Below are 106,922 nucleotides of genomic sequence, written 5' to 3'. Positions count from 1 at the left end.
CTGAGTCTGGTGAGTTCATCAGTGACAGACTTTACCCGTATTGAGGAACACATGTCTGCAGAATGTGCTCTGACCTGGTACACCTTCAATCTTAGTCCACCGGAGCTTATCAGTGAGTACTAGAGAGCCTCTGAATAATTCTGTTGTGTCTCAGCGTCAATCTGTCGCGTGTTGCTGCAAGGTATCGTGCGCAGGCAATGACCAAAGACGCAACAGAGTTATTCAGAAGATCTCTGGTATCCAGACATGGCTGTTGATTTTTTCGCTGCTACTGTGGCCAGGGTTTGTTGATGCACAAACATTGGGCCGGATCATCACGACAGCCCAGGAACGCCAGTATCTTGACAGGCAGAGAGCTGCGATGTTTGCGGCGCTGAGTGACAGCGAGAGAGAGCTGGCACTCAGTGCCCCAGTGTCTGTGGTCTCCAGCCTTGAAGCTGAACCGACGATCATTCACATGGGGGGGAGCATTCGCCGTAGCGACGGCAGTCATTCTGTGTGGTTGAACGGAGTTGCCGTCAGCGAAAGTGATCTGCCGTCCAATGCTCGACTTGAGTTCACAAGGGGGCTTGGCGTTTTGCGAATCCGAACTGCGACGGGAGAACTGACGGTGCGACCCGGACAGACTCTCAATGCCACGACAGGTGAATTGCGCGAAGACTATCAATTGAGTGCAGAGCGAGTGACGGAGATAAATGCCGAACTGGCGCGCCGGGCAGAAGCCAATCGGCCAGTGGTCACAATTGCGGCACCTGCTGCAGATGCAGAGGTGAAGCAACCAGAATCATTGGATGCCACGCTCTCAACCATGGAGAGTATTGTCGAGAGTTTGCGATTGTTGCAGGAAGCGAATCAGATTCAGGACGCGCTGCAATGAAGATGAATTGTTTTGGCAAACAAAATGGTGCCGTGCTGATTCTGATGTTCGTTGGTCTCTTCATGGCTGGCGCTACCGTGGTGCTCACGGCGCTCAACAATCGCAATCCGCAGTTGCGGGAGAATGCGCGAGTGCAGGCTGCGATGCAGGAAGCCAAGCAAGCACTGCTCGCGTATGCAGTGATGTATAACAATGAATTTGTGGGCAGTGGACCTGGGCGACTGCCATGCCCGGACAAGAATAATTCCGGTGAGTTGGAGGAAGGTGTGGATTGTGCTGGCGCTGCGTTTGGACGGTTACCACAACGTCACACTCTTCCATTTGGTGCTTTGGTGGAATTTGGCAATCTCTATGCTGGTATTGATCAGCAGTTCTGGTACGCGGTGAGTGCAAATTACAGACATCCTGTGGTGCCGACATCGCCACTGAACAGCTCCACGCCCGGGACTCTCACACTGGATGGAGATGAAGTGGTTGCTGTGATCATTGCGCCAGGTCAGGCATTGGGCACTCAGTCGCGCATCCCTGCGAATGTGAATAGCTCAGTGCACTATCTTGACAGCGCCAACTCAGGTGGCACGAATTTCGTTTCGTTGGATGCGATCAGTCCGGAGACATTCAATGACCGATTGTTGCCAATTCGCAGACGTGAATTGATGACGCTGGTAACCGCACGCGTGGCTCAGGAGATCAAGCGAGTGCTTGATCCCGCCGATCCTTATCCCGATGTTGCAACCTTCGAGACAGCCATGGCAGCCGCTGGCGGTTGGTATATCACTGATGGTTGGGATGCCCGCGTCATCTATACACAGGATTCACCTCGTGCACAGGTGCAGTTCACTGATTGCAATATCGTGTATGTGCTTACTCCGGGCGATCCAGATCTGCAACGCACGAACTCAACCTCCTGTTAGGAATTCAATGATGAAAAGCAATTTTTTGAATGCCGGCAAGGGAAGCGGTTTCACTCTGATCGAGATGGCCGTTGTGCTGTTGATTGTCGGATTGATGCTGAGCGGTTTGTTTGCGTCTCTCGGGTCGAGTACGGAAAACAAGCGTCGCACTGATGCAACTGCACAGTTGAATCGCATAGAGGAGGCGCTATATGGTTTTGCTCAAACCAATGGGAGATTGCCATGTCCGGCGGTACCGGGAGTCCCAACTGGGCAGGAAGATCCATTGGCTGGTGGAGTCTGCACGAACAGTCGTGGATTTGTGCCAGCTGTCACTTTGGGAATTCAAGGTGCCATCAATACGGACGGGTTGCTGTTGGACCCATGGGGAAACCCTTATCGCTATGTGGTTTCGGAGCGAGTTCAAGTGCTCGACAGGGCATTTACCACGAGTAATGGATTGCGGGCCTTGTTTGCGAACGGATCCCTGACAATCGATCCGGCTACTCGACTATGCGTCAGCAGCGCCGTCAACTGCACAGGCACGACTTTCACCAACTCGGCACCAGCACTCGTTTTCTCGATGGGCAGTGACTGGCAGACATTCAGCTCGGCGATTCAGGTGGAAAACGCCAGTGCTCCACCTCATGCCTCATATCCCAACATTATCAATAATGATTTTGTGAATGCTCCCTATGCGGAGGATGGCACGCAAGCCTTCGACGACATTCTGGTGTGGCTGTCACCGCAGATACTTTTCTCACGCCTGATCAGTGCCGGACGTCTCCCGTGAGCGATGAAGATTTCAAGTTGATGCCTTGTGAACCACCTGCGAGTGCAGAGGGAACTGTGTTGCTGGTTGATGACGATGCAGCACTACGCAGCGCTTTGCGTAACGTACTGGACATGCGCGGCTACGATGTGCTGGAAGCTGACTGCAGAAAGTCAGCATTGGAGGTGCTGGGTAAAAAGGAACATATCGGTGTGATCATTCTTGATCTTGGCATGCCGCCAGCGGTGCATTCGACGGAGGAAGGACTTGCCGTGATTCGTGCAACATCAGAACTGATGCATCCTGCCAAGATTATTGTGCTTACCGGGCAGGATGAGGAACAGTCAGCTCTTGAGGCTATCAGAGAGGGGGCATTCGACTTTCTTTCGAAGCCAGCTCGCGCCGAGGATATCGTGCAGGCGGTGAAGCGTGCATTCCTGTTCCATCGCAATGATCAGGCCATGGCTGCCGAGGGCATGACACGTTTGCAGCTTAATGCCAAAGTGGCAGATGGACTCAAGGCAGTACGTGAAGAAGCAGAGGAAAAACTGGTGAGACAGGTGTTGAAAGACACAGGCTTCAATGTTTATCAAAGTGCAGCACGACTCGGTCTCAAGCGAGAAAGCATCTACTATTTTCTAAAGAAGTTCGAGATCAAACGTGACGACAGTTGATCTATATCCCTATCTAATTATTGTTGGCAGTTCGATTCTGTTGGCTGCCGCATGGCTGCTGCATCGAGCGCGTGCACAAACGCAGCGCAGCCAGGCCCTGGTCCAGCTGAATGAAGGAGTCCGATTCGACCTGTTGGATTTCTTGCGACAGTGTTGGCCTGAGTTATCTGCTGGTGGATTCTCCGGACTGGAGTGGAAACTCGATTGGTTCGGAGCGTCCGTGACAGGCTCACAGGGTGCTGTTGCTGAAGGAGTTCTGCACAAAAGTTTTGCTGTCCGGGAAATAGCTCTGGATATTCGTCTCTATCACAAGACGCGAGGTTGGGAGCAACGCTACTTCAGTCAGGTACTCGCCGACAAATTCTTTCTGCTGTTGCATATGGATATCTGGATCAAGTTGGGCACAGTGAGCGGCGCGTTCGATCAGACTGCCAAGATGACTGTATTTCTCCAGCACGACATGAAGAATCTGCTGCAACTCGTCAGCCTTGCGGCAGATCAATTGGAGAATCAAGTGCCCGGGCAGGAAGCAAGGCTTCTGGAGTCTCTGCAGACGACCATTCCTGCTGTACGGGATCGCGCTCGCCATATGCTCAAGGCGTTGATCAGCGATCAGAATATGGGGCAACCCGTTGCCGTCAGCATGGCTCCGACCCTGCGCGACACTGCCACGATGTACGAACTGGATATCAAGATCGTAGGCGAAGCAACTGTCATGGTACCGAAGGAATCACTGCACAGCATTCTGGAAAATTTGCTGGGAAATTATTCCTGGCAATCGCGACAAAAATCTTCGAACCCAACTAATCTCCAGGTGGAAATAGTCAATGAAGCAGACGCAGTGATAGTCAGATTGATGGACATCAATGGCAAACCCTGCCTGTGGCCGGAGCGATTATTCGAGCCGTTCTGGAGCGAGCGCGGCAGCGGGCGAGGCATTGGTCTCTATCAATCGAGACAACTTGCCAATGCAGCAGGGGGTAGTCTGGAAGTCAACGCATTGAGCGATAGGCCGTTGCAGTTTGTGCTCAGTCTTCCCTCTGCTAATGGAGTCTCTGGCATGTAGGTAAAACCTACACTGTAAGCGTCGCCTACATGGTAAAAAAACCTACATCTTGTCGTAAGTTCTGAATCCATTACATTAGCCTCGCGTAATGGATGAAGCAGCGGAATCACTCTGCTGCAAGATGTCACAACTGAACATATTGAGGTTTTGCAATGAATCAAATGACCAATATTGGCAAGAAACAATCCGGCTTCACGCTGATTGAAATCGCGATCGTACTCGTGATCATCGGCCTGCTGCTCGGCGGCGTGCTGCAGGGTCAGCAACTGATCGAGAACTCACGCGTACGTGCTGCGGCGAATGATTTCGACGGTATTCCTGCTGCGATGTTTTCCTATCTGGATCGTTATGGTCGCCTGCCAGGTGACGATGGCCCGACTGCTACACTCGCTGCGCGAGGAGCTGCCTGGTCTGGTATTACTGCGCCAGTGACAGCCACGAACGGTCTTCTGGATGCTGCTGCTGCCGGTACTTTTACAGGTGCCGCTGAAAATGGTGTCTTGTTTCAGCAACTACGCGCATCCGGTTTTATTCCGGGTGACCCAACTCTGACAGGCGCAGCAGCGTTGCCCACAAATCCCTTCGGTGGTCTGATCGGTCTCACGAATGCTGCAGTAATGCCAGCCGGTGTAACTGGACTGCAGGGCAACAAAATCTGCATGAGCAACGTGCCTGGTTCTGCTGCGATCGCGCTGGATACTCAGCTTGACGATGGTGTTGGTACCACAGGTCGCTTCCGTGCCACTCTGGGTGTTGCAGGCGCCCACACTGTGCCTGCAGCCATATTGGCTGCTCCGTACACAGAAGATGCTGTCTACACGATCTGCTACCGAATCTAACCGACACCCGTCGTGAAGATCTGAAAAGCCCCGCTCAGCGGGGCTTTTTTTGCCTCAGAACATCACCCCCTTGGAATCCCCACCCCCTTTATCATATGATCCACCCCGGTCGCCCCACCTCGGGAAGACCACAAGTCCTGCCCCATCGGAGTGTAGCTCAGCCTGGTAGAGTGCTACGTTCGGGACGTAGAAGCCGGAGGTTCGAATCCTCTCACTCCGACCAAATATTCTAGACCACGGTTCCAAACAGTCGGCCGATGCCGGCGGTGGCGGCCATGGCGACGACGCCCCAGAAGGCCACGCGAAGCACCGAGCGTGGCACATTGGCGCCGCCCGCCGCCGCGCCGAGCGCGCCGAGCCCAATGAGGCCAGCCAAGGCGATGATGCTGACCCAGATCATCAGGCCTTCGACCGGGGCAAGCAGAACTACGACCAGTGGCGGAGCGGCGCCCAAGGCGAAGGTGAGGGCCGAGGTCAGGGCGGCCTGCACCGGTCGGGCAGTCGTGACGTCCGAAATGCCCAGCTCGTCGCGGGCGTGGGCGCCCAGTGCGTCCTTGGCCATCAACTGCTGCGCGACCTGACGCGCCAGAGCCGGTTCGACGCCGCGCGCCGCGTAGATGGCGGCCAGTTCGTTGACCTCGGCTTCGGGATCGGCGGCCAGTTCGGCGGTCTCGCGGGCGAGGTCGGCCTTCTCAGTGTCCGACTGGGAGCTGACCGAGACGTATTCGCCAGCCGCCATCGACATCGCCCCGGCCACCAGTCCGGCGACGCCGGCGATCAATATGCCGCTGCGGGAAGCCTCGGCCGCGGCTACCCCGACAACCAGGCTGGCCGTGGAGACAAGGCCGTCATTGGCACCCAGCACAGCGGCGCGCAGCCAGCCGATACGGGCGACCAGGTGTCGTTCGCGATGGCGTTCGAGGCGGCTCATGACGGTCTCCAGCCTGGCGACGACGAGGGCCGCGTGAGTTTGATGGAGTTTCTCGATCCGTCCGGCAAGATCCTTGTCCGTCGCGACGAGCGGCGGCAGTGACAGGCCGAAAAACGGAATGGTCTCTCCTTCGCCACTAAGAATCAGCCATCCGAGCAAAGGCATGGCGATCATCAGGGCATAGAGCGCCAGATGCCCCGTCGCCGCTGGCCAGCGGGTCCAGCCTGGCGTCGACGCAAGAAGCGGCGTCCGCCCGCGCGCCGCCAGCCGGACCCACACGAGGATAAACCCGACAGGCCGAGCATGAAATGCCAGGTCTTGAGCCCCTCGCGGATGTCGCCGCCGCGCGGGTAGTGCTCGCGCAACTCGATGCAGGCATGGACGACCGCCAGCAGGAGCAGCATCAGCCAGTGCAGGGCGATCATCGGCGGCTGTAAAACAGGTGGCTCTCGTCGGCGACCGATTCGGCGGCGATCATCGGCGGCTTCCCGGAACAGAATTGTTCGGCAAGGTGCGCCTGATTCTGCCGGGGTAGCTTGCGCGACCGCGGCTGCCGGCGAGAAACCCCGCAGTGCCCTCCGGCGCAGCGCTGGACCCCGCGCCGACCACGCGGTAACTGGACCCCGCGCGGGTCCGCCCGCCGTCGTCACGAGGATTGGTCATGCTCGCCCGCATCTATCGCCCCGCCAAGACCGCGATGCAGTCGGGCAAGGCTTCGTCCAGAGGCTGGCGGCTGGAGTTCGAGCCGGCCTCGGCGCGCACCATCGATCCGCTGATGGGCTGGACCAGCTCGAGCGACATGAACGGCCAGGTGCGGCTGAGCTTTGACTCGTCCGAGGAGGCGGTGGCCTATGCCGAGCGGCACGGCATCCCGTTCCGCCTGCAGGCGCCGCAGGAGACGCCGGTGATCCTCAAGGCCTATGCCGACAATTTCGCCACGGGCCGCAAACAGCCCTGGACGCATTAGGTCATAGGTCGGCTACCGCTCGCCGCGCGGCGACTCGCTGCTTGAGCCGCGGGGTCGGGGCGGCTATCGCTCGCCACAGCCATCGGGCGCCCATAGCTCAACCGGATAGAGCACCCGCCTTCTAAGCGGGATGTTGCAGGTTCGAGTCCTGCTGGGCGCGCCACGGCCCGCGACGCAGGCGGCTGCCAGTCGGCGGGTCTGCGACGGTCAGTTGATCGCGGCGCGCCAGGCGGTCAGTCCGGCCTCCAGATCGGCGATCAGATCGGTCGGGTCCTCAAGGCCGACGTGCAGGCGGAGCAACTGTCCGACCAGTGTGGGCGGCGAGATGCGGGCGGCCAGCTGGCCCGTTTCGTGGGTGATCAGGCTTTCGAACCCGCCCCAGGAATAGCCGAGGCCGAACAGTTCGAGCGCCGACATCAGGGCGTGGGCGGCGGCTTCGTCGCCGCCCTGCATCACCACGCCGAAAATTGAGGCGGCGCCGGTGTAGTCGCGCGTCCACAGGGCGTGGCCGACCGAGCCGGGCAGGGCGGGGTAGAGGATGTCGGCGACCTCGGGCCGCGCCTGCAGCCAGTCAGCGACGATGCGGGCCGATCTCGCCTGTTCCTGATAGCGCAGGGGCAGGGTGCGCAGGCCGCGCAGGGCCAGCCAGGCGTCATCGGGCGCGACGCGCCAGCCGAGGTCTTCCAGGGTTTCGGCGATGGGCCGGCCGACGGCGGGGTCGGCCACGGCGATGGAGCCCATCAGCAGGTCCGAATGGCCGGCGACATATTTGGTCACCGCCTGGACGCTGACATCGACGCCGTGCGCCAGCGGGCGGAAGGCGAGACCGGCGCCCCAGGTGTTGTCCATCACCGTCAGCACCCCGCGCGCGCGACAGGCGGCGGTGAGAGCGGGGATGTCGAGCATCTCGAAGGTCAGGGAGGACGGGGATTCGATCAACAATACGCGGGTGTGGTCGGTGACGGCCGCGAGGATGTCGTCGGTTGTGGCGCCGGGGTTGTGGAAGGCCGTCGTGATCCCGCGCGCGCCCAGATGTCGTCTGAGAAAGCGACGACTGGGGCCGTAGAGGGCGTCGGTGGTCAGGACCTCGTCGCCGTGACGCAGCAGGGCGGTCAGCGGCACGGTGACAGCGGCGAGGCCCGACGGGACCAGCCATGCGTCCGCGGCGCCTTCGAGGTCGCACAGCAGGTCGCGCAACTCGCGGGCGGCCGCCAGATCCTCGATGCCGTAGACCGGGCCCTGGCGCTCGTCGCGCATGGCGGCGGGCGTGTCGTTGAGCAGGGTTGAGGCGCGCTCGACCGGCGGCGCGACCGGACGGCGGCCCTTGCCGCGGCGGGTGGCGGAGGCGATCAGGCGGGTGCGGTCAGTTCGATCGGTCATGCGCGCCGGAACGGAGGGTTGCGGTTCAGCCTCCAAAGGCCTCTAAAGCAGGCAGGGCGCAAGGTCTGACGAATTTCGGCGAGGCGCGGATGCGGGCACAATCGACAGGGCGAAAGGCGGCAGGCGGGGCCGGATTTGCGCTGGTGATCGCCCTGTCCCTGACCGTCGCCGCATGCGGACGCGGCGAGCCCCGGGACGACGCCGGGGACGGCGCCGACCCCGCCGCCCAGAGCCAGACAGCGGCGCCCGATTTCGCCAGCCCGACTCTTGCGGCCATCAAGCGGCGCGGGCGTCTGAACTGCGGCGTGCACGAGGGACTGGTCGGCTTCGCCTATACCGACAATCGCGGCGAATGGCGGGGCTTTGACGCCGACTTCTGCCGCGCCCTGGCGGCGGCGGTGCTGGGCAATGCGAACGCCGTCCGCTTCGTGCCCCTGACCAGCAGTCAGCGGTTCGAGGCACTGCGCAGCGGTCGGGTCGACGTGCTGTGGCGCTCGACCTCCTGGACCCTGTCACGGGAGGCGCGGGAAGGCGTGCGGTTCGCCGGCGTCAACTACTATGACGGCCAAGGCTTTCTGGTGCGTCGCTCGCTGGACCTGGCCACGGCGGCCGAGCTGAACGGCGCCCGCGTGTGCGTGCAGCGCTCGTCGACCACAGAGCTGAACGTCGCGGACTGGTTCCGCGCGCGGGCGCTGAACTACACGCCGGTGGTCGGCGCCAATGAAGAAGCGGCGCGGGCGGCCTATGCGCGAGAGGACTGCGACGCCCTGAGCGCGGACATCTCAGCTCTGGCCGCGGCGCGGGCCACCCTGTCCAATCCGGAACAACACGCCATACTGCCGGATGTGATCTCCAAGGAGCCGCTGGGGCCCGCGGTCAAGCGGGGCGACGAGGCCTGGACCTCGATCGTGCGTTGGACCCTGAACGCCCTGATCCTGGCCGAGGAACTGGGTGTGACCAGTGACAATGCCGGCCAGATGGCCGAGGACTCGCCCAATCCGGCCGTCCGCCGGTTGCTGGGCGTCGAAGGCGAGGTTGGACCGATGCTGGGTCTGCGCAAGGACTGGGCGAAGGCGGCCATCGAGGCCGGGGGAAACTATGGTGAAATCTTCTCGCGGAACGTCGGGACGGATTCCTCGCTCGACCTGGCCCGTGGGCTTAACGCACAATGGAACGCAAGACCGGCCGGGCTGATCTACGCCTTGCCGATTCGATAGGACGCCGGGACAGGCGCCGGGGGAAAGATGGAAACGACAAAACGTGGCGGGATCCCGCTCTATCTCTGGATGTTGCTGGGCTTTGCGGTCGGCATGGGCGGAGGGCTTTACGTCAATCTGATGGGCCTGGAGGTCCTCCCGTGGGTGATGGACATCATCCGGGCGGTCGGCCAGATTTTCCTGCGCCTGCTGTTCATGCTGGTCCTGCCGCTGCTGTTCTCGGCGCTGGCGGTCGGGGTCGCCGAGATGGGCGATCTGAAGTCCCTGGGCCGGGTGGGCTTCAAGACCCTGTTGTTCACAATCATCGTTTCGGCCATCGCTGTCGGCATCGGCCTGGGCATGGTCAACTATTTCCGCCCAGGCGACGGGGTCGATCCGGTGCTGGCGCAGCAACTGCTGGCCCAAGGCGCCGAAGGAGCCTCGGCTATCGTCGGCAATGCGCCCAAATCGATCGAGGCGGGCCAGTTCTTCCTCGACATGATCCCGTCCAACGTCGTCACCGCCGCAGCCGAGAACCAGATCCTGCCGGTGATGGTCTTCGCCCTGATCTTCGGCATCGGCATGGTCATGGCCAAGTCGCCGGCCACGGACGCGCTTCAGCAGACGCTGCAGGGCCTGTTCGAGGTGATGATGAAGCTCATCAACCTGGTCATCAAACTGGCCCCGATCGCGATCGCCGCCCTGATGTTCAATCTCTCGGCCGTGTTCGGCTGGGAGCTTCTGGTCAAGCTGGGGGCCTATGCGGGCGTGGCGGTGGGCGCGATGGCGATCCACATGTTCATCGTCTATCCGCTGCTGATCCTGATCTTCGGCGGTATGAACCCGTTGAAGTTCGCCAGTGGCGTCCGCGAACCCTTTGTGGTGGCCTTCTCGACGGCCTCGTCCAATGCGACCCTGCCGATCGCCATCAAGGCGGCGGAAGAGAAGCTGAAGCTGCCGCGCCGCATCTCGCGCTTCGTGCTGACGGTGGGGGCTACGGCCAACCAGAACGGCACGGCCCTGTTCGAAGGTGTCACGGTCCTGTTCCTGGCCCAGTTTTTCAATATCGACCTGAACCTGCAGCAGCAGCTGGTGGTGATGCTGGTCTGCATCCTCGGCGGCATCGGTACGGCCGGCGTGCCTGCGGGATCGCTGCCGGTCATCGCCCTGATCCTCGTGATGGTCGGCGTACCGGCCGAGGGCATCGGCCTGATCCTCGGCGTCGATCGCTTCCTCGACATGTGCCGCACCACCCTGAACGTTACGGGCGATCTGGTGGCGGCGACGGTGGTGTCGCGCGGCGAGAGCGATGCGATCGTGCCGGATGATCTGAAGCTGCCGGACGTCGCGCCGGCGAACTAGGCCAGTCGTCCGCTGAGTTGAACCGGGCGGTTTGCGCTTTCCGGGCGGGGGGGGGTGCGGCGGCTGGAAGGTTCATCACAACGGACACAAAGGAATTCACAAAGAACACGACGGAACCGGGGATGCGTTCAGGTCCATGTCTTCTTCACCGGACTTGAGGTCGCGGCGTACGCCGCATTGCTTCACGGGCTCGGCTCGGAACCGGATTCTTTCACTGCATCGACGGCCGGTTCGGCTCTGGCATCCGCTCAGGACCCGTTGTGTCCTTTGTGAATTCCTTTGTGTCCGTTGTGGTGAACCAGCTCTCGCTGGAGCACGCGCGTCAACTCACGCGACGATGGCTCTAGGAAGCGACGAAGCTGGCCGCAGCATCGCTGCGTGCCCCCGCTTCCGGCGAAAGACGCCCGAGCACCGCCTGAACGAACAGCCGTTCGGCGGCGACGTCGGAGAAATAGCGTTTGGCGAGGAACAGCGCCGAACCCTGAGACAACAGGACCCAGTAGGGCCCGACCGGGAAGAATTCCGAGATCACCGACCAAGGCCCGCGGCTTTCCACGACGCCGAGGACATAGGTCCAGCCGTCGGCTCCAACTTCGAAGCGGACGGGCAGCGGGTTCTGAACGTCGCGTTGCAACAAGGCCCGCCGGAACCGGCCAATCTGCCAGCGACGCAGGAACGACATCGAAGGCCAAATGACCAGCAGGGCGAGGCCGGCGAAGGTGAGGCCCCACCAGTCTTGCAGAACATCAAGGAAGACGCCGGCGAACACGGCTAGGACGCCCGCAAGGCCCATCCCCGCGAGCGCGACCACGAGAGCAATCAACATCGACCACGGATAGCCGTTGAGCCGACTGCACGCCCGTTGCGCCCAGCCCGCGGCCTCTCCGATGTAGATGGTTCCACTGACCTGCACGACGCTCTCCCCCGGGCTTCGACCTCAGTCGCCTAACACAGCCGTGTCCGCCCGTCCGCCCCATTCGGCCCAGCTGCCGTCGTAGAGGCGCGACGGCCTGTCCAGCACGGCGAGGCCGAGGCTGAGGATGGCGGCGGTGACGCCGGAGCCGCAGGTGGTGATGACGGGGCGGTCCAGATCGACCCCGGCCGAGCGGAACGCCTGCGCCAGCGCCTCGCCCTGTTTCATCGTGCCGTCGGGGTTCAGAACGCCCGAGAAGGGCAGGTTCAGGGCGCCGGGCATGTGGCCGGAGCGCAGACCCGCGCGCGGCTCGGCGGCCCGGCCCGCGAACCTGTCGGTGGCGCGGGCGTCCAGCACCTGTTCACCGGCATCAAGGGCGGTTCGGACGGCGTCGATGCCGGCGACCAGGTCAGGCTGCGGTGACGGCGTGAAGGTCGCAGCGGTGGCTGGCGCGGCGGGGCCGGTTTCGACCGCCCGACCCTCCGCCAGCCATTTCGGCAGGCCGCCGTCGAGGACACGGACGTCCGACACGCCCATAGCCCGAAACATCCACCATGCCCGCGCCGAGGACCGTATGCCGACCGTGTCATAGACGACGATGCTGTCTTCGGCGGCGATGCCCAGCCTGCCCATGCGCCTGGCGAATTCAGCGGGCGGGGGCAGCATGTGCGGCAAGTCGCTCCTTTGATCCGAAGACGCTTCCAGGTCGAAGAAGACCGCGCCGGGCAGGCGCGCGGCCTCGAAGTCCGGTCGGCCGTCGCGACCGTCCAGATGCCAGCTGGCGTCGACAAGGCGCAGGCCGGGCTCGCCGAGGCGGGCGGCGAGGTCGGCGGTCGAGATCAGTGGAGAGGTCATGCCACAGTTCCAGCATCGCCCGACGGTCAGGTCAGGGGCGGGTGAGCGCCAGCTGGACTACATCGGTTCGCGTCGAGCGAAAACCCGCCTCGCAATAGGCTAGGTAGAAGCGCCACAGGCGGCGGAACCGTTCGTCGAAGCCGCCCATGCGCCGGATATCGCCCCAAGCGGCCTGGAAGCGCTCGTCCCAGAGCTTGAGCGTGTCGGCATAGTCCTGGCCGAACCGTTCGACATTGCTCCAGCCCAGACCGGCGCGGTCGATGACCGGCTTCAGACGATCCTCGGACGGCAGCATCCCGCCGGGGAAGATGTATTTCTGGATGAAGTCCGTGCGCCGGTTGTAGTCGTCGAACAGGGCCTCGTCGATGGTGATGATCTGCAATCCGGCGACGCCGCCGGGCTCCAGCACGTCGTGGATCTTGCCGAAATAGGCCGGCCAATACTCCTGCCCGACCGCCTCGAACATCTCGATGGAAGCGACCCGGTCGAACCGGCCCTGGACGTCGCGATAGTCGATCAGCTGGATATCGACCCGCTCGGCCAGACCGGCGTTGAACATCCGCCGACGGGCGAAGTCGCATTGTTCCTTTGAGATGGTCACGGCGGTGACCCTGGCGCCCACTTCGCGGGCCGCGAACTCGGCGAACCCGCCCCAGCCGCAGCCGATCTCGAGCACCGACTGGCCGGACCGAAGCTCCATGAGCCGGGCGAGAGAGGCGTATTTCTCTTTCTGAGCCGCATCCAGCGCCATGCCTGCGCGGGTGAACCGGGCCGAGGAATAGGTCATCGTCGGGTCGAGCCAGGACGCATAGAAGGCGTTGCCGAGGTCGTAGTGGGCGTGGATGTTCTTCCTGGACCCCGACCGGCTGTTGCGGCGTCGCTTGTGAGACAGCCAGTTGAGGGCCTGCATCAGGGGATTGCCGTCTGACAGACGCCGGATGTGATCATAGTTGTGGGCGAAGGACTCGAGCAGGGCGGCCAGCTTCGGGCTTTCCCACTCGCCTGCCATATAGCCCTCGGCGAGGCCGATATCGCCGGATGCGAGCACGCGGCGGGCGAAGCGATAGTCCTTGATGTCGAAGATCGCGGACGGACCCGGCCGGGCCCCGTCGAGCTGGTGGACCTCGCCGTTCGGCAGCAGGACTGTCAGCCGGCCGAAGGTCCAGTTGGCGGCGAGCAGGCGCAGCAGCAGCGTAAACCCGCGCGGCGTGAGGGCGGTGGTCTCGATGCGCTCGGCAGTGACCGATGTCATGATTGGAGAGCCTGGGTGTGAGGGGAACGCCCGTCAATACCCCTCTGCGGCGCGACCTGCGGCGACGGTCCCCAGAGCCTCCAGCGCGCGCTTGCGGGCGAGGTCGTGATCGACGATCGGGCGAGGATAGTCGAGACCGAGCCGGACGCGGGCATCGCGAAGGACTTCCGGGGGAGCGGTCCAGGGCGCGTGGAGCCATCGGTCGGGGACTCCCCGGAGCTCCGGAGCCCACCGGCGGACATATCGGCCGTCTGCATCGAATTTCTGTCCCTGGGTGACCGGGTTGAAGATTCGGAAGTACGGTGAAGCGTCGGCTCCGGATCCAGCGACCCACTGCCAATTCTGCACATTCGACGCGAGATCGGCGTCCACGAGGGTGTCGCGGAACCAGGCCTCGCCCTCACGCCAGTCGATCAGCAGGTGTTTGATCAGGAAGGAGGCGACGATCATCCGCACCCGGTTGTGCATGAAGCCGGTCGCCCAAAGCTCGCGCATCCCGGCGTCCACGACCGGATAGCCCGTCAGGCCACGCTTCCACGCCGCCAGCCCCGCCGGATCAGCCCTCCAGGGCATCGCGTCATACTCGGGCCGGAATGCGGTGTCGGCGATTTGCGGAAAGGCGTGCAGCAAATGGGCCGAGAATTCGCGCCAACCGATCTCGGCCACGAACTTTTCGGCCTCGGCGGCAGGCGCCCTGCCGGCGGAGGCGGCGTCACGGGCGGCCCGGATGGCGCGCCACGGGCTGATTTCACCGAAATGCAGATGCGGCGACAGGCGGCTGGTTGCCGGCTCGGCCGGAATGTCGCGACCCACAGAGTATGATTTCAGGCCCCGGCCCACGAAGGTCGATAAGGCGTCGGATGCCCCGGCCTCCCCGGGCGTCCAGTCGAACCCGCCGGACCAGTCGGGACGGGTCGGATGCAGGCCCCAGGTCTCGATATCGTCGGAGGCGAGCCCGGACGGGGTTGCGATGGCGCGTGGGCCAGTCGTGTGCGTTGGCGCTTCGGCGGCGGCGAGCAGGGCCTTCAGGAAGGGGGTGAAGACCCTGTAGGGCAGGCCCGAGCCGTTCAGCACGCCGCCGGGGCGGCACATGAGGGCGGCGTTGTAGCCCTTGCAATCGATGCCTTCGGCCTGAAGGGCGTGGGCGATGTCGGCATCGCGGGCGAAGGCGTCAGGCTCGAACAGGCGATTGATGAAGACGGCGTCGGCGCCCGTCTCGGCGATCAGGCGATGCAGCTCGGCCTCGCTGTAGCCCCGCCGCAGGATCAGCTGCGATCCGCGTGCCTGCAAGGCGGCGTCGAGAGCCCGCAGGGACTTGTCCAGCCACCAGAGGGAGGCCGCTCCCATGGGGCGGACGGTGGAGCCTTGGTCGAGGATGTAGACGGGGACGATCGGACGGCCGGTTTCGGCTGCGTGGTCGAGGGCCGGGTTGTCCGCCAGCCGCAGATCCTGGCGGAACCACAGGATGACCGGGCGATCGTCGGCCTTGGTGGTCATGCGGTCGGGCTCCGTGATAGCTTGCGAACCTCACCGTCCGACGCCACCTGATCGCCGCATGAGTGCGGCATCGACCGCGCGACGCCAAGCTGCAAATCCGGGAATCCGCCTTGTCCAAGCCAAACGCCATCATCGACATCAAGGATGGGCTGAAGCGTCCCGTTTCCATCGGCGGCGGCCAGCGCATCGTCTTCATCGCCGGGCCCTGCCAGCTGGAAAGCCGCCAGCATGCGCTGGAAATGGCCCATGCGCTGAAGGAGATCGGCGAGCGGCTGAACGTCGGGATCATTTACAAGACCAGTTTCGACAAGGCCAACCGGACCTCGGCGACCGCGGCGCGTGGTTTCGGCCTGGAGGGCTCGCTGCCGATCTTCGCCGAGATCCGCGAGGTCACGGGCCTGCCGGTGCTGACCGATGTCCACACCGAGGAACATTGCCGCATCGCCGCGCAGGCGGTGGATGTGCTGCAGATCCCGGCCTTCCTGAGCCGCCAGACTGATCTGCTGCTGGCTGCCGCGGCGACGGGAAGGGTCATCAACATCAAGAAGGGGCAGTTCCTCGCCCCTTGGGACATGAAGAACGTCATCGCCAAGGTCGTCGGCGCGGGCAATCCGAACGTCATGGCCTGCGAGCGCGGGGCCAGCTTTGGCTACAACACCCTGGTGTCGGACATGCGGGCGCTGCCGATCCTGCGCGAGATCGGCTGTCCGGTGGTGTTCGACGCCACCCACTCAGTGCAGCAGCCGGGCGGACAGGGCACGTCCTCGGGCGGGCAGCGCGAGTTCGTGCCGGTGCTGGCGCGCGCGGCGGTCGCGGTGGGCGTCGATGCTGTCTTCATGGAAACCCATCAGGATCCGGACAACGCGCCCTCGGATGGACCGAACATGGTGCCGCTGGATCAGTTCGAGGCTCTGTGCGCCGACCTGATCGCCTATGACGACCTGACCAAGGCGCGGATGGCGAAAGCTGCCTGAATCCGATAGGCCAAGGGAATGGCTGAACGGACGCTGGATCTCGGACAATTGCAGGCCCTGCTGGAGCGGGTGCGAGGGGTCAGGGTCGCCTGCGTCGGCGACCTGATGCTGGACCGCTATGTCTATGGCGAGGTCAGCCGGATTTCACCGGAGGCGCCGATCCCTGTGCTGCGAACGCGCCGGACCATCGCCATGCCGGGCGGCGTCGGCAATGTGGCCCGCAACGTGGCCGCCCTGGGCGGCGTGGCCCGCCTTGGGGCCGTCGCGGGACAGGACGCGGCCGGCGACGAACTGGCGGCCTTGATTGCGGCCGAGCCGGGCATAGAGGACGCCGTCGAGCGCCGGGCCGGGGTGGCCACCATCGTCAAGACCCGCTTCGTCGCCGCCGGCCAGCAGCTGCTGCGGCTCGACGAGGAGGCGGTCGCGCTTATGGCCGACGAAAGTAACGCGTTTACCGGTGCTTCCATCTATCTCCTATCAGACTACGCCAAGGGTGTGGTCAGCGATCTGGTGATCGCCCAAGCCCTGTCCGCCGCGCAGAAGAGTGGTGCGCCGGTCGTGGTGGATCCCAAGGGCCGCGACTTCGCCCGCTATGGGGCGGTTGACCTGATCAAGCCGAACGCCAGCGAACTGGCCGCGGCCACGGGCCTGCCGATCGAGAGCGACGCCGAGGTCGAGGCGGCGCTGAAGGCGCTGTTGCATGCGACGACGGTCAAGGCGGTGGTGGTCACCCGCGCGGGCAAGGGGATGAGTTTGATGCGGCGTGGCGAGGCGGCGCAACATTTCCCCGGCCGCGCGCGCGAGGTGTTCGACGTTTCGGGCGCGGGCGACACCGGCCTGGCGGCGCTGGGGCTGGCGCTGGGGGCGGGGGCTTCGCTCGAGACGGCGGTGGAGTTCGCCATCCTGGCCTCGGGCGTGGTGGTCGGAAAGGCGGGCACGGCGGTGGTCACACCGGCCGAACTGATCGACGCCGAGATGAGCCAGCACGCCGCCGGGGCCCATGCCAAGGTCATGCCTCTGGAGGAACTGGCGCAGGTGGTCGAGGGCTGGAAGCGGCAGGGGCTGAAGATCGGCTTCACCAACGGCTGTTTTGACATCCTGCACCGGGGGCACGTCGCCTATCTGGCGCAGGCGCGTGGCTGGTGCGATCGACTGGTGGTGGCCCTGAACACGGACGCATCGGTCCGCCGGCTGAAGGGCGAGGGCAGGCCGATCAACGATCTGGACAGCCGTGCGGTGGTCATCGGCGGGCTTCAGTCCGTGGACCGGGTCACCGCCTTCGATGATCCGACGCCCATAGCCCTGATCGAACGGCTGCGGCCCGACGTGCTGATCAAGGGGGCGGACTACAGCCGCGAAGGGGTGGTCGGCGGCGACCTTGTCGAGAGCTGGGGCGGCGAGGTTCGTCTGGCCACGTTCGAGGACGGCTATTCGACGACGAAGACGATCGAGAAGATGAAGGACGAAGCATGAGCCGGCGCATGATCGTGGTCACCGGCGGCGCGGGCTTTATCGGCTCCAACATCGTCGCCCGGCTGTGCGCCGAGGACCGGCGCGACATCGTCGTCTGCGACCGGCTGGAAGACGCGTCCCTGGGCAAGTGGAGAAATATCGCCAAACACCCGATCGCCGACTTCTGGCAGCCCGAGGAGCTGTTCGAACAGCTGGAGCGGCACGCGGAGTCGATCGAGGCGGTGGTCCATATGGGGGCCATCTCCTCGACCACCGAGCCGGACGCCGACCTGATCCTGCGCACCAATTTCAGCCTGTCGCGCGACCTTTGGGACTGGTGCGCCCTGCGCGACGCGCGGCTGATCTACGCCTCCTCAGCGGCGACCTACGGCGACGGGGACGGCGGGTTCGAGGACGATGACAGCCTTGAGGCTCTGGCCTCGCTGAAGCCGCTGAACGCCTACGGCTATTCGAAAATGCTGTTCGACCAGTATGCGGCGCGCCAGTCGGACCGCGGCCAGTCGCCGAGCCAGTGGGCAGGACTGAAATTCTTCAACGTCTATGGGCCGAACGAGGGCCACAAGGGCGGGATGAAGTCGGTTGTGGCCCAGATCTGGCCGAAGGTTCAGGCCGACCAGCCGGTCACCCTGTTCCGCTCGCACAACCCGGCCTATGCCGACGGCGGCCAGATGCGCGACTTCGTCTTCGTCGAGGACGTGGTCGATCTCGTGGAGTGGCTGCTGGCCACACCGGAGGTTTCAGGGGTGTTCAACGCCGGATCGGGACAGGCGCGATCCTTCCTCGACCTGGCCCATGCGACCTTCGCCGCGGCAGGCAAGACGCCGAAGATCGAGTACGTCGACACCCCCGAGAGCATCCGCGACAAATACCAGTATTTCACCGAGGCCCGGATGGATCGGGTGCGGGCAGCGGGCTTCCAGGGGCAGTCGACGCCGCTGGAGGAGGGCGTCCGGCGCTATGTCCAGACTTTCCTGGCCACGGCGGATCCGTATCGATGAGGCCGGGCCGCATGACCGCGCGACAATGGATCGGCTGGATCGGCCTGACCATCGTCCTGCTTCTGGCCACGGCGGCGGCGGTGTGGCGCGGTGATATTCTCAAGGCCGGATTGGACCCGCAGGTGCCGTTCCAGACCTATAGGCCGCCGCCGGCCCCCGACTACAACGATCCCAGGGCTTGGGCGCTGCGCGATGTGCGCGGGCCGGGGTCGGGGCCCGCCGCGGTCTTCTTCGTGCATTCGACCACCTATGACGGCGGCCGCGAATGGAACGGCCCGATCGGCGATCCCGACGCGGACGCCTGGCTGAAGCGGGTGGTGCTGCCCAACTACGCCGGACCCTTCGCCCGGGCGGGCTCCATCAGCGCCCCGCGCTATCGTCAGGGCAGTCTCTACACCCGGCTGACCCTGCGCGACGATGCGCGCGAGGCGCGGGCCTTCGCCTGGCGCGACGTCGCCGCCGCCTTCGACGCCTGGATCGCGCGCCATCCGGACGGCCCGATCGTGCTGGCGGGTGTGGAACAGGGCGGCGACCTGATCGAGCGGCTGGTGCGCGAGCGGATCGCGGTCGATCCGGCGCTGAGGGCCCGGCTGGTGGCCGTCTATCTGATGGATGTGATCGTGGCCGCCGACGCCCTGTCGCCGCAGGTTCCCGCCTGCGCCGGCCGCGACCAGGTCGGCTGTATCGTGGCCTGGTCGCCGGTCAGTGACGACAACGACGGGGCGGGCCGTCGGCGGCTTCGACGCGCCCTGGTCTGGGACGGGCGGGGGCGGCTGGTGGATCTGAACGGCCGTCCGGCCCTGTGCGTAAACCCGGTGACGGGCTCGACCGATACACGCGCGGTTGAGGCGCGGCTGCATCAGGGGGCGACCAACGCCACGGGGCTGGAATGGGGCGTACGGCCAGCCTTGATGGCCCGGGAAATCGCGACCCAGTGCCGCGACGGCCTGCTGCGCCACACCGAGCCGCGGACGGAGTCGTTCCGCGAGACCGGTGGTTGGGCAGACCGAAGAAAGTCTCGTCCGTACAATCTGTTCTATGGGGACATTGAAGCAGATGTTCAGGCGCGGTTGGCGGTCTGGCAGGCGCGTTCGGCCGCCTAGGCGGGCGCGGGGGCAGGATGTCGGCCAACGGTGGGAGGCGTTGTTGCACCGTGACGAGCGTAAAGGCATCTTCAGCGAATGGATGAGGCGGAAGGTCATCGGAAACAGGCCGCTCTGGCTGCCGAGCGCGCACATTGGTTGTTGGTGCAACCGGCGACGCTAGATTCCCACGAATGGCTGCTTGTCGCCACTCTGGTCGTCGAAGCCGATGGAGCGCTGAAGAACGCTCAGGATACCGATCCGACCGTGTGTCTCCCCATCCTCGACACCGTTGTTGAAGAGTTGCGTGAAGCCACGTCGAACTTCTCCGATTCTGGCTTTCTCCGCGCGACCAAGTCTGCTCGACGACACAACCCGAGCCTCTTCGCTGCAAGACGCTGACGTCCGCTACGGGGCAAAGCGACCTTCGCCCCATGAGGTAAGGCGACGTGGGTTTGAGCTTCTTGTCATCCCCGACGTAGCGAAGCGAAGATCGGGGACGGGAGACGCCTCCTCTCTGGTCTCTCCCGGACAGCCCTCTTGGGCTGAGCCGGGAGACGGGTGGAGGCCGCTCCGATCGTGGGGGTCGCATCGCTGCCCAAGGGACAAGCCCTTGCCTTCTGTGCAGTGGCAGCCTTGCTCCCGGCTCAGCCCAAGCGGGCTGTCCGGGAGGCCGGAGAGAAGGGGGTGCTTCAACCGTCCCGGCTCTCCGCTTCGCTTCGGCCGGGATGACAAGGCATCCTGCTTCGCTTCGACCTAATCGATCCCCGGCCGGTCGTTGCGCCAGTCGAACAGGGCTTCCAGCACCTTGACCGCCTCGCCGCGGGGCGATGTCAGGTCCGGGTCGCGGCCGAGCACCAGCCGGGCGTCGTCGGCGGCCGCCAGCAGCAGCGATCGGTGCCGGATCGGGTCGGCGAAGCGATAGGCGGGGAAGCCGCTCTGCTTCAGCCCCAGCGGATCGCCGCCGCCGCGCAGGCGGAAATCCTCCTCGGCGATCTCGAAACCATCCTCGGTGCGTCGCAGGGTCTCGAGCCGCAGCCGAGCCGTCTCGCCGAGCCCGTCGTCCCCGCCGCCGTACAGCAGGATACAGGCGCTGGCCTTGGACCCACGACCGACGCGGCCCCGGAGTTGGTGCAGCTGGGCGAGGCCGAAGCGGTCGGCGTGTTCAATGACCATGATGGTGGCGTTGGCCACATCGACCCCGACTTCGACCACGGTGGTGGCGACCAGTAATGGAATGCGGCCGTCGGCGAAGTCGGCCATCACCGCCTCGCGTTCCGGTCCCGGCATCTGGCCGTGGGCGAGACCGACCTCGACCTTGAGGATGCGGCGCAGGTCAGCAGCCCGCGCCTCGGCGGCGGCCAGATCGAGGGCCTCGCTCTCGGCCACCAGCGGGCAGATCCAGTAGGCTTGGGCGCCGCTGTCGATGGCCGCCTTCAGCCGCTTCGCCACCTCGCCGATGCGGGCCAGCGGCAGGACGGCGGTCGTAACCGGCGTGCGGCCCGGCGGCTTTTCGGTCAGGCGCGACACCTCCAGCTCGCCGTACTGGGTCAGCTCCAGCGTGCGGGGAATGGGGGTGGCCGACATGGTCAGCAGATGGACGCCGCCTGTCCTCGGGTCGCCCTTGGCCTGCAGTCGCTGGCGCTCATTGACGCCGAAGCGGTGCTGTTCGTCGATGACGGCGAGGGCCAGTCGGTTGAAGCGGACGGCGTCCTGAAACAGGGCGTGGGTGCCGATGGCGACCCTCGCTTCGCCCGAGGCCAGGGCGGCCAGACGGACGCGGCGCTCGGCGGGCGTGTCGCGGCCGGTCAGCAGGATGGTCGGGACGCCGGCGGCCTCCAGCATCGGCGCCAGCCTTTGCCAGTGCTGGCGGGCGAGGATTTCCGTGGGGGCCATCAGGGCGGCCTGAAAACCGGAGGCGGCCGCGTCGGCCAGCGCCAGGGCGGCGACCGCGGTCTTGCCCGAGCCAACGTCGCCTTGCAGCAGCCGGCCCATCTGTTCGCCCGAGGCCAGGTCGCGGCGTATCTCGGCGACGGCCTGGGTCTGGGCGCCGGTCAGGTCGAAGCCGAGGGCGGCCAACAGGTGGGTGGAGGCGTCGCCGGGCGCGATCCGCGGGCCTGGCGTGATCTGGCGCGCGCGGCGGCGGCGGGCGAGGGCCAACTGGTGGGCCAGCAGTTCGTCATAGGCCAGCCGCTGCCGGGCCGGGGCGTCGGGCTCCAGCTCGGGCTCGCAGGTTGGCGCGTGCAGGGCCTCGAGAGCCGCGCGCCAGCCGGGCCACCGATTCTTCGCCATCCAGGCCGGGTCCTGCCACTCCGGCAACTCCGGCGCATGCGTCAGGGCCGCCTGCGCCAATTTGCGCACCACGCGTGAGGAGAGGCCGGCAGTCGCCGGATAGACCGGCTCGATGGCCGCGATCTCGCCGGCCTGCTCCGGCGTGTAGATGTCCGGGTGGACGATCTGCACCTCGGCGTTGAAGCGCTCAACCTTGCCGGAGACCAGGCGCTTCTGGCCCTTGGGCAGCAGGCGGTCGATGTGCTGGGCCGAGCCGCCGAACCAGATCATGTGGACGAAGCCGGTGTCGTCGGACGCCCGGACCTTGATCGGCACGCCGGGCTTGCCGGGCACGATCAGCCGGTCGATGACGACTTCGAAGATCCCGACCTGGCCCTCGACGGCGTTCACCGCCGTCATCGGCTGCCGCACGATCAGGCCGGAGGGCGACAGAAACAGGACGTCGCGAACCAGCGGCCCGGCCAGTTTCTGGACGAGCGGCAGGATCTTCGGCCCCACGCCCTTCAGGGTGGAGACCTCCGCGAACAGGGGAAAGAGACTCTGCGGCCGCATGGATCGACAGCATAGCTGGCGAAAACGAGTCTGGAACGCTATCTCGGCAGCGCGATTGAACCTGACCGACCGGGCAAGGAACCTTGTGGCCGATATTGACGCACGTCTGAAGCAACGCCTCGGCCGGATCACCTTCCGCGCATGGCGGCGCGGATTCCGCGAGGCCGATCTCGTTCTGGGTCCCTTTGTGGATCAGGTCGGGCCGACGCTCGACGAAAGCGAACTGGATTTCCTCGAGGCCCTGCTGGCCGAGGACGACGATCATCGCCTGTACGCCTGGATCATCGGAACGGAGCCGACGCCGTCGGCGCACGACACCCCCGTCATGATCAAGCTGAGGACGTTCATGCGCGACCATGTCGCCGCCGCCGTGGCCGAAGGGGCCGGTTGATGGACGGCGCCCTTCCCAAACGCAGCGATCAGGACCTGGGCGGCGCGCCCGAGGGTCTCGACGCGCTTGTCGTGGCCGAGCGGCTGAAGGCCGACGGCGGCGTCGGTTTATTCGTGGCGCGAGACTATGCCCGCATGGGCGAGTTCGTGCAGGCGTTCGGCTTCTTCGCTGACGGCGTGGACGTGGTGGAGTTCCCGGCCTGGGACTGCCTGCCCTACGACCGGCTGAGCCCGACGTCGTCGGTGTCGGCTGAGCGGATGGCGGCGCTGACCCGGCTGGCGCAGCGCGCGCGCGGCGACCGCAGACCGGTGCTGGTCGTGACGACCGTGGGCGCGGCCATGCAGCGCACGCCGCCGCGGGAGGTGACCAACGGGGCCGGGTTCCAGACCACGGTCGGGCTTGATCTCGAGACCGCGGCGCTGGAGCGGTATTTCGCGGCCAACGGCTATATGCGCGCCTCGACCGTCTCGGAAAAAGGCGAGTTCGCGGTTCGCGGCGGCGTCATCGACGTCTTCCCGCCGGGCTTCGAGGAGCCGGTGCGGCTGGACATGTTCGGCTCCGAGCTGGAATCGATCCGCACCTTCGATCCAGCGACCCAGCGGTCCACCGGCCAGCTTCGCGAAGTGCACCTCGCGCCCGTGTCCGAGGCCCTGCTGGACCCCGACAGCATTTCGCGCTTCCGCACCGGCTATCTCGACCTGTTCGGTGCTGCCGGGGACGACCCGCTCTATTCGGCCATCAGCGAGGGCGCGCGGCGGCAGGGCATGGAGCACTGGCTGCCGCTGCTCTACGACCGGCTGGAGACGCTGTTCGACTATCTGCCCGACGACGCCCGCCTGTTCCTCGACAATCAGGTCGAGGCGGCCCGGAACGAGCGCTGGAACCTGACCCGCGACGCCTGGGAGGCCCGGCGGGACGCCTCGATGGGCAAGGGCGGGGCGGCCTATCGCGCCCTGCCGCCCGAGCGGCTGTATCTGGGCGAGAGCGACTGGAACAGCGCGCTGGCAGGGCGCTGGGTACGGCGGCTGTCGCCCTTCCATGGCCCCGGCGAGGACGCCGGCGGTCGGCTGGGCCGCAGCTTCGCCGCCGAGCGGGCGCAGGACAGCGTCAATCTGTTCGAGGCCGTGGCGCGCCACGCCGAGGCGGTAAAGGCCAAGGGCAAGCGGGTGCTGTTCGCGTCGTGGACCGAAGGCTCGTCCGAGCGCTTGGCGGCCATGCTGGCCGATCACGGGCTGGAGCATGTCGTCGCAGTGCGCGGCTGGGCCGATGTGCTGAAGGCGCCGAAGGACCTTTATCTGCGCGGCGTCCTGCCGGTCGAGCACGGGTTCGAGACGGATGCGATCGCCGTCATCTCCGAGACCGACATGCTGGGCGACCGGCTGGCGCGGCCCAAGAAGAAGCGGCGGGCGTCGAACTTCCTGGCCGAGGCGTCGGCGCTGACCACGGGTGATCTGGTCGTCCACCTAGATCACGGCATCGGCCGCTATGAGGGGCTGAAGACGCTGGAGATCCAGCAGGCGCCGCACGACTGTCTGGAACTGCTCTACGCGGGCGACAGCAAACTCTATCTGCCGGTCGAGAACATCGACCTGCTGACCCGCTATGGTTCGGATACCGACGGGGCCCAGCTGGACCGGCTGGGCGGCGCGGCCTGGCAGGGGCGCAAGGCCAAGGCCAGGGCTCGCCTGCGCGACATGGCCGAGGGTCTGATCGCGCTGGCGGCCAAGCGGTCGCTGCGGACTTCGGAGGCCATCGTACCGCCGCAGGGCCTGTTCGACGAGTTCTGCGCCCGTTTCCCTTACGAGGAGACGGACGACCAGCTGAACGCCATCGGCGACGTGCTGGAGGACCTCGGCAAGGGCACGCCGATGGACCGGCTGATCTGCGGCGACGTCGGTTTCGGCAAGACAGAGGTGGCGCTGCGGGCCGCCTTCGTCGTGGCGATGACGGGCCAGCAGGTGGCCATCGTCTGTCCCACGACCCTGCTGGCGCGGCAGCATTTCAAGACCTTCAGCGAGCGGTTCGCCGGCTGGCCCATCAAGGTGCGCCACCTGTCGCGGATGGTCACGACCCGGGACGCGGCCGAGACGAGGGCAGGCCTCAAGGACGGCTCGTTCGAGATCGTGGTCGGCACTCATGCAGTGCTGAGTGATCAGGTTTGGTTCAAGGATTTGGGCCTTGTTATCGTTGACGAAGAGCAGCATTTCGGCGTCAAGCACAAGGAGAAGCTGAAGGGTCTCCGCGCCGACGTCCACCTGCTGACCCTGACCGCCACGCCGATCCCCCGGACGCTGCAGATGGCGCTGTCGGGCATCCGCGAGATGTCGATCATCGCCACGCCGCCGGTCGATCGTCTGGCGGTTCGCACCTATGTCACGCCGTGGGACCCGGTGCTGGTGCGCGAGGCTTTGCTGCGCGAGAAATACCGCGGCGGTCAGGCCTATTATGTCGTGCCGCGCCTCGCCGACCTGCCGGACATCGAGCAGTTCCTTCGCGAGAAGGTGCCGGAGATCAAATTCGTCGTCGGCCACGGCCAGATGTCGCCGACCCAGCTGGAAGACGTGATGAGCGCCTTCTACGACGGCAGCTATGACCTGTTGCTGTCGACGACCATCGTCGAGAGCGGGCTGGACGTGCCGACGGCCAACACCCTGATCGTGCACAAGGCCGACATGTTCGGCCTCGCCCAGCTGCACCAGATCCGCGGCCGGATCGGACGGGCCAAGGCGCGGGCCTTCGCCTATCTGACCACGCCGCCGAACAAGCCAATCAGCCTGTCGTCCGAGCGGCGGCTGCAGGTGCTGCAGTCGCTGGACAATCTGGGCGCCGGGTTCCAGCTGGCCAGCCACGATCTGGATCAGCGGGGCGGCGGCAATCTGCTGGGCGACGAACAGTCGGGCCATATCCGCGAGGTCGGGGTCGAGCTGTACCAGCAGATGCTGGAGGACGCCGTGGCCGAACTGCGCCAGGCGGGCGAGGGCGGGGGCGTGATCGACCGCGGCTGGTCGCCGGCGATCAACGTCGGGGCGGCGGTGCTGATCCCGGAGAACTACGTCCCCGACCTGAACGTGCGCCTGAGCCTGTATCGCCGCCTGTCGGACGCCGAGAATTCGGAGACGCGCGAGGCGCTGGCCGCCGAACTGATCGACCGGTTCGGACCGTTGCCGGACGAGGCCAAACAGCTGCTGCGCATCGTCGGCATCAAGGCCAACTGCAAGACGGCCTGTATCGAACGCATCGACATCGGGCCCAAGGGCGCGGTGCTGACGCTGCGCAACAACGAATTTCCCAATCCGATGGGGCTGGTCGGCCTGATCCAGAAGAACCACGCCTTCTGGAAGCTGCGGCCCGACCAGAAGATCGTGGTCAAGGGCGACTGGGACACGGCGGCGGAGCGGCTCAAGGTGGCGGAACGGATTACGGCCGATCTGGCGCGGGTGGCGACAGCCTGAGGCTGGGAACCGCGCGGCCCCCGCTTTAGGCTGACCTCCGCGAGTCGCGGCCGTCAGCCGGCGACGGGAGGGACGGCCATGGCGCGCAAGCCCACGACATCCATTGGCGGCCGCAAGCGCGCCCCGACCGTGAAAAAGGCGGCGCCCGGCGTCGCCGTGCCCGATACGAGTTCGCCGCCGCCCGCGCCGCCGGAGCGCAAACCGATCTGGACCCATCTCTATTTCCAGGTCCTGTTCGCCATCACCCTCGGCGCCCTGATCGGCCATTTCTGGCCGGTCTTCGGCGAGAGCCTGAAACCGCTGGGCGACGCCTTCATCCGGCTGGTGAAGATGATCATCGCTCCGGTGATCTTCCTGACCGTGGCGACCGGGATCGCCCACCTGCGGGACCTGGGCAAGCTGGGCCAGGTGGTGGGCAAGGCCTTCGCCTATTTCCTGACCTTCTCGACCCTGGCCCTGATCATCGGGCTGATCGTGGCCAATGTGGTGCGGCCCGGCGCGGGCATGAACATCAATCCGGCGACGCTCGATCCGGCGGCGGTCGAGACCTATGTCGCCAAGGCCCATGACACCGACATCGTCGGCTTCCTGATGAACATCATCCCCGAGACGGTGGTCGGCGCCTTCGCCGGCGGCGAGATCCTGCAGGTCCTGTTCTTCGCCATCCTGTTCGGCATTTCGCTGGCCGTCATCGGCGACCGGGCCCAGCCGGTCCTGACGCTGTTGGAAAGCGTGTCCGAGGCCTTCTTCAAACTGGTCGCCATCCTGATGAAGGCGGCGCCGATCGGGGCGTTCGGGGCCTTCGCCTTCACCATCGGCCGGTATGGCATCGAGTCCGTCATCAACCTCGCGGCGCTGGTGGCGACCTTCTACCTGACGTCGGCCTTATTCGTGGTGGTGGTGCTGGGCCTGGTGGCCCGGTTCAACGGCTTCTCGATCTTCAAGCTGATCCGGTATCTCAAAGAGGAGCTGCTGCTGGTGCTGGGCACCTCATCGTCCGAGGCGGCCCTGCCCAGCCTCATCGAGAAGATGGGCCGCGCCGGTTGTGACAAGTCGGTGGTCGGCCTGGTCGTTCCGACCGGCTATTCGTTCAATCTGGACGGCACCAACATCTATATGACGCTGGCGGCCCTGTTCATCGCCCAGGCCTGCGGGGTCGAGCTGTCGCTGGGGGATCAGCTGCTGCTGCTGGCCGTGGCCATGCTGAGCTCCAAGGGGGCGGCGGGGGTCACCGGCGCCGGATTCATCACCCTGGCGGCGACGCTGGCGGTGGTGCCCTCGGTGCCGGTGGCGGGCATGGCCCTGATCCTCGGCGTCGACCGATTCATGAGCGAATGCCGGGCCCTGACCAATTTCATTGGCAACGCCGTGGCCACCATTGTTGTGGCGAAGTGGGAGAACGGGCTGGACCGCGAGGCTTTGAACATGGCGCTCGCGAGCCATCCGACTCCCGTCGCCGTCGGCAGCCGGGAATCAGACGACGACTAAACCTTTCGCGGCGCGTTCCAGTTCGGCGATGTTGAGCCGCTTCATCTCCATCATGGCGGCAAAGACGCGCTTGCGCACGGCGAGGTCGGGATCGGCGAGGAAGCGATTCATCGCATAGGGCACGATCTGCCACGACAGGCCGTAGCGGTCCTTGACCCAACCGCACTGTTCGGCCTCCGGGACCGCTGAGAGGGCTTCGGTCAGGCGGTCGACCTCGGCCTGATCCTCGCAGTCGATTTGCAGCGAGATCGCTTCGGTGAATGAGAAATGCGGGCCGCCGTTCAGGGCGGTGTAGCGAGTTCCCGCAAGGGTGAACTCGACCAGAAGGACGTCGCCGGCCTTGCCGGCGGGATAGTCGCCGGGCGCGCGAACGACGGCGTCGATGCGGGAGTCCGGCAGGAGGGAGACATAGAATCCCGCGGCCTCCTCGGCCTGTTTGTCGAACCACAGGCAGGGAATAATCTTCTGGCGCGAGGGCAGGGCGGTCATGACGGGCTCTCCTTTGCTGACAGGAGAGGTATATTTAACTACAGAGTTAAATGCAAATGCCCGGGTCGGCCGGAGTCGTCAGCCGCACCGGAACCAGTCTGTGGAGCCAACGACCCGGACCTGATACTCCTCCAGCGTATCGTTGGTGCTCCAAGAGCGATCTCCTGGCGTGTCGGCGGTTCGGGCCCAACGGTGATATCCTTGATCAACCGGTGGTCCAAAGTACCAGTGCACCCGCGGGTACTTCATGGACATGTAGCTTGCAGAAGGCAGCCCGTAGTGTGGCATAGGGGCGATGACCCGATAACGATGCCCTCCCGCGTCCCACGACCCGCTCCCGTCGCATTCTCGCTGCATGGAAACGAGGAAATGGCCCGGGGCCTCGAGGCATTGAATATCCTCGTCAGAGCAGTCGATCAGCTCCCAACTCCATGAGGGTGTCGTCACCCGCATGGCCTCTAAATCCAGGGTCATGCCGCCAAATACCTCGGGCTCCGGCGTCGTGGGCGCGATGGCGCACGCGCTCAGGGCCAAGCAAGCCACGAGTGGAAGCGCGACAACGAGGGCTGGCTTCGCGCGAGATGTCGGGGCCACTGTGAAGAACTCCGGTGCGATCTGGTAAGCCAGCAGCCCGACCTGATGTATCGAGTCAACAATAAGAGCGAAGTCCCATGCTCACCCTCTACGGCATCCCCAATTGCGACACGGTCAAGAAGGCGCGCGTCTGGCTGGACCAGCACGGCGTGGCCCACATCTTCCATAACTACAAAAAGTCGGGAATCGACCGGCCCCGTCTGGAGGGCTGGGTCGCCGAGCATGGGTGGGAGACGGTGCTGAACCGCGCGGGAACGACGTTCCGGGCGTTGCCGGACGCCGACAAGGCCAACCTGGATGCGGGCAAGGCCGTCGCCCTGATGCTGGCCCAGCCGTCGATGATCAAACGGCCGGTGCTGGATATGGGCGACCGGACCCTCGTTGGGTTCAAGCCCGAACGATACGCTGCAATCCTGACCTAACCTTCGACGGCGACCTCGGGCCGGTCGTGGCCGTCGGCGCGCTCGGTGATCCAGCGGCCGGAGGGATCGGCGAATTCGATCAGCGTGTCCTCGTCGGGCACCTTCTGTTCGCGCGACGCCGCGATGGCCGCGGCGCGGGCGGCGTCGTGATCGGCGAAGGTCTCTGACCAGGTCTCGCCCAGACGATAGGCCCAACCTCCGTCGTGTTCGACGATGCGATAGGTGAACTGGGCCATGGTGCGGTCTCCGGCGTAGCTGCGTTCGCAAGCCAACGCGGGGCGGGTAGCGGCGTTGCATGCAGACTTCCCGGCGGGAGGCCGGAAAAACTCACATCGACTGCATCTACTGGCGATGACGGCGCCGATTACCCTATGAAAGCGTGGGCGATGGGCTCCGTGCGATGAGGGGTGACGACGATGGAAGACCTGTTCCGTTCCTACTGGTGGCTGATCTTCCCGATCGGCTGGTTCGTGGCTTCGGGCTTTTCCAGCCTGCTCAACTACCGCCGTCAGAAGGATACGTTGAAGCTGATCCAGACCTATGCCGAAAAGGGTCAGGAGCCGCCCGCGGCCCTTCTCAAGGTGCTGGAACGCCCGATCGATGCCGACGACGACTCCTGGCATACGCGTCGTGAAGGTCGGCCCGGCGATGGCTCCTGGTTCTCGGTCGTGCTGTTCGGAGTCATGGCGGCGGGCTTCGGCTACGCCAGCTACACGGACATCTACGGCGCGGGCGACGCCTTCCTGATCGTCAGCTTCGTGCTCAGCGCCCTGGCTCTGGCCTCGCTGGTCGCGGCCCTGCGCAGCGGCGGGCGCGGCCCGCGGGTCTGATGCTGGTCAGGAATCAGGGCCATGGGGGGACTACAGACCGACGCCGAGTTGGTGGGCCGGGCGCTCGCCGGCTCGGACGTAGCCTTTTCACGGCTGATCGAGCGGCATCAGGCGGCGGTGCGCGGCTTTCTGCGGCGGATCCTGGGCGGCGGCTGGGCCGAGGCGGACGACGTGGCCCAGGACGCCTTTCTCGCGGCCTGGGGGGCGCTGCGCTCGCTCAAGGAGCCCGCCGGGGTCCGCGCATGGCTGTGCGGCATCGCCTGGCGCAAGGCCCAGGACCGCATCCGCTCCTCGCGGCGAAGCGCCGCCCGCGACACCCTCTGGTTGGAGACGGTCGAGACGCCGGTCGGGGTCTCGCCGGAAGACCGGATGTCAATGACGGCCGCCATGGCCGAACTGCCGCCCGATGTGCGCGCCTGCGTGGCCCTGTGCCTGGCCGACGGCTGGTCGCATGGCGAGGCGTCGATGGCTCTCGGCTTGCCGTTGGGCACGGTGAAGTCGCATGTTGCACGCGGACGGGCGCGTTTGCTCAAGGCGCTGGGATGTCCGGATGACGCCTGAACAGAAACTGTCCGCCTTGTTCGCCGCCGAGGCGCCGCCCGCGCGCGACTACGCCTTTCAGGCCCGCATGGCCCAGGCGATCGCCCTGCGCCGGGCGTGGATGACCGTGGGCGCCCTCGTGCCCTGGGCCGTGGCCGCCGTTGCCGTGCTGTGGGCCCTGATCCCGGTGGTCGGGCCCATGCGCGACAGTCTGGGCGCCGCGCTCGCGCCGGCCTTGACCAGGCTGGCGGGGGCGGCGGTCACTGCCGTCGTCGCCCTGTGGCTGTCGCGCCGCTTCAACGGCCGTTTCCGGGGCCCTTTCAGCGCACGCTGAGGATTGGTCCGGGTGGTCTCGACCGCCTTACGAAAGTTTCACCTGCCGGATCGCATCTGTTCGGTCCCGCCGGCGCCTCTTGTCGTCAGGAGGCCGAGGCATCACGCTCCGGTCAGACAGAAATCAGAGGATTTGCCAGATGGATGAAGTTTTTATCCCGATCGCGATGTTCGCGATGATCGCCGCCATCGTGATCGTTCCGACCTGGCTCAAGAGCAAGGAGCGGCGGGAAATGCAGGCGACGCTGCGGGCTTCGCTGGACAAGGGGCAGCCGCTGCCGCCCGAAGTGATTGACGCCCTGACCCGCCAGACCGTCAAACCGCCTGCGAGCGCTGCCCGGGACCTGCGTACGGGCGTGATCCTGCTCGCCCTTTCGCTGGGCATCGCCGCCACCTTCTCTTTCATCGGCTTCAAGTTCGGAGAGACCGAGGCCTGGGGCTTCGGGGCCTTCGCTGCCATCCCGGGCGCCATCGGTCTGGCCTTCATTCTTCTGAGCGCCTTCAACAAGAACAAGGACTGAGGCCGGGTCGGACAGGGGGAAATATCATGACCCAATCCCTGGTAGACCGGCACGACGTCGAGCTCGCCGCCCTTGCGGCGGCGGGCGGACGGCGGGAGTTCGGAGAACTGGTGCGCCGCCACGGCTCGGCGGTGCGCGGCCTGCTGCGGCGGATGGGGGCCCAGGCCTCGCTCGCTGACGACATCGCCCAGGACGCCTTTATCCAGGCGTTCGAGCGCTGCGCCGAATTTCGCGGCGAGGGCACCTTCGCCGCCTGGGTCAAACGGATTGCGGCACGCCTCTACATCAAGCGGGTCGCCAAGGAGGCCCGCTATGTCGCCGAGGTCGGGAATGAAGACGCCGCGCCCGCGACCGATCATGCGGGCCTGGTCGATCTCGACGAAGCCCTCAAAATGCTCAGCGAGCCCGAACGACTGTGTGTCTCCCTTTGTCACGGGGCCGGCATGGCGCATCCAGAGATCGCCGCCGCCCTCAATTTGCCACTTGGTACGGTGAAGTCTCATGTCAAACGTGGTCTGGATAAACTCCGCGCGCGGCTCCAGCCGCAGGCTGGACAGCCCTTGGGGAGCACGCAGCATGTCGGCTGACGAGTTCGATCCCGATATCGAGCGCCTGTTCGCGCGCGCGCCCCAGATGCCCGATTCCGCCCTGTTCACCGCCCGTGTGGAGCAGCAGCTGCAGAAGGGCTCGCGCGTGCGCTTTCTCGCCCTCGGTCTGGCGGGGGTCATCGGCGGCGTCGTGGCGGTGCGCGAGACCATGAGCGTGAACCTCGGCGCCGGTGACGGCGTCGTGGCCGGCAATGCGCTGGGACAAGGCATCCGCAGCGTCTCGCTCAACACCCAGGGCGCGGTCCAGACCGGCTTGGACCAGCTGGGTCTGGCCAATCTGGAACTGGGCGCCATGGGCGGCATGCAGTTGTTCTGGATCGCCGCCGGAGCGCTCATCGCGCTCGCCGCCGCCGGGGTGATGAAGCTGTCGCAGGACGTTTGATCCGACGCTCTGTATGCCCCAGGGATGACGGGGCGGACGCCGGCGACTATCTAGGAGGTCCGAACAAGAGGATCTCCCCATGTCCAGCCAGAAGCAGGAAGCGGTCAAACGCATCACCGCGCCCGACATCCGGGCCCGCAAGGGCGGGGAGCCAATCGTCTGCCTGACCGCCTATGACTCCCCGACCGCCGCCCTGCTGGATGATCACTGCGATCTGCTGCTGGTCGGCGACAGTGTCGGCATGGTGGTCCACGGCATGCCCAACACGGTCGGGGTGACGCTGGAGATGATGATCCTGCACGGCCAGGCCGTCATGCGCGGTTCCAAACGGGCCATGGTGGTCATCGACATGCCGTTCGGCAGTTATGAGGGCGCCAAGGAGCAGGCCTATCAGAACTGCGCCCGGGTGATGAAGGAGACCGGGGCCCAGGGAGTGAAGGTCGAAAGCGGACCGACGGTGGCGGAAACCATCGCCTATCTGGTCCAGCGCGGCATACCGGTCATGGGCCATGTGGGCCTGCGGCCCCAGGCGGTGCTGACCGACGGCGCCTTCAAGGCCAAGGGCCGAACGGACGAAGAACGCCTGCGGGTCATGTCCGAGGCCGAGGCCACCGCCGACGCCGGGGCCTTCTGCGTCGTTATCGAGGGCGTGGCGGAAGGTCTGGCGCGCGACATCACCGAGGCGATCGACAAACCCACCATCGGCATCGGAGCCTCGTCCGCCTGCGACGGTCAGATTCTGGTGACCCCCGACATGCTGGGTCTGTTCGACTGGACCCCAAAATTCGTCCGGAAATACGCCGATATGCGCGGCGATATCGACCGGGCCGTCGCTGCCTACGCCGCCGACGTGAAGGCCCGCCGTTTTCCTGCCGAAGTCGAGACCTACTTCTCGAAAAAGCCCGCCACGCCCTAAGCCGTGCGTTGCGGCGGCGAATGTGACCCTCTAGGGTCCGGCCGGATTGAATTTTAGCGGCCTGAGAGCCGATCCTGGGGGCGAGTTATCCGTGGTTGATGTCTTCGAGCAGGTCGAGGAGGAGCTTCGCTCCGACCGCTACAAGCGGCTGGCCCGCACCTGGCTGCCTGTCGCGGGCGGCGTACTTCTGGTCGCCCTGATCGCGGCCCTGGCCTTCTGGGGCTGGGACAATTGGCAGACGTCGAAGGCCGACAAAGCCTCCGTCGCCTATGATCGCGGTCTGGAATCTCTGGAAGCCGGCAATCCCATCGGGGCCGACGCCGCCTTCATTCAGGCGGCCAAGGACGGCAACGGGGCCTATAAGGTCATGGCCCTGAGCCAGCGCGCGGGCATCGCTCTCGCCGCCAACCGTGTTCCTGACGCGATCGCGCTTCTGGACGAGGCGGCCAAGGCCTCCGGCGACCCGCTCCTGTCCGATCCCGCCGCGCTCAAGGCCGCCTGGCTGGCGATGGACAGCGAAACCCTCGAACAGATCGAGGCCCGTCTCGAGCCCCTGGCCAAGGATGGCCGCCCGTTCAGCGCCTTCGCCGTCGAAGCCCTGGCCATGGCCCGCCTGCAGCACGGCCAGGTCGCTCCTGCCCGTGAGGCGCTGGTGCTGCTCAAGAACGGTCTGGACACGCCCGAGATCGTCACCCAGCGGGCTGAACTCGCCATCTCGGCGATCGATGCCGGCGGCGCGCCCGGCCTCGCCGCCATCGTGCGCGCGCAGGCCGCCATTCCCGTCGCCCCGCCGGCTCCGGCCGCACCCGCGGCGCCCGCCGCCGCCCCGGCTCGCCCGTGATCATCGCTTTCAGGACGTACCCCATGAATCGCGTGCTTAAAGTCGCCCTGCTGAGCGGTCTCGCCGTCACCCTCGCCTCGTGCAGCACTGTGCAGGGGATGCTGCCGTTCGGCCTCGGCCGGGACAAGGCGCCCCAGGCCACCGCCACCGAGGGTCAGCGGATTTCGGTGCTGGAGTTCGAACAGGCGCTGGTCCCGTCGGCCGCCCTGTCGGGCCGTGACTTCTTCATCCCCGGTCCCCAGGCGGCGACCGCCTGGACCCAGCCGGGCGGAAACGCCGAGAATTCGGTCGAACATGTGATCGCGGGCGCTGAGTTCACCGTCGCCTGGCGTCGTGGCATCGGCGCCGGCTCGTCGCGCACGCGTCAGGTCATGGCTCCGGTCGTGGCCGACAATGGCCGCGTCTTTGTGCTGGACGGCGAGGCCAGCGTCTCGGCCCTCGACGCCGGAACGGGCGCCCAGGCCTGGCGAACCAACATCAAACCGGCCGAGGATTCGCGCCGCACCGGTTTCCTCGGCATGGGCGGCCGGTCGGACGGCGGCGGCTTCGGCGGCGGCGTCGCGGTTGGCGGCGGCAGGGTCTTCGTGTCCTCGGGCTATCGCACCGTCACCGCTATCGATCAGGCCTCCGGCGCGGTGATCTGGACCACCCCCGTCGATGTGCCGATCCACGGCGCACCGACCGTCTCGGGCAGCCGGGTCTTCGTCGTCGATGTCGAGAACCAGATTCAGGCCTTCGACACGGCGACCGGCCGTCAGGAGTGGTCCTATCGCGGCATTCCCGAGCCCGCCCGTGTCCTGCGCGCCTCCAGCCCTGCTGTGATCGGCGATACGGTGATCGCGCCCTTCTCATCCGGCGAAGTGGTGGCCCTGCGCGCCTCGACCGGCCAATCGCTGTGGCAGCAGGTCCTGTCGCGCACCAGCCGCACCAGCGCCCTGTCCGAAATCCGCGATATCGCCGGCCGTCCCGTGATCAGCCGCGGCGTCGTCTACGCCGTCAGCCACTCGGGCGTGCTGTCGGCCATGGATATCCGCTCGGGCCAGCCGAAATGGGCGCCACTGCCGATCGCCGGCGTCAATGCGCCCCTGCCGGTCGGCGACGTGATCTACGTCGTGTCCAAGGAAGGCGAGCTGACCGTCATCAACCGCGACAGCGGCCAGATCTACTGGACCCGCGACCTCAACGAAGGCCGCGTGCGTCAGGAGGGTGGTTTCCTTGGGTTCTTTGATCGCACGGTGCGGCCGATCTGGTCGGGTCCGCTGATGGCCTCGAACCGCCTGGTGCTGACCAATTCGGATGGCGAACTGGTGGCCTTCGATCCCAAGACCGGCGTCCAGACGGCGTCGATCAATCTGGGCGGCGGACCGGTCCACATCGCTCCGGCCGCCTACAACGGCGCGCTGTACGTCCTCACCGACAAGGGCGACCTCGTCAGCGTTCGCTGACCTGGTCCATTTTTGGTTCAGGTCGATTCGACCTGAATCCAAAAAATGGCCCTACTTTAGTTGGAGCGATGATCTGGGTTCAGATGCCAAGTGCATGTGAACCGATATCGCTCGCCCCCCGAACTGCGTTAGAAGGCCGACATGGCTCTCAAAGTCGCCATCGTCGGCCGCCCCAATGTGGGCAAGTCGACATTGTTCAATCGTCTCGTCGGCAAGCGCCTCGCGCTGGTTGATGACCGCCCGGGCGTGACCCGCGACCGTCGCTACGCCGACGGCAACATCGGCGACATGGACCTGACCCTGATCGACACCGCCGGCTATGAGGACGTCACCGACGGCAGCCTCGAATCGCGGATGCGCGAACAGACCGAGGCGGCGCTGGAAGACGGCGACCTGATCCTGTTCATGATGGACGCCCGCGAAGGCGTCACCTCGCTGGACCAGATCTTCGCCGACCGCCTGCGCAAACAGCACAAGCCCGTCATCCTGCTGGCCAACAAGTCCGAGAGCCGCGAGAGCGGCGGCGGCATCGGCGAGGCGTATTCGCTCGGCTTCGGCGAGCCGGTCGCCATCTCGGCCGAGCACGGCGAGGGCATGGCCGACCTCTACGCCGCCGTGGTGGCCGCGAGCGCCGACATCTTCATCGAAGAGATCGACGAGCCCGACAAGCCGATCCGCATCGCCATCATCGGCCGCCCCAACGCCGGCAAATCGACCCTGATCAACCGGCTGATCGGCGAAGACCGGATGCTGACCGGCCCCGAGGCCGGCATCACTCGCGACTCCATCTCGGTCGACTGGGAGTTCGAGGGCCAGAACATCCGCCTGGTCGACACCGCCGGGATGCGCCGCAAGGCCCGGGTGCAGGAGAAGCTGGAGAAGCTGTCGGTCGCCGACACCATCCGCGCCATCACCTTCGCCGAGGTGGTCGTGCTGGTCATGGACAAGGACGACGCCTTCGACACCCAGGACCTGCAGCTGGCCGATCTGGTCGAGCGCGAGGGCCGGGCCCTGGTCTATGTCGCCGCCAAATGGGACCTCGAGGAAAGCCCCCAGGCCAAGCTGGCCAAGCTCAGCCAGATGGCCGAGGACAAGCTGCCCCAGCTCAAGGGCTCGCCGTTCGTGGCCCTGTCGTCGCACAGCGGCCGCGGCGTAGAGCGGCTTATGCCGGCCGTGCTTCAGGCCCACGCCACCTGGTCGGTCAAGGTCAAGACCAAGGACCTCAACACCTGGCTGGCGCTGGCTACCCAGAGGCATCCGCCCCCCGCCGTCGACGGCAAGCGGATCAAGCCCAAATACATGGCCCAGACCAAGGCCCGGCCGCCGACCTTCGTGCTGATGGCCAGCCGCGCCGAGTCCATGCCGGAGCAGTACAAGCGCTATCTGGTCAACAATCTGCGCGAGAGCTTCGACCTGCCGGGCACCCCGATCCGCCTGCTGGTCAAGTCGGGCTCTGAGAACCCCTATGCGCCGGGCGGCTCCAAGTCCGGCCCCGAACGCTACAAGGGCGATGCCAAGACCGCGCCGAGGCGCGTCATCAAGAAGGCCGAGCGCGCCGAGATGCTGTCCAACCTGCCCGGCAAGGCGCTGGAGCAGAAGAAGGCGGGCAAGACCAAGCTGAAGCCGCTGGCCGGGCTGAAGGCCAGCGCCAACAAGAAGGCCGGCTCGTCGGTGGCGGTCCAGAAGGGCGCGCGGCGCGGGGCGCGGCAGGTGTCGCGGTCAGGGCGGGTGCGGACCGGGCAGAAGCACCTGCCGAAGAAGTAGGCGGCGGGCGCCGTGCGCGGCTGGTGGTTTGGTTGACAGCGCGTCGAACTACCACCCAGTAGTGGCGGAGAGCGATTTGCGGGGCGCGAATGGATTGGGCAGCAGTAGCGGCATTGGCCGAAGCCATCGGCGCAGCCGCCGTGGTGGCGTCCCTGATCTATCTGGCGCTACAGATTCGCTCGGGTGCCAAGGCCTTCAAAACCGAATACCGGGACGCCGCGATGCGCTCGCTGATGGAATGGAGCCACCATGTCATGGGCGACAAGGATCTGCCCTGGATTTTCCAGCGCGGGTGTCACGACTTCCAGTCGCTCGACGAGAGAGACCGGGCCCGTCTCGTTCACACCATGTACAGTTTCTTCAAGGTGTACGAAAACCTGTATCTGCACTATCTGGACGGCGTGATCGGCTGTGAGTTGTGGGAGGCGAATAGTTCCGTCCTCGCGACCTATTCGACTCAGCCGGGAGCCCAGTATTTTTTGAGCCTGCGCCAGAAGGCCTATGATCCCGGGTTTCTGGAAATGCTCAAGACCCTTGATGGAAGCACTATGGCGCCGGGTCACCTTGTCTCCCGGCTGGCGGACACGGAAGAAGCCGGCGCCGAGGCCTCAGCTCCCGCCGACGTTCTCAGATCAGCGCCGCCACCCCCGGTCCCGAACTCCAGTCCTTGAAACTGACCTCCAGCGGCGGCTCAAGATCACCGCGCGCCAGTTCGACCATCAGCGGGCCGATCAGCGACGGGTGGGGGATGTCCTCCGGGTCCTCGCCGGGCCAGGCCTGGGCCCGCATCGCCGTGCGCATCCGGCCCGGGTCGAGGATGGCGACGCGCACCGGTGTGGACTCGATCTCGTCGGCCCAGCATTTGACCAGGGCCTCGGCCCCCGCCTTGGTGGCGGCGTACATGCCCCAGAAGGCTCGGGGCGCCGCCGCGACGCTGGTGGTCAGATAGACGGCGCGTCCGGCGTCCGACGCCTTCAGCAAGGGCTCCAGCGAGCGGATCAGGCGATAGACGGCGGTGAAATTGGTCTTCTCGACCTTGGCCCAGACGCGCGGGTCGGCGTGGCTGACCGGCGTCAGGCCCGAGGCCCCCATGGTCGCCGCCGCCTGCACCCAGACATCCAGCCGCCCGAACCGCTCATGGATCGCTCCGCCCAACCGGTCGATCGCCCCGCCGTCCACAAGGTCGAACGGGATCAGGGTCGCGTGCTTGCCGGTCGCGGCGAAGATGGCGTCGTCCAGCTCCTCCAGCCCGCCCACCGTCCGCGCCGTGGCGATCACATGCGCACCCGCCTTGGCCAGCGCCAGGGCGCTCTCGTAGCCGATGCCGCGCGACGCCCCGACGACGAGGGCCATGCGGTCTCGGAGGGGGAGGTCGGTCATGGCGCGGTTGGTAGGCATGGCGCCGCGCGGGGTCAATGATCATGAGGCGCAGAATTGGACGGCGTGGTCACCCGAACCCGACGAGACGGCCTGGATGTTCAGTCTTGGTGTGCACTGTATCCATAGCCGGCCAGCGTCGCTGGCGAGCTGATAGTGGCATCGAGTTGGAACACCGTGTCTGGAATGACCGCTCCCGTCAGTCGCAGCCCGGCCCGACCGTCTCGAACCGCTCATCCCACCAGCCCTGCCAGCAGGCTCGCAGGTCGGCGAGGGCCGCCTCGCTGAGGCCGTAGGTGGTCAGGGTCAGCATGGTCGAGCCACGCGGCTGTTTCTCGCTGGGCGGGCGGTCCACCACCACCAGCAGGCCGTCGCCCCAGGCGTCGACGGTGACGCCGGTCTGGTGGCGCGCCAGATACCAGACATGGCCAGAGGCCGCCGCCTCCGGTCCCAGCGGCATGGACCAGGGTTCCCTCGGCGCGGGGGCGGCGTCGAGGCCGAGCAGGGACAGGGCCAGCCGGTCCTCGCGCGGCGGGCCCGAGAAGAAGAGCGTACGGCGGGTCTGGCCGGGGTGGCGGGCGAAGGCGAAGGCCAGCTGCCAGGTGAAGGAGATCCAGCCCTCGATCATGCCGTCGAAGACGTCGGACCAGTCGTCGCCGGCCGGGGCCGCGCGCACCACCCTGACGATGCTGGCGTCGCCGTGCGCCTCGACCTCATAGCGGTCCTGGACGCCCACGAAGGTGACGACCCGCCTTTCCTCGTCGGCGGCGGCGTGGGTGACGAAGATGAAGTCGATCTCATCCTTCAGGCCGTCGGTCTCCCAGCCGAACCATTCCTTGATCTTCTGCGGGTCGCGCAGGGCCGCCCACACCGTGTCGGCAGGGGCGGGTATGGTGACCTCGACGAGGACGTGGTCTGTGGTCGGGCCATCGACGGCGGCGGGCGGCTGGTCGCTCATGATCGTGGGTCCTTGGTTCTTCAGCGGGGCCGACCGGCCAGGCGCGGCCGTCAGACGGAAACGCGAACATCCTTTGAAGCGCGTTCCAGCACCGTGGCGGGTGACTCCCCGGCCGCCACCTCGGCGACGCCCACCTCGAACTCGACCACAAAGGGCGACCGGTCGGGACCGGCGTCAAAGGCGGTGCAGCCTATGACGGCGGCGATCCGGTCGGCGGCGATCCGCCCGGCCGGTCCTTGCGTCGCGGGCAGGGCCAGGGCGAACACATCGGCCGACAGGCGGGCGGCGGTGTCCTCCGTGCGGATCAGGCGCGAGACCATGGCTCCGATCTGGGGCAGGGCGCGATCCAGCCAGCCGCCCTTGCGCGCCTCGACGACCGCCTCGGTCTCGGACACCCGCAAAACGGCGACCGAGAGCGGGCGGCGACGCAGACGGGCGCCCTCGGCCACGCGGGCCAGATGGCTGGCGAACAGTTCGGGGGTGAACAGGCCCGTCGTGCGATCAGTCAGGCCCGAGCCGCGGGCGCTCTCCAGCGCCTTGCGAATGGCGACGTGGCGACGATGGGCGCGGGCCAGAGCGGTGATTCGCTCCGCCGTCTCATCCTCGGGCGTGTCGGCCGCGGCGACGTCTGCGAAGCCGCGATTGTACAGTTCGGACAGATTGATCTCGCCCGCGCCGCGCAGATAGAGCACCGCCGGGATGTGATACAGGCGGGTGTTCCGCTTCATGCCCGAGGCGATGGACAGGGCCGGAGCATGGTCCTCTGCGCCCCACAGGACGGCGGCGTCGAACGGCCGCTCATGCAGGTAGTCGAAGGCGGTGTAGGGCGTCGGCGCCGCCACCACCTCGCAGCCGCGCGCGGTCAGGGCATTCGACAGGGCGAGGAAATGCCGGTCCGGCTTGCCGGCAGCCAGGACCCGCAACGGGGTGACGTCGAGGTCGGAAATCGGCAGCGGCTGGCCCCGCGCGGCGAATGTCGCCTCGCGCAGCGACACCTCCTCCTCGGCGATGGCGGACCGGACCAGACTTTCCAGCCGCAGCGCCGCCTGGGCAGCGTGCGGTGGATTGGACATCACGATGTCGGCCAGACCCGGCGCCCAGGCCGCGGCTTCGGACCCGATGGCGAGAATCGGCAGGCGGCGAGGGGTTACGGTCTGGCGCAGGGCGGCGATCCCCTCGACCGCGTCGGGCATCCGGGCGTCGAGAATCACCGTCTCCAGTGGCCAGTCGATCAGCACCTGGACGGCGCCGGCCATCGATCGGGCGGTCACGGTGCGCCAGCCGAGCGCGTCCAACCCCTGACACAACGGGCCAATCAGGCCGTCGTCGGGGGCGACGACCAGTATGCGCGGATCGGAACCCAAGGGCGAAATCTCCAGCCGCCCCCAGCCCCGGGCGCGGTCTCATGGCGGCGGACCATAGCGAGGGCAGGCGGCTACAGGCAACGGGTCGGCTGTCGCTTTCCGCAGCGGGTTTCCCGTGGCCCGAATTGGGGTAGTAGTGCGAGCTTGCAGGGTGTGGGGACCGGATTGCAGGCGAAATCGGACATCGAAGCAGCAGCGCGTTGGGCCATGCCCATGCTGTGGGGCCGCCTGTCGGTCAAGGCGTTCACGCGCAGCTGGGGCCGCGACGTGATGCTCTACACCGGTGGCGTGTCCTTCTTCGCCCTGCTGGCGGTCTTCCCGGCCATCGCCATCCTGATCGGTTTCTACAAGGCAGTGCTGTCCATCACCCAGGTCAGCGAACAGGCGGCGGCCTTGGCCGATGTCATGCCGACGGCCGCGCGCGCCATCTTCCGGCTGGAGATCGAGCGGCTGGCCAACGCCTCGGCGCGGACCGTTTCGGCCCAGAGTTTCTTCGCCGTGGTCATCGGCGGCTATGCGGCGCACCGGGGCTTCAAGGCCCTGCTGGCCGGGCTGAACCTGATCCATGACGAGAAGGAGCCGCACGGCTTCTTCAAGTTCAACCTGCTGGCCTTCTTCGTCGCCCTGGCGGCCTTCCTGCTGTTCACCATCGTCTCCGGGGCGGTGGTGACCTCGCGTCTGCTGGAACACGCCGGACCCGGCGGAGCGGCCGCCTCCAGCGGCCTTCCGCTGGAAGGCCTGTGGCCCGCGCTCGGGCTCGCGATCGGCCTGACCATGCTTTACCGCTACGCCATGTCACATCGCACGCCGGTGGCCTGGGCGCCGTCCATCGCCGGCGGGGTGGTGGCCACGGTGATGTCGACTATTTCGTCCTGGCTCTGCGCCATCTATGTCGAGCAGATCGCGCCTCTGGGGGCGACCTATGGATCGGTCGGCGCGGTGGTGGTGCTGCTGATCTGGCTGTCGTGGAACGTCAACGCCATCTTCTATGGCGGCGCCTTCGCCACCGAGATGGAGATCGCCGCCCGTTCCATGGGTGCGCCCGAGATCGAACCGGACGAGCCCTTGCCGAATTCAGTGGTCAGCCTGTCGGCGCGGCGGGCGTCGCGACCACGATAGTCAGCACCCCGTCCGTCTCGTCGATCGAGACCGTCTCCCCGCCCAGTCCCGCCATCAGATGCGGCACGTCTATCCGCGCCATCGGGTCGGTGGCCAGCAGGGTCAGGCGGGCGCCGGGCGCGACATCCCGCATTGCCTTCTGAAGTTTCAGGCTGGGGGTCGGGCAGCGGTGGCCGCGGGCGTCGACGATCATGCGCCGATCCGGTCCAGCAACAGGTCCAGGGCCACGCGAACGCCGGCCAGCCGGACCTCGTCGCGTCCAAGGTCGCCGAAGCGGTGTTCGACATGGATCGCGCCCGCCGGGCCGACGGCTCCGAAATGCACCAGCCCCACCGGCTTGTCGGCAGAGCCGCCCCCCGGCCCTGCGATGCCTGTCACCGAGACGGAGACCTCGGCCGGCGACCGCGTCAGGGCGCCGTCCGCCATGGCGCGGGCGACCGGTTCCGACACGGCACCGTGGGCTTCAATCAGGTCAGCGGGCACGCCCAGAAGCTCGGTCTTGGCGGCGTTGCTATAGGTGACGAAGCCGCGCTCGACGGCGGCGGACGAGCCCGCAATCGCGGTCAGGGCGCCGGCGACCAGCCCGCCGGTGCAGCTCTCGGCCGTGGCGATGGTCAGACCCCGGGCGACGGCTGTTTCGATCACCTGGCGGGCGAGGGATTCGATGTCAGCGGGGAACATGCGTTCGAGGTCTTCCGAAAGGGCGGCGAGTCGGTCCAGGGTAGCGGGATGCGCCCGGGGACGGCGCCAGCATACGGGGCGGGCATGAGCGACACCACCGGGGACTCCAGCGTCGAAACGGGCATTGGGTCGGGCGCACCAGATCGCCTCACGCCCATCCTTTTCGCGGTCGCCATCTTCACCTCGGCGGCGCTGGTGTTCGTGGTCCAGCCGATGGTGACCAAACTGGTCCTGCCCATGCTGGGCGGATCTCCGGCGGTGTGGAACACCGCCATGGTCTTCTTCCAGACCGCCCTGCTGGCCGGTTACGGCTATGCCCACCTGTTGCAGAAGGTCGGATCAATCAAGACCCAGGTGGGCATCCATCTGGGTCTGCTGCTGCTCGCCGCCCTGTTCCTGCCGCTCAGTGTCAACGGCCTGCTGGGCGATCCGGACCCGGCGGCCCCCATCATGTGGCTGCTGGCCACCCTGACCCTGTCGGTGGGCGCGCCGTTCGCGGTGCTCTCGGCGACGGCGCCGCTGATGCAGGCCTGGTACGCCCGGGTCCGTGCCGGTCACGCGGATGGCCAGAACCCCTATGTCCTCTACGCCGCCTCCAACCTCGGCAGCTTCCTCGCCCTGCTGTCCTATCCGATCCTGATCGAGCCGCTGGCGACCCTGTCGGGACAGCGCGGCTGGTTCGGCTGGAGCGGCGGCTATGTCGTCTTCGTGCTGATGGTCGTGGTCCTGGCCTTCACGGTCTGGCGCCGCCGGCTGGACCAGACGACGGAGCCCGCGCCGCTCGCGGCCAGCGCGCCGATCTCATGGCGAGAGAAGGGCGTGCTCGTCCTGCTGGCGGCGGCGCCGTCCAGCCTGATGTTGGGCGTGACCTCCCATCTGTCGACCGACGTGGCCTCGGCCCCCTTCCTCTGGGTGCTGCCGTTGGCGCTCTATCTGCTGACCTTCGTGATCGCCTTCCAGAACCGGCCGTCGATTCCCCTGAACATCACCCTGATCATCCAGGGGGCGACCGGCGCGATCGTGGTCTTGATCGTGGCCTTCCGCTCCGCCAACTGGTCGCTGGCGTTCGGCCTGCACCTGATAGCCTTCTTCTTCGCCGCCCTGATGTGCCACCAGCTACTGGCGTCAAGGCGACCGCCGCCCGACCGACTGACGGAATTCTATCTGCTGATGTCGCTGGGCGGCGTCGTCGGCGGGGCCTTCACGGCCCTGCTGGCGCCGGTCATCTTCAACATGGTGTGGGAGTATCCGCTGGTGCTGGTGCTCGTCGGCCTGGCTCGGCCGTGGGGCAAGGGGCGGCTGACCGGGATCCACATCGGAACCCTGGTCGCCGCAGGCGCGGTCGCGGCCTCACCGGTCCTGTTGTCGATCTACCTGAACGCCAATGACGGTGCGCGTGGCTGGTTCTACGATAATTTCCCGCTGGGCATGGATCAGCTGACCATGGTCCTGCTGATGCCCGCCGCCATCTGCGCCTTCCTGATGCGTGACCGGGCGCTGGTCTTCACCGCCATCCTGCTGATGATCGCCCTTTCGGCCCAGTGGATCGCGCGCGGCTATGACTGGAGCTATTCGGAGCGCAGTTTCTTCGGCGTGATGCGGGTGGCCAACTCGCCCGATCAGCGGCTGGGCGGCGACGTCCATGTGTTGATGCACGGCACGACCCTGCACGGCGCCCAGGCGCGCGACGGCCGCTTCGACTGCATTCCGACCCTCTACTACGCCGCGGCGACCCCGATCGGTCAGGCGGCGACCATGGTCGAGCGGCGCGGTCCGGCGAAGATCGGCGTGGTCGGTCAGGGGTCCGGCGCCATGGCGACCTACAAGCGCACCGAGGACACGATGACCTTCTTCGAGATCGATCCGATGGTGAACCGCCTGTCGCGCGATCCGCAGTGGTTCAGCTACATCTCCGACTGCGCTTCGGGCCCGATCAACACCGTGCTCGGCGACGCGCGCCTGACGCTGGCGAAGGAGGCACCGGGATCCTACGACCTGCTGATCATCGACGCCTTCTCATCGGACGCCGTGCCGACCCATCTGCTGACAGTCGAGGCCATTGAAGGCTATCTGGCATTGCTGAAGCCCGACGGGGTCGTGCTGCTGCACCTGTCGAACCGCAACCTCGACATCACCCTGCCGGCCATCGCCGCGGCCCAGGCCCTGGGCCGGCCGAGCCTCCACCAGCTCTACTATGAGCGGGACGATACGCCGGAGATGGCCGAGGCCTCGACCGAGGCCCTGATCCTGTCGCCGACGCCGGAGGGGCTGGACGATTTCATTGCCGACGGCCGCTGGAACACGCCGGCCCGGACCGCGGTGCGGCCGTGGACGGACGACTATGTCAACCTGTTCGGCTCGCTACGACGCAGCATGTTCGACACGCCCGAGCTTCAGGCGCTCAGGAACCAGTAAGTTCGATCGTCGCGATGGCTTGCGCGGCCAGGCCTTCGCCGCGGCCGGTGAAGCCCATCGCCTCGGTCGTCGTCGCCTTGACGCTAACTGCGTCCAGCGGGAGGGACAGCAGTTCGGCCAGCCGTTCCCGCATGGCCTGACGGTGCGGCTTCACCTTGGGCCGCTCGCAGATCAGGGTCACGTCGACATTGACCAGCCGGCCGCCGCGCGCGGCCAGCCGCTCGACGGCGTGGATCAGGAACCGGTCGGACGACGCGCCCTTCCACTGCGGATCGGTGGGCGGGAAATGGTCGCCGATGTCGCCGTCTCCCATGGCCCCCAGAATGGCGTCGGTCAGGGCGTGCAGGCCGGCGTCGGCGTCGGAATGACCGACCAGGGTCTGGTCATGCGGGATCTCGACGCCGCACAGCCAGACCGAGGTCCCCGGCCCCCAGCGGTGGGCGTCAAAGCCTTGGCCAACGCGGGTCTGGCGGGGGATGAGCGCTTCGGCCATGGCGAAATCCTCGGGGAAGGTCAGTTTCATCAGCCGCGCGTCGCCCTCGACGATACGGACCCGCCCGCCGGCGCGTTCGACCACGGCGGCCTCGTCGGCGGCGGCCTCATTGGCGGGCCAGGCGGCGTAGGCGTCGACGATGGTCTTCAGCCGGAACGCCTGCGGCGTCTGCGCCCGCCACAGCGAGTCACGCTCGACCGCGCCGGAGACCACACCGTCCGTCGCCAGGCGCAGGCTGTCAGCGACGGGCAGGCCGGGCAGGGCGCCGTCCGCTTCGGCCAGGGCTTCAATCGTCCGCCGGATGATGTCGGCGCCCAGTAGCGGCCGCGCTGCGTCGTGGATCAGCACCGGGCGGTCATCAGGTCCGCCGAGCGCCGCAAGCCCGTTCCGGACCGAATCCGCCCGCGTCGCCCCGCCGGTCGCGAGACGCCAGCCGGACAGGCCCGCGAGGGCGGCCCCGGCCTCAACCTCCGAACCGGGCGCTGCGACGACGACGACATCCTCGGCGCCCGCTTTCAGCAGAGCCTCGACCGACCAGAGTACGACCGGCTTGCCGCCCAGACGCCGCCACTGCTTGGCCCCTCCGGCGCGGGAGCCGGAGCCGGCGGCGACCACGATGGCGGCGAAGGCGGGGAGGGCGGTGGTCATCCCGGCCTTCTAATCGCCGCGGTTGCGCTTGACGAGGGGCGCGTCATGCGGCGCTAGGGAACCGATGAGCGCAGGGATACAGATCGGCGACGTGTGGGTGCCCGGCCGGGTGCTGACCGCGCCCATGACCGGCATCACCGACCTGCCGTTCCGGCGGCTCGCCTCACGGCTGGGCGCGGCCTATGTGGCGACGGAAATGGTGGCCGCCGCCGAGCTGGCCCGCGCGCGGCCGGATGTCGTGCGGCGTGCGGCCGTGGGTGAGGGCCTGCCGCTGACGGTCATCCAACTGGTCGGACGCGACCCGGCCGCCATGGCTGAGGGCGCCCGTATGGCCGAACAGGCCGGCGCAGACATCATCGACCTCAATTTCGGCTGTCCGGCCAAGGAGGTCACCGGCTCGGCCTGCGGCTCGGCCCTGATGCGCACGCCCGATCTCGCCTGTCGGTTGATGCAGGCGGCGGTCGAGGCCACCAGCCGCCCGGTGACGGTCAAGATGCGGCTGGGCTGGGACGACGCTCACCGCAATGCGCCCATGCTGGCGAAGCGGGCCGAGGAGATCGGGGTCCAGGCGGTCACGGTGCACGGCCGCACGCGTCAGCAGTTCTACACCGGCGTCGCGGACTGGACGGCGGTCGGCGAGGTCAAGGCGGCGGTGGGCATTCCGGTCATCGTCAATGGCGACATCCTGAGCGCTGACGATGCGCGCGAGGCCTTGAGTCAGTCGGGCGCCGACGCCCTGATGCTGGGCCGCGGCGTCTATGGCCGGCCATGGCTGGCGGCGCATATGGAGCGGGCGCTGGCCGACGGGACCGTGCTGCAGGAGCCGGATCGCGACGAACGGCTGGGCATCGTCATCGAACATCTGCGCGCCTCGGTCGCCTTCTACGGCCTGCCGCTGGGGCTGAAGATGTTCCGCAAACACCTCGGCTGGTACGTCGAACAGGCGCCCTGGCCCGCCGATCCGCTGGACCGACGGACGGCCAAGGGGCGGCTGTGCCGACTGGAGACGCCCGACGAGGTCGAGCAGGCTCTGACGGCGCTGTGGCTGGAGGTGGCGCATTTCGGCAACCGGGGTGTTGATATTCCGCCACAGTTGGTCGAAGCTACTGTGGCATGACGGAAACCCCGGCCGCTGACGTAGACCCCGACGCCCCCGCCGATCGACGGGGCGAGGTGCGCTGGTTCTCCGGTTGGTCGGAGGATCGCCGCCGCAACGCCTTCCTGATCGCCTACGCTGTCGCCTTCCTGGTCACCGCCGCCGCCATCTGGCTGGTGGCCGTGGCGCCGGGGGCCAGCGGTGAGGGCGCGCGCGCGGCCGCCAGCCAGGCCGTCCTGGCCATCCTCGGGGTCAATCTGTTGCTGATCGGCGGACTGGCGGCTGTGGTAGGCCGCAGGGCCCTGATGCTGTTCCGCCGCCGGACCGACGCCGGCGCGCGTCTGCACCTGCGGTTCGTGACCCTGTTCTCGATGGTGGCCCTGATTCCGGCGGTGCTGATCGCCCTGGTCTTCGGCGTGCTGGTCAACCGTGGGGTGGACCAGTGGTTCAGCGAGAACGTCCAGACGGCGGTCGAGAACAGCGCTGAAATTGGCCAAGCCTATGTCCGGGACGTCAGTCTGCAGGTCCAGGCCGATCTTGAGACCATTGCCGACGAACTGGCCGCTCCGGAAGCGCGGGCCCGCTTTGACTATCCGATCCAGTTCTCGGAACTCCTGGCGCAGGTCGCCGACCTGTTTGGTTATCCGGCGCTCTACATCCTTGATGGACAAGGAGAGGTGCTGGCGCGGGGCGAGTTGCCGGGCGCGCCACCCTATTTCGCGCCTTCGAGTGAAGACCTCGAAACGGCCGCCCTTCGAGAGACCGCGCCCATTGAAGTGACTGAAAACCCGGACGCCATTCGCACACTGTATCCTTTGTCTGGCTACGGCGACGCTTACCTGTACCTCGTCCGGCCGATGCAGCCCGGCCTGATGGCTCAGATGCGCAATGGCGAGGAATCCATCGTCGCCTTCCGCGAAGCCAAGCAGAGCCGCGCCCGCATCCAGACCGCCTTCGCCCTCGGCTATTTCGAGACCGCGCTCCTCGTTCTGGTCGGCGCGATCTGGCTGGGCATGGGGGCGGCCAGCGCCATTTCGGCGCCCATCGGGCGACTGGTTGAGGCGGCGGACCGGGTGGCGAGCGGCGACCTGAGCGCGCGCGTCGACGACGAGGATGGGCCCGGTGAGATCAAGACCCTGTCGGCCGCCTTCAACCGCATGACCGGCGATCTCGAGGCGCAGCAGGCGGCTCTTCGGGCCGCGAGCGAAGAGGCCACCGGTCGCAGTCGCTTCATCGAGACGGTGCTCTCGGGCGTCTCGGCCGGGGTGATCGGCCTTGACCGCCAGCGCCGCGTCTCGGCGATCAATGACAGCGCGGTCGAACTTCTGGCCATCCGCGATCATGCCATCATCGGCCGACCGCTGGGTGAGGTCTCGCCCGAACTCAGCGAACTGGCCGCCCGCGCTGAGGCTCATATCGAGGAAGAGATCGACCTTAGTCTCGAAGGCGAGACCCGGCGTCTGCGTGTTCGCATCGAGGGCGGCGTCGGCGGCGAGATGGTGCTGACCTTCGACGACATCACCCGGCTGGTCACGGCCCAGCGCAATGCTGCCTGGCGTGACGTGGCCCGCCGCATCGCCCATGAGATCAAGAACCCGCTGACCCCCATCCAGCTGTCGGCCGAACGGCTGCGGCGGCGCTATCGCAGCCAGGTCGGGGATGATGTCGAAGTGTTCGACCGCTGCACCGAGACCATCATCCGGCAGGTCGGCGACATCGGGCGGATGGTCGATGAATTCTCGTCCTTCGCCCGTATGCCCGCGCCGCGCTTCACCGCCGTCGATCCTGCCGAGCTGCTGCGCGAGGCGGTGTTCGCCCAACGGGTGGCGGCGGCCGGGGTCAGCGTCGAACTGATCGAACCCTTGCCCAGTCTCGTGCTGCACGCCGACCGGCCCATGGTCGGCCAGGCCCTGACGAATATCCTCAAGAACGCCGGCGAGGCGGTGGCCGCGCGACGGGCCATCGCCCCGCGCGACGGCGACGGTGAACGGCCGGGGATTTCGGCACGGCTGACGGTCGAGGACGAGACTGTGGTCTTCGTCATCGAGGATGACGGCATGGGTCTGCCCGCCAAGGACCGTGACCGGCTTACGGAACCCTATGTGACGACGCGGGAGAAGGGCACCGGCCTTGGCCTGGCGATCGTCAAGCGCATCTGCGAGGAACACGGCGGTGAGCTGAAACTGGCCGACGCAGAGACCCTGGGCGGCGCGCGCGTCTGCCTGATCTTCCCCCTGAAATCCCAACCGAAGCCGACCGGCCCCGCCGGGACGAAGGATGCGAAAGCGTCCCGGTCCCGCATGGTTCCGGCCGCCGAATAGCGAGGCGTCATGCGATCCACGGGAGCCGATATTCTGGTCGTCGACGACGAGGCCGACATTCGCGAGCTGGTCTCAGGCCTGCTTGAGGACGAGGGCCACGGCGTGCGCGTCGCCTCCAACTCCGACGAGGCCCTGGCCGCGATCCGGGCCCGGCGGCCGTCGCTGGCCCTGCTCGACATCTGGATGCAGGGCGGCGGGCTGGACGGGCTGGAGTTGCTGGACGTCATCAAGGAGCTGGATCCCGACCTGCCGGTGGTGATGATCTCGGGCCACGGCAATATCGAGACGGCGGTCACGGCCCTCCAGCGGGGGGCCTATGACTTCATAGAAAAGCCGTTCAAATCCGATCGTTTGGTGGTGGTTGTCCAGCGCGCGCTTGAGGCGACGTCGCTGAAGCGCGAGAACAAGCGCCTTCGGGCCCAGGTCGCAGCGCCGACGGGTTTCATCGGCCGCTCCGCTGCGGCCCAGACGCTGCGCAGCACCGTCGCCAAGGTGGCTCCGGCCAACAGCCGCGTCCTGATCTCGGGTCCGCCCGGCTCCGGCAAGGAGCTGGTGGCCCGCCAGATCCATGAGGCCAGCGCCCGCTCCAAGGGCGAGTTCGTCGCCATCGCCGCCGCAGGCATGACGCCGGAACGGCTGGACATCGAACTGTTCGGCGAAGAGGGCCACGACGGCCGCCCGCGCAAGATCGGCGTGTTCGAGCGCGCCCATAACGGCACCCTCTACCTCGACGATGTCGGCGATATGCCGCGCGAGAGCCAGAGCCGTGTCCTGCGGGTGCTGGTCGAACAACGCTTCCGCCGCGTCGGGGGCGAACAGGACGTCCAGGTCGACATCCGCGTCGTCACTTCGACCTCGCGCGACCTGAAGGCCGAGATCGCCGAGGGCCGGTTCCGCGAGGACCTGTTTCATCGCCTGAATGTCGTGCCGATCCGGGTCCCGGCCTTGTCGGAGCGGCGCGAGGATATCCAGGAGCTGATCGACTACTTCATCGACACCCTGTCGGTGTCTCAGGGTCTGACCAAGCGGCGGCTGGGCGACGACGCCATCGCCGTGCTGCAGGTCCATCCCTGGCCGGGCAATGTCCGTCAGCTGCGCAACAACGTGGAACGCCTGCTGATCCTCGCCACTGGCGACCCCGACGAGCCGATCAGCGCCGACATGCTGCCGCAGGAGGCGACCAACGCCAATTCCACCGGCACTCTCGGCGGCGAACGCATCATCGCCCTGCCGCTGCGCGAGGCCCGCGAGGTGTTCGAGCGCGAATATCTGGCGGCCCAGATCATGCGCTTCGGCGGCAACATCTCGCGAACCGCCGCCTTCATCGGCATGGAGCGGTCGGCCCTGCACCGCAAGCTGAAGTCGCTGGGCGTTTCCCCGTCGCGCGGCGGCGAGGATGACATCGAGGAGGCTGTCGAGGCATGAGCCGCGTCGCCTATGTCAACGGCCAGTACCAGCCGCACGGCCAGGCCACGATCCACGTCGAGGACCGCGGCTTCCAGTTCGCCGACGGCGTCTATGAGGTCTGGTCGGTGTTCGATGGCCGGATGGCGGATTTCGACGGTCATATGACCCGGCTGCACCGCAGTCTCAACGAACTGCGCATCGACATCCCGATGAGCCGCGAATCCCTGACACGGGTGCTGCAGGAAACCGTCCGGCGCAACCGGGTCAACAATGGCATCGTCTATCTGCAGGTCACGCGCGGCACCGCCCGGCGCGACCATCCCTTCCCGGCCGAGGGCACGCCGCCCAGCGTCATCGTCACCGCCCGATCGATCAGCGCTTCGAAGAGCGAGGCCACCGCCAAGAAGGGCGTCGCCGTCGTTACCGTGCCCGATATCCGCTGGGGCCGCTGCGACATCAAGACCGTCGGCCTGCTGCCCAATGTCCTGGCCAAGCAGCAGGCGCGCGAGCGCGGCGCCTATGAGGCCTGGATGGTCGATGAGATGGGGCTGGTCACCGAGGGCTCCTCGACCAACGCCTGGATCGTCGACGAGGCCGGCAAGCTGCGCACGCGCGACACCCAGGCCAATATCCTGAAAGGCATCACCCGCACAGCGCTGATGGCGCTGATCGAGGAAGAGGGCGTCGAACTGGACGAACGCCCGTTCAGCGTCGACGAGGCCAAGCGCGCGAAGGAGGCCTTCTTCACCGCCGCCGGGGCTTTCGTCATGCCGGCCGTGTCGATCGACGGCGTGAAGATCGGTAACGGCAAGCCGGGTCCGATCACCACCAGGCTGCGCACCCGGTACCTTGATCAGGCCAGACGCGACGCCATCTAGGCGTTGCGGCCCTGCGCGGGCGGTGGCTAAGGTGACGGGCCGGACATCCGATCCAGCCCCGCGCCGCTCCCTCGGCCGGAGAACAAGCAAGAACAGGCTGAACCTGCCATGTCGCAAGACAAGTCCAAAAACCTTCAGGACACCTTCCTCAACAGCGTCCGCAAGACCAAGACGCCGCTGACCATCTTTCTGGTCAACGGGGTCAAGCTGCAGGGCATCGTGACCTGGTTCGACAACTTCTGTGTGCTGCTGCGTCGCGATGGCCAATCGCAGCTGGTCTACAAGCACGCCATTTCGACCATCATGCCGTCCGCGCCCGTGCAACTGTACGAGCCCGACGCCGAAGAAGACTGATTGACCCAGAAACATATCGACCACGCCGTCCCGCTGATCCGGGCCGTCGTCATTCATCCCGAGCGATCCGATTCCGGCGCCAGCGAGAGCTCGCGCCAGTCCATCGAGCGTCTGGAAGAGGCCGTCGGCCTGGCCCGGGCCCTGGACCTCGACGTGCGCGGCGAGGAGATCGTGCGCATCCGCAAGATCACGCCCGCCACCCTGTTCGGCTCGGGCAAGGTCGAGGAGCTGGCCGCCCTGGTCCGCGCCGCCGAGGCCGAGGCCGTGGTCGTCGACGACGACCTGTCGCCGGTGCAGCAGCGCAATCTGGAAAAGGCCTGGGACTGCAAGGTCATCGATCGCACCGGCCTGATCCTCGAAATATTCGGCCGCCGCGCGCGGACCAAGGAAGGCCGGCTGCAGGTCGAACTGGCGCGGCTCGACTATGAGAAGTCGCGGCTGGTGCGGACCTGGACCCACCTGGAGCGGCAACGCGGCGGCACCGGCTCGACCGGCGGCCCCGGCGAGACCCAGATCGAACTCGACCGCCGCCTGATCGCCGACCGGATCGTCAAGCTGAAGGTCGAGCTGGACGAGGTGCGCCGCACCCGTGGCCTGCACCGCAAACAGCGCCAGAAGGTCCCGTTCCCGACCATCGCCCTGGTCGGCTACACCAATGCCGGCAAGTCGACCCTGTTCAACCGGCTGACCGGCTCGGATGTGGTGGCCAAGGACCTGCTGTTCGCCACCTTGGACACCACCCAGCGCACCATTCGCCTGCCGCAGGGCCGTCCGGCCATCGTCGCCGACACGGTCGGCTTCATCTCCGACCTGCCGCACGAACTGGTCGAGAGTTTCCGCGCCACGCTGGAAGAGGTGGGCGAGGCCGACCTGATCCTGCACGTCCGCGACATCGCCAGCCCTGACAGTGAAGCCCAGTCGAAGGACGTCGAGGCGGTGCTGAAACAGATCCCCACGCCCGAAGGCAAGACCCGCCGGGTGCTGGAAGTCTGGAACAAGACCGACCTGCTGGCCGAGGATGTACGCGAGGCCGTGCTGGGTCAGGCCGAACGCCTGTCCCGCGACGGCAAGGCGGTCGCGGTTTCCGCCTGGACCGGGGAGGGGATCGAACCCCTGCGTGAAACCATCGCTGCCCTGATCGACGACGACCCGGAGACGAAACTGGTGTTGACCCCGTCGCAGGGCGAGGCGCTGGCCTGGCTGTACGAGAACGGGCGGGTCACGGCGCGCGACACGGATGATCAGGGTCGGACGCATGTGACGGTGCGTTTGCATCCGGCGGCGCTGGGGCGGTTCGAACGGCAGTTTTCCGCGGCCGATCAAACGGCGGGGTGAACGTCGGTCCACGTCATGTGTTAGGACCATGTCTCAGGGATCGCCACGCGGCTTCGCGGGCGCGGCAGGTGTAGGCCAGTTGATGTCGAAGACGAAAGTTGGGAGCCCCACCTGGGACGTCGGCAACCTGCAGCGGGGTCTCGAGGCCGCCGGGGTCGCCCTGTGGTCATGGAATGTCGACGACGACACCTTCGCCATGGACGACGCGGCGTTCGGGCTCTGGGGTATGCCGGTCATGCCCAGCGTCACTTTTGAGGACCTTTCGTGCCACATCCACCCGGCGGACCGGGATCGGGTGCGGGCCGCCTTCGCCGCCACTCGCGCGGTGGTGGGGCCCTATGAGATCGACTTTCGCATTCTGGTCGCCGGGGACGTCCGCTGGATTTCCGCGCGCGGACAAGGCGACGACCTGGGCATGGTCAGTCGCAAGATGTTCGGCATCTTCATCGACGTGACCGGCCGCAAACAGGCCGAGGAAGGTCACGAATTGCTCGCCGGCGAAATGAGCCACAGGGTCAAGAACCTGCTGGCCATCGCCTCCGGGCTGACAGCAATAACCTCCCGCTCGGTTGATTCGACCGGCGACATGGCGCGGGAACTGACCCAGCGTCTGACGGCCCTCGGTCGCGCGCACGATCTCCTTCGCCCCCTGCCCGGCGAGGAAGGGAAGGCGGCCTTGCTGGGCGATCTTCTGTCGGTCCTGCTCGCGCCGTACGACGATCTCGGCGCGTTCAGCGGCCGCATACGGGTGTCGGTGCCGCGCATGGGCGTGGGCGAGCAGGCGGCGACGACCCTGGCGCTGGTGGTGCACGAGCTGGCGACCAATTCGCTCAAATACGGGGCGCTGTCGTCGGAAACCGGGACGTTGGATGTTTCCTGCTCGGCGCATGACACCGAGCTGGTGATCGCATGGACCGAGCAGGGCGGACCGCCCGTGAAACCGCCCGAGGGACCGGGCGGCTATGGCAGCCAGATGGTGGCCCGCGCCATGGCCCGCCAGCTGAACGGCGCGATCGAGCGGGACTGGGCGGAACAGGGACTGGTCGTCCGGCTGCGAATGAACAAGGAACGGGTGGCGCAGTAGCGGGCGTCAGGCCCGCTCCGCCGCCTTCGCCGCATCCCACAGCCCGTCCATCTCGGCCAGATCGCTCTGCTCCGGCGACCGCCCATCCTTCGCCAGTTCCGCCTCGATAAACCCGAACCGCCGCACGAATTTCGCATTGGCCCCGCGCAGGGCGTCCTCCGGCTCGACCCCCAGTTTCCGCGCCAGATTGGCGACCACGAACAGCAGGTCGCCGACCTCGTCGCGCGCCTTGTCCAGATCCCCGGCGGCGATCTCGACGCGCAGTTCCGCGACCTCCTCATCCAGCTTGTCGAAGACTTCGTCGGTCGAGGGCCAGTCGAAGCCGACGCGGGCGGCGCGCTTGGTCAGTTTCGCGGCCCGCGCCAGCGCCGGAAGGCCGACGGGGACGTCGTCCAGCACGCCATGCTGCGCCTTGGCCACGCGTTCGGCGGCCTTGATGTCCTCCCAGCGGGCCTTCTGGGTCGTCCCGTCGGGCCGCGCGGCCTCATCCCCGAAGACGTGCGGGTGGCGGCGTTCGAGTTTGTCGGCGATGGCGTTGGCCACGTCGTCGAAGGCGAACAGCCCCTGTTCCTCGGCCATGCGGGCATGGAAGACAGTCTGGAACAGCAGGTCGCCGAGCTCGGACTTCAGCTCGTCCATGTCGCCGCGCTCAATGGCGTCGGCGACCTCATAGGCCTCCTCGATCGTATAGGGGGCGATGGTGGCGAAGGTCTGCTCCACGTCCCACGGACAGCCGCCGACCGGGTCGCGCAGCTTCGCCATGATGCCGATCACGCGATCGATGGGCTTCATGTGGGGTCCGAAACTGCGGCGGCGGCCATCTCTGCGTCGCGCACCGCCAGAGCGGCCCTGACTTCCTCCTGCCGGGCCTTGTCGATGGGAAAGCGACGGATAATCAGAGAACTGGCCACAAGCATGAGGATAGGCAGGATGACGAACAGGCCGCTGAGGGTGTTGAGAGCCATCGGGGTGTTTGTCGCGCCTGTGGCCTGCTGGAACCCGACCCACGCCAGAGGCAGCAGAACCACGGTCGATAGGGCCGTGCCCAGCTTGTTGGTCAGGGTCATCAGGGCGAACAGCATGGCGGAGCGGTCCTCGCCGCTTTCGAGCCGCTCCTCATCGCCGATGTCGGCCATCATGGCCCGGATCAGAATCTGGCCGGCCGGGAAGGGCAGGCCGACCAGCAACATACTGGCCACCGCAATTGGAAATGATCCGACGGGCGCGGCCCAGACGCCGACGTAGGCTGCCGCATAGACCAGGCCGGCCACCGCCAACGCCCGGTGTTTGCCCAGCCTGAGCGCCGCCCAGCTCCACAACGGCGAGCCCACCAGCCCGGCGGCGAAATAGGCGAAGATGAGAAGATTGGCCTGCCCGCCATCCATGCCCTTCACCGAGGTGAAGTAGAACAGGGCCAGGGCGCCGGTGATGCCGGGGGCCAGGCCGTAGAGCAGGTCGGTCAGCATCAGCCGCCGGATCGAGGCCAGCTTGAAGAAGGCGAAATAGTCCTTGATCGTCGCGTGGCACTCGCCGACGACGCGCGGCTCGGGAACGTACTTCACCGCCACGGCGATGGTGATCGGCAGCAGGAAGACGATGAACATGCCCATGGCCGCCACGCCCTGCGCTTCGGTCCCGCCGCGCGCGGCCACAATGACGGGCAACAGCAGGACCAGCAGGATGCCGACGACATTGCCGAACTGCCACCAGCCGTAAACGCGGCTGCGCTCGTTGTAGTTGGTCGACAGCACTGCGGCCCACGAGGTCTGGGCCAGCACGACGATCGAAAACGCGACGTAGATGCCGACCAGACAGACCGCCAGCAACGGCAAGCTGGCTCCCGGCGGCGGCATGAAACAGAGCCAGGTGGCGATCATCAGCATCAGGCCGCCGCCGATGATCCATGGCTTGAAGCGGCCGATCCGCGTGCGGGTCTTGTCGATCCACATGCCGATGAAAGGGTCGGCGCCGATGTCGAGAATGCGTGCGACAAAGAAGATGGCGGTGATCGATGCCAGCGGCAGCTCAAGGCTACGCGCGAAGAAGGTCGGCAGGTGAACGATCAGCGGCAGCCCCAGGGCGGCGAACGGCAGGGATGGGCCCGCGAAGGCCGCCAAGATCCAGTTGCTTCGCTTCGGCGTTGAAGGGGTCGGGGCGGCGTCGGTCATGCGGGCGTCCGGCGATCCGGCCCTGAGTCGGCCGTGGTCCCACCATGCCAGTTTTCCGTTCGACGGACATGGGCGGGGGGGATGTCGTCGTTATCGCGGATGTCGCCCTTGTCGTCCCGGCATTGTCGCGGTTGTCTCGCCCCAATTGTATCGGGCCGATTCCATCCTTCGCGGGGAGTTCTCGCCACCGCCTTTGCGCGCGCCACGCGAGCCGTCCCCCAGCTGGTTCTGGTGCAACGTGAAGGGCCTTGCGGTGGACACAGAGGTGGGCTCAGCTTGCGCCATGCCGATACGCCTGCTTTTGCTGCTGATCAGCGCCTTCGTGACCGTGCTGGTCGCGGGGCCGGCAAGGGCCCAGGCCGAGTTCTGCGACCGCCAGGTCGAGGACTGGGGCGGCCCGGCCCTCGCCAACGGCATCTCGCTTTACACGCTGGAATGGGCGCCGTTCGGTTCGGCCGAATGGGGCTGGGAGACCTATGTCCCTCTGATGCAGCAGGAACTGGGCACGAGCTGCGCCGCCAGCTCCCCGGTCTTCGCGCGTCGGCTGGCCGACTTCCAAACCACGCATCAGCTGCCATCGACCGGCATCTTCGACCAGCCCACCTTTCAGACCTTCCGCGGCCTGTGGCAGGAGCGTCGGCCCTTCATCATGGCCCGGGTCCGCGAGGAGCCCTGTCCCGAGCCGCCGCCGCTGTACCAGCTGGGCTATCTGGTGGCCTCGGAAGAACACGCAGACCGCCTGACCCGGCTGCTGCGGCGCGATGTGCTGGAGGCCTACCGCCGGCTGGTCGCGGCCGCTCGGGCCGAGGTTCCCGAGGTCGGCAGTGATCCGGAGCTGCTGCAGATATTCTCCGGCTTCCGCGACCCCGAGGCCGACGCGGCCCGGTGCGCGGCGGCGGGCAATTGCGATGGTCTGCGCCGCGCGATCTGTTCGCCGCACCGCACCGGGACGGCGGTGGATCTCTATGTCGGCCGGATCGTCGGCCTCGGCGTGGACGACACCTCGCCCGCCAGCCGCTTGCACATGAGCCGGGGCGCGACCTATCGCTGGCTGGTCAGGAACGCCGGGCGGTTCGGCTTCGTCCCCTATGCGTTCGAGCCTTGGCACTGGGAGTGGGTCAGTCCGGCGAACGGCTATGCCGGACCCCCGCCGCCGTCTTGATCCGGCCCCTAACCGAGGCCGAGCGGGTGCTGGCGGCTGAGGCTTTCAGCGACTCCCTCATCCTCGATCCCATTCGCTTCCTGCCCGCGCCCTGGCCCTTCGACCGCGCCTTCGTGCCGGGGCGCTGGTTCGGACGGGACTGGATCGTCTGGCCGCGACAGACTTTGCCGCCGGACCTCGCGGAGGCGCCGCTGCGGCTCCAGGCCATGCTGATCCACGAACTGACCCACGTCTGGCAGGCCCAGCAGGGGGTCAATCTGCTGACCGGCAAGATCAGCGCCGGAGACCGGCCATCGTCCTATGAATATCCCGTCGGCATGGACTGCGACTGGGGCGGGCTGAACATCGAGCAGCAGGCCATGGTGGTCGAGCATCGCTTTCGGCTGTCGCGGGGGCAGGCTGTGCCGGCGGATCAGGCCTTCTATGACCGGGTCTGCCCGCTTGGCCGACGGGCCGACGCCTGACGGCTTGAAAGCGACATCCGTCGACCCAAATTGGAAACAGACACTGTGCCCCATTGCCGGAAACGAGGCCCCCATGCGCCAACCCGCGATCTTCTTCGGCCATGGCTCACCGATGAACGCCCTCGGAGGCTCATATGCTGACGCCTGGCGCGCGCTGGGCGCGGCGATCGGCAAGCCGAGGGGCCTGGTGATGGTCTCCGCTCACTGGGAGACGAGGGGTTTGGCTGTCACCGCTCAGCCGAAACCGGAAACTATCCACGATTTTGGTGGGTTCCCCGACGAACTGCATGCGATGCAGTATCCGGCGCCGGGCTCGCCCGAGCTGGCGGCGCGGGTCTCGGACCTCACCGGCGCCACAGCCACCACCCAGTGGGGACTTGATCACGGAACCTGGTCGGTGCTGGCCCATGTCTGGCCCGAGGCCGATGTGCCGGTGGTTCAGTTGTCGCTGGACCTTAGCCTCGACGCGCGCGGCCACCATGACCTTGCGAAGCGACTTGCGCCGCTGCGCGATGAAGGGGTGATCATCGCCGGCTCGGGCGACTTCGTGCACAATCTGCGCACCTGGAAACGGGCCGGAGGCGAGGCATATCCTTGGGCGTCAGACTTCAATGAGGCGGTCAAGGCGGCCTTGCTGCGCGGCGACGATGACGCCCTGATTGACTGGGTCAGTCTGGCCAAGGACGGCCAGCTCAGCGTGCCGAGCGACGAACACTATCTGCCGCTGCTCTACGTCGCCGCCCAACGCGGGCCGGGCGACGAGGTGAGCTTCTTCAACGATGTCATCGAGGGCGGTTCGATCTCGATGACGGGGGTGCGGATCGGTCAGGCGCTTACGCCTTCCTGCACCTGACGGCGTCGATGCTCCAGGGTCCGGCGGGCGGCGGCCATGGCGCACTGAAACAGAATCTGTGTCAGATCGGCCGTCCGGTTCAGGCGGCTTTTTCCAGCTCGGCCATTTGCTGGATGCGGACATAGTCGGTCTTGCCGGTGCCCAGCACCGGCACTTCGGCCACGCGCATGATCTTCTTGGGCACGGCCAGTTCGGGGGCGCCGTGGCTGCGGGCCCATTCGGCCAGGCGGGCGACGTCAGCGTCCCGGCGGTCCGTGACCAGCACAAGCTTCTCGCCCTTGCGGCTGTCCGGGATGGAGACGACGGCGTGCCGCGCATCGGGCCACACCGCGCTGGCAAGACCCTCGACCGCGGTCAGGGACACCATCTCGCCCCCGATCTTGGCGAACCGCTTCACCCGACCGAGGATCGAGACATAGCCGTCCTTGTCGATATCGACGATGTCGCCCGTGTCATGCCAACCCCCGGCCAGCGGTTCGACGCTCTCGGGATCTTCGGCAGACAAATAGCCCTTCATGACGTTGGGTCCGCGGAGGAACAGCCGCCCGCCGTCGGGGATGCCGTCGACCGGGTCGATGCGCCATTCCATGCCCGGCATCATCTGGCCGACCGTGCCTGGCCGGTTGCGGTCGGGATGGTTCACCGCCACGACCGGCGCCGCTTCGGTCGCGCCGTAGCCCTCCAGCAGCTTGAGGCCATGGAAGCGGGTATTGAACAGGTGATGGGTCTCGGGACGAACCTTCTCGGCCCCGGCGACAACAAACTGCAGGGTGGCGAAGTCGTCGGGCGCGGCGACGCGGGCGTACTGGTTCAGGAAGGTGTCGGTGGCGAACAGGATCGACGCCTTCACGTCCGGCAGCAGTTCGACGATCTGTTTGGCGTGCAGCGGCGACGGATACTGGAACGCCTTCATCCCGTGCAGGATGGGCAACAGCACCCCGCCGGTCAGGCCGAAACAGTGGAAGGTCGGCAGGGGATTGAACATCACCCACTCGGGCTTCAGCGCGATATGCTGGGCCACCTGACGGCAGTTGGCGACGAGGTTCCACTGGCTCAGAACCACGCCCTTCGGCGCGCCGAAACTGCCCGAGGTGAACAGCACCACGCCCGGCGATGACGGGTCGGTCCTCACCCGGAACCGTCTGGGCATTAGCCCGGCCATCAGGCCGTACAGCTTGTCCGGCAGGCCGATGGTCTGGCGTACGTCGTCCAGCCAGACGATCTCGGCTTCCGTGGCCAGATCGTCCAGAAGATCCTCGAGCTTGGCCTGGGTCACGAACCGCCTGGCGCAGAGAATCTTCTTCACACCGGCGGCCTTGATCGCCGCCTTGATGTTGGCCTGGCCCGAGGTGAAGTTGAGCATCACCGGCACCCGGCCATGGGCGTGCAGGCCGCAGAAGGTGACCACGACGCCCGCGCTTGCCGGCAGCAGGATGCCGACGCGCTCAGACGGTTCGGTCATCGCAGCGATCTTGCGCCCGAGTACGAAGGAGGCGCGGATCAGCCCGGTGTAGGTCAGCGGCTTGCGATCAATATCCTCAAGGATTTCCTTGTCGCCGAACCTGTCGCGAGCGGCGATCAGGCTGTCGAAAATGGTCTGTTCGCCGTCCTTGGCATCCAGGGGTACGCGCAAGTCCATCCTCCGTGCGGATGCGGTTGTCCCGCGCCCTTTGTCTTTCGGCATCCAGACTAGAACCGCCGCGACCCCTTGAAAAGGTGCGTTACGCTGCGTGAACCGGGGGGCCGCCTTGCCTTCGCCGTGCGGAAGGACGACATAGCGGTTTCGCACAGCCCGGAGCCCGCGTCGCCTTGGTCACGCTGATCGACACCCTGACGAAGACGACGCCAAAGGACTCTGGCTCACTGCGTCACCCCGAGAAGCAGAACCGACCCGAGACGGCGGTGCTGAAGAAGCCCGACTGGCTGCGCGTCAAGGCACCCGGTTCGGGCCAGTACAACGCAACCAAAGCTATCGTGAAGGACAAGGGCCTCGTCACTGTCTGCGAGGAAGCGGCCTGCCCCAATATCGGCGAGTGCTGGAGCCAGAAGCACGCCACCCTGATGATAATGGGCGACACCTGCACCCGGGCCTGCGCCTTCTGCAACGTCAAGACCGGCCTGCCCCAGCCACTGGACCCGGAAGAGCCGGGCAAGGTCGGCCTGGCGGTCGCTCAGCTGGGTCTGAACCACGTCGTCATCACCAGCGTCGACCGGGACGACGTCTCGGATGGCGGCGCCGCCCATTTCGCCGAGGTGGTGCGTCAGATCCGGCTGCAGGCGCCGAACACCACCATCGAAATCCTGACGCCCGACTTCCTGCGCAAGGACGGGGCCGCCGAGGTGATGATCGACGCGACACCGGACGTGTTCAACCATAACCTCGAGACTGTGCCGCGGCTGTATCTGAAGATCCGGCCCGGAGCCCGCTACTTCCACAGCCTGCGCCTGCTGCAGATGGTCAAGGAGCGCGACCCCAACCAGTTCACCAAGTCCGGCATCATGGTCGGCCTGGGCGAGACCCGCGAAGAGGTCATGCAGGTGATGGACGACATGCGCTCCGCCGGCGTCGACTTCATCACCATCGGCCAGTACCTGCAGCCGACCCGCAAGCATGCCGCCATCGAGCGGTTCGTCACGCCGGAAGAGTTCAAGGCCTATGAGGCCATCGCCCGGGCCAAGGGCTTCCTGATGGTGTCGTCCTCGCCCCTGACCCGCAGCTCGCACCACGCCGGGGATGATTTCGCGCGGCTGAGGGCGGCGCGGCTGGCGCAGACGGGACGGTGAGCCGCGCTTGGCCGTCCACCGGGTCACCAAAATCCTGCCCTATGCGCCCGATCAACTGGCCGCGCTGGTGGCCGACGTGCGCGCCTATCCCGAGTTCGTGCCCTGGGTTACCGCCATGCGGACCTGGAGTCCCCGCGAGGAGGCCCCCGGCGTCAGCCTGATCGACGCTGAGGCCGCCGTCGGCTTCTCCTTCCTGAAGGAGCGATTCTCGACCTGGGTCCGGCATGACCGGAACCGCGACATGGTCGAGGTCGGCCTGATCCGGGGGCCGTTCAGGCACCTGAAGAACCGCTGGGAGTTCTTCCCCGATCCGGCGGGGACGCGGGTGGAATTCATGATCGACTTCGCCTTCAAATCGCGGCTGTTGGACGGCATGCTGCACGCCAATTTCGACCGCGCCGTCAGCAAGCTGATGGGCTGTTTCGAGGTGCGGGCGGCTCAACTCTACGGACCGAGGACGTGAGTTTCGATTTCGACGCAACGGTGGTGGGCGCCGGCGCGGTCGGCCTCGCCTGCGGGCGGGCGCTGGCGAAGCGGGGCCTGTCGGTGCTGGTGCTGGAGAAGGAGCCCCACATCGGTCAGGGCGTGTCCTCGCGCAATTCCGAAGTCATCCACGGCGGCCTCTACTATCCGACCGGCTCGCTGAAGGCGCGGTTCTGCGTCGAGGGGCGGCGGGCGCTTTACGCCTTCCTCGAAAGCCGCAAGATCGACCACCGCAAATGCGGCAAGCTGGTCGTGGCCACCGAAGCGGCCGAGGTCGATCGGATCGAGGCCATCTTCCGGCAGGCGACGACGAACGGCGTCGAGGGGCTCGAACATCTGACCGGCGCGCAGGCCCGGGCGCTGGAGCCGGCGCTGAACGCCCATGCCGCCATCCTGTCGCCCGAGAGCGGCGTCTTCGACAGCCACGGCTATATGCTGGCCCTGCAGGGCGAGGTCGAGGACGCCGGCGGGTCGGTGGTGGTCTCCACGCCTTTCGAGCGGGCGACGCCTCTGCCCGGCGGGGGTTTCACGATCACCGCTGGAGGTGAGGCCGGCGCTACGCTCACCACCCGCCTGTTGGTCACGTCGCCGGGCCTCGCGTCCCAGACGGTGGCCGCCCGGATCGAGGGCTATCCCGCCGACCGCATCCCCGCCGGTCATTTCGGCAAGGGGGTCTATTTCCGTCTCACCGGCAAGGCGCCGTTCGACCGGCTGATCTATCCGCCCCCGATCGCCGGGGCGCTGGGCACCCACTATCGCAAGGATCTGGGCGGACAGGCCGTGTTCGGGCCGGACCTCGTCTTCGTCGAGACCGAGGACTATTCCGTCGATCCCACCAAGGCCGACGAGTTCGCCCACTACATCCGCCGCTTCTGGCCGGGTCTGCCCGATGACGCCCTGACCCCCGACTACGCCGGCATCCGGCCCAAGCTGCACGGGCCGGGCGATGTTCAGCCGGATTTCCAGCTGCACGGCCGCGAGGTCCACGGGCTGGACGGCCTGGTCGCCCTGTTCGGCATCGAAAGCCCGGGCCTGACCAGCTCGCTTGCGATCGGCGAGGCGGTCAGCGACATGCTGATCCATGACTGAGATCGACATTCGCGACGCCGTCCCGGCCGACATCCCCGCGCTCCATGCCCTGATCGAGAGCGCCTATCGCGGCGAGGCCTCGCGCGCCGGGTGGACGACGGAAGCCGATCTGCTGGACGGCCAGCGCACCGATCCGGACGATCTGGCCGGCATTCTCGCCGACCCGAAACAGGCCTTGCTGACCGCGTGGCGCGGCGGGGGTCTGGTCGGCTGCGTCCTGATCGCCGACCGGGGCGAGGGGACAGGCTATTTCGGCATGCTGTCGATCAGCCCGACCCTGCAGGGCGGCGGCCTCGGCCGCCACCTGGTTGAGGCGGCTCACGCTGCGTTGGCTGACCGTTTCGGCGCCCGCCGTGTGCGGATCTCCGTCTTTCCGCAGCGCGAGACCCTGGTCGGCTGGTACGGGCGGCTCGGCTACCGGCTGACCGGACACACTCTGCCGTTTCCCTACGACGACCCCCGTTTTGGACTGCCCAAGCGTGACGACCTGTATTTCGTCGTCATGGAACGCGAGCTGGGCTGAGCCGGTGGAGATCCGTACCCCTCGCCTGATCCTGCGCTCCGCCCGGCCGGACGATCTGGAGGCGATGCACGCCGTCCTGTCGGACCCGCGCGCCACCCGCTGGTGGTCGACGCCGCCGCACGAGACACTGGGGCAGACCCGGGCCTGGCTGGATGGAATGATCTCCAACGGTCCCGCCCATCCGGACTTCGTCATCGAGCTGGACGGTCGGGTCGTCGGCAAGGCCGGCTTCTGGCGCCTGCCGGAGGTCGGCTATATCCTGCATCCCGACTGCTGGGGGCAGGGGCTGGCGGCCGAGGCCGTCGGGGCCGCCATCGACCATGTCTTCCAGACCCCGGACGTCGATACCATGACCGCCGACGTCGATCCCGAGAACGCCGCCTCGATTCGGCTGCTGGAGCGACTGGGCTTCATGCCCACGGGCTCGGGCGAGCGCACCTGGAATGTCGGCGGGGTCTGGAAGGACAGCCTCTACTACGGCCTGACGCGTGCGGATCGGGCGGCGATGACGGCGGGACAAGCTCCCGCTTGAACTCCGGGCCGGGTTGAGGCATAAGCCCGCCCTCGCTGGCGGCTCTCCCCATTCTTTCCGGGGCAAGGGGGCCGCCGCTGTTGTTTTCGCGCCCTAACCGGCGCCGCCCTCTAAGAAGATTGAGACGGACATGGCCGTTCCGAAGCGCAAAGTATCGCCCTCGCGTCGCAACATGCGCCGCTCGCACGACTCGCTGGGCTCCAACCCGCACGTCGAGGACAAGGACACGGGCGAGCTGCGCCGCTCGCACCACATCGACCTGAAGACCGGCACCTATCGCGGCCGCCAGGTCCTGACGCCCAAGGACGACTAGGCTCTCAGGGCCTCGAGCCCGGCCAGCACGAAGCGAAGCGCAGGCCGAGCCGGAAAATTAACTGCATGACGGCGCGCGGTTCACCGCGCGCCGTTTTTGTGCGCTGATGCTCCGAACTGAAGGAGCGCTCGCCATGATCCGCCGCCTGTTGCTGACCACCGCCGTCCTCGCCCTCGCCGCCTGCGGAGCGCCCGATCCGGAGCCGGCCCCGGCGCCCCAGCCCGCCCCGCCGCCCGCCGCCCCGCCCGCCGCGGACGTATTGACGGCTCAGGGTTTCGGCCCCCTGCGCATCGGCATGACCCGGACCGAGGTCGAGACGGCCCTGGGAGCCGATTCCAACCCCGACGCGGTCGGCGGCCCTGATCCCGCGTCCTGCGACATCTTCCACCCCGCGCGGGCGCCGCAAGGCATGATGGTCATGGTCGAGGACGGCCTCCTGACCAGCATCTGGCTGAGCGCCGGTTCGACCCTCAAGACCGACCGCGGGTTTGGCGTCGGCGACACGGCCACGGCGATCAAGGCCGGCTATGGGCCGACGGCGACCGCATCGCCGCACAAATACTCTGAGGCACCCGCCGAATACATCACCACCTGGAGCGTCGGCGGCGCGCCCGGCGATGTCCAGAACCCCGCGGCGCGCGGTATTTCCTATCACATCGGCACGGACGGGCGAGCCGAGCATGTGGCCGTCGGCGGGCCGAGCATCCAGTATGTCGAGGGTTGCGCCTGATCTCTGACGCCGGACGGTTGGCGATTCGGCGGAGGCTGCGCTAAACCCCGCCGACTCCCGACAGCAGAGCGCTCCCATGACCGACATCGCCGACATCGTCGCCCGCCAGATTCTCGACAGCCGCGGCAATCCGACGGTCGAGGTTGATGTCATTCTGGACGATGGCAGCTTCGGCCGCGCCGCCGTGCCCTCGGGCGCCTCGACCGGCGCCCATGAGGCGGTCGAGCTGCGTGACGGCGACAAGGATCTGTGGGGCGGCAAGGGCGTCGGCAAGGCCGTCGACAACGTCAACGGCGAGATATTCGACGCCCTCTCCGGCATGGACGCCGAGGACCAGCGCCGCATCGACGAGGCCCTGATCGCCCTGGACGGTACGGAGAACAAGGGCCGGCTGGGGGCCAACGCCATCCTCGGCGTGTCCCTCGCCTGCGCCAAGGCCAGCGCGATCTCGTCCGGCTTGCCGCTGCACCGCTATCTGGGCGGTGTCTCGGCCCGCATTCTGCCTACGCCGATGATGAACATCATCAATGGCGGGGCCCATGCCGACAATCCGATCGACATCCAGGAGTTCATGATCCTGCCGACCGGCGCGGACAGCTTTTCCGAAGCCCTGCGCATGGGCTCGGAAATCTTCCATGCCCTGCGCAAACAGCTGAAGGACGCCGGCCACAACACCAACGTCGGCGACGAGGGTGGTTTCGCTCCCAACCTGGCCTCGGCCGAGGAGGCGCTGAGCTTCATCACCCGCGCCGGACAGGCCGCCGGCTATCTGGCCGGTGAGGATTTCCACCTCGGTCTCGACGTCGCGGCCACGGAGTTCTTCAAGGACGGCAAATACGTCATGGCCGGGGAGGGCAAGACGCTGGAGGCCGACGCCATGGTCAATTATCTGGCTGACCTTTGCGAACGCTTCCCTATCGTATCGATCGAGGACGGCTGCGCCGAGGACGATTTCGACGGCTGGCGCCTGCTGACCGAACGTCTGGGCGACCGCTGCCAGATCGTCGGCGACGACCTGTTCGTCACCAATCCGGCGCGTCTGGCTGCCGGGATCGGCGAAGGACTGGCTAATTCAATTCTGATAAAGGTCAATCAGATCGGCACCTTGTCAGAAACTCTTGACGCCGTGGATATGGCGCACCGCGCCGGCTACACCGCCGTGATGAGCCATCGTTCGGGCGAGACCGAGGATTCGACCATCGCCGACCTGGCGGTCGCGACCAACTGCGGACAGATCAAGACGGGCTCGCTGGCCCGCTCGGACCGTACGGCGAAATACAACCAGCTGCTCCGCATCGAGGAGATGCTGGGTGATCAGGGCGCCTATTTCGGCGACGGCATGCTGCTGAATCGTTAGCAATCGCTCCGTGAATTGACGCCTTCTGCCCACTTGCTCCGGCGAGTGTCCGGCAGCAGGGCGACACCGCGCCAGCCGGACTCTCGGCGGACGAATGGGCCAGCCCAGCAACGTCGATGCGTCGGCGCCAAATCTCACCGCCAAGCTACGGTTCGTTAGGCATTTTCGGTCAGAACTCCTCAATCAAGAGTTCACGCTCAGAAGGAGCGTCCTTAGTGCCCGAACGGATGAAGCCGTATTTCCCCTCCGCCATATTGCTGATGCTCGTCGTCTATCTGGGCGTGCAGGCCTTGACGGGTCAGCGCGGTCTGCTGAGCGGACATGAGCGTGATTCGCTGATGGTGCGGCGCGAGGCGCAGCTGTCCGGCATCATGGAGCAGCGGCGTGATCTCGAGGTCCGCGTCCGCTATCTGCGTACTGACAGCCTGTCGCGCGATCTGCTGGAAGAGCGGGCTCGCGCCGTTCTCGGCTTCGCGGACCCGCGGGACTATGTCATCCGGGTCTCGGCGCCGGCCGCGGAGGGCCCTTCCACGCCGGCGGCGTGAACTTTCGTTACATCGCCTGAGCCGGCTTTGCCTTTCGGGAACGAAGGCTGCTAAAGCCCCTTTCCGTAACGACAAGAGGCCCTGACTCTGTGGGCCCAGCCGGGAGATGACGGATGGCGAAAGCCCCCGCCGCGAAGACGACGTCCAAGAAGATTCCCAACACCCCGGCGGCCTCGAAGGAGGACCTGCTGCGCTTCTATCGCGAGATGGTGCTGATCCGCCGTTTCGAGGAGCGCGCGGGCCAGCTGTACGGCATGGGGCTGATCGGGGGCTTCTGCCACCTGTACATCGGCCAGGAGGCCGTGGCGGTGGGGGTGCAGGAAAGCGTCCGCCAGGGCCATGACAAGATCATCACCGGCTATCGCGATCACGGCCATATGCTGTGCGCGGGCATGGACCCGAAAGAGGTCATGGCCGAGCTGACCGGTCGCATCGGCGGCTCGTCCAAGGGCAAGGGCGGGTCGATGCATATGTTCGACACCGCCACCGGCTTCTACGGCGGCCATGGCATCGTCGGGGCGCAGGTGGCGCTGGGCACCGGCCTGGCCTTCGCCGGCCGCTACCGCGGCGACGACAGCGTGGCCTTCATCTATTTCGGCGACGGAGCGGCCAACCAGGGCCAGGTCTATGAGAGCTTCAACATGGCCCAGCTGTGGAAGCTGCCGGCCATCTACATCATCGAGAACAACCAGTACGCCATGGGCACGAGCATCGAACGCTCGTCGTCCACGACCCAGCTGAGCGAGCGGGGCTCCAGCTTCGGCATTCCCGGCGAACAGGTCGACGGCATGGACGTGCTGGCCGTGCGCGATGCTGTGGCCCGGGCGGTCAAGCGTGCGCGCGAGGGCGGCGGCCCCTTCATCCTGGAAATGAAGACCTATCGCTATCGCGGCCACTCGATGTCGGATCCGGCCAAGTACCGGGCCAAGGAAGAGGTCGACGAGGTCAAGAAGACCCGCGACCCCATCGACCACGTCAAGATGCTGCTGGATCAGGCCGGCGCGACCGAGGACGACCTCAAGGCCATCGACGCCGAGATCAAGACCATCGTCGCCGAGGCCGTCCAGTTCGCCCAGGAAAGCCCGGAGCCGGACGCGTCCGAGCTCTACACCGACGTTTACGTGGAGGCGTAGGCGCGGTGTTTCCTGATCCGCACATTCGGTGGAAACCCGTGCCGACAATCATCGACGGTATCGGTCGCCCACCCTATGCCTTGAACTGTGGTCTGCACCGCGATGGGTTGCACCTGTTGGTGACGCACGGCGACACGGACTACGGGGTGACGATCCCTTGTGAGGTCTACTTCGGGGTTGAGGAAATGCTCCATTCCGTGATGCCTCACGGAACTGGCGCTGCCTACGATGGCAGCACGTATTTGAAGGAGGCCGAGGGCTCTACCTTGGTCGGTTCTTTGGAGAAGCACGATCCGGTGCAGCGTAGGTTCCGCCACTACCTGTTTGTGGGTGGCGACTTTTGCTACGAGACCGCCGGTGTGGACGACCCAGTGATCGTAAAATTTGAATCCCGGCAGGCTGCAGATGCTTGGGCGAATAAGGTAGTCACGCAATGACCGACATTCTCATGCCGGCGCTGTCGCCCACGATGGAAGAGGGCACGCTGACCAAATGGCACATCAAGGCGGGTGATACGGTCAAGGCCGGGGACGTCATCGCCGAGATCGAGACCGACAAGGCGACCATGGAGGTCGAGGCCGTTGATGAGGGCGAGGTCGCCGAGATTCTCGTCGCCGAGGGCTCCGAGAACGTGAAGGTCAACACGCCGATCGCGCGGTTGGCGGGTGAGGAGGGGGCGGCGTCGCCCCCCTCGAAGCCTGCCCCGCAGGCTTCGATCCCCCCGGAGGGGGGACAATCACCCGCACAGTCTTCCCCCATCGGGGGGAGTACCCGCGAAGCGGGGGAGGGGGCGCCCGCCGCCGCCCTCCGCGATCCCGAAAGCCCCGCCGGGGCCAAGCTGGTCAAGACGACCATCCGTGACGCCCTGCGCGACGCCATGGCCGAAGAGATGCGGCGCGACGAGAACGTCTTCCTGATCGGCGAGGAGGTCGCCCAGTATCAGGGCGCCTACAAGGTCAGCCGCGAACTGTTGCAGGAGTTCGGCGACAGGCGCGTGGTCGATACCCCGATCACCGAGCACGGCTTCGCGGGCCTGGGCGTCGGCGCGGCCATGGCGGGGCTGAAGCCGATCGTCGAGTTCATGACCTTCAACTTCGCCATGCAGGCCATCGACCACATCATCAATTCGGCGGCCAAGACCCTGTATATGTCGGGCGGCCAGATCCGCGCCGGCATCGTCTTCCGCGGGCCCAACGGCGCCGCCAGCCGGGTGGGCGCCCAGCACAGCCAGGATTATTCGGCCTGGTATGCCAACGTCCCCGGCCTGAAGGTCGTGGCGCCTTATGACGCCGCCGACGCCAAGGGGCTGCTGAAGTCGGCAATCCGCGATCCCAACCCTGTGGTCTTCCTCGAGCACGAGATGATGTACGGGCTGGAGTTCGACGTGCCTGACGTGGAGGACTGGCTGGTTCCGATCGGCAAGGCCAGGGTCCGCCGCGAAGGCACCGACGTCACCATCACAGCCCACAGCCGCATGGTCGGCTTCGCGCTTCAGGCCGCCGAACAACTGGCCGTGGAGGGAGTCTCCTGCGAGGTCGTCGATCTGCGCACCCTGCGTCCGCTGGACCACGAAACCATCGTCGAGAGCGTCAGGAAGACCAGCCGTCTGGTCTCCGCTGAAGAGGGCTGGGGCCCGATGGGCGTCGGCGCCGAGGTGGTGGCCCGGGTGATTGAACACGCTTTCGACTACCTCGACGCCCCGCCGATGCGGGTGCATCAGGAGGATGTGCCGCTGCCCTATGCCGCCAATCTGGAGGCCCTGTCGCTGCCCGGCGTGGACAAGATCGTCAAGGCCGTCCGGGCGGTGATGGCATGACCGACATCCTGATGCCCGCCCTGTCGCCGACCATGGAAGAGGGCGTGCTGGCCAAATGGCACGTCAAGGTCGGCGATGTGGTCAAGGCCGGTGACGTCATCGCCGAGATCGAGACCGACAAGGCGACCATGGAGGTCGAGGCCGTCGATGAGGGCGAGGTGCTGGAAATTCTCGTGGCCGAGGGGTCGGAGGGCGTGAAGGTCAATACGCCGATCGCCCGGCTGAAGGGTGAGGACGGGGCTGTAGCCAGTCCCCCCTCGAAGCCCGCTGCGCAGGCTTCGGTCCCCCCGGAGGGGGGACAATCACCGGCTCATTCTCCCCCCACCGGGGGGAGTACCCGCGAAGCGGGGGAGGGGGGCAAGTCCCCCGCGGCGCCGTCTGCGGAGGCCGACGGCCCCCGCGTTTTCGCCTCGCCACTCGCGCGCCGCCTCGCCGCCCAGGCCGGGATCGATCTGTCCGCCGTCAAGGGCTCCGGCCCGCACGGCCGCATCGTCAAGCGCGATCTCGAAGGCGCGGAAAATGGCCCTGTCAAACCGGCGACGGCCGGCGCCGCATCCGCTCCGACGGAACCGCGCAAGGTCCAGTCGCTGGCCCAGATGGGCATCGCTGACGGCAGCTATGACCTGATCCCGCTGGACGGCATGCGCAAGGCCATCGCCCGGCGCCTGACCGACAGCTTCCGCGACGTGCCGCATTTCCCGCTGACCATCGACTGCCGCATCGACGGCCTGCTCGCGGCCCGGGTCAAGGTCAACGCCCTGCTCGAGAAGGACGGGGTCAAGGTCTCGGTCAATGACTTCGTCATCAAGGCCAGCGCCATGGCCCTGAAGGCCGTGCCCGAGGCCAACGCCAGCTATTCGCCCGAGGGCATCGCCATGCACCACCACGCCGACGTGGCCATGGCGGTGGCCATTGACGGCGGCCTGATCACCCCGATCATCCGCAAGGCCGAGACCAAGACCCTGTCGCAGATCGCGACCGAGTCGAAAGACCTCGCCAAGCGCGCCCGTGACCGCAAGCTGAAGCCTGAGGAGTTCCAGGGCGGCACCTTCTCGGTCTCCAACCTGGGCATGTTCGGCATCAAGGCCTTTGCCTCGATCATCAACGAGCCGCAGGGGGCGATCATGAGCGTCGGCGCCGGCGAACCGCGGCCGGTCGTGGTCAATGGCCAGCTGGCGGTGGCCACCGTCATGACCGTCACCTTGACCTGCGACCACCGCGTGGTGGACGGCGCCATGGGCGCGAAATTCCTGCAGGTCTTCAAGGCGATGATCGAAGACCCTGTGACGATGCTGGCCTGATCGGAGATCTGCTGTGACCTCGGTCTATGATTTCAGCGCCACGGCCATCGACGGCGCCGAGACGGCGCTGGAGCAGTATCGCGGCCAGGCGCTTCTGATCGTCAACACGGCGTCCAAATGCGGCTTCACCGGCCAGTATGCGGGGCTGCAGGCGCTGCATCGTCAGTATACGGACAAACCGTTCCAGGTGCTGGGCTTTCCCTGCAACCAGTTCGGACAGCAGGAACCCGGCAAGGCCGCCGAGATCGCCAGCTTCTGCTCCACCGCCTATGGCGTCGACTTCCCGATGTTCGACAAGGTCAAGGTCAACGGCCCCGACCGTCATCCGCTTTACGCCTGGCTGACCAGCCAGAAGAAGGGCTTCCTCGGCAGCCGCGACATCAAGTGGAATTTCACCAAATTCCTGACCGACCGGCAGGGGCGCGTCATCGCCCGCTACGCCCCGCAGGTCGAACCCTCGGCCATCGCGGCCGACATCGAGAAGCTGATCTGACATGGCCGCTGAATTTGATCTCATCGTCATCGGTTCGGGCCCCGGCGGCTATGTCGCCGCCATCCGGGCCAGCCAACTGGGCCAGAAGGTCGCCATCGTCGAGCGCGAGACCCTGGGCGGCGTCTGCCTGAACTGGGGCTGTATCCCGACCAAGGCCCTGCTCAAGTCCGGCGAGAAATACGAAAGCCTGTCCCATCTGAAGGACTACGGCCTGTCGGCGGAGAAGGTCGGCTTCGACTTCGCCGCCATCATCGCCCGCTCGCGCGGCGTGGCCAAACAGTTGAACGCCGGCGTCGGCTATCTGATGAAGAAGAACAAGATCGAGGTCATCGAGGGGTCGGCCAAGCTGGAGAAGGGCGTGGCGGCTCCGAAAGTGGTCATCGCCCTCAAGGCCGGCGGTTCGCGCACGGTCGAGGCCAAGGCGGTCATGCTGGCCGTCGGCGCGCGGGCCAAGGCCATCCCGCAGATCGGCCTCGAGGCAGACGGCGACCGCATCTGGGCCTACCGCGAGGCCATGGCCCCGAAGTCCATGCCCGCCTCCATCGTCGTCATCGGCTCAGGGGCCATCGGCATCGAGTTCGGCAGCTTCTATCGCGCTCTCGGGGCCGAGGTGACCGTGGTCGAGATGGTCGACCGCATCATGCCGGTCGAGGACGAGGAGGTGTCCAGGGCGGCCCAGAAGTCGTTCGAGAAGCGCGGCCTGAAATTCCGTGTCGGGGCCAAGGTCACCGGCGTCAAAAAGGGCGGCAAGGGCGTGCAGGTGGCCATCGAGGCCGGCGGCAAGGCCGAGACGCTGGAAGCCGAGGTCTGCATCTCGGCGGTCGGCATCACCGCCAATACCGACGGCATCGGGCTGGAGGCGCTGGGGGTGAACATGGACCGCGGCCACATCACCATCGACGGCCACTGCCAAACGAATGTGAAGGGGCTCTACGCCATCGGCGACTGCGCCGGCGCGCCGTGGCTGGCGCACAAGGCCAGCCACGAAGGCATCCACGCCGCCGAATACATCGCCGGGTTCAAGTCACCGAACGTCAACTCGCCCATCGCCGGCTGCACCTACGCCCAGCCCCAGGTCGCCTCGGTCGGGATCACCGAACAGGGCGCCCGCGAGGCCAGGCTCGAGGTCAAGATCGGCCGCTTCCCCTTCAAGGTGAACGGCAAGGCCATCGCCTCGGGCGGCACCGACGGCTTCGTCAAGACCATCTTCGACGCGAAGACCGGGGCCCTGATCGGCGCCCATATGATCGGCGCCGAGGTCACCGAGATGATCCAGGGCTATGTCACCGCTATCGCCATGGAGGCGACGGAAGAGGACATCCACGGCATCGTCTATCCCCACCCGACCATGTCGGAGGCCATGCATGAGGCGGCGCTGGACGCCTACGGGCGGGTGATCCACATCTGATGGAGGGCATCTCCCTCCCCTCATGGGGAGGGTGGCCGCGAAGCGGACGGGTGGCGAGCGGCCGCACGGTTCCGCTCTGCCCCGTCGTACCCCACCCTGTCATCGCTTCGCGCCGACGTCCCTCCCCATGAAGGGGAGGGAGAGCGTTCGACTCTACCCCGCCAGCACGTCGGCACTCATCCGCCCCAGCAGCGCCCCGCCCTGACGCACCGCGGCCATCCGGCTCGGGGCCTGTCCGAGCACATTGGCGACATAGACCTCGTACAGGGTGATCTTGCCTTCCAGCCACGCCGGATCGCCCTGACCGCCGTCCAGCTGGTCGCGGGCGTGGAGCGCGCCGAGGGCCAGCATCCAGCCGCCGACCACGTCGCCGACCAGTTTCAGATAGGCGTCGGCGGCCGCCAGCACGTCAGCCGCGCCGTCGGCGGCGCCCTTGCGCTCCATCAGCCAGTCGGTGGCGGCCTCGACGGCCGCGATCCCCTCGGCGAGGGCCTCGACCGGCCGACCGGAATACAGCCGGGGCAAGACGGCAAGCGTCGCCTTCATGTCCGCGATCAGGTCGCGCGCCGACTGGCCGCCGTCCTGCGACAGCTTGCGGCCGACCAGGTCCATGGCCTGGATGCCGTTGGTGCCTTCGTAGATCGGGGCGATGCGGGCGTCGCGATAGTATTGGGCCGCGCCGGTCTCCTCGATGAAGCCCATACCGCCGTGAATCTGCACCCCCATGGAGGCGACCTCGCAGCCCACGTCAGTCGACCAGGCCTTGGCGATAGGCGTGAACAGGTCCTCGCGGCCCTTCCAGCGGCGGCGTTCCTCTTCCGTCGCCGCGTGATTCGCCAGATCGGCGGCGACGCCGGTGGACAGGCAGAGGGCGCGGGCGGCGGCGATCTTCGCCTTCATCACCGCCAGCATGCGGCGCACATCCGGATGGTCGACGATCGGGGCGTTGGCCTCGCCGGTCCAGACCGACCGGCCCTGCCGCCGCTCGCCCGCATAGGCGAGGGCGTGCTGATACGCCCGCTCGGCGATGCCGACGCCCTCGACCCCGACGGCGAGGCGGGCGGCGTTCATCATCACAAACATGTGGGCGAGACCCTGATTGGGCTGACCGACCAGCTCGGCGGTCGCGCCCTCATAGGCCATGACGCAGGTGGGCGAGGCGTGAATGCCCAGCTTGTGCTCGACGCCCACGGGACGGAAGCCGTTGCGGGCGCCCAGCGACCCATCGTCATTGACGAGGAATTTCGAGGCCAGAAACAGGCTGATCCCCTTCGGCCCCGGTGGCGCGTCGGGCAGGCGGGCCAGGACCATGTGGATGATGTTGTCCGTGGCGTCGTGGTCGCCCCAGGTGATGAAGATCTTCTGGCCGCTCAGGCTGTACGTCCCGTCGCCGTTCGGCGTCGCCGTGGCGGTCAGGGCGCCCAGGTCGGACCCCGCCTGCGGTTCGGTCAGGACCATGGCCCCGGTCCATTCGCCGCTGACCAGTCTGGTCAGATAGACCTCCTTCTGCCGGTCGGTCCCGTGGCCCTCCAGCGCCTCGATGGTCGCCAGCGACAACATGGGGCACAGGCCGAAGGCCATGCATGCTGCATGTACGGTCTCATAGGCCGCCAGCTCCAGCGCCTTGGGCAGGGCTTGCCCGCCCGCATGGGTCGGGGCGGACAGGCCGGTCCAGCCGCCCTCGGCGAACTGGCGATAGGCATCGGCGAATCCGGGCGCGGCGGTGACCGCGCCGTCGGCCCAGGTCGAGCCCTTCAGGTCGCCGATCCGGTTCAGCGGGGCCAGCACCCCTTCCGAGAACTGCGCCGCCGCCTCGAGCACAGCGCCCAGCACCTCGGCGTCATAGTCAGGAAAGGCGCCGGTGGCCGCGACCCGGTCGATGCCGGCCACGGCCTGAAGGGTGAAGGCGAGATCGCGGACGGGCGCGCGGTAGGTCATGGCGGTCTGGTCTCGCTGTCGGTCTGATCGCGTTCATGCCGCCTTGCCCCGAGGGCATGCAAGTTGCGGCAGGCAAGACATCGCTTGGCGAAGCCGGCGGGGTGGGTCAAGCTGAGGCTCGTCCAGAAAGGGGTCGTTCATGGCTGAACCGCGCAACCGCTATTCCACCGTCTCGCTGATCCTGCATTGGCTGATCGCCGCCCTGGTGGTGACGCAACTGATGCTGATCGCCCTCTATCTGGCGACCGAAGGCCAGCCGTCGGCGCGGGAGTATCTGCAACTCCACAAGTCAACCGGATTGAGCATACTGGTGCTGACCCTCGTGCGACTGGGCTGGCGCCTGGCCAACCCGGCCATAGCCCTGCCGTCGGAGATGCCGCGCTGGCAAAGGCTGCTGGCGCGCACCAGTCACGTCCTGTTCTACATACTGTTGATCGGCCTGCCCCTGGGGGGATGGGCGGCATCCTCGGCGGCGGGACGACCCATCCCATGGTTCGGCCTGTTCAACTGGCCGCTGCTGCCCTTGCCGCAGGATCGTGAACTGGCGGGCGCCATCATGGAGGCCCACGAGCTGGCGGGTCTGCTGATGATCGCCCTGGTGGTGCTGCACATCGTCGGGGCGCTGAAGCATCAATTCGTCGACCGGGACAATGTCCTGCACCGGATGATCCCGTGGATCCCGCGACGGCCGTGAGGCGGCGGGCGGTCCAGGCGTTCGCCGTCCTGGCCCTGTTGACCCAGACGGGGGCGACGGCGATCCCGTGGATGGTCGATCGGGACGCTTCCCGGATCGAGATGTCGGTCCGGGCCTTCGGCGGCGCCCACAGCGGCCGGTTTGCCGACTGGCGGGGCGACATCGCCTTCGACCCCGCCGACCCTGACCGGACGCGGGCCACGGTGGTGGTCCAGTCCGCCTCGCTGACCATGTCGCCCGCCGTGGCGTCAGGGCGCGCCACCGGCCCGGCCTTCCTCGACGCCGCCCGCTATCCGCTGATCCGGTTCGACCTGCGGGCGCTGGAGCCGCTGGGCGGCGACCGCTACACGGCCCGCGCCGAGGTGACGATGAAGGGAGTGACCCGGCCGGTCGCCTTCCCCGTAGACTTGCGCGTCACCGGCGACCGGGCGCATCTGGCGGGCGCGTTCATCCTGAATCGCGCGGATTTCGGCATAGGGACATCGGGGCCTTGGAACAGGCTGGTCGGACAGCAGGTGACGGTGCGGGTGGCGCTTCAGGCGCACCGCGCCTGACTGTGTCCGACGCCGAGGCCGCCCGCGCCTTGGCCGACGGCCGCCTCGTCATCCTCCCGACCGAGACCGTCTATGGCCTCGCCGCCGACGCCGGGAACGCCGTCGCCGTCGCCGCCCTCTTCGAGGCCAAGGGCCGCCCACGCTTCAACCCCCTGATCGCCCATGTCGCCGACGCGGTGCAGGCCGAGACCGTCGCTGTGTTCGACGCGCGGGCGCGGGCGCTGGCCGAGGCCTTCTGGCCCGGACCGCTGACCATCGTGGCTCCGGTCCGGGATCGCGACCGGGTCTGCGACCTGGCCCGCGCGGGTCTGGACAGCGTCGCCGTCCGCGTGCCGGGCCATGCCCGCGCCCGCGCCGTCATCGCCGCCTTCGGCCGCCCCGTCGTCGCGCCCTCGGCCAACCGCTCGGGCCGGCCCAGCCCCACCACCTTCGCCGACGCGGTCGAGGAGACCGGGGCCTTCGCGGCGGCGCTGATCGATGGCGGCGATTGCGCCGTCGGGGTGGAGAGCACCGTGGTCTCGGTGCTCGACGGACGCGTATCCCTGCTGCGCCCCGGCTCCGTCACCCGCGAGGAGATCGAGGCCGTTGTCGGCCCACTCGACCGGGACGGGGAGGGCCACCGCTCCCCCGGCCGGATGGCCCTGCACTATGCGCCCGACGCGCCGGTGCGGATCAAGGCCGAGGCGGCGCGAGCGGGCGAAATCCTGCTCGGCTTCGGTCCCGGGGTGGGTCAGCTGCGCTGGAGCCTGAGCCCCTCGGGCGACCTGCGCGAGGCGGCGGCCAATCTGTTCCGGCGGCTGCGCGAGGCGGACCGTGAACGTCCGGCAGGGATCGCGGTGTCGCCGATTCCGCCGACTGGTCTGGGCGAAGCGATCAACGATCGGCTCAGGCGAGCGGCGGGGTTTGTGGGTTGAGCGCTACTGGGCCGTCCACCCGCCATCGATGGAGAAGCTGGCCCCATTCGCCGAGGCGCCGAGGTCGCTGACCAGATACAGCATGATCCCCGTCAGCTCGTCCGTCGTCACGAACCGCTTCGTCGGCTGCGAGCCGAGGATAACCTCTTTCAGCACCGCCTCCCTCGACATGCCGCGCGTGCGGGCCTGGTCGGCGATCTGTTTCTCGACGATCGGCGTCTCGACATAGCCGGGGCACAGGGCGTTGCAGGTGATGTTGTCCTGCGCGACTTCCAGCGCCACCGTCTTGGTGAAGCCGATGACGCCGTGCTTGGCCGCGACATAGGCGGACTTGTAGGGGCTGGCGACGAGGCCGTGCGCCGAGGCCACATTGATGATCCGGCCGCGCCCCTGCGCCTTCATGATCGGGATCACCGCGCGGGTTGCGTAGAAGGTCGAGGACAGGTTGATGGCGATGATCTGTTCCCACTTGTCCGAGGGGAATTTCTCGACCGCCTCGACGTGCTGGACGCCGGCGTTGTTGATCAGGATATCGACCCGGCCCAGCTGGTGCTTGCCGTAGGCGACCATGTCGGCGACCTCGTCGCCGCGCAGCATGTTGGCGGCATGGTAGCGTACGTGGACGCCGCAGCTGGCCTCCAGCCCGGACCGGGTGCGTTCGATCTCGGATGGGTCGCCCAGCCCGTTCAACACCACATCGCCGCCGCGCGAGGCGATGGCGCGGGCGAAGGCCAGACCGATTCCCGAGGTCGAGCCCGAGATCACCGCCACCTGGCCCTTCAGGTCGCCGACGTCGCGGAAGGGCTCGCTCGCCGTCTCTGAGCCGTCACCACGTTTGGGCCATTGGAACATAGGGGTCTCGTCCGTCCGTCAGTCTTGTGTCGCCAGCCTAGCTGTTCGCGGTTGCGAAGGCGACAGTCGGGATTAATTTCCCGACCTGATGAATATCCACTCTGTCTCGCTCGATGCCGCCTTGTCAAAGCGATAGCCGTCGCGGTCGAAAGCCTTGAGGTCTTCGGCCCGGTCGATCCGCTCATCGATAGCGAACCGTGTCATGCCGCCACGCGCCTTCTTGGCGAAGAAGGAGATGATCCGGCTCTCGCCATCCTTCGATTCGCGGAAATGCGGCGTCACCACCGGCAGTTTCAGCGCCTTGGCGTCCACGACGCCAAAATATTCCTGGCTGGCCAGGTTCACCAGGGTCCGGTCGGCCTGACCCTCCGCGTCGGCATTCAGGCATTTCGCGATCCGGTCGCCCCAGAAGTCGTACAGGCTGGACCCGCGCCGGGTCTTCAGCCGCGCCCCCATTTCCAGCCGATAGGGCTGAATGCGATCCAGCGGCCGCAGCAGGCCGTACAGGCCCGACAGAATCCGCACATGCTCCTGGGCGAAGGTCAGGCCCGCTGGGTCGAGCTCCCGCGCCTTCAGGCCTTCATAGACGTCCCCGGCAAAGGCGAAGGCCGCCTGCACCCCGTCGGTCGACTCGGCGTCGAAGGCCTGAAACCGCTCGCGGTTCAGCCGGGCGAGATCGTCGGAAATGCTCATCAACCGGCGCAGTTCGGCCACCGTGCGCCCGCGCGCCGTCCGGGCCAGGGAGGCGGTGTCCTCAAGAAAGCGCCGTTCGCTCGCGGGCAGGCCTGGATCGGCTTCGGTGAAATCCAGCCGCTTGGCCGGGGACAGGACGATCAACAAGACAGGACTCCGGCGGGGTTGCGTCGAGATAGGCCGCTTCGGTGACGATTTGAACCGGATGCGGGGTCGCGGTCAGTTGGTCTGTGAATAAAGCGCCGCCAGCACCGCCGGAATCCGGTCCGGCAGGTCTTCCGCGATCAGCCCCGGCCCGAACCCCCGCGCCGCCTCGGCATGCATCCACACGGCCGCTCGGGCCGCGTCGAAACTGTCCATCCGTTGCGCTATCAGCCCGCCGATCATCCCCGCCAGTACATCGCCACTGCCCGCCGTCGCCAGCCAGGGCGACCCGTTGTCGTTCACGCTGAGCCGCCCGTCCGGGGCCGCGATCACTGTCGCCGCCCCTTTCAGCACCACCACGGCGCCCGCCTGTTTCGCCGCCCCGGCCGCCGCCGCCTCTCGGCCCTGTTGCAGCAGATCGGGAAACAGCCGCCGGAACTCGCCCTCATGGGGGGTCAGGACATCGTCGCGGTCCAGCACGTCGAACAGGTCCGCGGGCCAGCCCTCGAACACGGTCAGTCCGTCGGCGTCCACGACCAGGGCGGCGCCCGTCCCGGCCAGGGCGCGGACATTGGCCTGTGTCGCGTCATTGATCCCGGCGGCCGGACCGATGACGACGGCGTCCAGCACCTCAGCCGCTTCCTCCAGGGCCTCATCCGAGCCGAACGGGGTCAGCATGATCGCCTCAATAGCCGGCGCGATCACAGCCGTTGCATCCGGAGGGCAAAGGATACGCACCACCCCCGCGCCGATCCTCAGGCCCGCCCGCGCCGCCAGCCGCGCGGCGCCCGTCTGGCTCGCCTTGCCCGAGACGACGCCCAGCCGCCCTCGCGCGTGCTTGTGCGTGTCCCGGTCGGGCCAGGGAAGGGCGTCACGCCAGTCGGACAGGACGGGATGGGTCACCGGGCCTGTAATCGGTTCACGGATGGCGAGTCCGGACGAAAAACACTTGCCTTATTGTGCAATGCAATGTCCCCTTGCGGTCCAAGTGTGCGGCACGAATTGGCCCGCCTGGGATCGCCATGAAAAAGATCGAAGCCGTCATCAAGCCCTTCAAGCTGGATGAAGTGAAGGAAGCGCTCCAGGACGCGGGCGTGCAGGGCATGACCGTGCTGGAGGCCAAGGGATATGGTCGCCAGAAAGGCCATTCCGAACTCTATCGCGGCGCCGAATACGTCATCGATTTCCTGCCCAAGATCAAGATCGAGGTGGTGGTTCCCGACGACATGGTCAACTCCGTCGTCGACGCCATCCAGGCCGCCGCCCGCACCGGCAAGATCGGCGACGGCAAGATCTTCGTCTCCGACGTCCTCGACGTCATCCGCATCCGCACCGGCGAAACCGGCGCACAGGCTGTATAGCATCTCCATCGACCGGCCGTTCCGCAAGGCGCGGCCGCTTTCCTTCCTCCCCCCAGACAGGATCCACAAGATATGAGCGCCGGCAAGATTCTCAAGGAGATCAAGGAGAAGGACGTGAAATACGTCGATCTCCGTTTCACCGACACCAAGGGTCGGATGCAACACGTCACCTTCGACATCGACCTGGTCGATGAAGAGTTCCTCGAGGAAGGGACGATGTTCGACGGCTCGTCGATCGCCGGCTGGAAGGCGATCAACGAGTCCGACATGCTGCTCAAGCCGGACCTGACCCATTCATGGATCGATCCGTTCTACCAGCAGACCACGATGTTCCTGTTCTGCGACGTGCTGAACCCCGACACCAACGAGCCTTATAATCGCGACAGCCGCTCGATGGCCAGGAAGGCCCTGGCCTATGTCCAGTCCTCGGGCGTGGGTGACACGGTCTTCTTCGGGCCGGAAGCCGAGTTCTTCATCTTCGACGACGTGCGCTGGAGCACCGCCCCGCACGACACCGGCTACGCCTATGACTCGATCGAGCTGCCGGCCAACACCGGCGCCGAATATTCCGAAGGCAATATGGGCCATCGCCCGACCCACAAGGGCGGCTATTTCCCGGTCAATCCGACCGACAGCGCCCAGGACCTGCGTGGCGAGATGCTGGGCGTCATGCGCGACCTGGGCATGCAGCCCGAGAAGCACCACCACGAGGTCGCCCCGGCCCAGCACGAACTGGGTTTGAAGTTCAGCGACCTGCTGACCATGGCCGATCGCCTGCAGCTCTATAAGTACGTGATCCACAACGTCGCCGCCGCCTATGGCAAGTCGGCCACCTTCATGGCCAAGCCGACCTTCGGCGACAACGGCTCGGGCATGCATGTGCACCAGTCGATCTGGCGCGACGGCAAGCCGCTGTTCGCGGGCGACAAATACGCCGGCCTGTCGGACCTCTGCCTCTGGTACATCGGCGGCATCATCAAACACGCCAAGGCCATCAACGCCTTCGCCAACTCGACCACCAACTCCTACAAGCGGCTGGTCCCCGGCTATGAAGCCCCGGTGAAACTGGCCTATTCGGCCCGCAACCGCTCGGCCTCGATCCGGATTCCGTGGGTCAATTCGCCCAAGGCCAAGCGCATCGAAGCCCGCTTCCCCGATCCGATGGGCAACCCCTATCTGACCTTTGTGGCCCTGCTGATGGCCGGCCTGGACGGCATCGAGAACCGCATCGATCCGGGCGCTCCGGCCGACAAGAACCTCTATGATCTACCGCCGGAAGAGCGCGGCTCGATCCCGGAAGTCTGCGGTTCGCTGAAGGAGGCGCTGGACAACCTCGACAAGGACCGCGCCTTCCTCAAAAAGGGCGGCGTCATGGATGACGACTTCATCGACAGCTATATCGAGCTGAAGATGGAAGAGGTGATGCGCCTGCAACTGCACCCGCACCCGGTCGAATTCGACATGTACTACAGCTGCTGAGCGGCGGCTGAAACTGGACCATCAAAGGCGCCGCACGGGAAACCGTCCGGCGCCTTTTTCATCCTTGTTCCTCGAACCTAGCGCTTCGTGGTCTCGACCTCGATGCCGTCCCGGCCGGCGCGGACCGTGGTGCTGTCGCCCCGGCGATCGCTTTCGATAACCACGGGCGGGCCAGGGACGGCGACTTCACGCTCGACGACTACCGGCGCGGAAGGGACTTGCCGCTCAATGATCGTCGTCTTGTCAGTCTCAACGACGTCGGCGTCGTTGTCCGCCGGGGTGCAGGCTGCGGTGGCGAAGGCGATGGCGCCGAGGGTGGCGACACCGATTAGGCGATGGGCGGTGATCATGGGTGAACTCCTTGATGGGAACACCTCGCAAACGGCCACGCTCGGCCGGGGTTCCGGGTTCCCGATCAGGTGTCAGGCCATTCCCTCTGCCGCATCGGCCTTCTTGCGGCGGAACTCGATCAGCCGCACGCACAAGATCGAGATTTCGTAGAGCAGCACCAGCGGGATGGCGAGCATGATCTGGCTGATCGGGTCAGGCGGGGTGACGACAGCGGCGACCACGACCACGGCCATGACGGCGTAGCGCCGCCCCTCGGCCATGACCTTGGACGAGATGATGCCGGCCAGCCCCAGCAGGGTCATCACCACCGGCAGCTGGAAACACAGGCCGAAGGCCAGCAGCAGGGCGGTGACCAGGTTCAGATAGTCCGACACCTTGGGCAGCAGGGCCGCCGAGACGCCGCCGCCGGTGATCTGCTGGCTCAGCGAGAACCACATGACGAACGGAAGCATGACGAAATAGACCAGGGCCGCACCCAGCAGGAACAGCAGCGGGGCCGCAAGCAGGAAAGGCAGGAAGGCGCCCCTCTCATTGCGGTACAGGCCCGGCTCCACGAACCGGTACAGCTGCCAGGCCAGGACGGGAAAGGCCACGACGATGGCTCCGAAGCCGGCCAGCTTCATCTTGGTGAAAAGGATTTCCAGCGGCGCCGTGTAGATCAGATTGACCGTCTGACCGTCGACGCCCGGCAGGGGCTTGAGCCCCGCCGTACCGAGGATCAGGTCCAGGGGCGAGACATGGCCGCCGGGGCCGACCGACTGGTGGAAGGCCGCCGCCGCGGCGAACGGCTTGACCAGAAAGATGTACAGCGGCTCGGCGAAATAGAAGCAGGCGATGAAGCCGATGATGAAGGCGGCCACGCAGATCACCAATCGTCCCCGCAGCTCGATCAGGTGGTCCATCAGCGGCGCGCGCGACGCCTCGATCTCCTCCTCGTCGGTTTCGAGCCGGGTCACGGATCGACCTTCCTGGCGCGGGTGGGCCGGGACTTGCCGCTGGCGGTCTTGATCGAGGCCCCGGGCGCGGCGGTCGCTTTCGTTGTGGCCTTGCGGGGCTTCGCCGCAACCTTTGCCTTGGCCTTCGGAGCCGGCTCGGCCTCGACTTCAAGCGGCGCCATGACCGGCGGGCTGTCGGGCCATTCGTCCGGTGCGGCCAGCATGACCGGCTCGTCCAACGGCCGGTTCAGGTCGTCGCGGATCTCGCGGAAGGCGGCGTCGGCCTCGGCCCCCAGCGGGACCATGCCCTGACCACTGCGCAGGGCCTCAACCTCCTTGCGCAGCTCGTCCAGCTCGGACTGGCGCGCCATTTCGTCGAAGCTGGAGCGGAATTCATTGGCCATGGCGCGCGCCTTGGCCATGACCTTGCCGATCTTGCGCATCAGCAACGGCAAATCCTTTGGCCCCACCACAAGCAGGGCCACGATGCCGATCACCAGGATTTCAAAGCCGCCGATACCGGGGCCGAGGCCACCCATCCGTCAGGTCTCCGACGTCAATGCAGGCGTCAATTCGGGGCCTACGACTTCAGGTCTTCTTTTTCGGCGTCGGTGCGGGGCAGGGCGCCCGCGCGCTCGTCCGAAGGCTTGTCCGCATCGGTGTCCTTCAAGCCTTCACGGAAAGCCTTGATGCCCTTGGCCGCGTCGCCCATCAGGCCCGACAGCTTGCCGCGCCCGCCGAACAGCAGCAGGGCGATGATCGCGACGATAGCCCAATGCCAGATGCTGAAAGAACCCACGAACCGTCTCCTCGTTCGGACCGAGATGCGGCCCGCTCAAACACTTGTGCCGCATATAGGCCGTTCAGAGGCGCGACGCCAAGCGATAGCGGTGTCAGATCGCCACAGCTTGTCAGTGCTTGTCGTTGGGCCAAGCGCTGAATGCCATTACCCAAAGCGCGACCAACCCGACAATCGGTATGACACTTAGCAAACTCAACCAGCCGGCTATCCCGACTCGCTTGAGGATTTGCCATACGGGCACGACAGTTATGGCCGCTGCCAATGGCCAGAACACAAACAGGACGATGGCCCAGTGCCAGATACTTAAAGACCCCACGAACCGTCTCCTCGTTCGAACCGATGCGCGGCCCGTTCAAACATTTGTGCCGCAACTTGGCGCGTCAGAGGCGCGACGCCAAGCCATTGCCGCGTCAGGTCGCCATGCTGTTGGCCCGAACCGGTCAGGTCTTCGCCAAGGCCTTGAAAACTTCGATGTGCTCTTCAATCAGCCGCTTGCCGATCGCGACCTGAACACTGGTTTCACTTGAAGCCGTCGTGAAGCCGCCGTCGTGAAGCCACAGCGTATCGCCAATGCCCGCGCCGAGCTTCGCAAGACTCTCTTGATCCAGCCTGATAACCGGCTTTCCGTCGACCTCTTCTATCTTCAGATAGATCATGGCGGTCCTCCCGCTTAGGAACATACGCCAAACCGGATTCGCCTCCAACCAACCGGAGGTGGGAAGCCGTCACCGAGAGTTCGCCCTTGTCCCATGTGATCATCCACACCGACGGCGCCTGCAAGGGCAATCCCGGTCCCGGCGGCTGGGGCGCGATCCTGCAGACCGGCGGCGGTCACGAGAAGGAGCTGTGCGGCGGCGAGCCGCTGACCACCAATAACCGCATGGAGCTGATGGGCGCCATCATGGCGCTGGAGGCCCTGTCACGGCCCTGCCGCGTCGATCTGCACACCGACAGTAAATACGTCATGACCGGGATCACCGAATGGATCCACGGCTGGAAGGCGCGCGGCTGGAAGACGGCGGACAAGAAGCCGGTCAAGAACGAGGACCTGTGGAAGCGCCTCGACGCCGCCCGCGCCCGGCACGAGGTCAAATGGCACTGGGTCAAGGGCCATGCGGGCCACGAAATGAACGAGCGCGCCGACGGCCTGGCGAACCGCGGAATCGAGGATCTGCGGGCGGGTTAGGCTGCCCGCACCTTCAGCTTCGGCCCGTCCATCCCCTCGACGATCACGCTCTCGCCCGCCGGCGGCGCGGCGCCCTCGATCTCGGCGACCCATTCGGCGCCTGAGACGAACACCCGGCCGCGGCCGTCGACGAAGGCCTGGACCACCTGGGCCCGCTGGCCGATCAGCCGGGCGTCGCGGGCGTTGATGTCGGGCGCATCCGACGGATTGACCCGCTGGATCAGTCGCCGCGACAGCAGGGTCGCGACCACGGTCAGGGCCGCGAACAGGGCGACCTCGCCAAGGAAGCCCAGCGGCAGGCCCAGGGCGGTGACCACGGCCACCACCCCCGCCGACACCGCCGGCCACAGCAGCCATTCGGTCGAAAAGGCCGCTTCGACCGCCAGCAGGAGTACGCCCAACGCCAGCCAGATCCAGAACGGCTGGGCCGCGTGCAGGTCAGTCAGGACTTCCATGGATCAGGTCCTCGGAACGGAGGGGCGGGGTGGGCGAGGCGGAGCCGGACGAGCGGCGGCGGGCGGCGGCGGCGGGGCGTCGCGGCGGACGTCGCTGCGGCTCTGCTGCTGTTCCCGGGCCAAGCCGACCAGTTCGCCCAGGCCGGCGATGGTGCCGACGAGGCCGGACATCTCGGCCGGCACAATGACCGTCTTGGCCGTCGGGTTGCGGGCCAGTTCGGCGAAGGCCTCGACGTATTTCTGCGCCACGAAATAGTTGATGGCGTTGACGTCGCCCGCCGCGATGGCCTGGGACACCATGGCCGTGGCCTTGGCCTCGGCCTCGGCCTCGCGCTCGCGGGCTTCGGCGTCGCGGAAGGCGGCTTCGCGGCGACCCTCGGCCTCCAGGATGGCGGCCTGTTTGGCGCCCTCGGCGCGGGCGATGGCGGCCTGTTTCTCACCGTCGGCCTCGGTGATGACGGCGCGGCGCTCCCGCTCGGCCTTCATCTGACGGGCCATGGCGTTGGTGATGTCCGCCGGCGGGGTCAGATCCTTGATCTCGATCCGGTTGACCTTGACGCCCCACGGCTCGGTCGCGGCGTCGATCACGGTCAGCAGGCGAGAGTTGATCGAGTCGCGCTGGAACAGCACCTCGTCCAGCTCCATCGAACCCACCACGGTGCGCAGATTGGTCGAGCACAGCTGGGTGATGGCGTAGGGCAGGTTCTCGATCCGGTAGGCCGCGGCCGAGGCCTCCATCACCTGGATGAAGACGATGGCGTCGACCTTCACCATGGCGTTGTCCTTGGTGATGACCTCCTGCTGGGGCACATCGAGCACCTGCTCCATCATGTTCATGCGGCGGCCTATCCGCTCGACGAACGGCGTCAGAATGCTGATGCCGGGCGCCAAGGTACGGGTGTATTTGCCGAACCGCTCGACGGTCATCTCGCGCCCCTGGGGCACGATCTTGACCACGCTGAACAGCAGCACGAAGGCCAGCGCGACCAGCGCGATCGTGAAAAGAACCGAGGTGTCCATGATATCTCCCTGTCCCGCGCAGGTTATCATCCTGTGGCCGGCGCGCCACAGAAACCGGACGGGGCGAAGATGACATCCGTGTAATCTTGGCCCTTAGCGGGCGGCGACGGCCATCCGGATGATCCGCAGGGTCTCCGACCAGTCGATCAAGGCCTCGACCTCGTCAAGGGTCACGAAGCGCGCCTCGACCGCATCGTCCCCCGCGACCGGCTCGCCCGCCAGCCAGCGCGCCGCGTAGTCGATCAGCACATAGTGCCGCCCCGCCTCGGGAAACAGCCCGTCCACCACATCGATCAGGCCGGTGATCTCGGCCTCCACTCCGGTCTCCTCGCGCAGTTCCCGCAAGGCTGCGTTCACCGCCCGCTCTCCGGGTTCGATCCGCCCGCCCGGCAGGCTCCATTCGCCCTGCCGCGGCAGCGTCCCGCGCCGGATCAGGAGGACCTCGTCGCCGCGCAGGCAGACGACGCCGACGGCGGGAACGGGAGCGGGCAGGGAGGCGGTCATTCTCTGACCCTGACACGGCCCTTTCGCCGCGCCCACGACTTTGAGACAAGGGTTCCATGACCTCACCATCGCCCACCGCCCTCGCCGCCCTGAAATCCGCCCTCGGCGACGGCGGCTGGACCGATGATCCCGCCGAAATAGCCCCATGGCTGACGGAGTGGCGCAGTCGCTGGCAGGGCCACACCCCGCTGATGCTGACGCCGCGCTCGACGGCCGAGGTCGCCGCCGCCATTCGCGTCTGCGCCGGGCATCGCATCGCCGTCGTGCCCCAGGGCGGCGATACGGGCCTCGTCGGCGGCCAGATTCCCTATGGCGAGGTGCTGCTGTCGACCCGCAGGCTGCGCGCCGTCCGGGACGTCACGCCCCTGGACGACGCCATGACGGTCGAGGCCGGCGTCACCTTGCTGGAGGCCCAACAGGCCGCCGCCGCTGCCGACCGCCTGTTCCCCCTCAGCCTCGCCGCCGAGGGCACGGCCACCATCGGCGGGGTCATCTCGACCAACGCGGGCGGCACCGCCGTCATCCGCTACGGCGTCATGCGCGACCTGGTGCTGGGAATCGAGGCGGTGCTGCCGAGCGGCGAAATTTTTCACGGCCTCAAACGTCTGCGCAAGGACAACACTGGCTACGACCTGAAACAGCTGTTTATCGGCGCCGAGGGCACCTTGGGCGTCGTCACCGCCGCGACCCTGAAACTGTTCCCCGTCATGCGCAGCCGGGCCACCGCCATTGTCGGGATCGACGCGCCCGCCGCCGCCATCGAGCTTCTGGCTCGCGCCAAGGCCGAGACCGGCGGCGGCGTCGAGGCCTTCGAGCTGATGAAGCGGATCGGCATGGAATTCGTCCTGACCAACATCCCGGACACGCGCGAGCCGCTGGACTCGACCCCGCCCTGGTCCGTCCTGATCGAACTGGTCTCGGGCGAGCCCGGGGCCGCCGACGCGGCCATGGACCGGCTGCTGACCCACACCTTCGAGATCGGCCTGATCACCGACGCCGCCATCGCCCAGAACGCCGCCCAGCGCGCCGCCTTCTGGAAGGTGCGCGAGGAACAGTCCGCCGCCCAGAAGCCCGAGGGCGGCGGCTGGAAACATGACGTCTCGGTGCCGGTCTCCCGCATCGCCGACTTCCTTGAGGAGGCGACCGGCGCCGTTGAACGTTTCCACCCCGGTGCGCGAGTCTCCGCCTTCGGCCACGTCGGCGACGGCAATATTCACTATGACGTCCTGTGCCCGGTCGGCGGGGACCATCCGGCCTTCCTCGCCCGCTGGACCGAGGGCTCGCAGATTGTCCACGACATCGTCGCGCGCTACGACGGCTCCATCTCCGCCGAGCACGGTCTGGGCCGGCTCAAGACCGACGAGGCGCGCCGCTACAAGTCGCCGCTGGAGATCAAGACCATGCAGGCCGTCCGCGCCGCGATCGACCCGCAACGGATCATGAACCCTGCGGTGCTGTTCTAGCGCCCGTCTTGCCCCCTCCGCGCTTCCGTCCTACCCCTCCGGCTGATTCAACGCCGCCGGAGCTCGCCCATGACCCTCGCCCTGCTTTTCCCCGGACAAGGCAGTCAGTCGGTCGGCATGGGCGCGGCCCTGGCTGACGCCTTCGCCTCCGCCCGCGAGGTCTATGCCGAGATCGACGACGCCCTGGGCCAGAAGCTGTCGGTCCTGATGCGCGAAGGCCCCGAGGATCAGCTGACCCTCACGGAGAACGCCCAGCCGGCCCTGATGGCGGTGTCGCTGGCCGCCGCCCGCGTCCTGAAGGTCGAGTTCGGCGTCGACGTCAGCCGCGCCGGCTTCGTCGCCGGCCATTCGCTCGGCGAGTATTCCGCCCTGTGCGCGGCCGGTTCGATCAGCCTCGCCGACACCGCCCGGCTGCTGAAGCTGCGCGGTCAGGCCATGCAGCGCGCCGTCCCGGTCGGCCGCGGCGCCATGGCCTCGCTGATCGGGCCGAAGACCGACCTGGCCCTGGCCGAGGCAGCCGCAGCGGCTGGTTCGGAAGTGGGCGTCTGCGTCGTGGCCAATGACAACAACGCCGGCAATATCGTCATCTCGGGCGACAAGGCCGCCGTCGATCGCGCCATCGAAAAGGCCAGGGAACTGGGCGCCCGCGCCATTCCGCTGAACGTCTCGGCCCCCTTCCACTGTCCGCTGATGCAGCCCGCGGCCGACGAAATGTCCGAGGCCCTGGCCTCCGCGACCCTCGTCGCCCCCTCGGTCGCCGTCGTCGCCAACGTCACCGCCCATCCGGAGACGGACCCCGAGGTCCTGCGTCGCCTGTTGGTCGAACAGGTCACCGGCCGCGTCCGCTGGCGCGAGAGCATGGAATGGATGGCGGGCGAGGGGGTTGTGACTCGTTTCGCCGAGATCGGCTCGGGCAAGGTTCTGTCCGGCATGGCCCGCCGTATCGCCCCCGACGCGGAGAGCGTGGCGCTGAACACGCCGGAAGAGCTGGAAGCGTTCGCGAAGTTGGTGGCGAGTGGCGAGTGACGCGTGGCGAGTGAAGCCTCGCCGCCTGACCCAGCCTCTTACTCGCCACTCGCCACTAATCACTCGCCACTAGCGGAGCCCCCATGTTCAATCTCACCGGCAAGACCGCCCTCGTCACCGGGGCAACCGGCGGCATCGGCGGGGCCATCGCCCGGGCGCTGCATGCCCAGGGCGCGACCGTCGTCCTCTCCGGCACCCGCGAGGCCGTGCTTCAAGAACTGGCCGGGGAGCTCGGCGAGCGCGCCTTCGCCGCCGCCGCCAATCTGTCTGACGCCGCATCGGTCGACGGCCTGATCGCCCGCGCCGAGGAGGCCGCCGGCACCCCGCTCGACATCCTCGTCGCCAACGCCGGCATCACCAAGGACGGCCTGCTGATGCGGATGAAGGACGAGGACTTCACCGACGTCATCAAGGTCAATCTGGAAAGCTATTTCCGCCTGTCGCGCGCGGCCATGAAGGGGATGATGAAGCGCCGTTCGGGCCGCATCATCGGCGTCACCTCGATCGTGGGCGTCACCGGCAACCCCGGCCAGACCAACTACGCCGCCTCCAAGGCCGGCATGATCGGCTTCTCCAAATCGCTGGCCCAGGAGGTCGGCTCGCGCGGCATCACGGTGAACTGCATCGCCCCGGGCTTCATCGCCTCGCCCATGACCGATGTGCTGAACGAGGCGCAGCGCGAGACCATCCTGAAGACCATCCCCGCCGGCCGCCTCGGCACGGGCGACGAGATCGCCGCCGCCGCCGTCTATCTGTCCTCGAACGAAGCCGCCTACGTCACGGGCCAGACCCTGCACGTCAACGGCGGCATGGCAATGATCTGATCCGGAGTTTTCCTCCCCGCGCCGCAGGCGTGGGGAGGACACTCGTCGGAGCGGTCAAACCCGGTAACAGGTCTTTCCCCCCGCCGTGGCTGTGCTAAAGGCGGTCGCAGCCGCTTCCGCCGTGTCCCGTTATTGGCTTGCGAAAGCGGCGCCGTCGTCATACGGCAAGACAGAGACAACAGCCGCCGTGGCGGCCCTGAAAGCAGAGACACCCATGTCCGACACCCTGGAACGCGTCCGCAAGATCGTCATCGACCACCTGGACGCCGATCCGGAAAAGGTCGTTGAAAAGGCCAGCTTCATCGACGACCTCGGCGCCGACTCGCTCGACAACGTCGAACTGGTCATGGCCTTCGAGGAAGAATTCGACATCGAGATCCCGGACGACGCCGCCGAACACATCCAGACGGTCGGCGACGCCGTGAAATTCATCGACGAGAAGCTGGCCGGCTGATCGCCGCCCTTCTCGAACGGCCTTGATGGCCGCCGTGGCGCGCCCCTAGCGGGGCCGCCCGGCGGCCATTACTGTTTGCGGTCAGGATTCTGTAGCGAGGAGCGCTCATGCGCCGCGTCGTCGTCACCGGCCTCGGTCTGCTCACCCCGCTCGGCTGGGGCGTCGAGCATAACTGGAAGGGCATCCTCGAAGGCCGGTCGGGCATCGGTCCGATCACCAATTTCGACACCGAGGGCTATGGCTGCACCATCGCGGGCGAGATTCCCTCGGTCGACGGCCGTGGGGGCGGGGCCCCCGACCAGCCGGGCGTGTTCGACCACGAAAAGGTCATGTCGCCCAAGGACCGCAAACGGGTCGATGACTTCATCGTCTACGCTATAGCCGCCGCTGACGAAGCCCTGGCCGACGCGAACTGGAAGCCGGAAACCGAGGAACAGCGCGAACGCACCGGCGTCATGGTCGGCTCGGGCATCGGCGGCCTCGGCCCCATCGCCGACACCGCCATCATCCTCAAGGAACAGGGGCCGCGCCGCGTCAGCCCCTTCTTCATCCCTTCGGCCCTGATCAACCTGACCAGCGGCCAGATATCGATTCGCCACGGCCTCAAGGGGCCGAATCACTCGGTCGTCACCGCCTGCGCCACCGGCGCCCACGCCATCGGCGATGCGGCCCGGATGATCATGCTGGACGACGCCGACGTCATGGTCGCCGGCGGGGCGGAAAGCTCCATCGTCCCCATCGGCATCGCCGGCTTCCTCGCCTGCAAGGCCCTGTGCACCACCTACAACGACACGCCCGAGAAGGCCTCGCGGCCTTGGGACAAGGACCACTCCGGCTTCGTCATGGGCGAGGGCGCCGGCATCGTGGTGCTGGAAGAGTACGAACACGCCAAGGCACGGGGCGCGACCATCTACGCCGAAGTCGTCGGCTATGGCATGAGCGGCGACGCTTGGCACATCACCGCCCCGGCCGAGGATGGCGACGGCGGCTATCGCGCCATGCAGATGGCCGTGAAGCGGGCCGGGATCTCCGCCGCCGACATCGACTACGTCAACGCCCACGGCACCTCGACCATGGCCGACTGGATCGAGGCCGGGGCGATTGAAAAGCTGATGGGCGACCACGCCCCCAACGTCGCCCTGTCCTCGACCAAGTCGATGACCGGCCACCTGCTGGGCGCCGCGGGCGCCATCGAGGCCATCTTCTGCATCCTGGCCATCCGCGACCAGATCGCCCCGCCGACCATCAACCTCGACAATCCCGGGCGTGAAACAGCCCTGAACATGGTGCGCGGCAAGGGCCAGCCGATGGAGATCGATGTGGCCATGTCCAACAGCTTCGGCTTTGGCGGCACCAACGCCTCGGTCATCTTCCGGAAGGTCGCCTGATGTCGGTGGAGCGGCGATCGGGCCGCAAGACCGCGTTTCTGGCGGCCACGGCGACTTTCAGCACCTTCCTGATCATCGCCCTCGTTGCCGCCTGGAGCGTCTTCTACGCCCCCGGCCCGTCGGCCCGGGCGGGCGAATCGACGATCGTCACCCTACCCAGCGGCGCGGGGGTCAGCGCCATCGCCGCCACCCTCAAGTCGGCAGGCGTGATCCGTTCGACCGACATGTTCAAGGCCGCCGCCACCCTGACCGGGGCCGACCGCAAGCTGCGCGCCGGCGAATATGAGGTGCCGACCAAGGCCTCGCTGCGCTCGGTCCTCGTCCTGCTGGTCGAGGGCCGGGTGGTCCGCCACTATGTCACCCTGCCCGAGGGCTGGTCCTCGGCGCAGGCGGTCGCCATCCTCAACGACCAGCCCATACTGACCGGAACGGTCGAGACCACGCCGGACGAGGCCAGTCTCTGGCCCGACACCTATGAGATCAGCCGCGGCGAGACCCGGCCCTCGGTCATCGCCCGCATGCGCCGCGCCCGCGACGAAAACCTCGCCCGCCTGTGGGCCGCGCGCGGCCCCAACACGGTCGCCCGTTCGCCCGAGGAGGCCATGATCCTGGCCTCCATCGTCGAAAAGGAGACCGGCGTCGCCGCTGAACGCCCGCGCGTCGCCGCCGTCTTCACCAACCGGCTGCGCTCCGGCATGCGGCTGGAGAGCGATCCGACCATCGAATACGGCATCACCAAAGGCGTGCCGCTGCGCCGGGGCCTGAGGCGGTCCGAGCTGGACCGGCCGAACCCGTGGAACACCTACCAGATCGACGGCCTGCCCCCGACGGCCATCGCCAATCCGGGCCGCGAAGCCGTCGCCGCCGTGCTCAATCCCCCGTCCAGCGGCGAACTGTTCTTCGTCGCCGACGGCTCGGGCGGCCACGCCTTCGCCCGGACCTATGAGGAGCATCGGGCCAATGTCGCGCGCTGGCGTGAAATCGAGCGCCGTCGGGCGGGCCTGCCGCCCGAGCCGGCGCCGACGGTCCCGTTGCCCGGGCCCGTCGTTCCTCCCATCACCGATAACGCCGACCCGCCGGGCGTGACGGTCCCGCCCGGCGCCCGGGTGATCCGCATTCCCGCCCCGGCGCCCGCCGGATGAGCGCTATCTCGGGCATGACCGGCTTTGGCCGGGCCGAGGGCGCGGACGGCGACTGGTCCTGGTCGGTCGAGGCCCGCTCGGTCAACGGTCGCAATCTGGAGGTCCGCTTCCGCGGCCCGCCCGGCTTCGACGCGCTCGAGCGCCACGCCAGGACCGCCGCCCAGGCCCGGCTCAGCCGCGGCCAGGTCACCCTCGGCGTCCAGGCGACCCGCGCGGCCCCCGGCGCCGCCGCGTTCAGGGTCAACGAAGGCATCCTCGCCCGCTACCTGACCCTGGCCAACCAGCTGGCGGAGGAGGGGGCCACCCCGCCCTCGGCCGACGGCCTGCTCTCCCTGCGCGGCGTGCTGGAGGCGCCCGAGGAAATCGACGAGCCCGATGCCCGCGCCGCCGTCGAGGCCGCCATGGCCATCGCCCTCGATCAGGCGCTCGACGCCCTCAAACTCTCGCGCGACCGCGAGGGGGCCCAACTCCTGCCGGTGATCACCGACTTCATTGCCCGCATCGCGGCCCTCGTCGCCCAGGCCGAGACCGAGGCCGTGGCCCAGACCATCGCCATCCGCGACCGTTTCGCGCGCCGCATGACCGAACTGGCCCCTGACGCACCGGGTCTTGAGGACCGGATATTCCTCGAAGCCGCCTCGCTCGCGACCAGGGCCGACGTCCGCGAGGAGCTGGACCGGCTGACCGCCCACGTCGCCTCGGCCCGGACCCTGTTGCAGCAACCCCCCGCCGGCCGCAAACTCGACTTCCTGATGCAGGAATTCATGCGCGAGGCGAACACCCTCTGCTCGAAATCGGCTACGACCGCGCTCACCGGAATCGGCCTCGAGCTCAAGGCCGTGATCGAACAGTTGCGCGAACAGGTCCAGAATGTCGAATGAACGCCATCCCCGCCGCGGCGTCCTGCTGATCGTCGCCAGCCCCTCGGGCGCCGGCAAGACCAGCCTGTGCCGCCGCCTGATGGCCGACCACGGCGGGCTGGAGCTGTCCATCTCCATGACCACCCGCGGCATCCGCCCCGGAGAGGTCGCCGACCGCGACTATCATTTCGTCGATGACGCCGGGTTCCAGCGCCTCGTCGACGCCGACGCCTTCCTCGAATGGGCCGACGTCCACGGGGCCCGCTACGGCAGCCCGCGCCCGCCCATCGACAAGGCCCTGTCCGAGGGTCGCGACGTCCTGTTCGACATCGACTGGCAGGGCGCCCGCGACATCGCCGAAAAATGCCCCGAGGACGCCGTCCGCGTCTTCATCCTGCCGCCCAGCCTCGAGGAACTGCGCCGCCGTCTGGTCACCCGCTCCCAGGACGCCGATGAGGTCATCGAACGCCGCATCCAGAACGCCAAGGGCGAGATCGAGCACTGCGGCGACTTCGACTATGTCTTCGTCAACGACGACTTCGACCGCAGCTACGCCGAACTGGCCCACATCTACCACGCGGAGCGCTCAAAGCGGTTCCGCAACATCTGGGTCGATGCCTACAAGGACGCCCTGCTGAACGAGGCGGTCTGACGGCTTCATGCCGTCATCCTCGGGCTTGACCCGGGGATCAGACGTTGCGCCGTGCTGTGTGGCGGGGACGGCCCCGCGAGCGTGACCGCACGGCGTCTCAGTCAGCACCGGATGGTCTGATCCTCGGGTCAAGCCCGAGGATGACGGCGTTGGGGGCGCCACGCCCCACACCCCACACCCCACACCCCACACCTTAAACCACCCTCACCCTCGGCCCCAACCCGCCCCCGTCGATCAGCAGGTCCGTCACCGCCCACACCAGCGCATCGGCCCGGTCCGGACTCCCCCCGCCGTCCTCGCCCAGCCCCATCAACTCCTCCTCCAGCTCGGCCAGATCGGCGCAATGCCGGACCCGGCCCTGTTCGTACAGGGCCGCCACCGGCTCGGCCCGCGCCCGCTTGCCGACCCTTGCATGCACCCGCTTGACCGGACAGCCCACGCCCGCCGCCTTCAGCACCGCCTCGACCATCTCCCCGCCCTGATTGGCCTCGGCCACCACCCGCACGGCCTCGAACTCAACCGCTGCCCGCGCGACGACCCTCGCCCAGCCCTGCGGCGACCGCCCGCGCACCGTCCGGTCCGCCAGCACCCAGGCCTTCCCGTCCCGTCGCCCGACCGCCACGATTCCACAGGCGTCGCCGTCCGCCGAACACGGCGGATCGACCGCCACCACCACTCGCTCGAACCGCTCCGGCCTCTCAGCCTCCCGCGCTGCCCGCATCATCGCCAGCGTGAACAGCGCCCCTTCCCCCTCGACCACCCGCCCGTCCAGTTCCTGCGCCGCCAGCCGCGTCCCGCCGTACAGCGCCTCCAGCCCGTCCAGAAACGCCGGGGCCAGATGTTCGGCATTGATCCGCGTCGGCAGGTCCGACCGCGCCAGCCCCGGCTGCTTCAACAGCCGCCGCAACGCCGCCGTCGGCTTCGGCGTCGTGGTCAGAACCAGCCGCGGCCGGTCCCCCAGCCTCAGCCCCATCCGCAACAATGCCAGCGTCGCCTCGGGGCCCCCGCGCGCTCTGGGCCACGCGCACCACTCGTCCGCCCACGCCGCCCCGAACTGCGGCCCGCGCAGCGACTCCGGGTCCTCCGCCGAGAACGCCATCCCCACCGCCCCGTTCGGCCAGACCAGCCTGCGCCGGCTCGCCTCCCAGCGCGGCCGCCCGCCAAGGCCATAGCGGGGCAGGGCGCGCACCCCCGACGGCCCCTCGATCATCACCTCGCGCACGTCATGCAGGCTCTGCCCCACCAGGGCGATGCGTCCACCCGCCCGCGCCCGGTCCGCCACCCATTCCGCCCCCGCCCTTGTCTTGCCCCCGCCACGCCCGCCCAGCACCAGCCAGGTGGTCCAGTCCCCCGCCGGCGCCCCCTGCCCCTGGTGCGCCGTCACCGCCCAGTCCGCCGCCAGCAACCGCCGCTCGGCGGGCGACAGGGCGTCCAGCCGATCAAGGACGCTCAAACCGTCTCCTCCCCGCTCAGCGGGGAGGGGGACCGCCCGAAGGGCGGTGGAGGGGTAACCGCCGCCGCCATCCCCAACACCTTGCGGCGCACCGCCTCGAACGCCGCCTCATCCGGCTCGGCGTCCGCCGCCGCCTCATCCCCCAGCCGCGCCGCCGCCCGCCCCATCACATCGGCCACCCGCGCCGCCTCGCCCGCCAGCCCCATCCGGCCGCTGCGCAACAGCTTCACCGCCTCGCCCAGCGCCAGCCGCGCCGCCTCGCGCGGCGTCATGTCCCCGTCCAGCTGCCCCGCGATCACCTCGGCCAGTCCCGCGTCCGCCGGCGCCGGCGGCGTCGCCTCGGCCAGCGACCGCTTGGTCCAGCCCTGCCGCCCCGCCCGCGCCCGGATCGCCGCCTCGGTCACATCGAACACCTCGGCCAGCCGCGGCGCGCTCTCGCCCGCCAGATACCGCTCGCGGATCAGGGTCCAGACCCGCTTGCTGCGGATCTTGTAGTTTCGGCGGAGTTTTTTGGGCGCTGTCTGTTTCATCCCGCCAGTATCGCCCCGCCGCTTCCTATGGCGGGATCAGGACGCTGTCGGCGGGTGGAAGCCGTGGCGGATCAGACGGTTGGCGCGCGGGATTGTGGAGGCTGACGGCGGATGGCCAGCAATTGTCGCGGGTGTACCGGATGTCGAGGATGTCGAGGGCCGCGATGTCGAGGGTATCGAGGAGGGATTGTAGTGGTCGGTCACCGGAGCCCGAAAACGGACCGTCGGAATGCCCGCAACGGGTGGAACCCTGACATCGAGCCCTCGGACCTCATCGGATCGGTTAGGCCGAAACGCTTCGTCCTGACGTGGTCTCGCGTGAGGCGCCCCCTCAAATTCACGCTTTGGCGGCCTGTGCCCTGCCTTTGCGGCGTCTTGGAATAAGGATCGAGTTTGGCCCTTCGTAGGTCCAACCCCTTCGACGCAACTTCATCGCCCCCTCGACTGCCGCCACGAGGGGATTTGACCGCTCGGGGTCTTCGTCAATCTCGAACAACGGCTTCCTCATGAGCCGATTGACCCGTCGTTCCATGGCGTTCAACTCGGAATAGTGGCTCCAAGCGATAGATTCCGCCCATTGCTGATGCTGACTTGGTATTCGCTCAGCCGGATAGGTGACGTGGTAGATCAGAAAATCTATCACATATTCGAGCGAATGGTTAGCTTTCAACAGCATTGTTGCCGACTCATCGTCAAGCAGTCCCATGTAAATCGGACAGCCCGTGCTCAAACGTTGACGTGCTTCTGAAATCGCACTCTCAAACACTTTTCGATGCTCTATGGGATCGGCCTCAAGGCTTCCCCAGTGAGAGCCATTAGCTAAAAGGCTCCTGATACTGCTATGAATGGCGCACAGTTGAGCAAGGGCGACGGCCCTGAGGTGCCGCGTGCGAACCTTCCTGTAAACATCCAACGCCAACGGAAGCAGGACGACGATGATCAGCACGTCGAAGAGCAGAAACGGAAGCCCGCCGATTAGTTCGACCAAGAGGTCATCACCGTGGCCCGACAGCCAAGCTTCAACGGGCTTCAAGGCCGTGCTCACCTGAGCTTCTAAAATGGCGATCCTCACCCGCGCCCCCAAAACCCCGTCATTTGATAAATGAGTCCGAAGGGTCGTCCTGGCCCTGTTCGAAAGGACTTATGACACAAACTATTGTCGGGAAGATCCGGCGATTGGGTCCGGGAGCACGGCAAGCGCACGCAGGTTTATCGCTACAACCTCGTCTCGAAGCCCTCCCTTGGAGCCGCGGTTGATGCCGCAGTTCGTCGAGGCCGATGGGGTGCGGATGGTGCGGATGGTGTTGGACTCAGATCAGCCGAACCAACACAGCTCCTCCCGCGAACAGGCCACTTAGAAGAACCGGAGCGAGGATTAGGGCGCAACCGATCGGCTCTTGCTGCGGGGGTTCCGCAGCTTTGATAGCTGGGTACTTATCGACGACCCACCGAGCGACTTGATGCTTGAAGGTGGCGAATACCTCTTCGCGACTTTGTGGCCCATGAGAGTGAAGGCCAGACCACCAGCGGCCCGAGTGTGGATTGTAGTAAAAAACCATACAGTCCGTGACCAGCAACGCCGGGCCGTCTTCGCTGTGCCAGAAGTTGTCCTCCTGCACGTGATACCCGGTCCGAGTTCCAAGGTGCACGGTCGGGTCTCTCATAAGACGCGTCTCGGGGACGGTAGCGAGGAGTTGTTCCACGTCTCGCTTCATGTCTGCCAATCCGGACAGAGCGCGACGCTTACCGTCCTCTCGCGCTTCCTCTTCAGCCTTCCGAGTTCGTGCGAGGTCCACGATATGACGGCGAATATCTTCGGTCATCACTCCCTCCGGTCGCATAGTCTAGCCTAGCGAGCGTGACGTGTCTGCTGAGCTGGGCACCGGAGAGCCGAGGCGTCCAGCTGAATCGCTTTGACACCGGAACCAGCGTTGAAGTCCCTGTTGTCAAAGGCATGACCTTTCGTTCGTGGCCCGCTGGCTAGCCTCACGTTTCGCATCGGAGGTTCAAACGTCCGCTTTGGGTCGAAGGCCGTCTCACCCGCCCGGCCGTCAAGCGGACCTTCCGACCACCCACATCCCACAGCCGTCATCCTCGGGCTTGACCCGAGGATCAGACCATAAGGGTGCTCCGTAAGGAACGAGGGCCCTCGGGCCGTCCTCCAGCCTGATCCAGCCTCTGATCCTCGGGTCAAGCCCGACGATGACGGGAGCGGGCGCTACCCCAACGCCCCCGCCAGCCGCAAAAACCCCGCCCCGTCCACCACTTCCGCCCGGGCGTCCGGCTCGATGCCCGCCGCCTCGCACAGGGCCGCCCCGCCCAGCGTCTTCAAACTGGACCGCAGCATCTTGCGGCGCTGTCCGAAGGCCGCCGCCGTGATCCGTTCCAGCCGTTTCAGCGTCTCCGCGTCGGGCCGGTCCGGGCGCGGGACCAGATGGACCACGGCGCTGGCCACCTTGGGCGGGGGTGTAAAGGCGGCGGCGGGCAGGTGCATGACCAGGCGCGCCTCGCAGACCGCCTGGCTGATCACCGCCAGCCGGCCATAGGCGTCGTCACCGGGGGCGGCGGTGATGCGCTCGGCGACCTCCTTCTGGAACATCAGGGTCAGGGCGTGCGGCGTCCACGGCCCGGTCAGCCATTTGATCAGCAGGGGCGTGCCGACATTGTAGGGCAGGTTGGACACCACATGCGCCGGGATCGGTTCGACCAACTCGGCCTCGCGCACCTTCAGGGCGTCGGCCTCGACCACGGTCAGCCGGCCTGTGCCGTCGTCCAGTTCGGCCAGCAGCGGCAGGAAGCGCGGATCCTTCTCGACCAGCACCACCCGGCCCGCGTCACTCTCCAGCAGCGCCCGCGTCAGCCCGCCGGGACCGGGGCCGACCTCGATCACCGCCCGACCCTCGAACGGGCCCGCCAGACGCACGATCTTTCGCGTGACGTTGAGATCCAGCAGGAAATGCTGGCCGAAACTCTTCTTCGCCAGCAGGCCGTGGGCGTCGAGGGTTTCGCGCAGGGAGGGGAGGTCGGTGGGATTCACGCGCCTTCCTTACGTGACGCAGTTTCCCCCCGCTATCGTCATCCTCCGGCAAGCGGCGCAGCCGCGCAGACCGGGGGACCCAGCGGCGCCGAAGGCGACCTGTTCAGGCAGGCTGTGTCCGGCGGTGGCGTTCTCGACAGTTTCGCGCTCGCGCGCGCCGCTGGGTCCCCCGGTCTCGCTTCGCTCGCCGGAGGATGACGATAGCAGTGAGGGATCGCTACCCCGCCGCGCGCGCCGCCGCCATGGTTCCCGCCAGCCGCACCGCCGCGATCAGGCTGTCGGCCCGGGCCACGCCCCTCCCGGCGATGTCGAAGCCCGTGCCGTGATCCGGCGAGGTGCGGATCACCGGCAGGCCGAGGGTCGTGTTGACCCCGCCCCAGAAGTCCAGCGTCTTGACCGGGATCAGGGCCTGGTCGTGGTAGAGGCACAGGACGGCGTCATAGGTCGCCCGGGCCGCGTCGTGGAACAGGGTGTCGGCGGGCAGGGGGTCGGTGATCGCGATGCCCTCGGCGCGCAGGGCGTCGGCCGCGGGGATCAGCACCTCTATCTCCTCCCGCCCGATGGCGCCGCTCTCGCCCGCGTGCGGGTTCAGGGCCGCCAGCGCCAGTCGCGGCGCGGCGATGGCGAAGTCGCGTTTCATCGCCTCATGGACGACGCGGGCGGTGCGGCAGACTCGCTCGGCAGTGACCAGCTCAGGCACCTCGGACAAGGGGGCATGGATGGTGACAAGGCAGGCGCGCAGATCCCTGGCCGTCAACATCATCACCGGTCCGCGCGTTCCCGCAAACGGCGCGTCAGCCGTCAGTTCGGCGATGAACTCCGTATGGCCCGGGTAGCGGAAGCCGGCGGCGTACAGGGGGGCCTTGGCGATGGGGGCGGTGACGATGCCCGAGGCCTCGCCGGACAGGGCCAGGCTGACTGCCTGTTCGATCCAGTCGGCCACCACCCCGGCGTTGGCCGATTCGGGACGGCCTGGCGTCACGGGCCTGGGCAAGGGATTGTCGAGCACCGGAATGGCCCGACCGAAGACAGCAGGAGCGTCGACGAGCGACAGAACCGGTTCAACCGGTTGGCCCTGTGATCGCAGCAGGGCGGCGTCGCCGATGACGGCGAAGACCGGACCCTCGGTCCGCAGCGCGGCCCAGGCCCTGGCGATGATCTCCGGCCCCACGCCCGCCGGTTCGCCCATGGACAGGACCAGCGGCGAAGGACCGGTCATCACTAATGATACTCTATATGGGCGTCCTCGCGCAGGTCGCGCATATAACGGCGGGCGAGAGTGGCGAGGTTCGCGCGGAACAGGGTGTTCTCGACGTCCTGGGGATTGGGAGCCTCGGTCCCGCCGACGCGGCGACCGCAGACGCCCAGCAGGTGGACGCCCAGCGGGGTGCGCACAGGCGTGCTGACCGAGCCGACTTCCGCGGACCGGGCGACCTGCTGGAATTGCGGGGCGAGGTTCTGAACATCGGCCTCGCCCAGATCGGTGCCGAGCAGACCCTGCTCCGATGTCGCCCGGGCCAGCATGGTGTCGCAGGTCAGTTGCGGACGCAGGGCTTCCAACCGCTGGCTCGCGGCGGCCACGTCGGCCTCGGACGCGGTATCCGGCAGTGCGATCATCACCTGTTTGATTTGCACAAGACTGGCCGAGGCCCCATCACGCTTGTCGCGCATATAGACGATGTAGACTCCGCCATCGACGGGAATCGGCCGGGACAGCTGTCCGACTTCGAGCTGATCCAGCGCCTGTTGAAGGGCCGGCTGCATGGTGCCTTCGACGACCCAGCCGGCGTCGCCGCCGCGCGTTGCGGAAGGCGCGGCCGAGAACTGCTGGGCCACGGCCTGGAAAGGCGCGCCCTGGACCATCTGCTGCACCAGTTGGTTCGCGCCGTTCAGCGCCGCCTGCTGGCCGCCGACACGGGCGGACTCGATGTAGATTTCGCCGATCAGATACTGCTTCTTGGCGGCGGCTTCCGAAACCTGGCGCATGGCAGCGGTCACGGCGGCACGGCTGACCCGGGCCCGGCTCTGGAACCTGCCGCCGACCAGTTGCGACCAGCCGATCTGCGTCCGCAGCTGCTCGCGCAGGGTGCTGGGACGGATCCCGCCCTGGGTGAGAAAGTCGACGTACGCTTGGGGCGAGGCGCCCACTTCCTGGGCCATGGCCGTGATTTCTTGCTGGACCTGTTCGTCGCTGATGACCAGGTCCTCGTATTTCGCCAGCTCCTGGACCTGCAGCCGCTCATCCACCAGGGCGCTCAGCGCCTGCTGCTGGATGGCGGGAATGTTCTCGGGGGTCGGCTGGACCTGGGTCATGGCGATCAGCAGCAACATGCGCTGGCGCAGGTCGAAGCCTGTGATGACGCTGTCGTTCACTGTGGCCAGGATGCCGTCCGACATCTGGAAGGCTGGCGCAGCAGGCGGTGGAGCCGGCGCGGCTTCAGCCGCCGGATTTAGATTGCCAGCTGCGGCCGGCTGCACCGGAGGCGCGGTCTGGGCCATGGCCGAACCGGCCAGGAGGGCGGCGATCGCCACGCCCGTCATGTAACGCTGCAAACCCATGTCAGTTCTGGTTCCTCAAGCGGCGCTGTTCCGGTTTTCGTCCCGGATTTGCGAACCGCGCGCCCCCGGGCTGCCCGGCCGTCAGCGCCCGTCGCTGCGTCAATACCCTGTACCGCCGAAAGTGGCGAGGTTTAGGCGCACATAGATGCCTCCCGACGGTCCGGACGGGCGGACGCGGGTGTTGTCGCGCCGATAGCCGATCTCGAACCGGAAACAGTCGTCGTCGAACAGCAGGCCCACTTCCGAGCGGGTAATGATGTCCCGCTCCAGATCGGCGATGCCCGAAGCGGCCACGCCCCAGTTGCCATAGACGAACTGCTGGCCTGACAACTGCACGAATTCGTAGTTGCGGTTCAGCGGCCCGGCCAGCGGGTTCGAGCGGTCGATGATATAGCTGACGGTCGCCAGATTGCGTCGGCCCCAGCGGCCGTCCACGGCGGTTTCCGCCCGACGGATTTCGCCTGCCGAATCGATCGTGGCGTGGCCCCAGCCGCGGATGCGGTCCGACGGCGAGAAACTGCCTTGAACGACCCAGTCAGAGGTCTGGGCGGCCAGGCCGGTAGGGTTATAGAGCTGCGCCGGCGCATCGGGGACCGGCGTCAGGAAGGCGGGTTCCTCATCCGCGCGGTAGCTGCGGCCGATGAACAGGCTCGCCTGACGACCTTCGTTCCAGCGCAGGGTCGCGCGGGCGCCTATCGTCAGGCGAGGACCGCCTTCGTACAGGTCGTAGCCGGGGAAGCGGTCGGTCCGGAACAGCGAGCTCTCGTCCAGTTCCAGGGTCTGGCTGTCCTCGATGGGAATGCGCGGATCGAGGTCGGAAGTCGTCGAGGCCGACAGCTGCGCCATCGGCTCCAGGATCAGATCAGCGCCGGGGCCGACGCGACGAAACAGGGGGTAGCTGATATCCAGGCCCGCCGTGGCGCGGCCGCGGGAGACGACTTCTTCCTCCAGCCCCAACATGGGCGGCAGGTCTCCGACAGAATACAGGTCGGCGCGAACGTCGATGAACGGCTCCCAACGTACGCCGAGGGGCGAGATCAGGGCCCGCCGCCATTCGGCCTGACCTGAGACCCGCCGGCTGTCGACGCCCGGCAGTCCGAGAGTCGAGCCCGTCGGGATGATTTCCGGGCGCAGCACCGGGCCGCCGACATAGTCGTCGCGATACAGCGAGACCGCCGAGCCGCGCAGGCGCAGGCGGCCGCCGAGGATGGGACCGTCCGGCTCCCACCGCGCCTCGATCAGGGGCGCGACTATCGGCAGGGCTCCGTCAGCCTCGAAACCGTTCAGAGCCGGAGTGACCGGATCGAAGCGCGTGACCCGCAGGCTCTGCAGGGCGAAGGCCGCGACCGAAACATACGACCGTGCGGTTTGCCGCTCGGCGTAAAGCTGGGTGATCAGCCGCCGCTGGTCCCCGTAATAAAGGCCGTTGTCCTGATAGGGATCGCGGACGTCATAGCGATCGAACAGGGTCTTGTCCGACACGCGTTCGGCCGTGAAGCCCCAGCGCCAGGGCCCGTCAGGGTCGAACCGGCCATGGCTCAGGAAATAGCTGCGGCTTGTGCGGTCGCCGTATTTGACATTGCTCTCGGCGTCGCCGTCGCCGTCGAGGTCGAAGTCGCCGAAACTGCGCTCATAGGTATAGCCGCCGCGGGCGACGATCATTCCGTCGGCGAACCGTCGGCGCCATTGCAGGTTCAGCAGCGGCGCGACGTCGGTGTTGACCTGCGGGCTGATCAGCCAGTCTTCGGACGGCGACACGACCTGCAGATAGGGAACTTCAAGGCTCAGGCCGCGCCCTTCGTCATAGCTGGGGATTGGGACCAGGAAGCCCGAGGCACGTTTGACGGTCGGATCGGGATGGGCGAAGAACGGCAGGTAAAAGACCGGGATGCCTCCAACCCGGAAAACGGCGTTGCGATACAGGATCGCCCGCAGATCCTCGTCCTGAACCACCTTCTCCGCCTGGATCGAGATACTGGGTTCCTTGGGGTTCCCCTCGGCGTCGCAGATCGGACAGGGCGTGAAGATGACGTAGTTCAGCTCATTGACGTTCTCGCTCCGGCGCACCGCCGTCGCGGCCATCAGGCTGGCGCCATTGCGGAAACGGGTGGCGAAATCGACCGCCACGCCCGCCTTCAGGTCCGAGTCGAGCTCCAGATGGCTCGCGAAGACGACATTGCCCTCAGGGTCGCTGAACTCGACCTGCCGGTCCGCTGTGGCGATGCCCAGACCGAGGTCATAGCTGACGGCCCCGGCTCTCAGGGTCGCGCCCCGGAACCGGGCGAGCACGCGGTCGGCCCCCGGGGCCTCGGCCGTGACAAGGTCGCCGGTTCGCGACGCGGAATCCGCTTCGATATAGACAGCGTTGGGCGTCAGCCCGTCGGCGCCTGGTCCGACGGGCGCAGGCGCCGGGGGCGTCTGCTGCGCCTTGGCTGCTCCCCCCAGAGACGCCAGCGCGATCGCGGCCGCACCGGCCAGAAGCCGGTAGCGCAAGGCTCCCAAAGCGGGCGCGCGGCGGTCACGCTGCATGCAAGAATTCACTCTGGAGGGCGTACGGTCCGGCAAGCCGGGAGGCAGGCCGGATCGCTTAGCCGTCTTCGGTATAGAACAGCAAGGTGAAGGCGGCGAGCGCTGTCAGCAATGGGGGCAGCCAGGCCGCCAGCCACGGCGGAATCACTTCCGCCGAACCGAAGGCAGACGCCGCCTGGTTGACGAAGAAGAATCCGAACCCCAGCACCACCGCCGCGACGCTCATTCTCGCCAGATCGCCCAGCCGCATCAGTCGGAGCGAGAAGGCCGCGGCCAGGATGGACATGGCGGCGAACATCAGCGGCGTGGCCAACAGCTGTTGCAGCCGTAGCCGATAGGCGGTCGAGGAAAAACCCGCCGCCTCGACACGGTCGATCTGGGCCGGCAACGACCAGAAGGATGTCGACTGTGGTCGGGCGAAGCGTTCGAAGGCCTCTTTATCCGCCAGGCTCGAGGGCAGATCCAGGGTGGCGTAGCGCACCGCGCGCTGGCCGATCTCCGCCCCGACCGCATTGACCAGCCTCCAGCTCCCGTTCGAGAGGGACGCCGATTCCGCATCGATCCTCTCCGAAAAGGTC

At 67.0% G+C, this 106,922-nt stretch carries 110 protein-coding genes and 2 tRNA genes (1 of these 112 cut by a window edge); 72 read left to right on the top strand and 40 right to left on the bottom strand.

What is annotated here, in order from left to right:
• Positions 1 to 253 precede the first annotated feature (253 nt).
• From Q8K49_RS05330 to Q8K49_RS05300, 7 genes are all read left to right on the top strand, one after another.
• Positions 254 to 877 carry a hypothetical protein gene (locus Q8K49_RS05330; RefSeq protein ID WP_305304609.1) on the top strand — a complete coding sequence of 208 codons (624 nt, stop codon included), beginning with the start codon at positions 254 to 256 and terminating at the stop codon, positions 875 to 877.
• Complete coding sequence (locus Q8K49_RS05325; protein WP_305304607.1) at positions 874 to 1,791, top strand: hypothetical protein; 918 nt, start codon at positions 874 to 876, stop codon at positions 1,789 to 1,791. The genes Q8K49_RS05330 and Q8K49_RS05325 overlap by 4 nt, the downstream gene beginning before the upstream one ends.
• Before the next feature lie 7 nt (positions 1,792 to 1,798).
• Positions 1,799 to 2,563 carry a type II secretion system protein gene (locus Q8K49_RS05320; RefSeq protein ID WP_305304605.1) on the top strand — a complete coding sequence of 255 codons (765 nt, stop codon included), beginning with the start codon at positions 1,799 to 1,801 and terminating at the stop codon, positions 2,561 to 2,563.
• Positions 2,560 to 3,216: a response regulator gene (locus tag Q8K49_RS05315; protein ID WP_305304604.1), complete on the top strand. Its 657-nt coding sequence runs from the start codon at positions 2,560 to 2,562 to the stop codon at positions 3,214 to 3,216. Before Q8K49_RS05320 ends, Q8K49_RS05315 begins: the two co-directional genes overlap by 4 nt.
• Positions 3,203 to 4,282 carry a HAMP domain-containing sensor histidine kinase gene (locus tag Q8K49_RS05310; protein WP_305304603.1) on the top strand — a complete coding sequence of 360 codons (1,080 nt, stop codon included), beginning with the start codon at positions 3,203 to 3,205 and terminating at the stop codon, positions 4,280 to 4,282. The genes Q8K49_RS05315 and Q8K49_RS05310 overlap by 14 nt, the downstream gene beginning before the upstream one ends.
• A 152-nt stretch (positions 4,283 to 4,434) precedes the next feature.
• Entirely contained in the window at positions 4,435 to 5,121 is a 687-nt protein-coding gene (locus Q8K49_RS05305) for a prepilin-type N-terminal cleavage/methylation domain-containing protein (RefSeq protein ID WP_305304601.1), read from the top strand.
• Between the two features lie 146 nt (positions 5,122 to 5,267).
• Positions 5,268 to 5,344: transfer RNA gene (locus Q8K49_RS05300), tRNA-Pro, on the top strand.
• A gap of 6 nt (positions 5,345 to 5,350) precedes the next feature.
• Here the strand turns inward: Q8K49_RS05300 and Q8K49_RS05295 are convergent.
• Both Q8K49_RS05295 and Q8K49_RS05290 read right to left on the bottom strand, forming a co-directional pair.
• Positions 5,351 to 6,052, bottom strand: coding sequence for a VIT family protein (locus Q8K49_RS05295; RefSeq protein ID WP_305304618.1), 702 nt, complete (start codon positions 6,050 to 6,052; stop codon positions 5,351 to 5,353).
• A 173-nt stretch (positions 6,053 to 6,225) separates the two neighbouring features.
• Positions 6,226 to 6,477 (bottom strand): hypothetical protein, encoded by a 252-nt coding sequence (locus Q8K49_RS05290; RefSeq protein WP_305304600.1) that lies wholly within the window; start codon positions 6,475 to 6,477, stop codon positions 6,226 to 6,228.
• A gap of 236 nt (positions 6,478 to 6,713) precedes the next feature.
• Here Q8K49_RS05290 and Q8K49_RS05285 point away from each other — a divergent pair, with 236 nt between their 5' ends.
• Together Q8K49_RS05285 and Q8K49_RS05280 are read left to right on the top strand one after the other, a co-directional pair.
• Positions 6,714 to 7,019 carry an ETC complex I subunit gene (locus Q8K49_RS05285; RefSeq protein ID WP_305304599.1) on the top strand — a complete coding sequence of 102 codons (306 nt, stop codon included), beginning with the start codon at positions 6,714 to 6,716 and terminating at the stop codon, positions 7,017 to 7,019.
• An 86-nt stretch (positions 7,020 to 7,105) separates the two neighbouring features.
• Positions 7,106 to 7,182: transfer RNA gene (locus Q8K49_RS05280), tRNA-Arg, on the top strand.
• A 44-nt stretch (positions 7,183 to 7,226) separates the two neighbouring features.
• Here the strand turns inward: Q8K49_RS05280 and metC are convergent.
• Positions 7,227 to 8,399 carry a cystathionine beta-lyase gene (gene metC, locus Q8K49_RS05275; protein ID WP_305304598.1) on the bottom strand — a complete coding sequence of 391 codons (1,173 nt, stop codon included), beginning with the start codon at positions 8,397 to 8,399 and terminating at the stop codon, positions 7,227 to 7,229.
• Between the two features lie 143 nt (positions 8,400 to 8,542).
• Here metC and Q8K49_RS05270 point away from each other — a divergent pair, with 143 nt between their 5' ends.
• Both Q8K49_RS05270 and Q8K49_RS05265 read left to right on the top strand, forming a co-directional pair.
• Positions 8,543 to 9,616: an amino acid ABC transporter substrate-binding protein gene (locus Q8K49_RS05270; RefSeq protein WP_370867729.1), complete on the top strand. Its 1,074-nt coding sequence runs from the start codon at positions 8,543 to 8,545 to the stop codon at positions 9,614 to 9,616.
• Between the two features lie 27 nt (positions 9,617 to 9,643).
• Positions 9,644 to 10,957 (top strand): dicarboxylate/amino acid:cation symporter, encoded by a 1,314-nt coding sequence (locus Q8K49_RS05265; RefSeq protein WP_305304597.1) that lies wholly within the window; start codon positions 9,644 to 9,646, stop codon positions 10,955 to 10,957.
• A gap of 343 nt (positions 10,958 to 11,300) precedes the next feature.
• Here Q8K49_RS05265 and Q8K49_RS05260 read toward each other — a convergent pair whose 3' ends face one another.
• Genes Q8K49_RS05260 through Q8K49_RS05245 form a run of 4 tightly spaced genes read right to left on the bottom strand, consistent with a single transcriptional unit; the run spans position 11,301 to position 15,474 of the window.
• Positions 11,301 to 11,870 (bottom strand): hypothetical protein, encoded by a 570-nt coding sequence (locus tag Q8K49_RS05260; protein WP_305304596.1) that lies wholly within the window; start codon positions 11,868 to 11,870, stop codon positions 11,301 to 11,303.
• Between the two features lie 24 nt (positions 11,871 to 11,894).
• Positions 11,895 to 12,725: a sulfurtransferase gene (locus Q8K49_RS05255; protein ID WP_305304594.1), complete on the bottom strand. Its 831-nt coding sequence runs from the start codon at positions 12,723 to 12,725 to the stop codon at positions 11,895 to 11,897.
• A 31-nt stretch (positions 12,726 to 12,756) separates the two neighbouring features.
• Positions 12,757 to 13,977, bottom strand: coding sequence for a cyclopropane-fatty-acyl-phospholipid synthase family protein (locus Q8K49_RS05250; protein ID WP_305304593.1), 1,221 nt, complete (start codon positions 13,975 to 13,977; stop codon positions 12,757 to 12,759).
• Between the two features lie 33 nt (positions 13,978 to 14,010).
• Positions 14,011 to 15,474, bottom strand: a complete 1,464-nt coding sequence (locus tag Q8K49_RS05245) for a deoxyribodipyrimidine photo-lyase (RefSeq protein ID WP_305304592.1) — start codon at positions 15,472 to 15,474, stop codon at positions 14,011 to 14,013.
• 110 nt (positions 15,475 to 15,584) lie between these two features.
• Here Q8K49_RS05245 and kdsA point away from each other — a divergent pair, with 110 nt between their 5' ends.
• From kdsA to Q8K49_RS05220, 5 genes are all read left to right on the top strand, one after another.
• Positions 15,585 to 16,448, top strand: coding sequence for a 3-deoxy-8-phosphooctulonate synthase (gene kdsA / locus Q8K49_RS05240; protein ID WP_370867728.1), 864 nt, complete (start codon positions 15,585 to 15,587; stop codon positions 16,446 to 16,448).
• Positions 16,449 to 16,466: 18 nt separating this feature from the next.
• A complete protein-coding gene (gene rfaE2 / locus Q8K49_RS05235; RefSeq protein ID WP_305304591.1) occupies positions 16,467 to 17,921 on the top strand; it encodes a D-glycero-beta-D-manno-heptose 1-phosphate adenylyltransferase in 1,455 nt (484 codons plus the stop codon).
• Complete coding sequence (gene rfaD / locus Q8K49_RS05230) at positions 17,918 to 18,919, top strand: ADP-glyceromanno-heptose 6-epimerase (protein WP_305304590.1); 1,002 nt, start codon at positions 17,918 to 17,920, stop codon at positions 18,917 to 18,919. Before rfaE2 ends, rfaD begins: the two co-directional genes overlap by 4 nt.
• 11 nt (positions 18,920 to 18,930) lie before the next feature.
• The gene (locus Q8K49_RS05225) at positions 18,931 to 20,022 is read left to right on the top strand and encodes a DUF3089 domain-containing protein (protein WP_305304588.1); all 1,092 of its coding nucleotides are present in this window, start codon (positions 18,931 to 18,933) and stop codon (positions 20,020 to 20,022) included.
• Positions 20,023 to 20,100: 78 nt separating this feature from the next.
• Positions 20,101 to 20,403 (top strand): hypothetical protein, encoded by a 303-nt coding sequence (locus tag Q8K49_RS05220; protein ID WP_305304586.1) that lies wholly within the window; start codon positions 20,101 to 20,103, stop codon positions 20,401 to 20,403.
• A 354-nt stretch (positions 20,404 to 20,757) separates the two neighbouring features.
• On the opposite strand, the gene recG is transcribed toward Q8K49_RS05220, so the two are convergent.
• Positions 20,758 to 22,845, bottom strand: a complete 2,088-nt coding sequence (gene recG, locus Q8K49_RS05215) for an ATP-dependent DNA helicase RecG (RefSeq protein WP_305304585.1) — start codon at positions 22,843 to 22,845, stop codon at positions 20,758 to 20,760.
• A 55-nt stretch (positions 22,846 to 22,900) separates the two neighbouring features.
• Here recG and Q8K49_RS05210 point away from each other — a divergent pair, with 55 nt between their 5' ends.
• The 3 genes from Q8K49_RS05210 (at position 22,901) to Q8K49_RS05200 (ending at position 28,176) form a co-directional block, all read left to right on the top strand.
• Positions 22,901 to 23,236 (top strand): succinate dehydrogenase assembly factor 2, encoded by a 336-nt coding sequence (locus Q8K49_RS05210; RefSeq protein ID WP_305304583.1) that lies wholly within the window; start codon positions 22,901 to 22,903, stop codon positions 23,234 to 23,236.
• Positions 23,236 to 26,688, top strand: coding sequence for a transcription-repair coupling factor (gene mfd, locus Q8K49_RS05205; RefSeq protein WP_305304581.1), 3,453 nt, complete (start codon positions 23,236 to 23,238; stop codon positions 26,686 to 26,688). The genes Q8K49_RS05210 and mfd overlap by 1 nt, the downstream gene beginning before the upstream one ends.
• Positions 26,689 to 26,766: 78 nt before the next feature.
• A complete protein-coding gene (locus Q8K49_RS05200) occupies positions 26,767 to 28,176 on the top strand; it encodes a dicarboxylate/amino acid:cation symporter (RefSeq protein WP_305304579.1) in 1,410 nt (469 codons plus the stop codon).
• On the opposite strand, the gene Q8K49_RS05195 is transcribed toward Q8K49_RS05200, so the two are convergent.
• Positions 28,162 to 28,665, bottom strand: a complete 504-nt coding sequence (locus Q8K49_RS05195; RefSeq protein WP_305304578.1) for a VOC family protein — start codon at positions 28,663 to 28,665, stop codon at positions 28,162 to 28,164. The genes Q8K49_RS05200 and Q8K49_RS05195 overlap by 15 nt on opposite strands.
• 671 nt (positions 28,666 to 29,336) lie before the next feature.
• Between Q8K49_RS05195 and Q8K49_RS05190 the strand changes: the two genes are divergently transcribed.
• Positions 29,337 to 29,681, top strand: a complete 345-nt coding sequence (locus Q8K49_RS05190) for an arsenate reductase (RefSeq protein ID WP_305304576.1) — start codon at positions 29,337 to 29,339, stop codon at positions 29,679 to 29,681.
• Here the strand turns inward: Q8K49_RS05190 and Q8K49_RS05185 are convergent.
• Positions 29,678 to 29,917: a hypothetical protein gene (locus Q8K49_RS05185; protein WP_305304575.1), complete on the bottom strand. Its 240-nt coding sequence runs from the start codon at positions 29,915 to 29,917 to the stop codon at positions 29,678 to 29,680. The two genes, Q8K49_RS05190 and Q8K49_RS05185, sit on opposite strands and share 4 nt — an antisense overlap.
• 180 nt (positions 29,918 to 30,097) lie before the next feature.
• Here Q8K49_RS05185 and Q8K49_RS05180 point away from each other — a divergent pair, with 180 nt between their 5' ends.
• The 11 genes from Q8K49_RS05180 to Q8K49_RS05130 all read left to right on the top strand — a co-directional run bounded on the left by Q8K49_RS05180 (position 30,098) and on the right by Q8K49_RS05130 (position 38,532).
• The gene (locus Q8K49_RS05180) at positions 30,098 to 30,511 is read left to right on the top strand and encodes a hypothetical protein (protein ID WP_305304574.1); all 414 of its coding nucleotides are present in this window, start codon (positions 30,098 to 30,100) and stop codon (positions 30,509 to 30,511) included.
• A gap of 21 nt (positions 30,512 to 30,532) precedes the next feature.
• Positions 30,533 to 31,072: an RNA polymerase sigma factor gene (locus tag Q8K49_RS05175; protein ID WP_305304572.1), complete on the top strand. Its 540-nt coding sequence runs from the start codon at positions 30,533 to 30,535 to the stop codon at positions 31,070 to 31,072.
• Positions 31,062 to 31,385 carry a hypothetical protein gene (locus tag Q8K49_RS05170; RefSeq protein WP_305304570.1) on the top strand — a complete coding sequence of 108 codons (324 nt, stop codon included), beginning with the start codon at positions 31,062 to 31,064 and terminating at the stop codon, positions 31,383 to 31,385. Before Q8K49_RS05175 ends, Q8K49_RS05170 begins: the two co-directional genes overlap by 11 nt.
• A 139-nt stretch (positions 31,386 to 31,524) precedes the next feature.
• Positions 31,525 to 31,905 (top strand): DUF6249 domain-containing protein, encoded by a 381-nt coding sequence (locus tag Q8K49_RS05165; protein ID WP_305304569.1) that lies wholly within the window; start codon positions 31,525 to 31,527, stop codon positions 31,903 to 31,905.
• A 26-nt stretch (positions 31,906 to 31,931) separates the two neighbouring features.
• Positions 31,932 to 32,492: an RNA polymerase sigma factor gene (locus Q8K49_RS05160; protein ID WP_305304567.1), complete on the top strand. Its 561-nt coding sequence runs from the start codon at positions 31,932 to 31,934 to the stop codon at positions 32,490 to 32,492.
• Complete coding sequence (locus tag Q8K49_RS05155; protein WP_305304566.1) at positions 32,482 to 32,895, top strand: hypothetical protein; 414 nt, start codon at positions 32,482 to 32,484, stop codon at positions 32,893 to 32,895. The genes Q8K49_RS05160 and Q8K49_RS05155 overlap by 11 nt, the downstream gene beginning before the upstream one ends.
• 79 nt (positions 32,896 to 32,974) lie before the next feature.
• Complete coding sequence (gene panB / locus Q8K49_RS05150) at positions 32,975 to 33,811, top strand: 3-methyl-2-oxobutanoate hydroxymethyltransferase (RefSeq protein ID WP_305304565.1); 837 nt, start codon at positions 32,975 to 32,977, stop codon at positions 33,809 to 33,811.
• Between the two features lie 91 nt (positions 33,812 to 33,902).
• Positions 33,903 to 34,652: a tetratricopeptide repeat protein gene (locus tag Q8K49_RS05145; protein ID WP_305304564.1), complete on the top strand. Its 750-nt coding sequence runs from the start codon at positions 33,903 to 33,905 to the stop codon at positions 34,650 to 34,652.
• Positions 34,653 to 34,675: 23 nt separating this feature from the next.
• The gene (locus Q8K49_RS05140; protein WP_305304563.1) at positions 34,676 to 36,097 is read left to right on the top strand and encodes a PQQ-like beta-propeller repeat protein; all 1,422 of its coding nucleotides are present in this window, start codon (positions 34,676 to 34,678) and stop codon (positions 36,095 to 36,097) included.
• Between the two features lie 141 nt (positions 36,098 to 36,238).
• Positions 36,239 to 37,861 (top strand): ribosome biogenesis GTPase Der, encoded by a 1,623-nt coding sequence (der, locus tag Q8K49_RS05135; protein ID WP_305304561.1) that lies wholly within the window; start codon positions 36,239 to 36,241, stop codon positions 37,859 to 37,861.
• Between the two features lie 113 nt (positions 37,862 to 37,974).
• On the top strand, positions 37,975 to 38,532 hold the full coding sequence (locus tag Q8K49_RS05130; protein WP_305304559.1) for a hypothetical protein: 558 nt from the start codon (positions 37,975 to 37,977) through the stop codon (positions 38,530 to 38,532).
• On the opposite strand, the gene Q8K49_RS05125 is transcribed toward Q8K49_RS05130, so the two are convergent.
• The 3 genes from Q8K49_RS05125 to Q8K49_RS05115 form a co-directional block, all read right to left on the bottom strand.
• Complete coding sequence (locus tag Q8K49_RS05125; protein WP_305304558.1) at positions 38,489 to 39,241, bottom strand: SDR family NAD(P)-dependent oxidoreductase; 753 nt, start codon at positions 39,239 to 39,241, stop codon at positions 38,489 to 38,491. The two genes, Q8K49_RS05130 and Q8K49_RS05125, sit on opposite strands and share 44 nt — an antisense overlap.
• Before the next feature lie 196 nt (positions 39,242 to 39,437).
• Entirely contained in the window at positions 39,438 to 40,196 is a 759-nt protein-coding gene (locus tag Q8K49_RS05120; RefSeq protein WP_305304557.1) for an SRPBCC domain-containing protein, read from the bottom strand.
• Positions 40,197 to 40,246: 50 nt separating this feature from the next.
• Positions 40,247 to 41,560: a diguanylate cyclase domain-containing protein gene (locus Q8K49_RS05115; protein WP_305304556.1), complete on the bottom strand. Its 1,314-nt coding sequence runs from the start codon at positions 41,558 to 41,560 to the stop codon at positions 40,247 to 40,249.
• A gap of 213 nt (positions 41,561 to 41,773) precedes the next feature.
• On the opposite strand from Q8K49_RS05115, the gene Q8K49_RS05110 reads away from it, so the two are divergent.
• Entirely contained in the window at positions 41,774 to 42,679 is a 906-nt protein-coding gene (locus tag Q8K49_RS05110; RefSeq protein WP_370867732.1) for a YihY/virulence factor BrkB family protein, read from the top strand.
• Here Q8K49_RS05110 and Q8K49_RS05105 read toward each other — a convergent pair.
• Together Q8K49_RS05105 and Q8K49_RS05100 are read right to left on the bottom strand one after the other, a co-directional pair.
• Positions 42,642 to 42,872 (bottom strand): sulfurtransferase TusA family protein, encoded by a 231-nt coding sequence (locus tag Q8K49_RS05105; protein WP_305304553.1) that lies wholly within the window; start codon positions 42,870 to 42,872, stop codon positions 42,642 to 42,644. The genes Q8K49_RS05110 and Q8K49_RS05105 overlap by 38 nt on opposite strands.
• Positions 42,869 to 43,360: a CinA family protein gene (locus Q8K49_RS05100; protein WP_305304552.1), complete on the bottom strand. Its 492-nt coding sequence runs from the start codon at positions 43,358 to 43,360 to the stop codon at positions 42,869 to 42,871. Before Q8K49_RS05100 ends, Q8K49_RS05105 begins: the two co-directional genes overlap by 4 nt.
• Positions 43,361 to 43,444: 84 nt before the next feature.
• Between Q8K49_RS05100 and Q8K49_RS05095 the strand changes: the two genes are divergently transcribed.
• On the top strand, positions 43,445 to 45,775 hold the full coding sequence (locus Q8K49_RS05095) for a fused MFS/spermidine synthase (RefSeq protein WP_305304550.1): 2,331 nt from the start codon (positions 43,445 to 43,447) through the stop codon (positions 45,773 to 45,775).
• On the opposite strand, the gene Q8K49_RS05090 is transcribed toward Q8K49_RS05095, so the two are convergent.
• Positions 45,762 to 46,916, bottom strand: a complete 1,155-nt coding sequence (locus Q8K49_RS05090; protein ID WP_305304549.1) for a bifunctional 2-C-methyl-D-erythritol 4-phosphate cytidylyltransferase/2-C-methyl-D-erythritol 2,4-cyclodiphosphate synthase — start codon at positions 46,914 to 46,916, stop codon at positions 45,762 to 45,764. The genes Q8K49_RS05095 and Q8K49_RS05090 overlap by 14 nt on opposite strands.
• Before the next feature lie 64 nt (positions 46,917 to 46,980).
• Between Q8K49_RS05090 and dusB the strand changes: the two genes are divergently transcribed.
• From dusB to Q8K49_RS05055, 7 genes are all read left to right on the top strand, one after another.
• On the top strand, positions 46,981 to 48,033 hold the full coding sequence (gene dusB, locus Q8K49_RS05085; RefSeq protein WP_305304547.1) for a tRNA dihydrouridine synthase DusB: 1,053 nt from the start codon (positions 46,981 to 46,983) through the stop codon (positions 48,031 to 48,033).
• Entirely contained in the window at positions 48,030 to 50,333 is a 2,304-nt protein-coding gene (locus Q8K49_RS05080; RefSeq protein WP_305304545.1) for a PAS domain-containing sensor histidine kinase, read from the top strand. The genes dusB and Q8K49_RS05080 overlap by 4 nt, the downstream gene beginning before the upstream one ends.
• Before the next feature lie 9 nt (positions 50,334 to 50,342).
• The gene (locus Q8K49_RS05075) at positions 50,343 to 51,758 is read left to right on the top strand and encodes a sigma-54 dependent transcriptional regulator (RefSeq protein ID WP_305304543.1); all 1,416 of its coding nucleotides are present in this window, start codon (positions 50,343 to 50,345) and stop codon (positions 51,756 to 51,758) included.
• Positions 51,755 to 52,618: a D-amino-acid transaminase gene (locus tag Q8K49_RS05070; RefSeq protein WP_305304541.1), complete on the top strand. Its 864-nt coding sequence runs from the start codon at positions 51,755 to 51,757 to the stop codon at positions 52,616 to 52,618. Before Q8K49_RS05075 ends, Q8K49_RS05070 begins: the two co-directional genes overlap by 4 nt.
• Before the next feature lie 108 nt (positions 52,619 to 52,726).
• The gene (gene hfq, locus Q8K49_RS05065; RefSeq protein ID WP_292066782.1) at positions 52,727 to 52,972 is read left to right on the top strand and encodes an RNA chaperone Hfq; all 246 of its coding nucleotides are present in this window, start codon (positions 52,727 to 52,729) and stop codon (positions 52,970 to 52,972) included.
• Positions 52,973 to 54,307, top strand: coding sequence for a GTPase HflX (hflX, locus tag Q8K49_RS05060; protein ID WP_305304535.1), 1,335 nt, complete (start codon positions 52,973 to 52,975; stop codon positions 54,305 to 54,307).
• A gap of 82 nt (positions 54,308 to 54,389) precedes the next feature.
• Complete coding sequence (locus tag Q8K49_RS05055; protein ID WP_305304534.1) at positions 54,390 to 55,391, top strand: sensor histidine kinase; 1,002 nt, start codon at positions 54,390 to 54,392, stop codon at positions 55,389 to 55,391.
• 6 nt (positions 55,392 to 55,397) lie between these two features.
• Here Q8K49_RS05055 and mazG read toward each other — a convergent pair whose 3' ends face one another.
• Positions 55,398 to 56,183 (bottom strand): nucleoside triphosphate pyrophosphohydrolase, encoded by a 786-nt coding sequence (gene mazG / locus Q8K49_RS05050; RefSeq protein WP_305304532.1) that lies wholly within the window; start codon positions 56,181 to 56,183, stop codon positions 55,398 to 55,400.
• Positions 56,180 to 57,559: an MFS transporter gene (locus Q8K49_RS05045; RefSeq protein WP_305304531.1), complete on the bottom strand. Its 1,380-nt coding sequence runs from the start codon at positions 57,557 to 57,559 to the stop codon at positions 56,180 to 56,182. Before Q8K49_RS05045 ends, mazG begins: the two co-directional genes overlap by 4 nt.
• Before the next feature lie 283 nt (positions 57,560 to 57,842).
• Between Q8K49_RS05045 and Q8K49_RS05040 the strand changes: the two genes are divergently transcribed.
• From Q8K49_RS05040 to ygiD, 3 genes are all read left to right on the top strand, one after another.
• The gene (locus tag Q8K49_RS05040; protein WP_305304530.1) at positions 57,843 to 58,721 is read left to right on the top strand and encodes a D-alanyl-D-alanine carboxypeptidase family protein; all 879 of its coding nucleotides are present in this window, start codon (positions 57,843 to 57,845) and stop codon (positions 58,719 to 58,721) included.
• On the top strand, positions 58,718 to 59,185 hold the full coding sequence (locus Q8K49_RS05035) for a hypothetical protein (RefSeq protein WP_305304528.1): 468 nt from the start codon (positions 58,718 to 58,720) through the stop codon (positions 59,183 to 59,185). Before Q8K49_RS05040 ends, Q8K49_RS05035 begins: the two co-directional genes overlap by 4 nt.
• 73 nt (positions 59,186 to 59,258) lie before the next feature.
• A complete protein-coding gene (gene ygiD / locus Q8K49_RS05030; RefSeq protein WP_305304527.1) occupies positions 59,259 to 60,038 on the top strand; it encodes a 4,5-DOPA dioxygenase extradiol in 780 nt (259 codons plus the stop codon).
• A 79-nt stretch (positions 60,039 to 60,117) separates the two neighbouring features.
• Here ygiD and Q8K49_RS05025 read toward each other — a convergent pair whose 3' ends face one another.
• Complete coding sequence (locus Q8K49_RS05025) at positions 60,118 to 61,677, bottom strand: AMP-binding protein (RefSeq protein ID WP_305304525.1); 1,560 nt, start codon at positions 61,675 to 61,677, stop codon at positions 60,118 to 60,120.
• 170 nt (positions 61,678 to 61,847) lie between these two features.
• On the opposite strand from Q8K49_RS05025, the gene lipA reads away from it, so the two are divergent.
• The 15 genes from lipA (at position 61,848) to lpdA (ending at position 74,545) form a co-directional block, all read left to right on the top strand.
• Positions 61,848 to 62,822 carry a lipoyl synthase gene (gene lipA / locus Q8K49_RS05020; protein WP_305304524.1) on the top strand — a complete coding sequence of 325 codons (975 nt, stop codon included), beginning with the start codon at positions 61,848 to 61,850 and terminating at the stop codon, positions 62,820 to 62,822.
• 7 nt (positions 62,823 to 62,829) lie between these two features.
• On the top strand, positions 62,830 to 63,285 hold the full coding sequence (locus Q8K49_RS05015; protein ID WP_305304523.1) for a type II toxin-antitoxin system RatA family toxin: 456 nt from the start codon (positions 62,830 to 62,832) through the stop codon (positions 63,283 to 63,285).
• Positions 63,282 to 64,394, top strand: a complete 1,113-nt coding sequence (locus Q8K49_RS05010; protein ID WP_305304522.1) for an NAD(P)/FAD-dependent oxidoreductase — start codon at positions 63,282 to 63,284, stop codon at positions 64,392 to 64,394. The genes Q8K49_RS05015 and Q8K49_RS05010 overlap by 4 nt, the downstream gene beginning before the upstream one ends.
• On the top strand, positions 64,387 to 64,917 hold the full coding sequence (locus Q8K49_RS05005; RefSeq protein WP_305304521.1) for a GNAT family N-acetyltransferase: 531 nt from the start codon (positions 64,387 to 64,389) through the stop codon (positions 64,915 to 64,917). Before Q8K49_RS05010 ends, Q8K49_RS05005 begins: the two co-directional genes overlap by 8 nt.
• Before the next feature lie 4 nt (positions 64,918 to 64,921).
• A complete protein-coding gene (locus Q8K49_RS05000) occupies positions 64,922 to 65,449 on the top strand; it encodes a GNAT family N-acetyltransferase (RefSeq protein WP_305304520.1) in 528 nt (175 codons plus the stop codon).
• 130 nt (positions 65,450 to 65,579) lie between these two features.
• Entirely contained in the window at positions 65,580 to 65,762 is a 183-nt protein-coding gene (gene rpmF, locus Q8K49_RS04995; protein ID WP_305304519.1) for a 50S ribosomal protein L32, read from the top strand.
• Positions 65,763 to 65,895: 133 nt separating this feature from the next.
• Entirely contained in the window at positions 65,896 to 66,492 is a 597-nt protein-coding gene (locus Q8K49_RS04990) for a hypothetical protein (RefSeq protein ID WP_305304517.1), read from the top strand.
• Between the two features lie 76 nt (positions 66,493 to 66,568).
• Entirely contained in the window at positions 66,569 to 67,849 is a 1,281-nt protein-coding gene (gene eno / locus Q8K49_RS04985; RefSeq protein ID WP_305304516.1) for a phosphopyruvate hydratase, read from the top strand.
• A gap of 227 nt (positions 67,850 to 68,076) precedes the next feature.
• The gene (locus Q8K49_RS04980; RefSeq protein ID WP_370867731.1) at positions 68,077 to 68,394 is read left to right on the top strand and encodes a septum formation initiator family protein; all 318 of its coding nucleotides are present in this window, start codon (positions 68,077 to 68,079) and stop codon (positions 68,392 to 68,394) included.
• Positions 68,395 to 68,507: 113 nt separating this feature from the next.
• A complete protein-coding gene (gene pdhA / locus Q8K49_RS04975; protein WP_305304512.1) occupies positions 68,508 to 69,527 on the top strand; it encodes a pyruvate dehydrogenase (acetyl-transferring) E1 component subunit alpha in 1,020 nt (339 codons plus the stop codon).
• A gap of 5 nt (positions 69,528 to 69,532) precedes the next feature.
• Positions 69,533 to 69,964 (top strand): hypothetical protein, encoded by a 432-nt coding sequence (locus Q8K49_RS04970; RefSeq protein ID WP_305304511.1) that lies wholly within the window; start codon positions 69,533 to 69,535, stop codon positions 69,962 to 69,964.
• Entirely contained in the window at positions 69,961 to 71,343 is a 1,383-nt protein-coding gene (locus Q8K49_RS04965) for a pyruvate dehydrogenase complex E1 component subunit beta (protein ID WP_305304510.1), read from the top strand. The genes Q8K49_RS04970 and Q8K49_RS04965 overlap by 4 nt, the downstream gene beginning before the upstream one ends.
• Positions 71,340 to 72,644, top strand: a complete 1,305-nt coding sequence (locus Q8K49_RS04960; protein WP_305304509.1) for a pyruvate dehydrogenase complex dihydrolipoamide acetyltransferase — start codon at positions 71,340 to 71,342, stop codon at positions 72,642 to 72,644. The genes Q8K49_RS04965 and Q8K49_RS04960 overlap by 4 nt, the downstream gene beginning before the upstream one ends.
• A 13-nt stretch (positions 72,645 to 72,657) precedes the next feature.
• Complete coding sequence (locus tag Q8K49_RS04955) at positions 72,658 to 73,137, top strand: glutathione peroxidase (protein WP_305304508.1); 480 nt, start codon at positions 72,658 to 72,660, stop codon at positions 73,135 to 73,137.
• Position 73,138: 1 nt separating this feature from the next.
• Positions 73,139 to 74,545: a dihydrolipoyl dehydrogenase gene (gene lpdA, locus Q8K49_RS04950; RefSeq protein WP_305304506.1), complete on the top strand. Its 1,407-nt coding sequence runs from the start codon at positions 73,139 to 73,141 to the stop codon at positions 74,543 to 74,545.
• A gap of 153 nt (positions 74,546 to 74,698) precedes the next feature.
• Here the strand turns inward: lpdA and Q8K49_RS04945 are convergent, their stop codons facing one another.
• Positions 74,699 to 76,483 carry an acyl-CoA dehydrogenase gene (locus tag Q8K49_RS04945; protein WP_305304504.1) on the bottom strand — a complete coding sequence of 595 codons (1,785 nt, stop codon included), beginning with the start codon at positions 76,481 to 76,483 and terminating at the stop codon, positions 74,699 to 74,701.
• Positions 76,484 to 76,622: 139 nt separating this feature from the next.
• On the opposite strand from Q8K49_RS04945, the gene Q8K49_RS04940 reads away from it, so the two are divergent.
• Genes Q8K49_RS04940 through Q8K49_RS04930 form a run of 3 tightly spaced genes read left to right on the top strand, consistent with a single transcriptional unit; the run spans position 76,623 to position 78,645 of the window.
• A complete protein-coding gene (locus Q8K49_RS04940; protein ID WP_305304503.1) occupies positions 76,623 to 77,177 on the top strand; it encodes a cytochrome b in 555 nt (184 codons plus the stop codon).
• Positions 77,156 to 77,731 (top strand): YceI family protein, encoded by a 576-nt coding sequence (locus tag Q8K49_RS04935; RefSeq protein WP_305304502.1) that lies wholly within the window; start codon positions 77,156 to 77,158, stop codon positions 77,729 to 77,731. The genes Q8K49_RS04940 and Q8K49_RS04935 overlap by 22 nt, the downstream gene beginning before the upstream one ends.
• Positions 77,728 to 78,645: an L-threonylcarbamoyladenylate synthase gene (locus Q8K49_RS04930; RefSeq protein WP_370867730.1), complete on the top strand. Its 918-nt coding sequence runs from the start codon at positions 77,728 to 77,730 to the stop codon at positions 78,643 to 78,645. Before Q8K49_RS04935 ends, Q8K49_RS04930 begins: the two co-directional genes overlap by 4 nt.
• A gap of 3 nt (positions 78,646 to 78,648) precedes the next feature.
• Here the strand turns inward: Q8K49_RS04930 and Q8K49_RS04925 are convergent, their stop codons facing one another.
• The 3 genes from Q8K49_RS04925 to Q8K49_RS04915 form a co-directional block, all read right to left on the bottom strand.
• Positions 78,649 to 79,497, bottom strand: a complete 849-nt coding sequence (locus Q8K49_RS04925; protein WP_305304500.1) for a 3-hydroxybutyrate dehydrogenase — start codon at positions 79,495 to 79,497, stop codon at positions 78,649 to 78,651.
• Between the two features lie 72 nt (positions 79,498 to 79,569).
• Positions 79,570 to 80,337, bottom strand: coding sequence for a peroxide stress protein YaaA (yaaA, locus tag Q8K49_RS04920; RefSeq protein ID WP_305304498.1), 768 nt, complete (start codon positions 80,335 to 80,337; stop codon positions 79,570 to 79,572).
• Positions 80,338 to 80,409: 72 nt separating this feature from the next.
• Positions 80,410 to 81,237: an NAD(P)H-hydrate dehydratase gene (locus Q8K49_RS04915; protein ID WP_305304497.1), complete on the bottom strand. Its 828-nt coding sequence runs from the start codon at positions 81,235 to 81,237 to the stop codon at positions 80,410 to 80,412.
• Between the two features lie 119 nt (positions 81,238 to 81,356).
• Here Q8K49_RS04915 and Q8K49_RS04910 point away from each other — a divergent pair, with 119 nt between their 5' ends.
• A complete protein-coding gene (locus tag Q8K49_RS04910) occupies positions 81,357 to 81,695 on the top strand; it encodes a P-II family nitrogen regulator (protein ID WP_305304496.1) in 339 nt (112 codons plus the stop codon).
• Between the two features lie 72 nt (positions 81,696 to 81,767).
• Entirely contained in the window at positions 81,768 to 83,174 is a 1,407-nt protein-coding gene (glnA, locus tag Q8K49_RS04905; protein ID WP_305304495.1) for a type I glutamate--ammonia ligase, read from the top strand.
• A gap of 77 nt (positions 83,175 to 83,251) precedes the next feature.
• Here the strand turns inward: glnA and Q8K49_RS04900 are convergent, their stop codons facing one another.
• The 5 genes from Q8K49_RS04900 to Q8K49_RS04880 all read right to left on the bottom strand — a co-directional run bounded on the left by Q8K49_RS04900 (position 83,252) and on the right by Q8K49_RS04880 (position 85,918).
• Positions 83,252 to 83,524, bottom strand: a complete 273-nt coding sequence (locus Q8K49_RS04900) for a hypothetical protein (RefSeq protein ID WP_305304494.1) — start codon at positions 83,522 to 83,524, stop codon at positions 83,252 to 83,254.
• A 72-nt stretch (positions 83,525 to 83,596) separates the two neighbouring features.
• A complete protein-coding gene (gene tatC, locus Q8K49_RS04895) occupies positions 83,597 to 84,481 on the bottom strand; it encodes a twin-arginine translocase subunit TatC (RefSeq protein ID WP_305304492.1) in 885 nt (294 codons plus the stop codon).
• On the bottom strand, positions 84,478 to 84,999 hold the full coding sequence (gene tatB / locus Q8K49_RS04890; RefSeq protein WP_305304491.1) for a Sec-independent protein translocase protein TatB: 522 nt from the start codon (positions 84,997 to 84,999) through the stop codon (positions 84,478 to 84,480). Before tatB ends, tatC begins: the two co-directional genes overlap by 4 nt.
• Positions 85,000 to 85,040: 41 nt before the next feature.
• On the bottom strand, positions 85,041 to 85,259 hold the full coding sequence (locus Q8K49_RS04885; RefSeq protein WP_305304490.1) for a twin-arginine translocase TatA/TatE family subunit: 219 nt from the start codon (positions 85,257 to 85,259) through the stop codon (positions 85,041 to 85,043).
• Positions 85,260 to 85,702: 443 nt separating this feature from the next.
• Positions 85,703 to 85,918, bottom strand: a complete 216-nt coding sequence (locus tag Q8K49_RS04880; protein WP_305304489.1) for a hypothetical protein — start codon at positions 85,916 to 85,918, stop codon at positions 85,703 to 85,705.
• Between the two features lie 86 nt (positions 85,919 to 86,004).
• On the opposite strand from Q8K49_RS04880, the gene rnhA reads away from it, so the two are divergent.
• On the top strand, positions 86,005 to 86,448 hold the full coding sequence (gene rnhA, locus Q8K49_RS04875; protein ID WP_305304487.1) for a ribonuclease HI: 444 nt from the start codon (positions 86,005 to 86,007) through the stop codon (positions 86,446 to 86,448).
• On the opposite strand, the gene Q8K49_RS04870 is transcribed toward rnhA, so the two are convergent.
• From Q8K49_RS04870 to Q8K49_RS04860, 3 genes are all read right to left on the bottom strand, one after another.
• Complete coding sequence (locus Q8K49_RS04870; RefSeq protein WP_305304485.1) at positions 86,445 to 86,903, bottom strand: NfeD family protein; 459 nt, start codon at positions 86,901 to 86,903, stop codon at positions 86,445 to 86,447. The genes rnhA and Q8K49_RS04870 overlap by 4 nt on opposite strands.
• A gap of 3 nt (positions 86,904 to 86,906) precedes the next feature.
• Positions 86,907 to 87,923, bottom strand: coding sequence for an SPFH domain-containing protein (locus tag Q8K49_RS04865; RefSeq protein ID WP_305304483.1), 1,017 nt, complete (start codon positions 87,921 to 87,923; stop codon positions 86,907 to 86,909).
• 93 nt (positions 87,924 to 88,016) lie between these two features.
• Complete coding sequence (locus Q8K49_RS04860) at positions 88,017 to 88,427, bottom strand: NUDIX hydrolase (protein WP_305304482.1); 411 nt, start codon at positions 88,425 to 88,427, stop codon at positions 88,017 to 88,019.
• A 56-nt stretch (positions 88,428 to 88,483) separates the two neighbouring features.
• Between Q8K49_RS04860 and Q8K49_RS04855 the strand changes: the two genes are divergently transcribed.
• From Q8K49_RS04855 to gmk, 8 genes are all read left to right on the top strand, one after another.
• The gene (locus Q8K49_RS04855) at positions 88,484 to 89,890 is read left to right on the top strand and encodes an FAD-binding oxidoreductase (protein WP_305304481.1); all 1,407 of its coding nucleotides are present in this window, start codon (positions 88,484 to 88,486) and stop codon (positions 89,888 to 89,890) included.
• 69 nt (positions 89,891 to 89,959) lie between these two features.
• On the top strand, positions 89,960 to 90,916 hold the full coding sequence (gene fabD / locus Q8K49_RS04850; protein ID WP_305304479.1) for an ACP S-malonyltransferase: 957 nt from the start codon (positions 89,960 to 89,962) through the stop codon (positions 90,914 to 90,916).
• A gap of 83 nt (positions 90,917 to 90,999) precedes the next feature.
• Complete coding sequence (fabG, locus tag Q8K49_RS04845) at positions 91,000 to 91,740, top strand: 3-oxoacyl-[acyl-carrier-protein] reductase (protein ID WP_305304478.1); 741 nt, start codon at positions 91,000 to 91,002, stop codon at positions 91,738 to 91,740.
• Between the two features lie 214 nt (positions 91,741 to 91,954).
• Positions 91,955 to 92,194 (top strand): acyl carrier protein, encoded by a 240-nt coding sequence (locus Q8K49_RS04840; protein WP_055830235.1) that lies wholly within the window; start codon positions 91,955 to 91,957, stop codon positions 92,192 to 92,194.
• A 107-nt stretch (positions 92,195 to 92,301) separates the two neighbouring features.
• Complete coding sequence (gene fabF, locus Q8K49_RS04835; protein ID WP_305304476.1) at positions 92,302 to 93,582, top strand: beta-ketoacyl-ACP synthase II; 1,281 nt, start codon at positions 92,302 to 92,304, stop codon at positions 93,580 to 93,582.
• A complete protein-coding gene (mltG, locus tag Q8K49_RS04830) occupies positions 93,582 to 94,724 on the top strand; it encodes an endolytic transglycosylase MltG (RefSeq protein ID WP_305304475.1) in 1,143 nt (380 codons plus the stop codon). The genes fabF and mltG overlap by 1 nt, the downstream gene beginning before the upstream one ends.
• Positions 94,721 to 95,605: a YicC/YloC family endoribonuclease gene (locus Q8K49_RS04825; RefSeq protein ID WP_305304474.1), complete on the top strand. Its 885-nt coding sequence runs from the start codon at positions 94,721 to 94,723 to the stop codon at positions 95,603 to 95,605. Before mltG ends, Q8K49_RS04825 begins: the two co-directional genes overlap by 4 nt.
• A complete protein-coding gene (gene gmk, locus Q8K49_RS04820; RefSeq protein ID WP_305304472.1) occupies positions 95,595 to 96,236 on the top strand; it encodes a guanylate kinase in 642 nt (213 codons plus the stop codon). The genes Q8K49_RS04825 and gmk overlap by 11 nt, the downstream gene beginning before the upstream one ends.
• 193 nt (positions 96,237 to 96,429) lie before the next feature.
• Here gmk and Q8K49_RS04815 read toward each other — a convergent pair whose 3' ends face one another.
• From Q8K49_RS04815 to lptG, 9 genes are all read right to left on the bottom strand, one after another.
• Positions 96,430 to 97,689, bottom strand: coding sequence for a DNA-packaging protein (locus Q8K49_RS04815; RefSeq protein ID WP_305304471.1), 1,260 nt, complete (start codon positions 97,687 to 97,689; stop codon positions 96,430 to 96,432).
• Positions 97,686 to 98,219: a hypothetical protein gene (locus Q8K49_RS04810; protein WP_305304470.1), complete on the bottom strand. Its 534-nt coding sequence runs from the start codon at positions 98,217 to 98,219 to the stop codon at positions 97,686 to 97,688. The genes Q8K49_RS04815 and Q8K49_RS04810 overlap by 4 nt, the downstream gene beginning before the upstream one ends.
• A gap of 337 nt (positions 98,220 to 98,556) precedes the next feature.
• Positions 98,557 to 99,291: a hypothetical protein gene (locus Q8K49_RS04805; protein ID WP_305304469.1), complete on the bottom strand. Its 735-nt coding sequence runs from the start codon at positions 99,289 to 99,291 to the stop codon at positions 98,557 to 98,559.
• Positions 99,292 to 99,529: 238 nt separating this feature from the next.
• A complete protein-coding gene (locus Q8K49_RS04800; protein ID WP_305304468.1) occupies positions 99,530 to 100,042 on the bottom strand; it encodes a hypothetical protein in 513 nt (170 codons plus the stop codon).
• A gap of 395 nt (positions 100,043 to 100,437) precedes the next feature.
• Positions 100,438 to 101,256, bottom strand: a complete 819-nt coding sequence (gene rsmA / locus Q8K49_RS04795) for a 16S rRNA (adenine(1518)-N(6)/adenine(1519)-N(6))-dimethyltransferase RsmA (protein ID WP_305304467.1) — start codon at positions 101,254 to 101,256, stop codon at positions 100,438 to 100,440.
• A 217-nt stretch (positions 101,257 to 101,473) separates the two neighbouring features.
• Positions 101,474 to 102,475: a 4-hydroxythreonine-4-phosphate dehydrogenase PdxA gene (pdxA, locus tag Q8K49_RS04790; protein ID WP_305304466.1), complete on the bottom strand. Its 1,002-nt coding sequence runs from the start codon at positions 102,473 to 102,475 to the stop codon at positions 101,474 to 101,476.
• A gap of 2 nt (positions 102,476 to 102,477) precedes the next feature.
• Entirely contained in the window at positions 102,478 to 103,815 is a 1,338-nt protein-coding gene (locus Q8K49_RS04785) for a peptidylprolyl isomerase (RefSeq protein WP_305304465.1), read from the bottom strand.
• A gap of 99 nt (positions 103,816 to 103,914) precedes the next feature.
• Positions 103,915 to 106,344 (bottom strand): LPS-assembly protein LptD, encoded by a 2,430-nt coding sequence (locus Q8K49_RS04780; protein WP_305304464.1) that lies wholly within the window; start codon positions 106,342 to 106,344, stop codon positions 103,915 to 103,917.
• 58 nt (positions 106,345 to 106,402) lie between these two features.
• Positions 106,403 to 106,922: the end of an LPS export ABC transporter permease LptG gene (gene lptG, locus Q8K49_RS04775; RefSeq protein WP_305304463.1), read on the bottom strand. 611 nt of this gene lie beyond the right edge of the window; only the last 520 of its 1,131 coding nucleotides appear in the window; the start codon falls outside the window, past its right edge; it ends in the stop codon at positions 106,403 to 106,405.

Source organism: Brevundimonas sp., assembly GCF_030682035.1.
Lineage (GTDB): Bacteria > Pseudomonadota > Alphaproteobacteria > Caulobacterales > Caulobacteraceae > Brevundimonas.
The sequence above is the reverse complement of the archived record's forward strand: the minus strand, read 5'-3'. Positions and strand labels throughout refer to the sequence as shown.

Bases quoted from the DNA above. Each gene is read 5' to 3' on its own strand.
- Q8K49_RS05325 (WP_305304607.1), top strand. From the start codon at position 874: ATGAAGATGAATTGTTTTGGCAAACAAAATGGTGCCGTGCTGATTCTG.
- Q8K49_RS05320 (WP_305304605.1), top strand. From the start codon at position 1,799: ATGATGAAAAGCAATTTTTTGAATGCCGGCAAGGGAAGCGGTTTCACT.
- Q8K49_RS05305 (WP_305304601.1), top strand. From the start codon at position 4,435: ATGAATCAAATGACCAATATTGGCAAGAAACAATCCGGCTTCACGCTG.
- Q8K49_RS05295 (WP_305304618.1), bottom strand. From the start codon at position 6,052: ATGAGCCGCCTCGAACGCCATCGCGAACGACACCTGGTCGCCCGTATC.
- Q8K49_RS05290 (WP_305304600.1), bottom strand. From the start codon at position 6,477: ATGATCGCCCTGCACTGGCTGATGCTGCTCCTGCTGGCGGTCGTCCAT.
- Q8K49_RS05285 (WP_305304599.1), top strand. From the start codon at position 6,714: ATGCTCGCCCGCATCTATCGCCCCGCCAAGACCGCGATGCAGTCGGGC.
- metC (WP_305304598.1), bottom strand. From the start codon at position 8,399: ATGACCGATCGAACTGACCGCACCCGCCTGATCGCCTCCGCCACCCGC.
- Q8K49_RS05265 (WP_305304597.1), top strand. From the start codon at position 9,644: ATGGAAACGACAAAACGTGGCGGGATCCCGCTCTATCTCTGGATGTTG.
- Q8K49_RS05255 (WP_305304594.1), bottom strand. From the start codon at position 12,725: ATGACCTCTCCACTGATCTCGACCGCCGACCTCGCCGCCCGCCTCGGC.
- Q8K49_RS05250 (WP_305304593.1), bottom strand. From the start codon at position 13,977: ATGACATCGGTCACTGCCGAGCGCATCGAGACCACCGCCCTCACGCCG.
- Q8K49_RS05245 (WP_305304592.1), bottom strand. From the start codon at position 15,474: ATGACCACCAAGGCCGACGATCGCCCGGTCATCCTGTGGTTCCGCCAG.
- rfaE2 (WP_305304591.1), top strand. From the start codon at position 16,467: ATGGCTGAACGGACGCTGGATCTCGGACAATTGCAGGCCCTGCTGGAG.
- rfaD (WP_305304590.1), top strand. From the start codon at position 17,918: ATGAGCCGGCGCATGATCGTGGTCACCGGCGGCGCGGGCTTTATCGGC.
- Q8K49_RS05225 (WP_305304588.1), top strand. From the start codon at position 18,931: ATGACCGCGCGACAATGGATCGGCTGGATCGGCCTGACCATCGTCCTG.
- Q8K49_RS05220 (WP_305304586.1), top strand. From the start codon at position 20,101: ATGGATGAGGCGGAAGGTCATCGGAAACAGGCCGCTCTGGCTGCCGAG.
- recG (WP_305304585.1), bottom strand. From the start codon at position 22,845: ATGCGGCCGCAGAGTCTCTTTCCCCTGTTCGCGGAGGTCTCCACCCTG.
- mfd (WP_305304581.1), top strand. From the start codon at position 23,236: ATGGACGGCGCCCTTCCCAAACGCAGCGATCAGGACCTGGGCGGCGCG.
- Q8K49_RS05200 (WP_305304579.1), top strand. From the start codon at position 26,767: ATGGCGCGCAAGCCCACGACATCCATTGGCGGCCGCAAGCGCGCCCCG.
- Q8K49_RS05195 (WP_305304578.1), bottom strand. From the start codon at position 28,665: ATGACCGCCCTGCCCTCGCGCCAGAAGATTATTCCCTGCCTGTGGTTC.
- Q8K49_RS05190 (WP_305304576.1), top strand. From the start codon at position 29,337: ATGCTCACCCTCTACGGCATCCCCAATTGCGACACGGTCAAGAAGGCG.
- Q8K49_RS05185 (WP_305304575.1), bottom strand. From the start codon at position 29,917: ATGGCCCAGTTCACCTATCGCATCGTCGAACACGACGGAGGTTGGGCC.
- Q8K49_RS05180 (WP_305304574.1), top strand. From the start codon at position 30,098: ATGGAAGACCTGTTCCGTTCCTACTGGTGGCTGATCTTCCCGATCGGC.
- Q8K49_RS05175 (WP_305304572.1), top strand. From the start codon at position 30,533: ATGGGGGGACTACAGACCGACGCCGAGTTGGTGGGCCGGGCGCTCGCC.
- Q8K49_RS05170 (WP_305304570.1), top strand. From the start codon at position 31,062: ATGACGCCTGAACAGAAACTGTCCGCCTTGTTCGCCGCCGAGGCGCCG.
- Q8K49_RS05165 (WP_305304569.1), top strand. From the start codon at position 31,525: ATGGATGAAGTTTTTATCCCGATCGCGATGTTCGCGATGATCGCCGCC.
- Q8K49_RS05160 (WP_305304567.1), top strand. From the start codon at position 31,932: ATGACCCAATCCCTGGTAGACCGGCACGACGTCGAGCTCGCCGCCCTT.
- Q8K49_RS05155 (WP_305304566.1), top strand. From the start codon at position 32,482: ATGTCGGCTGACGAGTTCGATCCCGATATCGAGCGCCTGTTCGCGCGC.
- panB (WP_305304565.1), top strand. From the start codon at position 32,975: ATGTCCAGCCAGAAGCAGGAAGCGGTCAAACGCATCACCGCGCCCGAC.
- Q8K49_RS05140 (WP_305304563.1), top strand. From the start codon at position 34,676: ATGAATCGCGTGCTTAAAGTCGCCCTGCTGAGCGGTCTCGCCGTCACC.
- der (WP_305304561.1), top strand. From the start codon at position 36,239: ATGGCTCTCAAAGTCGCCATCGTCGGCCGCCCCAATGTGGGCAAGTCG.
- Q8K49_RS05125 (WP_305304558.1), bottom strand. From the start codon at position 39,241: ATGACCGACCTCCCCCTCCGAGACCGCATGGCCCTCGTCGTCGGGGCG.
- Q8K49_RS05120 (WP_305304557.1), bottom strand. From the start codon at position 40,196: ATGAGCGACCAGCCGCCCGCCGCCGTCGATGGCCCGACCACAGACCAC.
- Q8K49_RS05110 (WP_370867732.1), top strand. From the start codon at position 41,774: ATGCTGTGGGGCCGCCTGTCGGTCAAGGCGTTCACGCGCAGCTGGGGC.
- Q8K49_RS05105 (WP_305304553.1), bottom strand. From the start codon at position 42,872: ATGATCGTCGACGCCCGCGGCCACCGCTGCCCGACCCCCAGCCTGAAA.
- Q8K49_RS05100 (WP_305304552.1), bottom strand. From the start codon at position 43,360: ATGTTCCCCGCTGACATCGAATCCCTCGCCCGCCAGGTGATCGAAACA.
- Q8K49_RS05095 (WP_305304550.1), top strand. From the start codon at position 43,445: ATGAGCGACACCACCGGGGACTCCAGCGTCGAAACGGGCATTGGGTCG.
- Q8K49_RS05090 (WP_305304549.1), bottom strand. From the start codon at position 46,916: ATGACCACCGCCCTCCCCGCCTTCGCCGCCATCGTGGTCGCCGCCGGC.
- dusB (WP_305304547.1), top strand. From the start codon at position 46,981: ATGAGCGCAGGGATACAGATCGGCGACGTGTGGGTGCCCGGCCGGGTG.
- Q8K49_RS05080 (WP_305304545.1), top strand. From the start codon at position 48,030: ATGACGGAAACCCCGGCCGCTGACGTAGACCCCGACGCCCCCGCCGAT.
- Q8K49_RS05075 (WP_305304543.1), top strand. From the start codon at position 50,343: ATGCGATCCACGGGAGCCGATATTCTGGTCGTCGACGACGAGGCCGAC.
- Q8K49_RS05070 (WP_305304541.1), top strand. From the start codon at position 51,755: ATGAGCCGCGTCGCCTATGTCAACGGCCAGTACCAGCCGCACGGCCAG.
- hfq (WP_292066782.1), top strand. From the start codon at position 52,727: ATGTCGCAAGACAAGTCCAAAAACCTTCAGGACACCTTCCTCAACAGC.
- Q8K49_RS05055 (WP_305304534.1), top strand. From the start codon at position 54,390: ATGTCGAAGACGAAAGTTGGGAGCCCCACCTGGGACGTCGGCAACCTG.
- mazG (WP_305304532.1), bottom strand. From the start codon at position 56,183: ATGAAGCCCATCGATCGCGTGATCGGCATCATGGCGAAGCTGCGCGAC.
- Q8K49_RS05045 (WP_305304531.1), bottom strand. From the start codon at position 57,559: ATGACCGACGCCGCCCCGACCCCTTCAACGCCGAAGCGAAGCAACTGG.
- Q8K49_RS05040 (WP_305304530.1), top strand. From the start codon at position 57,843: ATGCCGATACGCCTGCTTTTGCTGCTGATCAGCGCCTTCGTGACCGTG.
- ygiD (WP_305304527.1), top strand. From the start codon at position 59,259: ATGCGCCAACCCGCGATCTTCTTCGGCCATGGCTCACCGATGAACGCC.
- Q8K49_RS05025 (WP_305304525.1), bottom strand. From the start codon at position 61,677: ATGGACTTGCGCGTACCCCTGGATGCCAAGGACGGCGAACAGACCATT.
- Q8K49_RS05005 (WP_305304521.1), top strand. From the start codon at position 64,387: ATGACTGAGATCGACATTCGCGACGCCGTCCCGGCCGACATCCCCGCG.
- rpmF (WP_305304519.1), top strand. From the start codon at position 65,580: ATGGCCGTTCCGAAGCGCAAAGTATCGCCCTCGCGTCGCAACATGCGC.
- Q8K49_RS04990 (WP_305304517.1), top strand. From the start codon at position 65,896: ATGATCCGCCGCCTGTTGCTGACCACCGCCGTCCTCGCCCTCGCCGCC.
- eno (WP_305304516.1), top strand. From the start codon at position 66,569: ATGACCGACATCGCCGACATCGTCGCCCGCCAGATTCTCGACAGCCGC.
- Q8K49_RS04980 (WP_370867731.1), top strand. From the start codon at position 68,077: ATGAAGCCGTATTTCCCCTCCGCCATATTGCTGATGCTCGTCGTCTAT.
- pdhA (WP_305304512.1), top strand. From the start codon at position 68,508: ATGGCGAAAGCCCCCGCCGCGAAGACGACGTCCAAGAAGATTCCCAAC.
- Q8K49_RS04965 (WP_305304510.1), top strand. From the start codon at position 69,961: ATGACCGACATTCTCATGCCGGCGCTGTCGCCCACGATGGAAGAGGGC.
- Q8K49_RS04960 (WP_305304509.1), top strand. From the start codon at position 71,340: ATGACCGACATCCTGATGCCCGCCCTGTCGCCGACCATGGAAGAGGGC.
- lpdA (WP_305304506.1), top strand. From the start codon at position 73,139: ATGGCCGCTGAATTTGATCTCATCGTCATCGGTTCGGGCCCCGGCGGC.
- Q8K49_RS04945 (WP_305304504.1), bottom strand. From the start codon at position 76,483: ATGACCTACCGCGCGCCCGTCCGCGATCTCGCCTTCACCCTTCAGGCC.
- Q8K49_RS04940 (WP_305304503.1), top strand. From the start codon at position 76,623: ATGGCTGAACCGCGCAACCGCTATTCCACCGTCTCGCTGATCCTGCAT.
- Q8K49_RS04925 (WP_305304500.1), bottom strand. From the start codon at position 79,497: ATGTTCCAATGGCCCAAACGTGGTGACGGCTCAGAGACGGCGAGCGAG.
- Q8K49_RS04910 (WP_305304496.1), top strand. From the start codon at position 81,357: ATGAAAAAGATCGAAGCCGTCATCAAGCCCTTCAAGCTGGATGAAGTG.
- glnA (WP_305304495.1), top strand. From the start codon at position 81,768: ATGAGCGCCGGCAAGATTCTCAAGGAGATCAAGGAGAAGGACGTGAAA.
- Q8K49_RS04900 (WP_305304494.1), bottom strand. From the start codon at position 83,524: ATGATCACCGCCCATCGCCTAATCGGTGTCGCCACCCTCGGCGCCATC.
- tatB (WP_305304491.1), bottom strand. From the start codon at position 84,999: ATGGGTGGCCTCGGCCCCGGTATCGGCGGCTTTGAAATCCTGGTGATC.
- Q8K49_RS04880 (WP_305304489.1), bottom strand. From the start codon at position 85,918: ATGATCTATCTGAAGATAGAAGAGGTCGACGGAAAGCCGGTTATCAGG.
- Q8K49_RS04870 (WP_305304485.1), bottom strand. From the start codon at position 86,903: ATGGAAGTCCTGACTGACCTGCACGCGGCCCAGCCGTTCTGGATCTGG.
- Q8K49_RS04865 (WP_305304483.1), bottom strand. From the start codon at position 87,923: ATGGACACCTCGGTTCTTTTCACGATCGCGCTGGTCGCGCTGGCCTTC.
- Q8K49_RS04860 (WP_305304482.1), bottom strand. From the start codon at position 88,427: ATGACCGCCTCCCTGCCCGCTCCCGTTCCCGCCGTCGGCGTCGTCTGC.
- Q8K49_RS04855 (WP_305304481.1), top strand. From the start codon at position 88,484: ATGACCTCACCATCGCCCACCGCCCTCGCCGCCCTGAAATCCGCCCTC.
- fabD (WP_305304479.1), top strand. From the start codon at position 89,960: ATGACCCTCGCCCTGCTTTTCCCCGGACAAGGCAGTCAGTCGGTCGGC.
- fabG (WP_305304478.1), top strand. From the start codon at position 91,000: ATGTTCAATCTCACCGGCAAGACCGCCCTCGTCACCGGGGCAACCGGC.
- Q8K49_RS04840 (WP_055830235.1), top strand. From the start codon at position 91,955: ATGTCCGACACCCTGGAACGCGTCCGCAAGATCGTCATCGACCACCTG.
- fabF (WP_305304476.1), top strand. From the start codon at position 92,302: ATGCGCCGCGTCGTCGTCACCGGCCTCGGTCTGCTCACCCCGCTCGGC.
- mltG (WP_305304475.1), top strand. From the start codon at position 93,582: ATGTCGGTGGAGCGGCGATCGGGCCGCAAGACCGCGTTTCTGGCGGCC.
- Q8K49_RS04825 (WP_305304474.1), top strand. From the start codon at position 94,721: ATGAGCGCTATCTCGGGCATGACCGGCTTTGGCCGGGCCGAGGGCGCG.
- gmk (WP_305304472.1), top strand. From the start codon at position 95,595: ATGTCGAATGAACGCCATCCCCGCCGCGGCGTCCTGCTGATCGTCGCC.
- Q8K49_RS04810 (WP_305304470.1), bottom strand. From the start codon at position 98,219: ATGAAACAGACAGCGCCCAAAAAACTCCGCCGAAACTACAAGATCCGC.
- Q8K49_RS04800 (WP_305304468.1), bottom strand. From the start codon at position 100,042: ATGACCGAAGATATTCGCCGTCATATCGTGGACCTCGCACGAACTCGG.
- pdxA (WP_305304466.1), bottom strand. From the start codon at position 102,475: ATGACCGGTCCTTCGCCGCTGGTCCTGTCCATGGGCGAACCGGCGGGC.
- Q8K49_RS04785 (WP_305304465.1), bottom strand. From the start codon at position 103,815: ATGGGTTTGCAGCGTTACATGACGGGCGTGGCGATCGCCGCCCTCCTG.
- Q8K49_RS04780 (WP_305304464.1), bottom strand. From the start codon at position 106,344: ATGCAGCGTGACCGCCGCGCGCCCGCTTTGGGAGCCTTGCGCTACCGG.